The 115,343-nt window shown below is 46.4% G+C and carries 97 protein-coding genes (1 of these 97 cut by a window edge); 49 read left to right on the top strand and 48 right to left on the bottom strand.

The features are described from left to right. Positions 1-326: the 5' portion of a RidA family protein gene (locus BLS69_RS18135; protein ID WP_091034156.1), read on the bottom strand. 67 nt of this gene lie to the left of the window's left edge; only the first 326 of its 393 coding nucleotides appear in the window; it begins with the start codon at positions 324-326; its stop codon lies beyond the left edge, outside the window. Positions 327-603: 277 nt separating this feature from the next. On the opposite strand from BLS69_RS18135, the gene BLS69_RS18130 reads away from it, so the two are divergent. After that, positions 604-855, top strand: coding sequence for an RNA-binding protein (locus BLS69_RS18130; protein WP_047841868.1), 252 nt, complete (start codon positions 604-606; stop codon positions 853-855). Positions 856-979: 124 nt separating this feature from the next. Here the strand turns inward: BLS69_RS18130 and BLS69_RS18125 are convergent, their stop codons facing one another. The 4 genes from BLS69_RS18125 to BLS69_RS18110 all read right to left on the bottom strand — a co-directional run bounded on the left by BLS69_RS18125 (position 980) and on the right by BLS69_RS18110 (position 4,643). Continuing rightward, complete coding sequence (locus BLS69_RS18125) at positions 980-1,816, bottom strand: hypothetical protein (protein WP_091034153.1); 837 nt, start codon at positions 1,814-1,816, stop codon at positions 980-982. 58 nt (positions 1,817-1,874) lie between these two features. Next, the gene (locus BLS69_RS18120) at positions 1,875-2,333 is read right to left on the bottom strand and encodes a hypothetical protein (RefSeq protein ID WP_091034151.1); all 459 of its coding nucleotides are present in this window, start codon (positions 2,331-2,333) and stop codon (positions 1,875-1,877) included. 16 nt (positions 2,334-2,349) lie between these two features. Continuing rightward, entirely contained in the window at positions 2,350-3,417 is a 1,068-nt protein-coding gene (locus BLS69_RS18115) for a WXG100 family type VII secretion target (protein ID WP_091034148.1), read from the bottom strand. 305 nt (positions 3,418-3,722) lie between these two features. Continuing rightward, positions 3,723-4,643, bottom strand: coding sequence for an AEC family transporter (locus tag BLS69_RS18110; protein WP_047841870.1), 921 nt, complete (start codon positions 4,641-4,643; stop codon positions 3,723-3,725). Positions 4,644-4,764: 121 nt separating this feature from the next. Between BLS69_RS18110 and BLS69_RS18105 the strand changes: the two genes are divergently transcribed. The 3 genes from BLS69_RS18105 to BLS69_RS18095 all read left to right on the top strand — a co-directional run bounded on the left by BLS69_RS18105 (position 4,765) and on the right by BLS69_RS18095 (position 7,578). Continuing rightward, a complete protein-coding gene (locus BLS69_RS18105) occupies positions 4,765-5,280 on the top strand; it encodes a mismatch-specific DNA-glycosylase (RefSeq protein ID WP_091034145.1) in 516 nt (171 codons plus the stop codon). A gap of 143 nt (positions 5,281-5,423) precedes the next feature. Then, positions 5,424-5,999 (top strand): RNA polymerase sigma factor, encoded by a 576-nt coding sequence (locus BLS69_RS18100; protein ID WP_091034143.1) that lies wholly within the window; start codon positions 5,424-5,426, stop codon positions 5,997-5,999. Then, positions 5,977-7,578 carry a DUF4179 domain-containing protein gene (locus BLS69_RS18095; RefSeq protein WP_091034139.1) on the top strand — a complete coding sequence of 534 codons (1,602 nt, stop codon included), beginning with the start codon at positions 5,977-5,979 and terminating at the stop codon, positions 7,576-7,578. The genes BLS69_RS18100 and BLS69_RS18095 overlap by 23 nt, the downstream gene beginning before the upstream one ends. Positions 7,579-7,805: 227 nt before the next feature. Here the strand turns inward: BLS69_RS18095 and BLS69_RS18090 are convergent, their stop codons facing one another. After that, positions 7,806-8,864 carry a LacI family DNA-binding transcriptional regulator gene (locus tag BLS69_RS18090; RefSeq protein WP_176872763.1) on the bottom strand — a complete coding sequence of 353 codons (1,059 nt, stop codon included), beginning with the start codon at positions 8,862-8,864 and terminating at the stop codon, positions 7,806-7,808. Positions 8,865-9,346: 482 nt separating this feature from the next. On the opposite strand from BLS69_RS18090, the gene BLS69_RS18085 reads away from it, so the two are divergent. Further along, positions 9,347-10,666, top strand: coding sequence for a glycoside hydrolase family 125 protein (locus tag BLS69_RS18085; protein WP_091034133.1), 1,320 nt, complete (start codon positions 9,347-9,349; stop codon positions 10,664-10,666). A 309-nt stretch (positions 10,667-10,975) separates the two neighbouring features. On the opposite strand, the gene BLS69_RS18080 is transcribed toward BLS69_RS18085, so the two are convergent. Next, the gene (locus BLS69_RS18080) at positions 10,976-12,031 is read right to left on the bottom strand and encodes a Gfo/Idh/MocA family protein (RefSeq protein ID WP_091034130.1); all 1,056 of its coding nucleotides are present in this window, start codon (positions 12,029-12,031) and stop codon (positions 10,976-10,978) included. A gap of 130 nt (positions 12,032-12,161) precedes the next feature. After that, a complete protein-coding gene (locus BLS69_RS18075) occupies positions 12,162-13,049 on the bottom strand; it encodes a sugar phosphate isomerase/epimerase family protein (RefSeq protein WP_091034127.1) in 888 nt (295 codons plus the stop codon). A gap of 129 nt (positions 13,050-13,178) precedes the next feature. On the opposite strand from BLS69_RS18075, the gene BLS69_RS18070 reads away from it, so the two are divergent. Further along, entirely contained in the window at positions 13,179-14,075 is an 897-nt protein-coding gene (locus BLS69_RS18070) for an AraC family transcriptional regulator (RefSeq protein ID WP_091034125.1), read from the top strand. Between the two features lie 264 nt (positions 14,076-14,339). On the opposite strand, the gene BLS69_RS18065 is transcribed toward BLS69_RS18070, so the two are convergent. Beyond that, the gene (locus BLS69_RS18065; protein ID WP_091034122.1) at positions 14,340-15,023 is read right to left on the bottom strand and encodes a serine/threonine protein kinase; all 684 of its coding nucleotides are present in this window, start codon (positions 15,021-15,023) and stop codon (positions 14,340-14,342) included. A gap of 513 nt (positions 15,024-15,536) precedes the next feature. Here BLS69_RS18065 and BLS69_RS18060 point away from each other — a divergent pair. After that, the gene (locus tag BLS69_RS18060; protein WP_091034120.1) at positions 15,537-16,454 is read left to right on the top strand and encodes a PD-(D/E)XK nuclease family protein; all 918 of its coding nucleotides are present in this window, start codon (positions 15,537-15,539) and stop codon (positions 16,452-16,454) included. Between the two features lie 167 nt (positions 16,455-16,621). On the opposite strand, the gene ald is transcribed toward BLS69_RS18060, so the two are convergent. Beyond that, positions 16,622-17,755, bottom strand: a complete 1,134-nt coding sequence (gene ald / locus BLS69_RS18055) for an alanine dehydrogenase (protein WP_091034117.1) — start codon at positions 17,753-17,755, stop codon at positions 16,622-16,624. A 189-nt stretch (positions 17,756-17,944) separates the two neighbouring features. Between ald and BLS69_RS18050 the strand changes: the two genes are divergently transcribed. After that, on the top strand, positions 17,945-19,615 hold the full coding sequence (locus tag BLS69_RS18050) for a PucR family transcriptional regulator (protein WP_091034114.1): 1,671 nt from the start codon (positions 17,945-17,947) through the stop codon (positions 19,613-19,615). A 59-nt stretch (positions 19,616-19,674) separates the two neighbouring features. Here the strand turns inward: BLS69_RS18050 and BLS69_RS31915 are convergent, their stop codons facing one another. Further along, the gene (locus tag BLS69_RS31915) at positions 19,675-19,965 is read right to left on the bottom strand and encodes a hypothetical protein (RefSeq protein ID WP_124117151.1); all 291 of its coding nucleotides are present in this window, start codon (positions 19,963-19,965) and stop codon (positions 19,675-19,677) included. 315 nt (positions 19,966-20,280) lie between these two features. Between BLS69_RS31915 and BLS69_RS18040 the strand changes: the two genes are divergently transcribed. Next, the gene (locus BLS69_RS18040) at positions 20,281-22,350 is read left to right on the top strand and encodes an nSTAND1 domain-containing NTPase (RefSeq protein ID WP_091034108.1); all 2,070 of its coding nucleotides are present in this window, start codon (positions 20,281-20,283) and stop codon (positions 22,348-22,350) included. Positions 22,351-22,397: 47 nt separating this feature from the next. Here BLS69_RS18040 and BLS69_RS18035 read toward each other — a convergent pair whose 3' ends face one another. Next, positions 22,398-24,113 carry a sigma 54-interacting transcriptional regulator gene (locus BLS69_RS18035; protein ID WP_091034106.1) on the bottom strand — a complete coding sequence of 572 codons (1,716 nt, stop codon included), beginning with the start codon at positions 24,111-24,113 and terminating at the stop codon, positions 22,398-22,400. Positions 24,114-24,564: 451 nt separating this feature from the next. Between BLS69_RS18035 and BLS69_RS18030 the strand changes: the two genes are divergently transcribed. Next, positions 24,565-25,776, top strand: a complete 1,212-nt coding sequence (locus BLS69_RS18030) for a BclA C-terminal domain-containing protein (protein ID WP_091034103.1) — start codon at positions 24,565-24,567, stop codon at positions 25,774-25,776. 229 nt (positions 25,777-26,005) lie between these two features. Here BLS69_RS18030 and BLS69_RS18025 read toward each other — a convergent pair whose 3' ends face one another. Then, entirely contained in the window at positions 26,006-26,929 is a 924-nt protein-coding gene (locus BLS69_RS18025) for a proline dehydrogenase family protein (RefSeq protein WP_091034100.1), read from the bottom strand. Positions 26,930-27,337: 408 nt separating this feature from the next. Here BLS69_RS18025 and pruA point away from each other — a divergent pair, with 408 nt between their 5' ends. Together pruA and rpoN are read left to right on the top strand one after the other, a co-directional pair. After that, complete coding sequence (gene pruA, locus BLS69_RS18020) at positions 27,338-28,885, top strand: L-glutamate gamma-semialdehyde dehydrogenase (protein WP_091034097.1); 1,548 nt, start codon at positions 27,338-27,340, stop codon at positions 28,883-28,885. Between the two features lie 127 nt (positions 28,886-29,012). After that, complete coding sequence (gene rpoN, locus BLS69_RS18015) at positions 29,013-30,317, top strand: RNA polymerase factor sigma-54 (RefSeq protein WP_091034094.1); 1,305 nt, start codon at positions 29,013-29,015, stop codon at positions 30,315-30,317. Positions 30,318-30,437: 120 nt separating this feature from the next. Here rpoN and BLS69_RS18010 read toward each other — a convergent pair whose 3' ends face one another. Further along, the gene (locus BLS69_RS18010; RefSeq protein ID WP_091034092.1) at positions 30,438-31,871 is read right to left on the bottom strand and encodes an aspartate ammonia-lyase; all 1,434 of its coding nucleotides are present in this window, start codon (positions 31,869-31,871) and stop codon (positions 30,438-30,440) included. 334 nt (positions 31,872-32,205) lie between these two features. Here BLS69_RS18010 and BLS69_RS18005 point away from each other — a divergent pair, with 334 nt between their 5' ends. The 3 genes from BLS69_RS18005 to BLS69_RS17995 all read left to right on the top strand — a co-directional run bounded on the left by BLS69_RS18005 (position 32,206) and on the right by BLS69_RS17995 (position 35,507). Beyond that, the gene (locus tag BLS69_RS18005; RefSeq protein WP_091034089.1) at positions 32,206-33,483 is read left to right on the top strand and encodes a methyl-accepting chemotaxis protein; all 1,278 of its coding nucleotides are present in this window, start codon (positions 32,206-32,208) and stop codon (positions 33,481-33,483) included. A gap of 198 nt (positions 33,484-33,681) precedes the next feature. After that, positions 33,682-34,527, top strand: coding sequence for a hypothetical protein (locus BLS69_RS18000; RefSeq protein WP_091034088.1), 846 nt, complete (start codon positions 33,682-33,684; stop codon positions 34,525-34,527). 272 nt (positions 34,528-34,799) lie between these two features. Next, positions 34,800-35,507, top strand: coding sequence for a stalk domain-containing protein (locus tag BLS69_RS17995; RefSeq protein ID WP_091034085.1), 708 nt, complete (start codon positions 34,800-34,802; stop codon positions 35,505-35,507). A gap of 148 nt (positions 35,508-35,655) precedes the next feature. Here the strand turns inward: BLS69_RS17995 and BLS69_RS17990 are convergent, their stop codons facing one another. After that, on the bottom strand, positions 35,656-36,630 hold the full coding sequence (locus BLS69_RS17990; RefSeq protein ID WP_074093825.1) for a ring-cleaving dioxygenase: 975 nt from the start codon (positions 36,628-36,630) through the stop codon (positions 35,656-35,658). Positions 36,631-37,087: 457 nt separating this feature from the next. Between BLS69_RS17990 and BLS69_RS17985 the strand changes: the two genes are divergently transcribed. Further along, complete coding sequence (locus tag BLS69_RS17985; RefSeq protein WP_091034083.1) at positions 37,088-37,849, top strand: YwaF family protein; 762 nt, start codon at positions 37,088-37,090, stop codon at positions 37,847-37,849. 139 nt (positions 37,850-37,988) lie between these two features. Here BLS69_RS17985 and BLS69_RS17980 read toward each other — a convergent pair whose 3' ends face one another. The 3 genes from BLS69_RS17980 to BLS69_RS17970 all read right to left on the bottom strand — a co-directional run bounded on the left by BLS69_RS17980 (position 37,989) and on the right by BLS69_RS17970 (position 40,377). After that, the gene (locus BLS69_RS17980; protein ID WP_036612094.1) at positions 37,989-38,783 is read right to left on the bottom strand and encodes an SDR family oxidoreductase; all 795 of its coding nucleotides are present in this window, start codon (positions 38,781-38,783) and stop codon (positions 37,989-37,991) included. 207 nt (positions 38,784-38,990) lie between these two features. After that, positions 38,991-39,254 carry a YqkE family protein gene (locus BLS69_RS17975; protein WP_091034080.1) on the bottom strand — a complete coding sequence of 88 codons (264 nt, stop codon included), beginning with the start codon at positions 39,252-39,254 and terminating at the stop codon, positions 38,991-38,993. A 475-nt stretch (positions 39,255-39,729) separates the two neighbouring features. Continuing rightward, entirely contained in the window at positions 39,730-40,377 is a 648-nt protein-coding gene (locus BLS69_RS17970) for a peptidylprolyl isomerase (RefSeq protein ID WP_091034076.1), read from the bottom strand. Between the two features lie 255 nt (positions 40,378-40,632). On the opposite strand from BLS69_RS17970, the gene BLS69_RS17965 reads away from it, so the two are divergent. Further along, a complete protein-coding gene (locus BLS69_RS17965) occupies positions 40,633-41,847 on the top strand; it encodes an MFS transporter (protein ID WP_091034073.1) in 1,215 nt (404 codons plus the stop codon). 102 nt (positions 41,848-41,949) lie between these two features. Here BLS69_RS17965 and BLS69_RS17960 read toward each other — a convergent pair whose 3' ends face one another. The 3 genes from BLS69_RS17960 to BLS69_RS32190 form a co-directional block, all read right to left on the bottom strand. Beyond that, a complete protein-coding gene (locus tag BLS69_RS17960) occupies positions 41,950-42,141 on the bottom strand; it encodes a hypothetical protein (RefSeq protein ID WP_091034070.1) in 192 nt (63 codons plus the stop codon). A gap of 39 nt (positions 42,142-42,180) precedes the next feature. After that, positions 42,181-42,552 carry a hypothetical protein gene (locus BLS69_RS17955; RefSeq protein ID WP_091034068.1) on the bottom strand — a complete coding sequence of 124 codons (372 nt, stop codon included), beginning with the start codon at positions 42,550-42,552 and terminating at the stop codon, positions 42,181-42,183. A 122-nt stretch (positions 42,553-42,674) separates the two neighbouring features. Continuing rightward, entirely contained in the window at positions 42,675-42,836 is a 162-nt protein-coding gene (locus BLS69_RS32190) for a hypothetical protein (RefSeq protein WP_017690239.1), read from the bottom strand. A 145-nt stretch (positions 42,837-42,981) separates the two neighbouring features. Between BLS69_RS32190 and BLS69_RS17950 the strand changes: the two genes are divergently transcribed. Then, the gene (locus BLS69_RS17950; protein ID WP_017690238.1) at positions 42,982-43,263 is read left to right on the top strand and encodes a hypothetical protein; all 282 of its coding nucleotides are present in this window, start codon (positions 42,982-42,984) and stop codon (positions 43,261-43,263) included. A 153-nt stretch (positions 43,264-43,416) separates the two neighbouring features. Then, positions 43,417-45,315 (top strand): sensor histidine kinase, encoded by a 1,899-nt coding sequence (locus BLS69_RS17945; RefSeq protein ID WP_091034066.1) that lies wholly within the window; start codon positions 43,417-43,419, stop codon positions 45,313-45,315. Between the two features lie 75 nt (positions 45,316-45,390). Here the strand turns inward: BLS69_RS17945 and BLS69_RS17940 are convergent, their stop codons facing one another. Next, positions 45,391-45,633, bottom strand: coding sequence for an NHLP leader peptide family RiPP precursor (locus tag BLS69_RS17940; protein WP_091015589.1), 243 nt, complete (start codon positions 45,631-45,633; stop codon positions 45,391-45,393). Between the two features lie 54 nt (positions 45,634-45,687). Then, positions 45,688-46,635, bottom strand: coding sequence for a hypothetical protein (locus BLS69_RS17935; protein ID WP_091034063.1), 948 nt, complete (start codon positions 46,633-46,635; stop codon positions 45,688-45,690). A gap of 219 nt (positions 46,636-46,854) precedes the next feature. Here BLS69_RS17935 and BLS69_RS17930 point away from each other — a divergent pair, with 219 nt between their 5' ends. Next, on the top strand, positions 46,855-47,592 hold the full coding sequence (locus BLS69_RS17930) for a hypothetical protein (RefSeq protein ID WP_091034061.1): 738 nt from the start codon (positions 46,855-46,857) through the stop codon (positions 47,590-47,592). Between the two features lie 37 nt (positions 47,593-47,629). Here BLS69_RS17930 and BLS69_RS17925 read toward each other — a convergent pair whose 3' ends face one another. Continuing rightward, entirely contained in the window at positions 47,630-48,883 is a 1,254-nt protein-coding gene (locus BLS69_RS17925) for an acyltransferase (RefSeq protein ID WP_091034058.1), read from the bottom strand. 139 nt (positions 48,884-49,022) lie between these two features. Then, complete coding sequence (locus BLS69_RS17920) at positions 49,023-50,015, bottom strand: LCP family protein (RefSeq protein ID WP_091034056.1); 993 nt, start codon at positions 50,013-50,015, stop codon at positions 49,023-49,025. Positions 50,016-50,199: 184 nt separating this feature from the next. Here BLS69_RS17920 and BLS69_RS17915 point away from each other — a divergent pair, with 184 nt between their 5' ends. From BLS69_RS17915 to BLS69_RS17895, 5 genes are all read left to right on the top strand, one after another. After that, positions 50,200-50,751, top strand: coding sequence for an undecaprenyl-diphosphatase (locus tag BLS69_RS17915; RefSeq protein ID WP_091034053.1), 552 nt, complete (start codon positions 50,200-50,202; stop codon positions 50,749-50,751). 205 nt (positions 50,752-50,956) lie between these two features. Beyond that, entirely contained in the window at positions 50,957-52,696 is a 1,740-nt protein-coding gene (locus BLS69_RS17910) for a methyl-accepting chemotaxis protein (protein WP_091034050.1), read from the top strand. Between the two features lie 341 nt (positions 52,697-53,037). Continuing rightward, on the top strand, positions 53,038-56,031 hold the full coding sequence (locus BLS69_RS17905; RefSeq protein ID WP_371129079.1) for a glycoside hydrolase family 9 protein: 2,994 nt from the start codon (positions 53,038-53,040) through the stop codon (positions 56,029-56,031). A gap of 82 nt (positions 56,032-56,113) precedes the next feature. Next, a complete protein-coding gene (locus BLS69_RS17900; RefSeq protein WP_091034045.1) occupies positions 56,114-59,389 on the top strand; it encodes a glycoside hydrolase family 48 protein in 3,276 nt (1,091 codons plus the stop codon). Between the two features lie 526 nt (positions 59,390-59,915). After that, positions 59,916-60,710: a C40 family peptidase gene (locus tag BLS69_RS17895; protein ID WP_051447224.1), complete on the top strand. Its 795-nt coding sequence runs from the start codon at positions 59,916-59,918 to the stop codon at positions 60,708-60,710. A gap of 120 nt (positions 60,711-60,830) precedes the next feature. On the opposite strand, the gene BLS69_RS17890 is transcribed toward BLS69_RS17895, so the two are convergent. Next, positions 60,831-61,736, bottom strand: coding sequence for an ArsR/SmtB family transcription factor (locus BLS69_RS17890; protein WP_036611621.1), 906 nt, complete (start codon positions 61,734-61,736; stop codon positions 60,831-60,833). Positions 61,737-61,918: 182 nt separating this feature from the next. On the opposite strand from BLS69_RS17890, the gene BLS69_RS17885 reads away from it, so the two are divergent. Then, positions 61,919-63,424 carry an arabinosylfuranosidase ArfA gene (locus tag BLS69_RS17885; RefSeq protein ID WP_091034043.1) on the top strand — a complete coding sequence of 502 codons (1,506 nt, stop codon included), beginning with the start codon at positions 61,919-61,921 and terminating at the stop codon, positions 63,422-63,424. Positions 63,425-63,948: 524 nt separating this feature from the next. Here BLS69_RS17885 and BLS69_RS17880 read toward each other — a convergent pair. Then, entirely contained in the window at positions 63,949-64,701 is a 753-nt protein-coding gene (locus tag BLS69_RS17880; RefSeq protein WP_091034040.1) for an MBL fold metallo-hydrolase, read from the bottom strand. Between the two features lie 131 nt (positions 64,702-64,832). Between BLS69_RS17880 and BLS69_RS17875 the strand changes: the two genes are divergently transcribed. After that, complete coding sequence (locus tag BLS69_RS17875) at positions 64,833-65,264, top strand: Lrp/AsnC family transcriptional regulator (protein ID WP_091034038.1); 432 nt, start codon at positions 64,833-64,835, stop codon at positions 65,262-65,264. A 34-nt stretch (positions 65,265-65,298) separates the two neighbouring features. Here BLS69_RS17875 and BLS69_RS17870 read toward each other — a convergent pair whose 3' ends face one another. From BLS69_RS17870 to BLS69_RS17860, 3 genes are all read right to left on the bottom strand, one after another. Further along, the gene (locus tag BLS69_RS17870; RefSeq protein WP_091034035.1) at positions 65,299-65,799 is read right to left on the bottom strand and encodes a hypothetical protein; all 501 of its coding nucleotides are present in this window, start codon (positions 65,797-65,799) and stop codon (positions 65,299-65,301) included. Between the two features lie 104 nt (positions 65,800-65,903). Then, a complete protein-coding gene (locus BLS69_RS17865; protein ID WP_091034033.1) occupies positions 65,904-67,721 on the bottom strand; it encodes an ABC transporter ATP-binding protein in 1,818 nt (605 codons plus the stop codon). Continuing rightward, complete coding sequence (locus BLS69_RS17860) at positions 67,714-69,456, bottom strand: ABC transporter ATP-binding protein (RefSeq protein WP_091034030.1); 1,743 nt, start codon at positions 69,454-69,456, stop codon at positions 67,714-67,716. The genes BLS69_RS17865 and BLS69_RS17860 overlap by 8 nt, the downstream gene beginning before the upstream one ends. A 361-nt stretch (positions 69,457-69,817) precedes the next feature. On the opposite strand from BLS69_RS17860, the gene BLS69_RS17855 reads away from it, so the two are divergent. From BLS69_RS17855 to BLS69_RS17820, 8 genes are all read left to right on the top strand, one after another. Continuing rightward, the gene (locus tag BLS69_RS17855; protein WP_091034027.1) at positions 69,818-70,741 is read left to right on the top strand and encodes an S-layer homology domain-containing protein; all 924 of its coding nucleotides are present in this window, start codon (positions 69,818-69,820) and stop codon (positions 70,739-70,741) included. Positions 70,742-71,524: 783 nt separating this feature from the next. After that, the gene (locus BLS69_RS17850; RefSeq protein WP_091034024.1) at positions 71,525-72,496 is read left to right on the top strand and encodes an ABC transporter permease; all 972 of its coding nucleotides are present in this window, start codon (positions 71,525-71,527) and stop codon (positions 72,494-72,496) included. A gap of 15 nt (positions 72,497-72,511) precedes the next feature. After that, complete coding sequence (locus tag BLS69_RS17845) at positions 72,512-73,420, top strand: carbohydrate ABC transporter permease (RefSeq protein WP_036668765.1); 909 nt, start codon at positions 72,512-72,514, stop codon at positions 73,418-73,420. Positions 73,421-73,461: 41 nt separating this feature from the next. Further along, complete coding sequence (locus tag BLS69_RS17840) at positions 73,462-75,057, top strand: extracellular solute-binding protein (RefSeq protein ID WP_091034022.1); 1,596 nt, start codon at positions 73,462-73,464, stop codon at positions 75,055-75,057. Between the two features lie 107 nt (positions 75,058-75,164). Further along, positions 75,165-76,451: an alpha-L-fucosidase gene (locus BLS69_RS17835; RefSeq protein ID WP_091034019.1), complete on the top strand. Its 1,287-nt coding sequence runs from the start codon at positions 75,165-75,167 to the stop codon at positions 76,449-76,451. A gap of 63 nt (positions 76,452-76,514) precedes the next feature. Further along, positions 76,515-77,537 (top strand): carbohydrate-binding family 9-like protein, encoded by a 1,023-nt coding sequence (locus BLS69_RS17830; RefSeq protein WP_091034016.1) that lies wholly within the window; start codon positions 76,515-76,517, stop codon positions 77,535-77,537. 7 nt (positions 77,538-77,544) lie between these two features. Further along, positions 77,545-80,178, top strand: a complete 2,634-nt coding sequence (locus BLS69_RS17825) for a transglutaminase domain-containing protein (RefSeq protein WP_091034013.1) — start codon at positions 77,545-77,547, stop codon at positions 80,176-80,178. A 5-nt stretch (positions 80,179-80,183) separates the two neighbouring features. Beyond that, positions 80,184-81,230, top strand: a complete 1,047-nt coding sequence (locus tag BLS69_RS17820) for a glycoside hydrolase family 18 protein (RefSeq protein WP_091034011.1) — start codon at positions 80,184-80,186, stop codon at positions 81,228-81,230. A 204-nt stretch (positions 81,231-81,434) separates the two neighbouring features. Here BLS69_RS17820 and BLS69_RS17815 read toward each other — a convergent pair whose 3' ends face one another. Together BLS69_RS17815 and BLS69_RS17810 are read right to left on the bottom strand one after the other, a co-directional pair. Beyond that, on the bottom strand, positions 81,435-83,735 hold the full coding sequence (locus BLS69_RS17815; RefSeq protein WP_091034008.1) for a helix-turn-helix domain-containing protein: 2,301 nt from the start codon (positions 83,733-83,735) through the stop codon (positions 81,435-81,437). Positions 83,736-84,051: 316 nt separating this feature from the next. Then, the gene (locus BLS69_RS17810) at positions 84,052-85,566 is read right to left on the bottom strand and encodes a glycoside hydrolase family 43 protein (RefSeq protein ID WP_091034005.1); all 1,515 of its coding nucleotides are present in this window, start codon (positions 85,564-85,566) and stop codon (positions 84,052-84,054) included. Between the two features lie 177 nt (positions 85,567-85,743). Here BLS69_RS17810 and BLS69_RS17805 point away from each other — a divergent pair, with 177 nt between their 5' ends. Then, positions 85,744-86,607 carry a helix-turn-helix domain-containing protein gene (locus tag BLS69_RS17805; RefSeq protein ID WP_091034003.1) on the top strand — a complete coding sequence of 288 codons (864 nt, stop codon included), beginning with the start codon at positions 85,744-85,746 and terminating at the stop codon, positions 86,605-86,607. 73 nt (positions 86,608-86,680) lie between these two features. On the opposite strand, the gene BLS69_RS17800 is transcribed toward BLS69_RS17805, so the two are convergent. From BLS69_RS17800 to BLS69_RS17785, 4 genes are all read right to left on the bottom strand, one after another. After that, positions 86,681-87,250 (bottom strand): YdeI/OmpD-associated family protein, encoded by a 570-nt coding sequence (locus tag BLS69_RS17800; RefSeq protein ID WP_091034000.1) that lies wholly within the window; start codon positions 87,248-87,250, stop codon positions 86,681-86,683. Between the two features lie 11 nt (positions 87,251-87,261). After that, positions 87,262-87,771, bottom strand: coding sequence for a DinB family protein (locus tag BLS69_RS17795; RefSeq protein ID WP_091033996.1), 510 nt, complete (start codon positions 87,769-87,771; stop codon positions 87,262-87,264). 83 nt (positions 87,772-87,854) lie between these two features. After that, the gene (locus BLS69_RS17790) at positions 87,855-88,772 is read right to left on the bottom strand and encodes a helix-turn-helix transcriptional regulator (protein WP_091033993.1); all 918 of its coding nucleotides are present in this window, start codon (positions 88,770-88,772) and stop codon (positions 87,855-87,857) included. 274 nt (positions 88,773-89,046) lie between these two features. Next, the gene (locus tag BLS69_RS17785) at positions 89,047-89,964 is read right to left on the bottom strand and encodes an ArsR/SmtB family transcription factor (RefSeq protein WP_091033990.1); all 918 of its coding nucleotides are present in this window, start codon (positions 89,962-89,964) and stop codon (positions 89,047-89,049) included. 397 nt (positions 89,965-90,361) lie between these two features. Here BLS69_RS17785 and BLS69_RS17780 point away from each other — a divergent pair, with 397 nt between their 5' ends. The 6 genes from BLS69_RS17780 (at position 90,362) to BLS69_RS17755 (ending at position 98,113) form a co-directional block, all read left to right on the top strand. Continuing rightward, entirely contained in the window at positions 90,362-91,273 is a 912-nt protein-coding gene (locus BLS69_RS17780) for an arabinan endo-1,5-alpha-L-arabinosidase AbnA (RefSeq protein WP_053061664.1), read from the top strand. Between the two features lie 132 nt (positions 91,274-91,405). Next, entirely contained in the window at positions 91,406-92,746 is a 1,341-nt protein-coding gene (locus BLS69_RS17775; protein ID WP_091033985.1) for an ABC transporter substrate-binding protein, read from the top strand. Between the two features lie 157 nt (positions 92,747-92,903). Next, the gene (locus BLS69_RS17770; protein ID WP_036611613.1) at positions 92,904-93,794 is read left to right on the top strand and encodes a carbohydrate ABC transporter permease; all 891 of its coding nucleotides are present in this window, start codon (positions 92,904-92,906) and stop codon (positions 93,792-93,794) included. Between the two features lie 26 nt (positions 93,795-93,820). Further along, a complete protein-coding gene (locus tag BLS69_RS17765; RefSeq protein ID WP_036611483.1) occupies positions 93,821-94,663 on the top strand; it encodes a carbohydrate ABC transporter permease in 843 nt (280 codons plus the stop codon). Between the two features lie 56 nt (positions 94,664-94,719). Continuing rightward, positions 94,720-96,141, top strand: coding sequence for an arabinan endo-1,5-alpha-L-arabinosidase (locus BLS69_RS17760; RefSeq protein WP_091035130.1), 1,422 nt, complete (start codon positions 94,720-94,722; stop codon positions 96,139-96,141). A 988-nt stretch (positions 96,142-97,129) separates the two neighbouring features. After that, the gene (locus BLS69_RS17755; protein WP_091033982.1) at positions 97,130-98,113 is read left to right on the top strand and encodes a glycoside hydrolase family 43 protein; all 984 of its coding nucleotides are present in this window, start codon (positions 97,130-97,132) and stop codon (positions 98,111-98,113) included. A 110-nt stretch (positions 98,114-98,223) separates the two neighbouring features. On the opposite strand, the gene BLS69_RS17750 is transcribed toward BLS69_RS17755, so the two are convergent. From BLS69_RS17750 to BLS69_RS17735, 4 genes are all read right to left on the bottom strand, one after another. Further along, on the bottom strand, positions 98,224-98,886 hold the full coding sequence (locus tag BLS69_RS17750; protein WP_091033980.1) for an ABC transporter ATP-binding protein: 663 nt from the start codon (positions 98,884-98,886) through the stop codon (positions 98,224-98,226). Further along, complete coding sequence (locus tag BLS69_RS17745; protein ID WP_143023591.1) at positions 98,883-99,998, bottom strand: ABC transporter permease; 1,116 nt, start codon at positions 99,996-99,998, stop codon at positions 98,883-98,885. Before BLS69_RS17745 ends, BLS69_RS17750 begins: the two co-directional genes overlap by 4 nt. A 117-nt stretch (positions 99,999-100,115) precedes the next feature. Continuing rightward, entirely contained in the window at positions 100,116-101,105 is a 990-nt protein-coding gene (locus BLS69_RS17740; protein WP_091033976.1) for an ABC transporter permease, read from the bottom strand. Positions 101,106-101,206: 101 nt separating this feature from the next. Then, a complete protein-coding gene (locus BLS69_RS17735) occupies positions 101,207-101,653 on the bottom strand; it encodes a hypothetical protein (RefSeq protein WP_091033973.1) in 447 nt (148 codons plus the stop codon). Positions 101,654-101,854: 201 nt separating this feature from the next. Between BLS69_RS17735 and BLS69_RS17730 the strand changes: the two genes are divergently transcribed. Both BLS69_RS17730 and BLS69_RS17725 read left to right on the top strand, forming a co-directional pair. Further along, on the top strand, positions 101,855-102,700 hold the full coding sequence (locus tag BLS69_RS17730; RefSeq protein WP_091033971.1) for an EcsC family protein: 846 nt from the start codon (positions 101,855-101,857) through the stop codon (positions 102,698-102,700). Between the two features lie 58 nt (positions 102,701-102,758). Continuing rightward, complete coding sequence (locus BLS69_RS17725) at positions 102,759-103,247, top strand: prolyl-tRNA synthetase associated domain-containing protein (RefSeq protein ID WP_091033968.1); 489 nt, start codon at positions 102,759-102,761, stop codon at positions 103,245-103,247. Positions 103,248-103,670: 423 nt separating this feature from the next. Here BLS69_RS17725 and BLS69_RS17720 read toward each other — a convergent pair whose 3' ends face one another. Continuing rightward, entirely contained in the window at positions 103,671-104,945 is a 1,275-nt protein-coding gene (locus BLS69_RS17720; RefSeq protein ID WP_176872761.1) for an MFS transporter, read from the bottom strand. Between the two features lie 254 nt (positions 104,946-105,199). Between BLS69_RS17720 and BLS69_RS17715 the strand changes: the two genes are divergently transcribed. Further along, positions 105,200-105,412, top strand: coding sequence for a hypothetical protein (locus BLS69_RS17715; protein WP_091033965.1), 213 nt, complete (start codon positions 105,200-105,202; stop codon positions 105,410-105,412). A gap of 128 nt (positions 105,413-105,540) precedes the next feature. Here BLS69_RS17715 and queF read toward each other — a convergent pair whose 3' ends face one another. The 6 genes from queF to BLS69_RS17685 all read right to left on the bottom strand — a co-directional run bounded on the left by queF (position 105,541) and on the right by BLS69_RS17685 (position 109,677). Then, the gene (gene queF, locus BLS69_RS17710) at positions 105,541-106,032 is read right to left on the bottom strand and encodes a preQ(1) synthase (protein WP_017690202.1); all 492 of its coding nucleotides are present in this window, start codon (positions 106,030-106,032) and stop codon (positions 105,541-105,543) included. A 148-nt stretch (positions 106,033-106,180) separates the two neighbouring features. Continuing rightward, positions 106,181-106,954: a 7-carboxy-7-deazaguanine synthase QueE gene (queE, locus tag BLS69_RS17705; protein ID WP_091033963.1), complete on the bottom strand. Its 774-nt coding sequence runs from the start codon at positions 106,952-106,954 to the stop codon at positions 106,181-106,183. Continuing rightward, on the bottom strand, positions 106,947-107,438 hold the full coding sequence (gene queD, locus BLS69_RS17700; RefSeq protein WP_036611465.1) for a 6-carboxytetrahydropterin synthase QueD: 492 nt from the start codon (positions 107,436-107,438) through the stop codon (positions 106,947-106,949). The genes queE and queD overlap by 8 nt, the downstream gene beginning before the upstream one ends. Next, a complete protein-coding gene (queC, locus tag BLS69_RS17695; RefSeq protein ID WP_091035125.1) occupies positions 107,435-108,112 on the bottom strand; it encodes a 7-cyano-7-deazaguanine synthase QueC in 678 nt (225 codons plus the stop codon). The genes queD and queC overlap by 4 nt, the downstream gene beginning before the upstream one ends. A gap of 386 nt (positions 108,113-108,498) precedes the next feature. Next, positions 108,499-109,203, bottom strand: coding sequence for an AIM24 family protein (locus tag BLS69_RS17690; RefSeq protein ID WP_091033959.1), 705 nt, complete (start codon positions 109,201-109,203; stop codon positions 108,499-108,501). A gap of 18 nt (positions 109,204-109,221) precedes the next feature. Further along, the gene (locus BLS69_RS17685; RefSeq protein ID WP_036611459.1) at positions 109,222-109,677 is read right to left on the bottom strand and encodes a hypothetical protein; all 456 of its coding nucleotides are present in this window, start codon (positions 109,675-109,677) and stop codon (positions 109,222-109,224) included. A 330-nt stretch (positions 109,678-110,007) separates the two neighbouring features. On the opposite strand from BLS69_RS17685, the gene BLS69_RS32185 reads away from it, so the two are divergent. The 3 genes from BLS69_RS32185 to BLS69_RS17675 all read left to right on the top strand — a co-directional run bounded on the left by BLS69_RS32185 (position 110,008) and on the right by BLS69_RS17675 (position 112,210). After that, positions 110,008-110,175 carry a hypothetical protein gene (locus BLS69_RS32185; protein ID WP_017690196.1) on the top strand — a complete coding sequence of 56 codons (168 nt, stop codon included), beginning with the start codon at positions 110,008-110,010 and terminating at the stop codon, positions 110,173-110,175. 207 nt (positions 110,176-110,382) lie between these two features. After that, positions 110,383-111,087 carry a hypothetical protein gene (locus BLS69_RS17680; protein WP_091033957.1) on the top strand — a complete coding sequence of 235 codons (705 nt, stop codon included), beginning with the start codon at positions 110,383-110,385 and terminating at the stop codon, positions 111,085-111,087. A 151-nt stretch (positions 111,088-111,238) separates the two neighbouring features. Further along, positions 111,239-112,210, top strand: coding sequence for a helix-turn-helix transcriptional regulator (locus BLS69_RS17675; RefSeq protein ID WP_165980359.1), 972 nt, complete (start codon positions 111,239-111,241; stop codon positions 112,208-112,210). 57 nt (positions 112,211-112,267) lie between these two features. Here the strand turns inward: BLS69_RS17675 and BLS69_RS17670 are convergent, their stop codons facing one another. Then, the gene (locus BLS69_RS17670; RefSeq protein ID WP_017690193.1) at positions 112,268-112,939 is read right to left on the bottom strand and encodes a 3'-5' exonuclease; all 672 of its coding nucleotides are present in this window, start codon (positions 112,937-112,939) and stop codon (positions 112,268-112,270) included. 435 nt (positions 112,940-113,374) lie between these two features. Here BLS69_RS17670 and BLS69_RS17665 point away from each other — a divergent pair, with 435 nt between their 5' ends. After that, the gene (locus tag BLS69_RS17665; RefSeq protein WP_256332320.1) at positions 113,375-115,321 is read left to right on the top strand and encodes an FAD-dependent oxidoreductase; all 1,947 of its coding nucleotides are present in this window, start codon (positions 113,375-113,377) and stop codon (positions 115,319-115,321) included. Positions 115,322-115,343 lie beyond the last annotated feature (22 nt).

Here is a 115,343-nt window from a genome sequence, read left to right as displayed (position 1 = left end):
ACCATCGTGACAGCCGGACGATGAGTACCAATGTACTCTTTATACACGGCAACACATGGCTCAAGATGCTCCTGCGGGTGAACCAAAAAAATCTCCAGTTCAGCAATGTTCGACTTGGTCACGTTAAATCCTGCGAGCACGCGGTCCAAGTTATCTAATGTCTGGCGAACCTGTGCTTCAATATCATCGACACCAATAAACGTCCCCTGCATATCATGCGAAAATTGTCCTGCAATGTAGATCATACCGTTAATGCTGTATCCCTGAGCAACGCTAAATGCTTCTTCCCAGGGTACACCATGGCTATATATTTGAGCTGAAGACATATATTTCTCTCCTTTGGAAATTCAAGATAAGGTTAGTATAAACGGAGAAAAACGACTTGGGCAGTACGCACTTTCATGACAGTGACTATCCATTAGGATAGTGTAAAACACGGTGTTTGTGAGCCTAACGACTCATTCCAGAGAATCTTTATATCAGGATATTTAATTTAGGTATAACTAACTTAAGTCCTATATCCTTCCACTAGAATCTGGGTAATAATTATAGTAGGCAAGTGATTAATGGAATCTCATAACGTAACGATAGGGGGTAACCTGTATGGCATCTGTGATTCTTCTGGTGAAACAGACGGAGGACGATGAGAAGGTTATTTATCGCTTCGGACCGAATGAGCGAAAGATGGGGCTCATTGAGATGAATAAGATCAAGGAAAGTGTGAGGGAACTGGAACCTGTCCAGGTGGATGGGGTAAGTCCGAGTTTTTTCTTTAATCGAGCCGCGCAGCGACTGGTACGATGTTTATTCAGGGAAGGCGGCAAGTTCCCGGAACGAACGACGTTTGAATCATAGTCCTATGGCAGGCTGCATGACAAGTAGCTGAGCAGGCAGCTGAGAGTTCATGGGTTAAATAATGGAAGAAGTCCAAGAGACCAAAGGTGGTGGCTCTTGGACTTTTTTTGCGTGTGGTGCACATTTAAGTATGGGAGACAGGAACCGCGAAGCGATCGATCCATTCTCGCAATTGTCTACGAAAGGAGGAATTGGTATGCTGGTCAATCTCGATGTTAGAATTATTTTCGCTGGTGGAATCTCTGTTAGTCATGCTCCAGATACCTTGTTCGGTATGAAGCAGCAGGAGAGCTTGATCAGGCAGAGGAATTACATCTTCGGCATAATTGATGATACTGAGGTTATCCACACTACGACCAGAAGCTTCAAAAGAGTTATGCCATACCTTCAATAACTCGCGTGTTTCTAGAGGTAGCTCCCAATCGTCCATGAATCTATCTAACAAAATACGGTTTTCCTCGTTCGTCAAGACATTCCATTGTTCCTCCGTTATCGTGAACTGAGTAGGTTGATCAATGAATGGTTTATGTTGCCCTATGTAAAATCGGAACAGTTCCTCTTCCCATTCTTCAGTTTCTGTCCAGGTGAACAAATGCACACGTTGATCCACTGCCAAATGATAGAGGTATGTATCGTTGTTATCTGTACTTTTGTGAATAGTTAATACCTTTTCTTGTTCAAGGCTGTCTGAGTACGCTCTAATCATGCTGCGGCTTTGGGCAAAATGCATAAGCATCTTCAAAAAATCCGTCTCGATCTCTATCTCGCTATCTTCCATATGCAAGATGAGCCCTTTGGATAAAAGACCGTGAGAGGCAGCCCTTAGAACGAGTTCCCAGTGTTGTTCAGATAACTCGCCATACATCGGTTTTAGGAGACCGGCTGCAATGTCCTCTGCACCAAGTGTGGCCAGCGCAAATCCGAATTCTTCAATGGATAAGGTTACAAGTGGTTTATTCATGAGCTTAACCGCCTACTTTCTATGTAGATTGATAGATACAGGTTACTTTTTTAAAAGGTCATTTGTGCTCATTCCAAGTTTTTCGAAGTACTTTAAGAATGTCGCTTTCCTGATGTTTCAGTAGACTATACGTATATATTTTATAGCTTTTTCCATCAACCATTTTGAATAAGTAATAGGATGGAGTAGGCTGGATCCATTTGTTTAGTCCCGGTGCTACGAAATCAATGGTACGTATATCCTTCCAAGATAACTGTTTTCCTGCATTTGTCTTAATGCCAGACAGATCGAAGGAAAATAAAATGTTTGTTCCAAATATTCTCGTGATGTTCCAGATAAACAGACGTCCCACAAACCAAAAGCTTAAGAATGCCGCACTAGTAAAGTACAAGGTTTGCAGAACGCTATTGTCACCATAGATAACATCACCAGTCAAGACAAGTCCAGCTATGATAAAAAGAGCAGATATCAGCGTATGACGTATTGCATATTTGCGTTGGTATGTAACGAACTGCATGGATACCTCCTAAGTATTATTTGAAGAGTTTACTAACCCATCTAATCCCTTTTTCAGCCGCTGAGGCTATATGTTTTCCGGCATAACTACCTATAGCTCCGCCTACATAAGCTCCAACTGCTGTTCCTGCAGGCCCGGCGAACGATAATAGGGTCCCGCCAACAATAGCCCCGGCTCCTGCAGAGGCAGACTTGATCACGATATTCGATGTGGACACGGCGAGATCCGTTTTGGTTAATGTTCCTTCCTTATACTTGGAGACCGTTTTAACCCCTTCATCCCAAACATTAAGTCCTACGTTGATAGGGAACAGTTTTTTGCTTATCATTGTAGGGATTTTGGAAATTTTCATACCGTATTGACCTTTATTCACACCGGCAATAACATTGCGGGTCCATTGACCGAAGCTGTTGGCTTTGTTGAAACCAAGCCCGATATCACCTACTTTTAATTTACCTGCAAGTCGATCAAAGCCCTTTAATCCTTTCATAACCAGACCGGGGTTGCGGAATTGTTTATCCAGTTTACGTGCCATGTTACTCAGAAAGGAATTCCCCTTTCCCTTCACCCACGGAGCATTATGTACTTTGGCACGGCTAGAGTTCCGGGGATCTACTTTGAAATGAACCGTTTTGGAGAGTACCATGGACGTAGCCAAAGCAGAATATAATCCTGTTCCAATCAGGCCTACATTCCCATGAATCCCATTAATTATATTCCAGGACTTACTTCCTTGATCATATATATCCGATAGCGTCGATTTTACATCTTTCCCAGAAGTGGATTGGCTTGAACTGGTCTGTACACCATGCCCCTGAGATTGATCCGCTTGTGAGAAACGAGTTGCGATGGTATGTAGTTCCATGCCAATTGCAGAGACTGAGCTAGAGAATCTTTCCATTTGCCGATGTGCCACCTGAAAGTTCTGAAAGAAACGCTCCTGTGTGATTCCCGACCACTGGCTTTGTAATGTACTTATATGTCTGCTTAAATTGTTAATCATGCTACGACTATGTTCCGAAGCTTGAGCAAATTGCTTGGAGATTGCCTGAAGCTGCTCAGGCGGTACAATAATCCTGGTCACGACATTCACCTCGTGGAAGATAAAATTAAGAATTTCTACAGATTATGTATATATCAAAAATGAAACGCTGTGAAATATTTACCCACTAATTTTAAAGGTCGAAACGTTTATTCGCAACGGATAATAAGGAATTGACGCGCAAAACAGTCCTTTGGTTGGGTTAAATAAGTGCTTATCGTAAGACTTTGTTCCTGCAAATGGGACGAAGAGTATAAACAAAGAAGCCCACAACCTCCTATAGGGGGCGTGGACTTGTAAATTTTAGTTTGGTCTTCAAGGAGAATGTACTTATGGACATTCCTCAACTAGAACGTTTTGGCATAAGAGATCAGTGCCGTAATCGTGATGATATTAAGCAACGTTGAGATCAGCACCGTCTGGGCTGCAAAATCGGGTTCGTTATCGTATTCTTCCGCGAGAATGGATGCGTTGACACCGGTCGGCATACCCGAAGCGATAATGAGTGCCTGTGCAGCGATACCTTCCAATCCAAGCAGTAGCACAATTGAAATCCCGATAGCGGGGCCAATCAGGAGACGCAAAAATGTGCTAATATACACATCAAGACGGTACAGCCGGATTGGATATTTTACAATCTGTGCTCCGAGTGTCAACAGCGCCACGGCAACCATACTTTGCTGCGCATAGGTCAGCGGCATGGACAGGAACGTAGGCAAGGGAACCTTCCACATGTGAAACAGAATCCCCAGCAAGAGCGCATACGGAACAGGCATTTTAAGAAATCCAATAATCACGGCACGGTAATTACCTTTGAGCTTCGCGCCCTGAATGGACAACACGCCATAGGTGAATGTCAGTAATGCCTGCAAAGACATGACCAGCGCCTGAATGGAAGAGGCGAGTGGATCGCCGCGGAATACCAGTGCATTGATGGGCAGTCCATAGTTGCCTGCGTTATCCAGCATAATGCTGTTGTTGAAGGCAGCCTTCATGCCTTTATTCATCCGAAGCGAGCGTGCAACTACAGAACCTACAATATAGAGAATCAATACATATATTGCGTAAAAGAGTGTCACAGTCCCGAGCAGTTCCCCGGACATATCCGAGTGATACATGCTCATAAAGACGGCTGCGGGGGTAATACAATAGAAATTGATTTTGGCGAGGGTGTACAAGTCCAGCTTGAACACCTTTTGCATCCAGGACCCGACGGCGATCAGGAGAAAGACGGGCAGGACGACTTCAAGCATGATGTCTGCAATCATTAGTTCAGCTTCCTTTTTCATGAAAATTTCAATCCGATTTCGAAAATGCTTTGCTTATTATATCATTTTATACACAACGGAACGTGGGAATAGGCTAAAAAAGATCAGGAGGGGTTGCATCATGATTCCAGATCATTTGGATGTTGGTTTATCGATATTGTTTATTGGTTTCAATCCTAGTATTACGTCTGGAGAGACGGGTCATCATTATGCTTACAAAGGAAACCGGTTTTGGCGCATTCTTGAACGGTCGGGATTAACCCCGCGTTTATATGATGCACAAGAGGATGGAGAGTTGCTGAAGCTGGGATATGGGTTCACGAATATTGTGGCGCGTCCCACCAGAGGTATGGAGGATATTACGAAGGAAGAGTATGCAGAAGGACGCCAGATTTTACGGCAAAAGCTGGAGGACTACCGACCGGACATCGCCTGTTTTGTCGGGAAAGGGGTATACAACCAGTACAGCAAACGTGCCAAAGTGCAATGGGGATTCCAGGATGACCCGGTCGTCAAGGAGATTCAGGAGTTCGTCGCTCCGTCGTCCAGTGGACTCGTGCGCATGTCGATGGATGAGATTGTGGCGATCTATTCACAGCTTGCTGATTTTGTTGCGGAGAAGAACGGGGAAGATTAAGAGGCAAGTAAGCAGAGTTCACCCAGTCGGCTTTGCCGATAAGGGCGAATTCTTTTTTTTTGGATAAAGTGAGAGGTTTCGGGAACGGCTTCCGTCTATATAGTACAGAACCATGCATGGAAGCTGTAGAGAAGGGGGATTACATGACTCAACAGATACCGGAGGAGGAGCTTATTCAGCGCATTGTTGCAGGGGATAAGCAGTTGTTCTCCGTGCTTGTGGATCGATATAAAAATAAAGTCTACGGCATCATGCGCGGAATGGGCGCGAGTCATCCGGATGCACAGGATCTCGCTCAGGATACGTTCATTCGCATCTATCGTTATCTCCCGTCGCGGCGGGAGGGAGGCAGTTTCTCGTCGTGGGTGTACACCATTGCGGTGAATCGGATGCGGGATTTTATACGGGAAAAGAAACCCGTCATGTCTCCGGTCGATCAGGCGATTGAACCTGTCAGTAATGAAACACCGGAAAAACGTGTGCTGCATAAAGAGATGCAGCGTGAAATATATCGACAGCTCGAACAGTTACCGGAATCGTATCGCCTGGTGTTATTACTGAAGTACACAAACGAGTTGAGCTATGAAGAGATTGCAGACATTACAGGCATGAGTTCAACCAAAGTGCGCAACGCCCTTTACCGCGGTAAAAAAACGCTGAGGAAGCAAATGGAACGCAAAGGAGGTTTAGCTACGTATGAAGCCTATTTCAAAGGATGAAGATCGGTTGTGGGAGGAGCACCTATACCGTGAGGAGCCAGATGAGGATTTTACGCTTAAGGTCATGCAGAAGCTGGATGGCATGTCCATGGAGCGTGACGAAGCTGAAAGTCCATGGTCGAGAAAGGTACCCGAGACAAGATGGATATACCGTACGGGGATTGTGGCTGCGGCTGTGCTCCTGTTTGGAGGAGGTGCATTGCTGGCTTGGGATCGGACAGGTGCACCGGAGCAGCCGGTAGTGAGCGCTGTAAATATTCCTCGTTTACCCGATATACCAGTACCTACAGAAATAAGGGAAGCATTCCTCACTGAAGATTATAAGCGATTGAAGCCACCAGGGCTTGTGGTTAATCCGAACATTCAGATTGAAGATCAGGGATACACATTCGAGATCAAAGATGTGCTTGTCGATCGTTCACAAATTGTGTTTTTAACGGAGCAAACTAGCCCGGACGACATCAGGATACCAGTCGTTACTCCAGAAGCAGGGAAGATTCATATTACAGATGTACATGGTAATTTGGTTGCTGTTCCTGTAGTGAATTCCCAGCCTAGTGGTATAAATTATCGAAAATTCGTATTTCAATTAAATGATGTTATTCCAGATCAGATTGTCGTACGCGGAGAATTAAACTTTCTAAAAATACCTGATTATTATGATGCGGGTACTAACACAACGGTAAAAAATAATACAACAGTAGATTGGAGTTTCCAATTCAACATCGACATGACAAAAGCAAAAGCAATGGCTACTATGACTCCTATGAATAATACGTATACCACGCCGGAGGGGTTAAAGCTAGACATGACACAACTTGTAAGAACGCCAAGCGGAACCCGTCTTGATGTGAATGTCAGTTTGAATGATCAACTGCAGGCTAAAGTGAGTGAGGATTGGAAGGAACAGATGGATATCCTGTATCACATCGAAATTCCTGAAACCAATGAGTATAGAATATTTAACGGAAGCAGGCCTTACGCTCGACAGGCGAAGTTCCGGCTCCGTGATCTGAGTGAAGCGAACGAAAATGGCGGTTGGTTGAAACTATCCGAGACGTGGGACCCCGCATTTGTGACGGTGGACGCGAAGAATACTCGCTTTGTATTAGATGGCTACACCTTACCGGTAAAGGAAGAAAAGTCTATCGAAATTGATCTTGAACAACTCCCTCTCACGACCACAATATTTGAGCAATCGGGTGACAGAGTCGTTTTGAATGGGTATAATTTTGATCCAGAAAGAGGGGGGTATATTCCATCGGGTAGTGGAGCCGATGACCAGCACTCTCTTGTATTGTTAGGAAGTGCAGAGTTCTCCAACGAAATTGCCGGGGACAAATGGGTGGCGGTTGATCGTGAAGGAATCGAATATCCCGTTTCAATTCTAAATTCGATTAAAGAGATAAATAATGACGAAAAATATGTTACAAGTGATCTCAAATTAATGGTTCATGGCCTCTATCAGAATTCTGCTACCAAGTTCACCTTGAAACGAACGGTGGTTCACCGTGAGTTCCGTGATGTGAATTGGGAAGTGGATCTTCCATCGTACAATAGCCTGCCTTGGCTGAAATAACCACTAGTACAATTCAAGACATGAAGTAAATGAACGCTTCGAATGGATGTATAAGGATGGATCAACAGATTTAAGTGTGGATGTATAGACATATAAGCATATAAGCCTAATATACGAAAAGGCCCTGCATAATGGTATGCGGGGCCTCTTTCGTTTGCACCAGACTTACGGGGACAGCAAGTACCTAACGAATGCATCTTCAAAAAAGAGCGGTTACCCTTTCCGAATTATGCCGATTCCCTTGGAATCAACGTAGTCGATAACATAACCGTTTCTTTTGGCGTCCCCGGGCGTTCGATCCGGCGTTGTAAAGCTTCCACCGCACGCTGTCCGAGTTCCTCTTTGCACAGATTAACTGTGGTCAGAGGTGGGGAAGACGTAACGGCAGAATGTACATTGTCGATACCGATGACAAGGCAATCTTTAGGTGTGGAGATGCCCATCTCCTGTAATTTGTGCATCCACTGCAAAGCAATATCATCATTAACACCGATCCAGGCATCGGGACGTTCATCATCTGGCATGTTTTGAATGGTGGTAGCCAATTGGTTAACCCATTCTCCATTCTCATATGGGATATTCCATGCCCTGAAGCTGGTCGTATGACTGGTATCCACATGGAAATGGTTCAAGGCCAACTCAATCCCGATCTTCCGCTGCGCAAAGCTGGCAGCACGACCATCATCTGTGATGAGGCCAATCCGTCGGCAATTCATAGACATTAGATATCTAGCCACAGTGATGCCAGCTTCCAGATTATCATGGCTGATCGTATCACAATTCAGCAGGGGTTCCTGATGATCTACCAAAATAATAGGCCGACCCGTCTGAGAGAGTCGTTGCAGAACCGTATGCGGGAAAGCCCCCATGACAATAATCCCGGCACAACGTTCCCAGTCCAAGTGAGGAGCAATAGCTTTTTCGGGAGAGGTGTTCTCGTCCGTCACTCCGAGTGAGGGAGATACAATGGCATGATGCCAACCACGCTCATTACAGGCGGAGATCATGCCTGACAGAACACGTTGCCAGTAGTGAGGTTCACCGCGGTTGAGCTGATTCATGCATATGAGAGCAAACGGTGGATCGGACGGATCTGCATGGTTTGCAGCAGGAATATTGTTAGTACCCGGAGTACTTTGGCGATATCCTAAAGCGCGAGCGAGTTCCAGTACCCGTGCGCGTGTCGCTTCACTGACACCTGTCTTGCCACTGAGTGCGCGGGAGACGGCATATTTGGATAATCCGAGCTGGTCAGCCAGCGTCTGAATGGATACTTTGCGTGACATATCATTACTCCTTCGTATGTGAGCAATTTGCATAAATCCAATGATCGTATCGATTGAATGAATGCAAATTTCAGATGTAAATAGTGAATTGAATTTTCAATGAGATGACCTTTATGAATTGACGATCATCTTCTGACACAGTACACTTACAAATAATAATGTTATTATAATTTATCATAACAAAAATAACAATAGTGTAAGAGTGTTAGGGTCAATTTAAACCAATCTATATATGTTCAACTAAACATTTACAAGATAACGGAGAGGGCAGAAATAATCTGAAGAAGCGAAGCTAAAAGCTTTCTGCAAGAAAGCTGCATCGGAAGCATAAACTTCGCCTTTATCACCGGATTTCCCCTTGAGAAAGGGGATCGAAAAAATCTGGGGATAACGGCGATCGGAAGGTTATTCTGCAATCGGAGCGCGGTTGTAAATAATTATTAGCTGAACTTAAATAAACCAATTCAAAGGAGACAACATCCATGGAACAGTTCAGATTACCGAAAATCCCTATGCCGCATCTGGAATTACCGCAAGCTGTGCAGGATATTCTGACTGAAGCGGACGAGCGTTTGCAACATCGACCGAGGTTGCTGGCTCAATTTCGCAATTGTTTTCCCAATACGCTGGAAACGACTACAAAGCTGCTCGATGATGGAACAACCTTTGTGATTACAGGGGATATTCCCGCCATGTGGTTAAGGGATTCCGTAGAGCAGGTCATGCACTATGTTCCGCTTGCGAAGGATGACGAGAAGTTGCAACGTATCATTGGAGGCCTGATCAAACGTCATACGTTCTACGCTGATATGGATATCTATGCCAATGCGTTCAATGAAACGGCGAATGGATGGCATTGGGATGCCAATGATGAGACGGAGATGTCACCTTGGGTGTGGGAACGGAAGTTTGAGCTGGATTCTCTTTGTTTTTCCATGAAGCTGGCTTATACATATTGGCGGGAGACTGAACTTACGGATATATTCGATGAGCGCTTCAAGAAAGTGATGGAGAATATCGTACAACTATGGGAGACAGAACAGCATCACACAGAGCAATCACCTTACCGGTTCATGCGTCGCAATTGTCCAGCCCATGATACGCTGCGAAATGAAGGATTGGGTATGCCCGTGAATTATACGGGGATGATCTGGTCCGGATTTCGTCCGAGTGATGATGCCTGTGATTTTCATTATAATATTCCCGCGAACATGTTCGCTGCGGTAACCTTGCGGCAGATGGGGGAGATCGCGAAGTGGGTGTTCCGGGATGAACAACTGGTAAGCCGGATGGCTCGTTTGGAAGAAGAAATACGACACGGTATTTCCCTCTACGGTACTTATCGTCATCCAGAGTATGGGCAGATTTATGCCTATGAGACGGACGGTTACGGAAACTTTTGTCTGATGGATGATGCAGGCACACCTGGGCTGATGTCTATACCGTATATGGAGTATGCTTCGATTGAAGACAGGGTATATCAAAACACTCGTCGATTTATTTTGAGCAAAGAAAACCCGTTCTACTATGAAGGGAAGGTAGCCAAAGGTATAGGTAGCCCCCACACCCCTCCGGGATACATCTGGCACATGGCGTTATCCATGCAGGGCTTAACCGCAAACAATGACGAGGAAATACTGGCGATGATTGAATTGCTGGAAAGTACGGATGCGGGTACCGGATATATGCATGAGGGCTTCCACGCCGATGATCCCAACACGTTCACCAGACCATGGTTTGCCTGGTCCAACAGCCTGTTCTCGCAACTGGTGTATAAGGCAATGAAAAAAGGAATTCTATAAGTGACGTAGTTCAAAAAAATAATTGCTCAATGCCTGCAAAGTGGCCGTTCCGGTTACGAATCGTTCTTTTGATCGCTGTTATCCCCGGATTTCTTGATCGCCTTTTGTAAAGTCGAAATCCGGTGATAAAGGCGAACGCTTTGCTTCTTCAGAATCGATTTCGTTCCCTGCACTACTTTTACTATCGAGCGCGACTGTTTTTGAACGACATCATTTTTAGAATAGGAGAGTAGGTAAAAAAACAAGAAAGCCCAAACTGCTGAACTTTGCAGTTTGGGCTTTGTTTAATTGAAAAACACAGGCGCTTTGCTATGTGTTTTTCAGTAGATCGGCGATGAACACTTTCTGGCCTGTGCGGGCGCTTTCCAGGGAAGCGAGGACCATGGCCATGCTGAACTGGTTATCGCTGCAATCGGTCTCAGGTAATCGTCCGGATTCCAGTGCGGCGAACATGTCTTCTAGGCAGCCATGGTGTCCTGTTTTGTCCATGACAGGCAGTTCCGCTTCAATCCGCTCACTTGGCTGGAAAAAGGATGGTTTGCCGTCAGCATCCAGGCTTTGCCCAGTAACCACCTCAGCATAGATGTCATCATGACCATCCCAGATGGCGGTTCCTTTTTCACCGATTACGCGCCAGCTTGCTTCCCATGATGTGGGTACACCTTCTGCGCACCAGGATCCGCGATAGTTGAATACGGACCCGTCAGACATCTCAAATATACATAACGCCATCGCATTGCCCTGATACCAGGAACCTGGAGGGTTGAACTCATGGCAGTACACCGATACCGGGTTGGCTCCGAGAATATACCTGGCCTGATCAAACGTATGTATCGCCATATCGAGCAGCAGCGGGCTATCCATGAGATCGCGGAATCCGCCGAAGTGTGGCCCGAGGAAGAAGTCGGCCCCTGCGTAACCTACCTGCCCTATAGCCCCGCCGGAAATGAGGTGCTGGTAGGCGCGGATACGCGGATCGAAACGGCGATTCTGCATCACGGCTTGAATGTGTCCTGTACTGCGAGAGGTTTGCACAATATCTGTGCAGTCGGAGAAGGACTCTGCGAGGGGTTTCTCGCCAAACACATGGCAGCCTTCCTTCAAGGCTGTCATGGCAATGCCGTAATGACTCGCCGGAATCGTGACATCAAACACGATATTTGCACCAGTCGCTTGAATAGCCTCACGGATATCGATGAACGTAGGGCAGGTGAGGCCATGTCTTGTAGCAAAAGTAAGGGCTGTCTGTTCATACAGATCAACCAGCCCCACGATTTCTGTATCCGGCCTTTGCAAGGCGTAGTCCGCCCACGTGTTTGCCATGGCACCGCAGCCGGCGATAATTACCCGATAAGGATGAGTCATGTTCTCATCTCCTTCGCATGGATTGTGTTATACAGCTCGCATTGAATTCGGGAAATGAGGAATAGATAAATTAAGGATGTTATCCAACCTCAGGCCAGCAGTATGTTAGGTTTAAATTGAGGCTGGTTTCCTATACCGGATTGGGCACAAAATCGCCGCCGCGGCATTGTTTCAAATATCGTAATGCATGTACCTGTCCGGTCATTTCGAGTTCGTCTTTGTAGACGGGATCATGCCAGCCTTCAATATCAATCGTGCCCTGATAACCGTTCTGGCGCAGAATGGTGATGATGTCTGCCCAGTTGTTATCCCCGAAGCCCGGAGTGCGGTGCCATACGAATTCACGTGGGCCGTGCACGCCATATTCTTTAACGATATCCCAGGCAATCGTGGCATCTTTGCCATGTACGTGGAACACTTTATGAGCCCATTTGCGTAGCTGTGGAATAGGATCAATCAGGCTGGACATTTGATGGCAAGGCTCCCACTCCAGCCCGACATTTTCATCTGGAACAGCATCAAACATCATCTCCCAGGCCGTCGGATTATGGGCAATGTTCCAGTCGCCTGTCTGCCAGGTGCCACCCATATCACAGTTTTCAAAAGCAATGCGTACACCCCGATCTGCTGCCCGGCGTGCCAGTTCACCAAATACTTCCTTGAACCGGGGGATGGACTCGCTAATGGGTTGATCCGTCAGACGTCCGGTGAACCCGGAGACGATATCTGCACCAAAGAGCTGTGCGTGATCAATCACTCGCTCCCAACTTGCCAGTGTATCGGCGTTGTCTCCGGCTCCAGTTAGCGGGTTACCAAACACACTCACCGCGGAGATAACGATACCTTGTTCGTCCACGATTTCACGGACACGTTTGGCTGTCTCTGCCAAGTCCAGGTCGCCAGTCGTTTGCCAGAAGGTCAGGTTAAATGATTCAAAGCCGTGTTGCATGATCTGCGGGATAACGCGGACGGCGTCCTGCCCGCCTACAAGGGTACCTATGCGTAATGATTTATTCATGGTTGTAATTCACTCCAATATTGGCTTATAGTACTTCGTGACACACTCATTATAGCCGTGGATTAACGGGATGGCTCTAAACAATCTTGTGTAATAATAGTCGGATCTTGTGAAGAGGGGGAAGAAGTCGTGCTGGATCTGAAAGCGCTTCACGAAAATACCCGAATTGACCATAAATCACATCCATTTCAGTTGTTCCAAAATCGGTGTTCAGATATGAAAGCTGAAGAATGCATTCTGTATTTGCATTGGCATGAACATTTCGAACTGATTATCATGCGCAAGGGAAGTGCGCTTTTTCATATTGATAGCAAACCTTATGTGGTTCGAGCAGGTGAGGTCATTATCATTCCGGGAGGCACATTGCATGTTGGATATGCTCTGGATGAGGGGGATGTGCATTATGATTCCGTTGTAGTGAACCGTGCACTGTTCCATGATTTCACTCATGATCCTGTGCATGAGCAATATGTCGCGCCGTATTTGGAAGGAAGAGTGAGATTTCCGGTCAAACCGGCAGAGGAAAACACAGCCTGCGTAGGCTATTATTCTTTGCTGAATGAAGCCGTAGAGGAAATGGCGTTACAGCCCCCGGCTTATCAGCTCGTGGTGAAATCCAAGCTGCATGCCTTGTTCACCCTGCTTGCGCGTACCTTTATGCCGCAGCAGCTACCGGATAAAACGGTCGGATCGTATTTTCCAAACCGCGAACGTTTCAAACAGTTGATTGCACAGATTGAAGCGGACCCCACAGGTAAGATGTCTGTTACGGAAGCGGCAAGTCATGTGGGATTGAATGCGTATCACTTCTGCAAAATGTTCAAAAAGCTGACCGGTCGTACCTTCGTGGAATACGTGAACGGGGGCAGGATGAGTGAGGCAGAACGACTATTGCAAGGCAGCAGTCTGACCATTACGGAGATCGCCGCTAGAGTAGGCTGCGACAACGCGAACTATTTTACGAAGTTATACAAACAGTACAAGGGCATGACCCCTTCGCAGGGACGGGGGAGAAAAGAAGGTTGAGCATAGCAAGTATAGCCGTAGTCTCCAATAAAATGTCTATAAAGATGGTTGTAACCCTAAGTAACTCGCAGTCGAAATTGTGAGCAGAAGTAGAAGTAGAAGTAGAAGTAGAAGTGGAGCACACACAGCAGTGATTACCGTAACAATAATCATGCGCATAGGCACATATACAAAGAATAACCCGGATAAAGGCCAATTCAAGGCGTTCATCCGGGTGGTTTTGATTCAATAATATCAAGATAATTATCTATGTGTACAACGTGCTCATTTCATAAATCTGGAGAACAGACGATTGGCTTTCTTGGCGAGGTCGTCCATTTTGACGTTGGCATGATCGAACTGATTGTATCCCCATTTGATCGTTTGCAGCATGCGTGGAGATATGGGCGTTCCTTTGATCCGTGGATAGATGTTGTGATAGGCCCAGACAAGATGCTCCCAGCGATTGTCATTGCCGTCCTGAATATACTCGGATACGTCAATCACTTTCCCGCGTCCGTTCTGAAGAATTACATTTTTTAGATGAATGTCGCGAGGGTTCAGCCCGCGGCTGCGAACGGCATCTCGCGCTGCGTCCACATCGAGCATCACCTGCTCGGGGACAGGGATTCCTTTTTCCAAACATTCCAGCAAGGTATCCCCGGGTTCAAAACTGATCACGAGCACGTTCCGGCCACTGCCGTAATAGGTAGGAAAGTATGGCAGGCCTTTGAGCTGTTCGTACACCTGCTTTTCATTTTCGAGTTTGTCCAAGGCATGATCCGAGTACATCTTGAAGGCATACTGCGGCAAGCCGTCATACGTAAATACAGCCGCGTCTGTACCTGTGCCAATGCATTTTAATCCTTCTACATCGCCGATGATGTTCACGAGCTCATTCCGGTCGCTTCCGATGACTTGGATCTGTTGTAATGCTTCTTCCGCCTGGAACCAATCCGGTCGATTCATGGGTGGTGCCTCCTTTTAGGATATGCCTGTACAATTTTTTTCATATAATCATTTTCTAACGAACGGAGTAAGTCTTATTTCACGAAAATCGGCAGATCTGAAAATGTAACGAATCAGAGACACGCTATTGGCTCATTTGCTTGCAATAAACACGTTCTACAATCGAAATAAGACTAATTAGCGTGTCTGGGGTTCGTTAGATTCCGTAAAACCTCATGATCCATGTGATAAGGTGTGTGAGATTCGTTAGCGCCGGGCCCGCACTGGCCCCGGGCTAGACCCGTACTAGCATCCAGGTCCCGGATTCGCTGCCCTCTCTAAAGTATATTAAGCGTTCTGCTCCGCAATTTCATCTTTTGGTGATGTTACTATATAAACGATACGGATCGAATCGGAAACGGTTGCGTCAGAAGAAAATAACGGAAGCGCGCTTGCGGCAAGGTTGCCCGGGCTTTATACTGTGAGCATTAAGGGATCTCATACAGATCCGGCATACAGAAAGGCAGATTACTTATGGCACAATACCCGCAGTGGTCTTATTCGCAGTCGCGGGCGAGTATGTTCGATGAGTGCCTGCGCAAATATTATTATCATTATTACGGTGCCCATAACGGCTGGAAGGCAGACTCTGCTGATGAGATGCAGGTTCGTCTGTACCGTCTGAAGCAGCTCAGCAATCTGTATCTTGTCTTCGGGGACCTCGCGCATCGGATGTGTGAGTCGGCGGTACGCAGCAGGGAAGAGGGCAAAGACAAACCGCGTGAACACTTTCTGGAACAGACGATACGCAAGCTGCTGAATCAGGCGTATGTGGAATCAATGGACGCGGATCAGTGGCGACTTAACCCCAAGAATCGCACGATGCTGTCCGAGATCTATTACGGGGATGATACGTTGAATGACCGGATTGCCACGATTAAGGAACGGGCTTCGGCCTGTGTCGGTAACCTGTACCAGACGCTTACGTGGGAGGACTTGTCCCGGGCAAGTACGGACATTCTGGAGATCGAGAAATGGGATACCATGATGCTGCACGATACGCGCGTTTATGTGAAGATGGACTTGTTGTATCGGCGCAGTAACGGCAATATTGTCATTGTGGACTGGAAGACGGGCAAGGAAGATGACTTCTCGGATCAGCTAATGCTGTACGCATCCTATGTGAGAGAACACTACCGAATTCCTTTGGAGCAGATTGAGCTGCGAGTGGAGTACTTGTTAACCGGAAAACACCGAGAGTTTACAGCGACAGAAGAGGATATCCGGAAGGTGGAGGAGAACGTGGGTCGTTACATTGAGGAGATGCGATCCTGTGTTGAGGATGAGTATTATAACCGTCCCAAGGACGTCACCTACTTCACAGCGATGCCATCGCACCGGTCCTGCCGGGATTGCAACTTCCGCGAAGTATGCAGTGAGCGAGCAGTCTGAAGCACCAAAACCGGAGGAACCAAAAGGCCCTATACCAACCAACAAGCTATCCTATATGTGAAAAAAATCAAGAAGCGCAAGCCGGGAACATCATCTGCCCGACTTGCGCTTCTATTGCGTTCCACAGGCCTGGCGACAAGGCGCCGGGTGGAACGATCATATCCAGATTACTGGACAGCGGCGGTATTCTCCAGCGCCTGACCCGCAGGCACATAGGCATGCCCGAGATCACGGGCAACCGCCTCATACGTGATATGTCCATTCAGCACGTTAACCGCGCTGCGAATGGACGAACTGCCGCGAATCGCGGCGGCTGCACCGTGGTTGGCCAGCTGCAGTGCATAAGGCATGGTGGCGTTGGTCAGCGCCACCGTAGACGTACGCGGCACGGCGCCCGGCATGTTCGCCACCGCGTAATGCACGACACCATGTTTCACATAGGTCGGTTCATCGTGGGTTGTGATATGATCAATGGTCTCAACGATCCCGCCCTGATCAATCGCGACATCCACAATGACCGAACCCGGTGCCATGGTCTTCACCACCTGCTCGCTGACAAGCGTTGGCGCCTTGGCGCCCGGAATCAGCACCGCACAGATCAACAGATCTGCCGCCGCAACAGCTGCTGCAATGTTGGACGGGCTGGATACCAGTGTGTGGATCTGATTGCCAAAGATATCATCCAACTGGCGCAGACGATTCAGATTCAGATCAAGGATGGTCACATCGGCGCCAAGACCAATAGCAATTTTGGCTGCATTTGTTCCCACCGTTCCGCCACCGATAATGACCACTTTCCCCCGACTGACGCCTGGTACACCGGACAACAGAATGCCCTTGCCACCTTCGGTCTTCTCCAGTAACTGTGCTCCGATCTGGGAGGCCATGCGGCCTGCAACTTCACTCATAGGGGTTAGCAGGGGCAGAGCACTGTTGACCTCCAACGTCTCATACGCAATAGCCGTTACCCGACTTTTAATAAGGGCTTTGGCAAGCTCCGGTTCCGCTGCGAGGTGCAGGTAGGTGAACAGAATCAGTCCCGGACGAAAATATCCATATTCACTGGCAAGCGGTTCTTTCACCTTGATGATCATATCGGCCTCGGCCCACACTGACTTGGCATCAATCCGAATCTCGGCGCCCGCAGTTTGATATTCATGATCCGTGAATCCACTGCCGATCCCCGCGCCTTGTTCAATCAGTACCTGGTGACCGGCTCTGATGAAATCAGCAGCCCCGGCCGGAGTCATTGCTACACGATTCTCATTGTTCTTGATTTCTTTGGGAATTCCGATTCTCATCACCATGCACCTCGTCCATTTATTGGTTGTTAGCTTATACTACAAGTTTATGACTTGGATAATCGTTTTGCACCTTACTTGATGTCTAATCTTTAGGAATTGAACTCAACATATTGTCGAAAAAGACTGTTCAGGACATTTGTCCATGGATTATAATGTAAGAAAAAATAACACGAAGAGGGATCGCCATTGCGAAATGACCGTGTGTTTACGATCAAAGATATCCTTGCACGTCCGGTATTTAGCCGAGCACGACTAGCGGCAGGGAAGGATGGAGTGAACCGTCAGGTTGGCTGGGTTCATGTGTTGGAGATTACAAATGTATCTCCATTTGTAAGCCCCCATGATCTTATTTTATCCACTGGACTGTGGCTTCAATCGGAAGAAGGGCGCGAAGAGTATCTGCTTCAGCTCATTGGCAGTGAGGCAGCGGGGCTATGTGTAGAGTTTGGTACCAGCATATACGGAATCCCGGAAGAACTGATTGAACTGGCGGACAGACACCAGTTTCCGCTGATCGTATTTGAGCAACCGGTCCGTTTTGTCGAGATTACACAGGATATTCACTCTCTGCTCATTAATCATCAACACCAGCTGCTGAAAAGTCTGGAAGCATACTCCCGTCAACTTCAGCAACGAACTTTACAGAGTACAGATATGTCTGCTGTGCTGAACCTGCTGCATGAGTACGCTGCCAAACCGGTGGTGTACATTTCGTCCATGGAGCCGGGCAGTTTTGTGCCCGAACTTGTTCCTGAGATGGAACAGGCCATCTATACCTGGTATGAGCAGGAGGTAGAACATCTGGATTTGAATGATTCAGATACTGAATTATGGTTCCACATGGACGAAGAGAAAGCTCTGCTGTGTCATCCGGTCGTCTGTTTCGGCCAGGTATTTTCGGCTGTAGGCATGATTGTGCATCCCGCAGCTCCAGTGGAATATCTCAAGCTGTTGCTCGATTATACGGCGAAGGCGGCGGCAGCGCTCACGCTTCGTTCCCAGTTTCTTGAGGAGAAGATGGTCCGCAATCAGAATGAACTGATCCAGGATCTGATGAATGGCAACATCCATCAGGAGGAACAGGCTCAGACCCGAATGGGGCTTCGTTTGCTGGTAAAGGGACAGTACTGGTTTGCAGGAGGGGTCATCGAGATTGAGCATCGATTAAAGGGTACAGGCCGGGAGCGAATGGAAGCTAATCATCAGGATGTTCTTGTCCTGCTGCGTTCCCTGCTCAAGAAGAACAATCTGCCTAGCCTGATTATGCTGAAGAACAACCAGGTATATCTGTGCTGTGCGAAGGAAGCAGTAACGGCTGCTGCACGTCATCAACTGCTGCGATTACTGGAAGGGATTGCCCAGGACGTGAAACGGTTTGCCAGTCGTAACTTGAAACAGGTTATGATTCATGTGGGATTTGGCAAGTTACGCAACCGTTTGACCAGCCTGCCGGAGAGCCTTCAGGAGGCCTACCAGGTGATCGAAGTTTCGAGATCGGTAGATCCGATGGAACATGTTCACTTTTACGAACGTATGGGTATATATCAAATGTTAAAGGCGTTACCCCAATCCTTCCTGCAACCCTTTGTCCAGGATCACCTGGGTATGTTGATTGAACATGACCAAACGCATCACCTGCGATTGGTAGAGACGTTAGATGCTTACCTGCAGAACTTTGGTTCCAAGCGAGATGCGGCCGCCCAGTTATTTATTCATCGGCAAACGTTGTACAACAGACTGGAGAAGCTGGAAGAACTGATGGGTCCAGGTTACATGGATCAAGGGAGAAGAATCTGTCTGGAGATGGCGCTGCTCGCGCACGCGATGATTGAGAATGGACAGTGGCAATCCTCTTGATGAGGTGAAAGGGATGCAAGACAGACTGTGCATCGATCTTACACTACCTTGAGCACAGTCTAGCAGTTTTTACTAATCCGCCGGGTATGTCGTAATGAAGCAGGCAGGCGTTGCAGAGTGGAAGTGGAGCGTCGGCCCCGATAAAGCTTCGTTTGACCGGAGGAAGGTGCCAGTGATAATGAAGAAGGAGCAGCCAGCCGATACGGGGGTGACGACCGGTCGGGACGTCCTTCCTGTTCTGCTTCATTGTCCTCCATTGAAATGCCACTTTGGTGCAGCCATTCATTAAGTCGTTTGGGATTGATTCCAAGTTGTCCGCTCAGATTACAGATATCGAGGTTTATTCTCACACAAATCCGCCTTTCCTGGAATATCGGGCTGGTAGTAGGGTATGAAAGGGAAGCATGAATTCGAGATCAGTAAATGCTCATATGCATGTTGGCTGTGCTTGATCGGCGGAATGATTCATTACGTTGAGAAGAAGCGTGGAGGCGTCTATATACCGTGTTAAACGTTTCCATGTCCGCTGTTTTGAATATTTCCTATAAATTGGCTTTTAACAAGATTCTATCACTTCACATGCAATTGCGCGTCTCAATATAGTCTCAATTTTGTGAGGAAAAAAAGTATATTAAAAGTACCAGTATCTAGTACGGAGGACATATATGGGAGACAGTAGTGAGGCTCAATACGACAAATATCTTGAGGATGGCAAACGTTTCATTGGTCGAACCAAGGAACTGACGACACTGGAGCGGTGGTTCAATCATCCGGAAGCCCCATTAACCATATTTTCAATTACGGGCATGGGAGGCATTGGTAAATCTTCCTTGCTTTCAGAGATGTTATCTGTCTCTCGGGATCGAGGTGCGACGGCAATCTGGATGGATGGTCGATCATGTGGGGCGACTCCTTCCGTTTTTATGGATTATTTGTCCTCTACATTAGGCTTGGAAACAATGGATAGTGAAGGATCCCCGCGACCATTGAGTCTGCTGAGAGACACATCAATCGAGAAGAGATTGGTTCTGGCAGTGGATAATTATGAAGAGCTTGCTCTGTTAGAAAGCTGGTTCATGGAAGTCTTTGTATCCAAACTTCCGTTAAGAGGGATACTTGTCATTCTTGCATCACGCCCGGAACTGGCGTCCACCTGGCGGACACATCCCCGATTACATCAGAGGTTTATACAGATGCGGCTTCAACATTTCACAATTGATGAGATTACGGAATACATCACGGTGGCAGGCTTTCTGAATCAGGGGATGGCAGGTACCATTACGAGAATGACCGATGGGCATCCGCTGGGGCTGGCCCTTGCTGTAGAAGCTGCGGATCAGAGGAGGAATCTTCCGCAGTCCGAATGGGCTGAACTGTCACATATGATCAGTGCTCGATTATTATTGGAACTTACGACACCCCGTCTGCATCCTGTGGTGGAGGTACTAACACTGCTTGAGACAGCCAATCAGGAATTATTATCATCAGTACTGGATATGACCGTGACAAAAGAAGAGTACCACATGCTGAGACAGATGTCGTTTATCCGTTCCGGCCCGGATGGTCTTGCCCTGCATGATATGGCCAGAGTACATCTACTACGAGATTTTCGCCAACGTGAGCCTCATCGGTTGCAGACCATGCGTATCAAGATCGTGAAGTTACTGAAACCGCTGCATGAACAGGCGGGGCCGCGTGAGCGTCGCCAGATCGCTAGGAAGATGCTGTTGCTGTGTCAGGAATCCATGCTTCAATACCGCAAGTACGCGGATGTGTCCCGTGATTCCTTGTTCTCACCTCTCGAAACGATGAGAAGTGAGGATCTGCCCGTTCTGCACAGCCTGTTACAGCAATGGTGCGAATACAGCGTGGAACCATGGCAGGCGGTATCCTATGGCCCCTTCCTGGATGAACTGGCACACCGTTATCCCGAAGGAATTGTATTAATGCGTGACAAGCTTGGGGAGACAATTGCCATGTTCATAACCATCCTTGTACATAGGGAGAGTCGTGAGTTGTTACTAAAATATTTTCCAAATGAGATGCATGAATGCTTCACACCACAGGAACTTGAAAATGACCCGGATCAGAGTGATACTCACTTTGCTTTGCTAGCTGCGGCAAGAGATGATGTGCCTGGTTATACACGAGAAGAACTGGTGGGATACATGGCACTGGACCGGCTGTCTCTACTGGGTGATGGTGCGCGAGCGATGCTCGTTGCAACGAACCCTCACCTGAAACTATTTTTGCAGAGTATTGGATTCCGGATGCGAAGAACCCGCACTCGTGTCTGCGACAGATTTGAGGACCAGGCGGACGTACTTGATTTGGATTTGCGTAATGGGCAATTCGGAGAGTGGGTCATGTCTCTTCTTGCTCCGGAACCAACAGAGGATCGTATACAGCCGGAAACAACGGAAGTGGATGGTGTAATCTGGACTGAACAGGATGTTCGCAAGATGTTGGGGGATCTTCGTTCCCCGGGAGAATTGCATGAATATGCTGGCAGGGTTAGAGGAGTAAAGGATGGAATCCAGTTACAGCTGTATGTCATGGATCTGTTGGAAGGCAGAGTACATGGCCTATCTCCACAGGATCAGATGCTGTTATACGCGGCCTACTGGACGCATGCTGGCAATCCAACTGCCGCAGCCCAGACGTGTTCCATGAGTCGGGCGACATTTTATCGCCATCTCAGAACAGCGCTGACTCGCTTGGCGCGGATTTTGTAGGGTTCTATTCATTCATCATACTGATAATAAAGACAAGAAGAGGCTGGTCATAGACCAAGCCTCTTCATGCGATTATAGAGCGTTGCCCGGGAGATGCCAAGTTGCTTGGCGAGTGTTCGTTTGTTGCCACCTGCTGCTTTCAGATATTGAATTAGAAGTTGCGCCTCATAGGTGTCCAATTTTTGCTGGTAGGTAACACCGGAGACAAGTTCGGAATCATCCAAGGTATCTAATTCGTCCACATTTGCAACCGTTCGAGGTTCTTGTTCTGGTTCTGCTCCCGCCGAATCCTGACGTTGCTGATTTTCGATGTTGGCATGTGAATGAATTCCGGATGTCAGTTGAACTTCGGACTGTTCTTGCATGGTGAGGGAAGTGAGGGTATCAGGTAGATATTCCTGCTTCACCTCACCATCTGTCGTCAGAATGGTCAGGCGTTCGATCACATTTCGTAATTCACGTACATTGCCTGGCCAATCATATTGGAACAGCAACTTGAACACTTCAGGTGGAACCAACTCAATATGACGGTTATAGAGCAACGAGAATTCTTGAAGGAACGTCTGGGTTAATTCATATATATCTTCCTTCCGCATACGCAAAGGAGGGATGACAAGGTTAATGACATTCAGCCGATAGTAGAGATCTTCCCGGAATTGATTGCGGGCAATCATACTTAATAGATTCTGATTGGTCGCAGCGATAATCCGGCAGTCGGCCTGTTTCATTCGCGTTCCCCCCACAGGAAAGTAACTCTTCTCCTGCAACACCCGAAGCAGTTTCACTTGTAATTCCAATGGCATCTCACCGATCTCATCCAGAAAAAGAGTACCCCCTTCGGCAAGCTCAATCTTGCCCTTTTTGCCTTTGGGATCCGCTCCGGAGAAGGCACCTTTTTCGTAACCGAATAACTCACTTTCAAACAAGGAAGCAGGAATTGCCCCACAGTTAATAGCGATAAATGGTGCAGTCTGCAATTCACGAAGATCATGAATGGCTTTGGCGAATAACTCCTTGCCTGTGCCGCTCTCTCCGAGGATAAGTACAGTAGCTGAGGTGGTACTGATCTTGCGGATGGTCTCCATGCACTGCTTGATGACCAAGCTGCTGCCCTTGATTCTGGCGAATGGATCTAATTCGGGCCGTAGCCGAGCAACGGCTTTCTCCAGATGCTGGACTTTGGAGGTCATATGTAATAGTTCCTGATGTAATCGGATTTCGGTTGTTATATCCACTTCGGCAGCAACTGCACCCACAATATGTCCATCCAGTTGGACAGGACGAGCATTAATCAGGGCGAACAGGTCGGGCCGTGGCTGATGCTGTTTGCGATAGACCGTTTCGCCGGTATACAACGTCTTGAGAGACTGTAGTCGATCTGGAGGGAAAAAGTCCGCTGCGGGTTGTCCGATGATGTCTTTTTTGCTGATCGAAAAAACATGCTCCGCGCCAGTTGTCCAGTAGGCCACCTTGGCATCTTCATTAATTAATGTCAGAGCTGAACCCGCTGTCTCCAGTGTGGTCTCAAAATAAGCTTCTATTAGGCGATGTGCATGCATCATGGCATGCAAAACATCGGATACGGCGATATATCCCAATAGGGGTCCATCATCCTGAATGAATAGATAAGAAGATGTGTCGAATAAGGAGAAGGCATCTACCAACGATGTTGATGACGGAATGGTAAGTGTGGAGAGGTCTGTATCCAGAACATCCATATCCGTACGCAATAAAGACATTAATTCTGGAAGTAAATGTTTCATCGGTATCACCTCAATTAGAACATAACTTTTGGAAACAACTTCTTTTACACAAGTTACTTACAAGTGATCTGCTTATGAAATGACTGGAGAATGATGGTTACCCATATTATAACTTTCCAAATGAGGTGTGTATATATTTTTTGACATGAAGCATACATGTTGTCGGCACAGAAGAGAAAAATGTTGGATTTTCATTTCTGGAGTTCCCTTTTATTTTTATTAAAAGGAATTAATGCTAATTCGTATGGACCATTCAATAATCCAGGTGAGGGTTGAGTTATTTAAATTGACATTCGAGTTACTTGATTAAAACTGTTATCTCTCAATCTGCTACACGGCAGTTGAAGTGATTATTCATATAGTACATGCATTGTCCACACCATTAAGAAACTTCTGAATAATGCTATATGAAGGCAATCCGCATGAAGAAGAATCAAAGGAGGGTGATGAAATGGCCATTCTATCAACTGGGCCCATTGAGAATAATATTTCAGGGATAGCGGGGATCCGACCAACTCAATCCGTTACGGTCAAAATCGATAACCGGAATGCGACAGAAATGTTCACGGTACTTCTTCGGGGCTATTACCTTAATGGAGTCAGAACATTATATGTAGAAGAACTGCTCAATGTATCACCTAATCAGGTCATCACCAAAGTTTATAATGGGAATTTTGATGCTTTTGAGTTTGTATTTTCAACCTCAGACACGGCTGCTCCAGAAGCACAAATATCCGTATGGGGTAAAGATGGCGAAGGCGAATTAGTCGCGGCTCACCGATTGGTGTCCCAGGAGTTGTTGGGAGAAACGCTGAGCACAACGGGTGTGACAGGGGCCACGGGCGTCACAGGAGTGACAGGAGCGACGGGCATCACGGGCATCACGGGAAGCACCGGTGCCACCGGAGTGACAGGAGCCACGGGCGTTACAGGAGTAACAGGAGCGACGGGCATCACGGGCATCACGGGCATCACGGGAAGCACCGGTGCCACCGGAGTGACAGGAGCCACAGGGACTACCGGAGTAACAGGAGCCACTGGCGTTACGGGAGTAACGGGAAGCACCGGAGCTACTGGAGTAACAGGAGCCACGGGCGTTACAGGAGTAACAGGAGGCACTGGCGTTACAGGAGTAACAGGAGGCACTGGCGTTACGGGAGTAACAGGAAGCACTGGGGTTACCGGAACAACAGGCGTCACCGGAGTAACCGGAACGACAGGTGTCACTGGAGCAACCGGTACAGCAGGGCAAGGGTTGTCCTCGTACGCTTATATTTTTAATACATCAGCTCAAACTGTAGCTATTGAAGCGGATGTAATCTTCGACAGCAACGCAAATCTTACCGGTATTACTCACACGGCCAATACCGCTGCGATTATTATTGGTAATGCCGGGGACTATGCGGTGTTTTTCAACGTTGCAGGTGTGCAGGCAAACCAATTCACCCTTTATCAAAACGGAGCCCCTGTAGGTGGCAGTGTCTATGGTTCAGGAGCTGGCACTCAACCGAATCCAGGCATGGTCATTATTACGGCTGCTCCCGGTGATGTGCTGACATTGCGGAATCATTCCAGCGCATCAGCTGTTGGTCTGCAAACGCTAGCAGGTGGAACACAGACCAATGCTAATGCTTCTATTCTTATTCAACAGTTAAGCAGTTAGCCTTTTCGAGCTTGTAATTTTGATTAATAAATGGGTGTGTCCAAAAAAATAGACATTTAAAATTGGGGATGCTAATTTTTTAGACATTAAGAGAAGAACCGGAGAAAAGGAAAGTTGGATGATCTGGTAAAGTGTTTGTACAGAAAAAACCATGTGCCCAAAAAGAAAGAGGCAGCATGGTTTTATTTTTGCTGTTTTTTATTTATATATTGATACAGCTGGAAAATAACTATCGGAACATATTCTTAACGACCATCCAGAGATTAGCCGGTTTTTCAGCCAAACGGCGGGTATAGTACGGATACCACATGGTGCCATAAGGTACGTAACAACGAATGCGATAGCCTTCTTTGGCAAGACGTTCCTGTTCGCTCATGCGAAGACCATATAACATCTGAAATTCAAAGGCATCCGGAGAGATTCCCCGATCCTTGGCGTATTGTTTCGTCCAGTTAATGATGTGATCATCATGCGAGGCAACTGCAGTGTACACACCCTGATCGAGGTGATTACGAATCATCGTTTTGAATTGATGAATGACTTCAGAAGCATTCTGATAGGCGACTGATCCGGGTTCTTTGTAAGCACCTTTAACCAGACGAAGCCGAATGCCTTCCCGAATCATATCACGTGTATCTTCTTCGGTGCGATGCAGGTAGGCTTGCAATACTGTGCCTGTATTATGCAGTCCTTCCGAGTGCAGTCTTCGAACAATATCCAGCGTCGCTTGAGTAAATGGACTATCCTCCATATCAATTCGAACAAATAGATCATGCAATTTGGCTTGTGCGGCAACGGTACGGATATTTCGATAACCCTCTTCCGGGTCGAGTGCGAGGCCCATCTGGGTTGGTTTCAGCGAGACGTTGGAGTCTGCTCCTTCACGTGCAATGCCTTCTACCAGTCGTACATACTCATCCCTGTATAATGCCGCTTCGCTCAGGCGGGTGATGCCTTCGCCCAGATGATCGAGCGTAGCCATAATGCCTTTATTATTGAGTATGCGGATCTCTTCGAGAGCTTCTTCCAAGGTGTTTCCTGCAATAAACTTGCCTGCCAGCTTCTTACCATATCTAATGGACAGGTTCTCTACAGCTTTGTTGCCTGCCACGGTTAATAAGGTTTTGCGATATATTTCCGTTCCCACACTCATTTTCGTTTCCTCCTTCAGCATTGTGCTAACTTAATTCAAGCAAGAAACGTGCCAGATTTGGCGATGGTCTACTATTTTTCATGAAAATTATCTATTTAAATTGGACTAAACATTTACACAAAACGGAGAGGACAGAAAGAACCTGAAGAAGCGGAGCGCTCGCCTTTATCCCCGGATTTTCCCTCTATAAAAAGGATTCGAAAAATCTGGGGATAACAGCGATCGGAAGGTTGTTCTGTCATCGGAGTGGCCCGTGTAAATTTTCAGTAGTTGAATTTAACGAGAAAAATATTTCAATCCCAACCGGAGTTGGCACGGATTTTGCTACATATATTTGGTGATGAGTAACATACAAAATAATTCAGGCGAGCAGCCAGCGAATCCCACATCCTGAAGGAGGAATCATTGATGAATATCCCTTTTGTTAACGAACCATTCACACCTTTTGCAGTCCAGGCGAACCAGGAAGCATTTGAAGACGCACTTCGTCAGGTAGAAGCTGAACTTGGGCAGGAATACCCGATCATTATTGGTGGGCAAAAAATAACAAGCAGACGCACGTTAACTTCCGTGAACCCCGCAGCCAAGAATCAAGTTGTCGGAACGATCCATCAGGCAGATCAGGAATTGGCCGAAAAGGCTATTCAGACAGCGGCGGAGACATTCCACACATGGAAACATACTGACCCGAATGAACGGGCTCGTTATCTATACAAAGCAGCTGCCATTATGCGCCGTCGCAAGCATGAATTCTCCGCATGGATGGTTTATGAAGCCGGCAAGACTTGGCCTGAAGCTGATGCGGATACAGCGGAAGCCATAGATTTTATGGAATTCTATGCACGCGATATGCAGCGACTGAGTGAACCGCAGCCCCTCGTGCGGATTGCAGGAGAAGATAATGAACTGAGTTATATACCGCTGGGCGTGGGCGTTGTCATTCCCCCTTGGAACTTCCCGCTGGCGATTATGGCAGGCATGACCTCTGCTGCACTGGTATCTGGCAACACGGTGGTATTAAAGCCCGCCAGCACAACTCCGGTGATTGCCGCCAAGTTTATGGAGCTGCTCGCAGAAGTTGGTCTGCCGGATGGCGTCGTGAACTTTTTACCAGGACCAGGCAGTGAAGTGGGCGATTATCTCGTGGATCATGCGCTCACCAGATTTATCAGTTTCACCGGTTCCAGAGACGTAGGACTGAGAATTAATGAACGTGCAGCACGTACAGCACCAGGTCAGAAGTGGATTAAACGGGTCATTGCAGAGATGGGCGGCAAGGATTCCATCGTTGTAGACAGTGACAGTGATCTGGAACTCGCGGCAGAGTCCATTACCGCTTCGGCATTTGGTTTCTCAGGACAGAAATGTTCGGCGTGTTCCCGTGCCATTATTCATAAGGATGTATATGATGAAGTATTGCAAAAAGTGATTGAACGGACACAGAAACTGACGATGGGCAGTCCACTTGAAGTTGGCAGTCAGGTTGGGCCGGTTATCGATGACAAGGCATATGCAAAGATCACGGAATATATTGAAATCGGCAAGGGTGAGGGGCGTCTTGTGCACGGTGGCGGTACAGGGAACGTTGAAGGTTATTTCATTGAACCAACCATAATTGCCGATGTTGACCCGAAAGCCCGGATTGCTCAAGATGAGATTTTTGGACCTGTGCTTGCGTTCATCAAAGCAGAATCTTTCCAGGATGCTTTGGATATCGCCAATAATACAGACTATGGTCTGACCGGCGCGGTGATCTCACGTAATCGTGAACATCTGGAACAGGCAAGACGCGAATACTTTGCGGGTAATCTGTATTTCAACCGGAAATGTACCGGAGCACTGGTAGGCACACATCCATTTGGCGGATTTAACATGTCAGGCACGGATTCCAAGGCAGGTGGAAGAGACTATCTGCTGCTGTTTACACAGGCGAAGCTGGTATCCGAGAAATACTAGACAGAAACCATGATCTGATTAAAAACTTCTTACATTCGCTTGAATAATATGCTATTATCCCTGCAAATCCTTTTGTTCGGATAAGAAACACAGATGCTTATTGCCGAAGGCATAAGGAGGGAAACGGATGTTAGGTGTTCAGTTGGTACAGGAACAACGTATTCGGCTGTCCATCACGCCGGAGATGAAACAATCCTTTCATTTGCTAACCATGTCTGGTCAGGATCTGACCCGTTACTTGCTGGATGCGGCGGAGGAAAATCCAGTACTTGAACTGGAAGAACAAGCTGCGCCCCTCGCACGGATTCCAAGGCGAATAGATCAGCGCAGGTATGATTCCTATGATCCGTTGCTTCAGGCTAAAGGTGCAGAACCTACATTGGAACAATTGCTAATTGCGCAAATTCGAGTGATGACACTTCCAGACGAATTGGAAAATATGGCTGTGTATTTGGCAGGATGCGTCAATGATGATGGTTATCTGACGGTGGAACTGGCAGAGGTGCAAGCAGTTCTTCAGCTTCCGATGAGCAAGATTGCAGCGGGACTGGAGCTTCTCCAATCGCTGGACCCTGCTGGTATAGGGGCGCGGAATCTGCAAGAATGTCTGTTGCTCCAGATTAGACGTGATCCATCAGCAGCGCTGAATGCGGAGCGGATGGTGGAAGCGGGATTGGAATCACTGGTTCCTTTTCACCCAGGTAGAACAGGGAGTCGATTAGGCATGACTTCACGGGACGCTCAGGTTGCCTACGACTATATTACACGTCTCGATCCTAAGCCCTGCCGATCCATCGGATGTACGGAACGACCACATTACATTATTCCGGATGCCATTGTTGGGTTTCGTAACGGTGAGGTCCATTTTAGCCTGCATGCGGCAGGTAACCCTCATGTATCGATGAATGAAGCGTGCATCCGCTGGATCAGGGAAGAGGTGCCTGACGAGATCTGGGCAACCCGCGCGGCAGAGGCAAGGGCTATCATTCGGAGTGTACACCTGCGGCGCAGGACTTTAGTGCGTGTGCTGGGAGCCGTGATGGAAGAGCAGAAGCACTTTTTGGTCAAAGGCCCATCCGCGTTAAAACCACTTAATTTGGCTGTTATTGCAGAGAAGATTGGCATGCATGAATCAACGGTAAGTCGTGCGGTGAACGGTAAATACATTGAGACCCCACATGGTGTATATGAACTCAGGGCTTTTTTTGACTCCGGAATCAGTACAACGTCAGGGGATAAAACATCAGCATCAGCGGTGAAACGCAGATTAAAAGAAATCATTCGCATGGAACAGACTCAGCGTCCATACTCGGATAGTCATTTGGCCACACTGCTCGCTGAGGAAGGGATTGTTATCTCCCGCAGAACGGTTGCCAAGTACAGGGAGGAACTTCAGATTCTGCCTTCCCTTGAGCGGAAACGATGGGCTTAATCGAATCGCTGGCGTCTTATCTTCTCTGTATACAAGAACCCCCGCAAACCGGATGAACGGTCTGCGGGGGTTCTTGTTAATCATTCGTGTTTAGGTTGCTGCACCAGTTTTCCTGATCACCTACAAACGTTCCATATTACGCAGGAAGTGTTCTCCGGCAATCCCTGGTGTAGTCATCTGTTCCGGATGCAGAATCTCTTCAAGTTCTTCCGGTGTCAGCAATCCGCGTTCCAAAATAATCTCTTGCAAGGAAAGTCCAGTCTTGAGCGCTTCCTTCACGATGGAAGCTGCCACATTATAACCTAAGTGCGGGTTCAACGCCGTAACCATACTGAAACTTTGGTTCATGATTAATTCGCAGCGCTCACGGTTAGCTTCCATCTCTTCAACTGCATAACGCGTGAAAACATCGATGCCGTTATTCATAATTTTCAGCGATTGCAGCAAGTTGAACGCAATAACTGGGCCCATGACATTCAGCTCGAATTGACCAGCTTCACAAGCCATACAGATCGTATGGTCGTTCCCCATCACTTGGAAGGATACCTGGTTAATGACTTCCGCCATAACGGGGTTGACTTTGCCCGGCATAATGGACGAACCTGGCTGACGCGGTGGCAGGCGCAATTCATTGAATCCTGCACGCGGGCCTGAAGCCATCAAGCGAATGTCATTACAGATTTTGGAAAGGCTAACCGCACATACCTTCAGCGCCGCTGAAAGTTCCAGATAGGCATCAGTGTTCTGGGTTGCATCCACAAGATCCTCAGCTGTTTGTAGTGGTAGTCCGGTAACAGCTGACAGGTGCTCTGTAACTTTGACGATATATTCGGGTTTGGCATTGAGTCCTGTACCTACCGCAGTTGCACCCATGTTAATGGTAAGCAAGCGGCGATTGGCGAATTCAAGACGCTCAATATCCCGTCCGATTACACGGGCATAAGCTCCGAATTCTTGTCCAAGGCGAATAGGTACGGCATCCTGAAGATGGGTACGGCCAACCTTGACCACATCGTTGAATTCCACTTCTTTTTTACGGAACGCATCCTGTAGTCTTCTCATGGTAGCGAGTAACGTCTCCGACAGTTGGTACGCCGCAATGCGCAGTGCTGTAGGAACCACGTCATTAGTAGATTGGGACATGTTCACATGATTATTGGGATTGCAATGGAAGTAGTCTCCCTTGCTTTTGGTTAACAGTTCCAGCCCGCGGTTGGCCAAAATTTCGTTCATATTCATATTCATGGAGGTGCCTGCACCGCCCTGAATGGAGTCTACAATAAAATGATCCAGATGATGGCCTTTCATCATTTCTTCAGCCGCCATGACGATCACCTCGCCAATCTTGCTTGGCAGCATCTTCAACTCCATGTTGGTAATCGCTGCTGCCTTCTTCACCGCAGCCAGAGCCGTGATCAGCTCCCGGTGTACCGGAACGCCGGTAATCGGGAAGTTTTCCACGGCCCGTACCGTCTGAATTCCGTAATAAGCATAAGCCGGGATTTCTTTTTCACCGATAAAATCTTTCTCCGTCCGTGTGGACATAGTAGACATCTCGTTCGCCTCCAGTGGCATCAATAAAAATAGTTCGGCTCCAGCGTTGCTGAAGCGCACTCAGTATATCATTTAAGCAAAATGGATGCCAATCTAAATCATTTGGCCTCTTGTGCCGATAATAAATAAAATTAGGGAATTTAAATGGAATATTATTCAATTTTTAAGAAAGGGAGGGGCGGCCAAGCTTGTCTTATACATTATGCGCTTTATGGTAGAGAAGTCATGCATGAACGGCAAGTATGGGGGAAATAGAACGGTTTCAGTGATGTATATCACATGAAATTTGGTACATGATTGGTAAAATAGGAAAAAAGGACTACGGGGTGTGCACATGAAATGGACTTTAGGAGCAAAGACTGTCGCAGGTCTGGTACTGATTTCGATTATTACCTACGGAACTAGCGGCTTTTTTATATTTTTTGTCAAAGACTGGATTACGTTAGATATTCCGAATTGGGTATACATATCGATTATCCTGATCATGGGAGTATGCTGGAACGGGATTCTGGGATGGTTTGCCTCACGCTGGCTGACTCGTCCAATCGTCCACCTGTCCCGGGCTGCGCAACAGGTTTCAGCGGGTGATCTGACAACCGAAATTCCGCAGCGACGCACGCAAGATGAACTTACCGTATTATATGATGCTTTTCGCGCAATGGTTTCTAACCTTCGAAGTATTGTAAATGATATTGCAGACAGTACAAGAACGACTTCACAGAACGCACAGTCTCTGAGTGAAGCGATTACCCAGGCCGCCGAACAGATCGAGATGATGTCGGATGCGGTGGATCATATTGCGGTAGGCGTAGAAGAGCAGAAGGTTACTTCCCATCAATCTCTGATCACTGCGGATGAGATGCTGAACGATTTCCAGCGTATGCATAGCCAGTCCATGGACATGACAGAGATGTCCGGTCAGATGGAACGATCGGTGGATCATACAAAACAGACTTTCTCATCGTTGATGAAAGGGATGGACGAGCTGGCCGAGTCGCACAATCGTTCCCGCGACATTATGCTGTTGCTGGAGAAGGAAGCCTCCGATATCGAGGTAATTACCCAATCTGTCAAAAACATCGCTGAGGAAACAGGGTTACTTGCCCTGAATGCTTCCATTGAGGCTGCACGAGCTGGCGAAGAAGGTTCTGGTTTTGCAGTCGTGGCGCAGCAGATCCGCAAGCTGGCAGACGAAAGTAAGGAATCGGTACACCGTATTAATGAGCTGATTAGTCGTGTGCAGCAGCGGATCAGGGAGACAGCCCAACTGTCTCATGAGCAGCATGGTCTCGTGGTTAATGAATCGGAGCGGACCGTCTCTGTGGATCAGACGTTGCATGAACTGACAGGAACGGTGGAAATATTTATGAAGGGTGCGCATGATATCGGTTCCAAGATTGCAGAACAGACTGGTCGCGTGGAACAAACGCACGGTCATGTGAAGAAGATCCAGGGGAAAGCCGGATCGTTCTCGGATGAGGCGAGACGAATTATGGATGCCGCACACGAAGAGACAGCCATCATGGAGGAGATTTCATCCTCGGCGGAAGAACTGAGACAATTAACCGATCGGTTATTGGACAAAACCAAAGCATTCCGAATGCAGCCTTAAGCTGTGTTCGGGATTTTTTTTGTTTTTGGAGAACAGTTTTGGTATGATAATTTGCTTATTCTGGTTAAAGCCGAACGTTCTTTCGTGAAAACGGAAATTTGTAAAGATTATTTTATGAAAGATTAACAAATTCGCAACTTGCAGGCGATAAATGAAGATATAATAGGATTATCACAACAGATAAAGGAGCCCAGTATATTGAAAACTTGGACAGGTATCCTGCTGATGATTATTTTGGCGGTAGCTACGATTAGTACAACTTCGGCTGCCAGAACCATGAATGAATCGCAAAAACAGCTTAATATAGATGATCAATCCAGCCAGACCGCAGAGGTCGAGGCTTCCAATATAGATAAACTGCATGACACAGCGAAGACAACACAGGAATCCATTCCTGCGAATGAGGAATACGTTTCGGTAGCTCCAGAGAATGAGAACGTCAGATTATACCCTATGAAAGTTGAGGGTTCAGGATATATATACAACGGAATGATTTTGGAAGTGGACGGCAAGACAAGAGAATTTAGTGATTGGCAGGGAGAAGGCGGGTCTTACAAACCCGAAGTGCACGAGCTGGACCTGAATGGAGACGGCCAGAAAGAAATTATCGTTTTGTACACGGAAGGTCATGGAACAGGTATTTATTTGGGACAAGCACGTATCATTGATCCGGTAACGCTGGAAGAGATGAAGATGCAATCTCTGGATGAGATTGCAAAACAGCATGTGAAGTCGAAAGTTACGGTTAGATCAGACCGTGTGGATGTTGATGTCGCCGTTGATGGCGTCCAAGCAGAACCTTTACGGATCGAGGGAGATACGAGTGGCGGCGTATATAACGAAGAGTTGGGATTTGGTGGAGTAACCTATTACAGTGTGGAGGATGGCCAACTTGTCGTATCAGCAGCAGGATCTTATGGTGCAGCTTTATATGCTGGTGATCTGACATTTGCTTATGAGTATCAAGATGGCGAGTGGAAGGCTGTAGATTTGAAGTACAGCATGGAAGTGTATGAAGAAGAATATTATGAATCTTTTGATTGATATCATTCTGTTGAAATCGTAGTGCAGCGGGGATTGGAAGTAGTTCTCAAAGTGTGGGGGTTAGTGAGCATCTGATAAGAATATCTTCCTTTCTATCTTTGCGGACAGTGGGAAACAGGGCGAGGCTGAAAAAAATCGGGACATACAGCCTCGTTTTGTGCTGCCTACAGATAGGAACTTTGTACTAAAAATGCAGTAAACAATTGACATTATCACTTTAGTCGTTTAAATGTATAAAGGACAAATCATTTTAACGTTCAGGAGGGATTTTGATGAAGAAAAAGGTTGTACTGGGTCTGATGGTAGGCACATTAACGCTTGGGATCGGTACTGGTGCGCTTGCAGCAACAGGGTTGGAGCAGATTAAAGCCTATCTAAACAGCAAGATTACGCTAAAAATGGATGGTGCCACGGTGACAGCCAAAGATGCCAATGGTAAAACGGTGTTGCCTATCACTTACAACGGAACAACTTATTTGCCTGTGCGTGCTGTGGGATCATTGCTTGGGACAGAGATCACGTATGACAGTGCAACTTCATCCGTCCTGATTGGCGGAACGAATGGATCTGCGCCCGTAACCAACGGAAAAGTAACGCTGAGTGCACTTGGAACATCCGTACTGGGATCTACCGCTTGGCACACCAAAGATCCTAAGGATACCACATATAAAGGCAAGGATTACAAGGATGTTTATCTGCATAATGATCCTACGAAACAGGGGGATGATATCCAGATTAATACGGGTAAAAAGTATTCTTCTCTGCACTTGGAACTTGCCGCGCTGAAAGGAAATCAGGAGATTCATATCTATGATCAGGATCTCGCGACACTCAAAAAGTTCAATATCACTCCAGAAAGCGGTATGATGAGTCTGGATGTGGATGTTAAAGGTACAGACGCTGTCTATGTAGAGATTGTATCTGAAGATCCGGGTTCGGCTCTGTTTGTACCGCTCACAACATCGTATCTGACGAAGTAAAACACAATCTGCAAGTTTGCCACCTTACAGACGTGGCAAGGCAAGCATAAACATAAAAAACGATGATTCACTAGGCGATTCCTGAACCGTATCCGGTATTCAGAGTTGCCTGGTGAACATCGTTTTTATTTTCGGTTTGTTACGAATATTAGCGGATCATGGTATCCAGTGGTTTCAGGTTCGCTTCAATCTCAGCGCGGCGTCCTTCTAGAAACGGAGGCAGCGCCAGTGATTCACCCAGATGCTCCAATTCTTCGTCTGTATCAAATCCCGGACCATCGGTTGCAAGTTCGAACAAAATACCATTTGCTTCACGGAAATATAGGGAGCGGAAGTAGAAGCGATCTACAAAACCGGAATTCGGGAATTGGAAGTTATGAACCCGTTCCACCCATTGTTTCAGCTCTTCTTCATTATCCACACGGAACGCAACATGGTGTACGCTGCCACGTCCAGGACGCTCTTGGGCAAGGTCATTCCGTTCCTCAACATGAACCTCGGAGCCGCTGCCACCTTCGCCGGATTCAAAAACGAGTACATCAGGTTGACCTGGAGTAAAGGCAGGATAGCTTCCTTTAGCTCTGAAACCGAGCAGTTCGGTAAGAACCGGAGCGGTAAGGGAAGCATCTTTTACCGTAAGATGGATAGGGCCTAGGCCTACAATGCCATACTCGGCAGGCACAGGGCTCTGATCCCATGGTTTACCACCAGCGACACCTGTATTGTTTTCATCCGAGACCAGAATCAGACGTTGTCCTTCAAAGTCTGTGAACGAGAGCGTGGCACGACCACCCCGTTCAACAATCTCTCCATGTGGGACTTCGAATTCGTCAAAACGTTGCTGCCAGTAAGTAAGTGCCGCATCACTTGGAACGCGCAGTGACGTTCCAGATATGCTGTTCACCCCTTCACGAGTCTGTCCGGCCATCGGAATCTCGAAGAAGGTAAGTTCGGTACCCGGATTGCCTTTCTCATCGCCATAGAAGAGATGGTAGACGGATACATCGTCCTGGTTGACTGTTTTTTTAATGAGGCGCAGACCCATGATGTTGGTGTAGAAACGATAGTTCTGATCGGCATGTGCTGTTAGAGCTGATACGTGGTGAAGTCCTTTGATTTGCATAATAATTCCTCCTAGTTAGGTTATACGTTCAACTAAGGATTATTTACACTGATACTACGATGACAGAACAACCTTCCGATCGCTGTTATCCCCAGATTTTTTGATTCCTTTTTTGAAAGGGGAAATCCGGGGAAAGCATATGCTTCCGATGTAGCTTTCTTTCAGAAAGCTTTTAGGCGAACGCTCCGCTTCTTCAGGTTTTTTCTGTCCTCTCCGTTATCATGTAAATGTTTAGTTGAACATTTGTTGAGTGCTGTATTTTTATAATTTCGATTAAGAAAGTTACTAACTTTTCGTTTGTTTTGGTTCTGAATTTATCTTAACATAAAGATATTTAAATTACAATGCTTATTTAGAATTCCAACTGGACAGTATTTTCATTCAATGGCAAAATGAAAAAGTTAACATTAAAGAGAGATAATGTTGGTAAGATCCTTGCAAAGGAGAGAAGAGATGCATGGCGTATCCACCATGGCTGGACCCTTATGACGCAGAGCCGTTTATTCTGTTCTCCACTTCACATATCGTTTCAATTAGCGTAATTACAGTATTGATTGTACTGCTGTTTTTGCTTCGACACCATCTTCGATCATGGTCAGAGAGGGCACGCCGCATAGTGCGGATTGTTCTGGCCTGTATCATGTTTGCCTGCGAAATTGTGCTGCAACTCTGGTATGTGTATGGAGAGATATGGAGCCTGCAAACGTCACTGCCACTCGAATTATGCAGTCTGTCTCTGCTATTATCGGCGTTGTTGCTACTGACACGCAGTCGACTGTTACATTCTGCACTACTGTTTGCAGGCATTGCTGGAGCCCTTATGGCGATCCTGACTCCTAATCTGGGTTATGGTTATGCACATTTTCGATTCATTCAATTTTTCGTTGCTCATGCTTGTATCATTCTGGCTTTACTATACATGACCTGGGTGGAACAGCTGCGACCTAGCTGGAGATCTGTAGCAGGTTCGATGATATTTGTGAATGTGGCAGCACTAATCGTATACGTTGTAGATGTTTTGCTGGACGCGAATTATATGTTTTTGAGACACAAGCCGAGTACACCCTCGGTGCTTGATATGTTAGGTCCGTATCCCATGTACATCCTTGGGGAAGAGATACTTGCGCTAGTTTTGTTCTCGCTGATGTACATTTTGCTCTTTGCCATTCCAGATCGGTTGAAGCATCGTGTGAAAAAAGGTAAAAGTTCCGCGGTGTAGTGATAATCCTTATAGTTGCAACTGCGCCAGATTATAAACTTCTTATAAATAAAACATCCCGAAAGTAATCTGACCAGATCAGATCGCTTGCGGGATATTTGGCGTTGTCCCTGAATCGGTTCAACTTATATTTATATGTTTATCCACGGAGGAGAGATTCCGCACCATCCACATAGATTCGTGTACCTGTAACATGAGAGGCTTCATCGGAAGCGAGGAACAGAACGAGGTTTGCCACTTGCTTCGATGTTCCAGGTTCGCCCTTGAGCGGGTGTTCATGACCCTCAGGGAATTCAACAGGAATCTGTACTTCTTTCAGATCATCCGACGGGTAGGTGTTATCATCAATGTTGGTATCGATGGCTCCTGGGCAGACGGCGTTAACACGGATCTTATAACGAGCCAGCTCCAGTGCAGCCATCTTTGTAAACGCAGTTTGTCCCGCTTTGCTGGAAGCGTATGCAGAGAAACCGATCCCTGAGAAGACCCGGTTACCGTTAATTGAACTGGTGATAATGATGCTGCCGCCATGTTCTTTCAGATGGGGGATGGCATATTTGACGGTTGCGAAGGTTCCGCGCATATTGATCTCCATCGTCTGATCCCAGTCCTCGATTTCCATCGTTTCAATCGGAGCCATCGTTCCGTTAATGCCGGCATTCGCAAATATGATATCCAGTTTACCCGCTTCAGCCGCAGCCTGATTGATCGCCTTTTGCACATTGTCCGGTTTGGAGATATCACACTCGATCACATACGCTTCTCCGCCAGCCTTTTCAATCGTCTGCTTGGTTTCCTCCGCATTTTCGGGTGTACGATCCAGCATGTATACTTTGGCTCCATGCTCTGCGAAACGAATAGCGGTAGCCTGACCAATACCCGATCCACCTCCAGTTACAATCGCAACTTTGCCTTCCAAACGTTGTTCTGTCATCTCTGATCCCTCCATGAGTTAGATTATCGTTGTACGCTCTACTTCTAACATACCCGGCTCAAGACGCGTGAATCATATGTGTATATATCAAAAAGAACAGGACCGCGATGCGGTCCTGTTCTTTGAACAGATCATCTTCATGATCTGTCTGCTGTAATATTATTTTGGCATGTGAATGGTAGGAGACACCCTCAGGTCATGCCCGGCTTACTTATGTTTCTTCCAGTCCATAGCGCTGTTATTAAGCAAATATTCGAAGTCGTTATCCCGGCGCTTCTGCTCCGCTTGGCGAGCTTCTTCTGCCTGCTGACGTTCCTGCTCTTTAAGTGCCGCCTCGGCAGCCTTTGCCTCATCCGCCTGAGCTTTCAGTTTCTCCAGCACATCACTGCTCAGTAGATCTTTCAGTGTTGTGGGTTTATCCTGTGCTACTGTTGCTTTAGGAGCAGGGGGGCGTTTTTTGGATTTTGCCATAGGAAAATCTCCTTTCCAAACATGAATCAGGTTCCATTTGTCGTACAGTAGTCATAGTATATCAGGTTCCCGTAATGCATTCCATGAAACTGCGGAACAAAAGCAGGAAAACGAGGGTTGCGTGACGAATGAAATCGGGTATAAAATCATATAATATTACCGATACTGCGACTATTCCCTGGAGAAAGGAGTCGTTGTTCGTGGAAGTAAACCGTGGTTTACTGAAAGGGCTTGCATGGGGCGTTGCCTTTAGCTGCCCGTTATGGATTGCGATTATCGGCTGGTTACGTTTGATGGGATGGATGTATTGAGGATGATGCCGGAAGAGGTCATTTTTTATAAAGTCATATATGTAACCGCTATCATTAAATAAAGCTCTGCCTTGCGACATTCGCACAGGACAGAGCTTTTGTTTGTTTAGAGTTTATTAACAAGTCATAACCAGGGATTATCATCCGTTTGGCAAGGATGTTAATTAAGGCATTTTTACCGGTTCTGGATACTCCAGACCGTGGGTGTCTACCGTAACTTTTTTCATAACTTGATCCTTAACGGGTTTGTCACCTTCACCTATTTCCTGAGCTGCAATGTTATCCACAGTTTCTATGCCTTCCGTTACTTTACCGAAGGAAGCATAGGCGTTATCCAAATGATCCGCGTCAGCTAACATGATGAAGAACTGAGAACCAGCCGAATCCAAATTATCTCCGCGTGCCATGGAAATGACTCCGCGGGTATGATTCAGGTGATTTTTGTGACCGTTGGATGTAAATTCACCCTTAATGGCGTACCCTGGGCCACCTCGACCATTACCGTCTGGATCTCCGCCCTGAATCATGAAACCTGGAATAACACGGTGAAAGATTGTGCCATCATAGAAACCCTGATTCGCTAGTGAAATAAAATTGTTCACCGTATTGGGCGCAATCTCCGGATATAGCTCAATGACGATCTTCTGTCCATCTGCCATTTCAATGGTAGCTACCGGATTGGGACCCGTTGGTTCAACTGGAGCTGGTGTTTCTGTAGCGCCACTCGAAGGGCGTCCACAACCACTAATGACGATAAGCAGCATCGCGATTACCAGCGAGACCACTGTATTTTTTTTCCACCGTAAAGACATGAAAACGTTCCTCCTTGCATCTCTGCATTATATATTTTCTCCAAATCATATTTGGATATTTACCCAACTATCATACCGTTTTTGTGGACAGGATGGCAATGTAATACATGTGTTTGTGGTGAACAAGGGATGGCCTTCGTGGAATGATGGGTGTAAAATAAGGAAAATGCTTCCGCATCGGGACGTACGGGTCTGTTCCGTCCGCTCCAATACACGGCAGTCCCGGCGTCAGTAACGGAAAGGGCGTGCGGGTATATGAACTTCTCGTGGAAGCGCAATCTGGTCATATTGTGGATTGGTGTATTTTTTTGCAGTACCGCCTATTCGATCTCGATTCCATTTCTGCCCCTGTTTCTAAGTGCTGACTTGGGGGTTCGTGATCACCTGGAGTTATGGTCAGGACTGGCATTTGGCATTACGTTTCTGGCGAGTGCACTCGTGTCTCCGTTCTGGGGATCACTGGCTGATAAATACGGACGCAAGCCGATGCTGATCCGGTCGGGATACAGCCTTGCCGTCTTGTATTTAATCAATTATTTCGTGCAGGACCCGTATTCGCTGATTGTTGTTCGATTGTTTCAGGGTCTGCTTGCAGGGTTTGTTCCAGCTGCGATTGCTCTGGTAGGTACGAATACACCTGAAGAGAAGACTGGTTATGCCCTTGGTATTATGTCCACTGCAGGAGCCACTGGTGGTATTATCGGACCGTTAATTGGTGGCGTGGTGAGTCATTATTATGGCAACCGGAATGCATTTTTGTTTTCGGCTATTGTTGTGTTAGTCTCAGCAATCATCGCAACCTTCTGGGTAAAAGAAGAGAACTTCAACCGGAACAAAGCTCGTTCCCACGTCATGGATGACATTCGTGAAGCGAGAGCAAATCGTTTGTTTATGACGGTGCTTGGCATGATGGGCATATGTACGTTCTCCGTCATGATTCTGGAGCCACTATTGACGGTCTATGTGATGGAAATGGGCGTTCAGCCTGATCGTGCCTCACTCAGCTCAGGTATTATTTTCTCAGCGGTGGGGGTAGCGACAGTTATTATGGCGCCGCGGTGGGGCAAGATTGGTTCAAGGATTGGATACGGTAAAGTGCTGATCATTGGACTGGTTGGTGGGGCTGTAGGGAATCTTCTGCAGTTCTTTACAACAGGTTATATCGCATTTGGTATTTTGCGTTTTGTGTATGGTTTATTCTTTGCGGCTGTATTTCCGGCAATTAACGCCATGATTGTGCAGGCTACCGCATCAAGTTTCAGGGGAAGGGCCTTTAGTCTGAATCAGTCCGCTGCCCAGATCGGGACGATGGCGGGACCGATCATTGGTGGGGTTCTCGGTGGCTGGCTGCCGATACGCTGGATATTTATTATTAATGGAGTGGCATTGATCATCACTGCGATTGTAGCCAAGTGGTCAGGATTGGATCACAAACTGCCCGTGACAAGTAAGGTTTCCGCTAAGCGATGATGCTGAATCACTAAGAGTAAGTGAACTTACAGGTAACAAAAAAGATGACGCTGTGAAATTACAGACGTCATCTTTTTTAAGTCTACTACGGATCTATATAAGTTAGTCATCCGAAGAGGGCTTACGAGAAGCCTTCTCTTTGGGAATGGCATGCTCGACCGCATCACGTTGGTCCTCGTCCTCAAGTGCTTCGGGGAAGGAGTCCTCAGTGAACAGTCCGAAATCCGGGTCAATATCCCGTTCGGTCACGAGATTATCCGGTTCATGCACCTTCTTTTGGCGATCTTCCTTCATCGTGTATGCACCTCCTCATTCAGGATGTCATAACAGCCGTTAATGGCGTGGTGGAATGTCGTTCTCCGGTTTGGCATCCGCACCAGCACCATTAAGCAGATCGGTACCATGCAGCGCATCCGGATCGGGTGCAGCAGGATCAACCGGACTGTTCGGTTGCAGAAGATCTGCATCCGGTACAGATTCCAGCGGTGTCTCAGCCAAACGTAAATCCAATTCCGGCTCGTCCACAGCAGTTGCGGCTACGGGTGCCAGATCCGAATCTTCCGTTACAATCCGTCTGCCGGAAACTTCATCAAAGGTATCCATATCGCCTTCCGGGACTTCCGTCTCTGGCGGAATATCGCGGGACCTCTGATAACGGTCATAATAGCGGTCGCTCTCTTCGTTACTAATTGGTTTGTCAGACATGAGTAACACTTCCTTTCGTTGTCGGTTGCCCAAATGCTTCTTACCCCGTAGTTACCCAAAGCGCTAGTGTTGTAATCTTGCACAGGTTATTATCTCCGGGTGTTCACTACGATATGAATGCCTTAGAATTTGGGGAATACATATTTAACCAAGAAGTATAAGAATCCGAAAAAGATAATGATATATGCGGCATATTTAATAAATGTGGAAGCGACCATACTTGAATCCGATTTATGCTGAACATCCTTATGTTCCACCTCAACCGTACGATGTGGCTCATTCATTGTAATCATCTCCTTAGCGTGTTTGTTTGCTTTGAGAAACCATTACACCCGGAACAAAGGATTGAATCGCAGCCACCGTTTTTACAGCTTTTCCTGTTTTGCCTATGTTATGATGAAGCTTGAATATGTAAGGGAGGAATTTCATGTGGACTGGTTTACACTGGGCAATATGATCACACGCATCCGTATCGGACAAAAGGCGTCCACACCCGGGTTCTCCCGTACCGTCATCCGTCGTCCGGATGGTTTGTTTTGGGTAGGCGGTATATGGTCCGGGCAAGTTGTACAGTTACGGGATTTCCTTTTCTCAGACATATGGACCATCTATGATGATGAGGAGACAGAGCAGTGGCTTGAATTTCGCAGTCAAGTTGAACAGAAAGAACGGGAAATGATAGTGAACCAGTTCGAAGACTTGCGTGATTAATCGGGTAGCTTTAACAATAAAATGGAAATAAGACTATAAATCGACTTAAATGTGAAATTTCATTTTATCTCAAGAAGGTGACGTGACAAACGGTGGCGAATGATAAATGAGAGAATTTAAGATAGGGAAAATTAGAACTTTGAGGTGCTGTGAATGAAAAATGTGCCCAAAGCTATCGTCATCTTATGGATGAGTGTATTGATTATTCTAGGCATGCCACATGGGATAGTCTTTGCAACTACAGGAGCGGTTCAGCAACCTGTATCCATTACAGGATGGGAAGTAAAATGGGGGAACGTTGACGATCAAGGGTTCATCAGTGAGGTTAAGGGAGCAGACGAGATATGGGAAAAGCAGGGCAGCGATAAGTTAGAGTATAGCAATACGGATCGATCGAATTCTTTATGGACTCGCCTGACCATCCCTGTGTTGAGTGAGGAAAGTTCAGCCATTCGATTTGAGAACATTAAAGGCAATCATATTGTTGTTTATCTGGAAGACCGAAAGGTCTACGAGAACTACCATTACAATTATGATAATAATGCTGTGTTGCTGCCCTTATCCAGCGAAAATTCAGGTAATACGCTCTATGTATGGTCGCAAAATGAAAAAGGCCGTCTGGGGATACAAGGTACTGTTCAGGTTGGACCTTATGCCGCGTTACAGGAGAAATATATTCATAACGGACTTATTGATGTAATTTTGGGCGCGACCTTTGTTTTCACAGCGATTACGATGCTGAGCTGTACGTTCTTCCTTGGCAAATTCCATAAGGGATTATGGATCTCACTATGCATCGTGATGGGTTCCATCGGCACGATGATCATCACGTACTCGCAATTTTTGTATACGTTCTATCAGGTATATGGTGACCTGTATTCCGTAGTCTTTGATCTGGCGATGCTGCTGGGTATGCCAGCGCTATGTTATTTTTTTGAACAGATTATCGGGCCAGGACTGCATGGAATCTTCACCAAACTGCGAAAAATACTATTTATATATTCAGTTATCGCTGTGTTCTCTCTATTTATCTATGTTACTTCAGGTGGGCAATGGGAGATCCTCTACAATCTGCTCGTACAGCGTGTGGTTGGCATTGTGCTGGTCATTCTGCTGACAATCCTGTTGGTTGGTACCATCGCCAAAGCGCTGCAGCGAAATCGGGAAGCTATGCTGCTTGCAACGGGATTTGGTACATTTGCCTTAATCAGTGTGGCTGAACTGTTGTGGTATTATCAGCGGAGTGGGACGTATCATCTGTTATGGTGGAAATGGTCCATGGTTGCATTTGTGATCTCGTTGATTGCCATTCTCGGAAGTCGTTTTGCCGAAAAACATACTAAAGTTCTAGAGTATTCCAAGGAACTGGAGCTGTTCAACAATGAGTTGCAGCGATCCGAAAAGATGGAGATTATTAGCGAACTGGCTGCTTCCGTTGCCCATGAAGTACGTAACCCACTTCAGGTGACAAGAGGGTTCCTGCAACTTATGACGGAACAGGAAGACAACAAAAATAAGGGGTATGTGCGAATTGCACTGGAAGAACTTGATCGGGCTTCGGGCATCATAACGGATTTTCTTACCTTTGCCAAACCTGAGTTTGACCATATTATCTCGCTCAATATCTCGGATGAATTCAATCATATTGAAGGCATTCTTGTACCGATGGCTAATCTGGAAGGTGGTAAAATCACTACCGACATTCCGCCAGATCTATATATTCGAGGCAATTCCTCGAAGTTTAAGCAGGCTTTTATCAATATTATCAAGAACAGTATTGAAGCTCTGCAGGGACAAGGCCAGATTGATATCTGGGCGTACAAGCAGGATGGAATGATTAAGGTACATGTCAGGGATAACGGAGAAGGAATGGACGAGGAAGCACTCTCCCGGTTGGGCGAGCCTTATTTCTCCAATAAAATCAAAGGCACAGGCCTGGGCATGATGGTGACATTCCGAATTGTTGAAGCGATGCAAGGACAGATCAGCTTTACAAGCACCAAAGGGGTAGGAACAGAAGCGGTTGTATCTTTTGCCGAGTTCGTCGATTGACGAACTCGCAGAAGGATACAGCGGCTTTTTTTGTTCCTACCCCTAATTTCTTACATTACCAATAACTCACCCGGTTTAACTTCTCCAAGGTCCGCAATTCACATCATAATTTACTTTGGAAGGATTGGGAGGTATGACAAGCACATAGTCATTCTGCTGCTCCTCAACGGTACGCACCTGAATGTGCTCCGGGATTACGATACCGAAAGCTTCACGAAGCGCCTGCTTCGGATTGGAGTGCAATTGTTGTCTGAAGTGCTCGTCAGTCCAAGCCTTTTCAATAATATCCTCATGCAACGTTTTCTCTGATACCATCATCGTCAACATTCCCTTCATATTTAAAATTAAACTGAATCAGCTTAGTCCTTATGCTCAGAATCCTAACTGTTGCTCGCTAATCCAGTGATGAAACCCGCCTTGGAGGAGCCGTTTCTTCCGTTGTGTAATGTCCTGAACAGCTTGTACTAAAGTGCTGCATAAATAAGAATTAAACGCCTCGAGATGCGATATTCCTAAGTTAGACGATGTCAGTGTACGATTATAGCGATAAGCAATGTCTACGTAAGAGTTCATGAGTTGTGTATTATATACATTGTCATGTATACGTTCGCTTAGAGGATGAACTGGATAGTTGTGATTCAGTGCTGCGGATATGTGGGAGAGGTAGCTGTTGTAGTTTCCATGCACAGCATCTTGTTGCGTGTCTGTGAAGTCATCGGTCATCTGGAGTGTCATGAGTGTGATGTTGATGGCAGAACACACCGGGATTATCCGGTCGGACTGATTCAGCAGAAGCAGTGCACCAGTAGCTCCAATGAGGAGAGGGGCAGCCTTTTGCGCAATCAACAAGGGATTCTGTTGGAAATAATCAATGGAATGCTCACCCGTAACACTCACGGCCCAATCCACTACATATTGTCTGAAATAGACCCAGAACGTGGAGGAAGGATTGAATAATACCGAGTAAGATTGAAGAGCATCCATGTAATATAGATTACCCAGGGATAACTTCAATGTGGCATTCTCCGGTTGTTCATCCATCACGTCGTCCTGATTCAGAAAATATAACATGTGAATGAGACAGGCTGTACTTAATTGGTGTGCTTTCTCTGGGGTTAGTTTATCTGAGTGTTGCATCCAAAGTGGAATGATGTACCCGATGTAGCTGTGTCCCGAATCTCGTAACAGCGGATTAACCGATCGAAGCTGCTCTAATGCATGTCCTGACAAGGGTTCGGGATATTCCCGTACGAGTTGTTCCGCTGAAGCAAACACGACCTCCAGATCGGATCTAAACGGATCTAACCAATCTCTCCGCATCGTTACATATCGTCCTTCCTGCGATAAGGTGATTAAGGACTGTTCGACTAGATCATGAAGTTACACTTAGTATAGCGGAAATAAACTGAAAAAAATAGGATTTTTTGTGATCAATTGTGAGAAAAATGATGACTTTTTGTATTTTATGGCATAAAAAAGTGGATTTTAGGCTCAAACTAGGAAGGCACAGGATTTCGACATCGGAAAGGCGGCAGAAAAATGAATTTGAAATGGAAAACATGGATGGCAGCCGGATTGGCAGCCGTAGTTATAACAGCAGCAACAGGACATGTGGCATTTGCTGATTCAACCGTTCGGGCTGAGGAACATGACGATGCGTCAAAAGTTTCTTCCTCCGGCAAACCAGCAAAGCCATGCATGCAGGCAGGACACGGTCTGTTTATGATTGGTGAGACGGCAGACTTGCTTGGGATTGGACTTCGGGATCTGAAAGAACAGATGGAACTTGGCAAGACGTTGTCCCAGATTGCGAAAGAGCGTAAAGGACTTAGTGAGGAGCAGTTATTGCAGAAGTTGAAGCCTACATTAACGCAACGTCTGGATCAAGCTGTCGATGAGGGGTGCCTCACCAAGGAACAAGCAGCAGCTACGAAGGCGGACATGGATACCAAGTTGAAAAAGGTCATTAATACCCCGCTGCGTGACTTGCGGCGTGAATTTGCCCACCATGGCAAACGTTCCATGGTAGATAAAGGCGAAATTGCCCGTTTTATTGGAGTCACCCCTGCTCAACTGCACGCGCAGCTTCAGGGAGGGAAATCACTGGCTGAGATTGCTCAGGCAAAAGGCATTAGTGAAACGCAGCTGGTGGACAAGCTGAAGGAACAATTAACGGGTGATCTGAAGAGATTTGTGAATCAGAAGGGCAATGTGCATCCAGCCCCGGGTCCCCAGGAACCTGTTCCTGGACGATCAACTTCGAGTGAAGTGAAATAAAGAAGAGCGTCTCCATAAGGGGACGCTCTTCTTTATTTCAAAACGGCTCACTCGTTCCCGGGCTGCGAGTGTGGCCGGGTGACGGAGTTCGCTCAGGTGTAATTCTTTTGTCCACAGCAGCTGATGAATGGGAGGTTGAACGTGGTTTGCGCATTAACCCTACCGTGAAACGTGAGCCAGGAAGCTTGGACAGCGCCCAACTGATTGCAAGAGCCATAACAACCGTTACAAGGAACGATAGCAACGTTACAGGCAGATGCCATCCACTGAGTTGAAGCGGTCTGGTTACATAAGCGATAGCGTAAATTACCAGTGCATGAGCCAGATATCCACCAAATGAATAGCGGCCAATCCAGGATAACAGGCGCTGAAACCGTGTATCTTTGCCTCGCATCAGTACAAGGAAACCATACATCATAAACATCTGAGCCATAATGATCAGGAATGTGGTTGGTTTCAGATAGGTGGAGATATTCAGATTAACAACATCCCCGGACCCACGCAGCACATCGTAACCCAGCCATATATACATCCCTATAAACAGACAGATCGTCCATGGCAGCACCTTGGTGGTCCAACTCCTCCAGCTATCCACTGACCAGGCACATACGGCACCCAGTAAAAAGTAGAACCAGTACATCACCCATGAATAGGAGCGATATTGCAGCAACGTTGACCATGGCTCAGACATGGATTCTGTCCAGCTCCCCATATTATAGTAGGACCATTTCATAAGCAGGCCGTAGAATGCAGCTGCCAAGACAATGAGTGCCACAATGACTTGCATGGGCGTGAAACGTGAGGTGTTCTGGATACGTCTCTGAATGGCTTTCGCTCCCGCCAAAAAAAGGGGGAACAGAATATAGAACTGAAACACCATAATGACAAACCAGAGATGATATCCCGTCTGCGGGACAAACAGTTCACGAATCAGACTGCGAAAATCGGGTATGCCTGCACGCCAGAACGCGGGGGTGAAAATACGGACTGCGAGCCAATAGATCAGTGTCCATACAACAAACGGCATATAGATATCGCCAAATCGCTTTCGAATGAAGCGAGGATATTCCGGTTTGGTGTTACGATGATGGTAAAACAACATTACACCCGATAGAAATACAAACGTTGGCGTACCAAATCGGGTCAGATGATAAATCATGGTCAGCATAATGGAATCCGGTTGTTCAATATCAGCGCGATAGATATACTCAGCGATACTATGCTGCATGACGATTGCCAGAAAGGCAATGCCCCGCAGTTCGGTCCATTCCGCTATTCGCGGTTTTTTCACATTGTAATCCTCCCTCCAGGAACCGGAGTTCATCATATAAGGGTACCCGTTAAACATTAAGACTGCATTAAATGGAGAAAATAGGTACTAAAAAAGACGGCTATGGCCGTCTTTTTTGTTGATATATCTCATGCTTGTTTTAGTTCTGTTCCTCTGATGATGGAGTCTCTGAGGACGCGGCATCTTCTTCAAACAGTTTCTGAATGTAGGACTGGAGTTTGGTTACATCAACACCCAGCACCTGAGCTGAGCCGACCAGTTCATTGGTGAGGAGTTTGTTCGGTGGAATCTGCTGCTGATCGATATCGTTCACATGGATATCGAAGCCAAGTGATGCGAGTTTTAACATCTGGGTTGGACTGAGGTCTGTCTCAATATAGGGGGCGATGGCTTCCAGGATATCCGGGATTTTGAAGAGCGACGTGGTGCTCTGCATTTTCTTGGCCAGCTCGGTCATGAAGATCCGCTGCCGTTCGGTACGGGTAAAATCCGAGGTGGCATCATGTCGGAACCGAACATATTGCAGGGCGGTTTTGCCGTCCATATGCTGCAATCCTTTTTTTAAGTCAATGTCGTACATATGTTTATCTGCTTTACTGGTGTAATACATGTCTTTCTCCACGTCGATATCAATGCCGCCTACCGCATCAACAAGTGCCATGAAACCTGTAAAGTCTGTGTAGACATAATGCTGAATGGGAATACCGAGCAGATCACTGACGGTTTGTTTGGTCAGCTCCGCACCCCCGTAGGAAAAGGCTGCATTAAGTCTGCTTTTGCCATGCCCTGGAATGGCTACATAGGTATCTCGCAGTACGGAGAATAGATGGGCTTTCTTGGTGACGGGATCAATGGAAGCGACCATGACCGAGTCCGAGCGTCCTGCATCGTCGCCTCTTGAGTCTCCGCCAAGGAGCAAAATGTTCACCCGTTCCTGGCCCTCCCATCTGGGAATCGTTGTCGTTGGTGTGTCTGAATCGCTGTCTGTGCCGGAAGAGGACGAGTTTGAAGTCCCGGAAGCCGTGGAGATGCTATTGGCAAAATGAACAATCGAATATCCGTAATATACAACGACACCTGTAATCGCAAGTGCCAGGGTCAGGGCTGTACCCCATAACCATTTTTTAAGCATAATCTTCACCTTTCTATGATTGAACTGATATGTAACCCAAACTAGTTTAACAAAAAGAAAGCAAAATGTCCTCTTTGATTTCGTAACTTCGGTCAATGTGAGGATTGTTTGACAAATAGTTAGTGTATATTTATTATGTAAAAAATAATCTTGTTTTGTGTAATGGGGGTATTAAAAGCCAGTTATGAATCAATCACTATTTAATTGGATTAATCAGTTTGCAGACCAAACACCGTTTCTGGACTGGTTTATGATCACATCATCCGAGTATGCGGTTTGGGTCATGATCGCACTGCTCGTTATCGTATGGTTTCTCGGCGATCCGTCGAAACAGCGAATTGTTTTTTATGCTTGTGTAGCTTCCATTGTAGCTTTAGTTCTAACCAAATGGGGGATATCACCAGCAGTGGGTCATCCAAGGCCTTTTGTAGAAGGGCCAGTGCATCAACTGGTTGCCCATGTACCTGATCCTTCTTTTCCAAGTAAACATGCTTCCTTTGTATTTGCTCTAGCGGCTGCTTCATTCTTCATTGGACGTCGCTTCGGGTTATGGATGTTGTTACTCGCTGTGTTGACAGGGGTGTCTCGTGTATATGTTGGTGTGCATTATCCAGGAGATATTCTGGGAGGATTCATTCTCGGAAGTCTGCTTAGTGTGGTTCTGATTATAACCCGCAATTATACCAAGTCGATTCCCGACTTTTTCATTAACATACACCGACGTGTTTTTCGTTAGCTTCTGCACGTAATATGGAGCGAAATCGTAATAGTTTTGTTCAATAAAGAAGTCTCTTTCTCTGGTTCTGCCAAAGATGGGAGACTTCTTTTGCGTTATATTCGAAGTTAAGCGAAATTTATAGAAAATGAATTCTAACATCTACAATTCATGACGATAGGTGACGATATACTATAAATATGTATTATTTTGAGGAGTGGGACACATGGAAGACACGCGGGGGAATAAGTTGGGGATATTGAAGTTAACGATTCGAGGCAAGTTACTAACTGGTTTTCTTGTAGTTGTGGCTATGCTGGTTTTTGTAAGTGTCTATGCATTAGTCCAAATCCATAATATGTCGAGCAAGGCGAATGAAGTGGATCAAACATGGATGCCTAGTGTAAGCCTGCTGGGCATGATGAATGGTGATGTATCAGATGTAGAACGACTCGCACTGGCCGTCATTGTAGAACAGGATGAAGACGAAACGGCCAAGCTAAATGAAGCTTTGCAGCTGCTTCTCACCAAGATTGAAGATGAACGAGTACAACTGCAAACGTACATTGCAGGCAATGAAGCAGCACTTAAGCTATATAATGAGGATTTTAGTAAGAACTATGATACCTATCTGGAAAAAATGCCTGCATTCATCGAATTGGGTCTGAAAAACGATTATGCGGGAGCAAGCAAACTTCATGCCGAGGCTTATCCATTGTGGTATACAGCCAACGATACACTCGCCAAGTTAATTACCATGGGTAATGAAGGGTCGGAAGCGGCAACGAATGGGTCTGTTGTGTTAGCGGAGAATACATTTAATGTGATTTTGGCAGTGACGATTTTTGCATTCCTGGCAGCTGTATTTATTGCCTTCTTCATTGCAAGCATCATCTCACGTCCAATCAAAAAGATGAATGAAGCAGCCATGGCCATTGCCAACGGTGATCTGACGGGTGAGACGATTGTGCTTAAGAACAAGGATGAATTGGGCACACTGGCAGCTTCCTTCAATACTATGAGTGGCAATTTGCGCTCCATGATTGAATCGGTATCGATGACTTCCGAACAGGTAGCCGCTTCATCGGAGGAGCTTCTTGCAAGTGCAGAGCAAAATACTCAAGCCTCGGAACAGATCTCCCAAACGGTCGAAGAACTGGCTGTAGGTACGTCTGATCAAGTTGATATTGTGAAGCGTTCTTCACAGGCGATGAATGAGATGGCTCTCGGATCAGAGCAGATTGCCGAGCTTGCTCAGAGTGTATCCGTATCTGCTGTAGATGCGGCGAATCAATCTTCCGAAGGAAATATGATTATTCAACAAGCGGTTGAACAGATGGGTTCTGTTCGAAATTCCATTGCTTCGCTTACTGAATTGGTTACAGGGCTGGGGGAACGTTCAGCAGAGATTGGAACCATTACCGAGGTAATCAACAACATTGCCCGGCAGACCAATCTGCTTGCACTGAATGCAGCCATTGAAGCCGCACGAGCAGGAGAGCATGGACGTGGTTTCGCCGTAGTTGCGGGAGAAGTGCGTAAGTTGGCTGAGGAATCTTCTACTTCTGCGCAAAGAATTACGGATCTCGTTCAATTGATTCAGAAAGATACGGATCATGCTGTTCAGGCAGTCAAAGTGAACAGCAGTGAGACAGAAGCAGGAATCGAGATGGTTACTGCGGCAGGACAAGCGTTCGAGCAGATCTCGGATGCGGTCAACAAAGTAGCGGGTGAAATTCAAGAAGTATCCGCTGGTTCAGAGGAAATGTCGGCGAGTACAACTGAGGTTGTAGGATATGTAAGTCAAATCTCCAACATTGCTGGAGAGGCGGCGGGCGGGGTTCATAATGTATCTGCCGCAACTCAGCAGCAGTTGGCTTCGATGGAAGAGATTGCATCATCCGCAGGTTCATTATCCAAAATGGCCGAAGAACTGCAGGAGCAGATTAACAAGTTCAAAGTGTAACCAATGAGATGTTCTGACACCTAAGGTGTACAGAAACATACTGACAGGATGGTCAGAATGCCATTCGATTTATACTGTTGATGATAGCAAGGGCGAGAAGCTGTTTCTCTAACGCGTATATGTGTTAGAGAAACAGCTTTTTTTGTCGCATGACGCAGAGCAGGTCACAACAATGTTATTTCAGAAGTCACCAACGCTTATATAGCTAGTGAAACAAACGGCTATAATGGTAATTAATGGTGTAACTTACACTGAAATACACCATGGGGAGGAGCGATATAAACTTGCAGTCCAGAGTAATGCATACGGAATATTGATGAAGAGGAGATGAATAGTTGAACATGAAGGGGAGCTGGTGGAGACGAGTCGCTATGATCGCGTTATCGGCAGGACTACTGGCAGGAAGTTTATCGATGGGCACAGGAATTCCTAAGGCGGATGCGGCCGTCGGAAATCAGAACTATGCTGAAGCACTGCAAAAGGCCATTTACTTCTATGAGGCACAGCGTTCGGGCACGTTGCCAGCGAGTAATCGGGTCGAATGGCGTGGTAATTCGGGCATGCAGGATGGGGCTGATGTAGGCGTTGATCTGACCGGAGGATGGTATGATGCCGGAGATCATGTGAAGTTTGGTTTTCCGATGGCTGCTTCCGCAACGATGCTCGCCTGGTCTGTCGTGGAATACGGCGACGGATATGAACAGGCCGGACAACTGGAGGAGATCAAGGATAATATCCGATGGGCGACCGACTATTTTATGAAAGCGCATACGAAACCAAATGAATTATGGGGACAAGTGGGGGCAGGCAATACCGACCATGCCTGGTGGGGACCCGCAGAAGTCATGCAGATGAACCGTCCTTCGTTCAAGATCGATGCTTCATGCCCGGGCAGTGATCTGGCGGCAGAAACGGCTGCAGCACTGGCAGCGTCATCGATTGTATTTGCAGATGATGATCCGGCATATTCGGCAAGACTGCTCCAACATGCGAAAGAGTTGTATAACTTCGCAGATACATATCGGGGGGAATACACCGATTGTATCACTGATGCTGCAGCGTTCTATAATTCGTGGACAGGATACGAAGACGAGCTGGCATGGGGCGGAGCGTGGCTTTATTTAGCCACTAATGATAGCGCTTACTTGTCCAAAGCCATTGCAGCTACGGACCGGTGGTCTTCTAGCGGAGGCTCAGCCAATTGGCCGTATACCTGGACACAAGGTTGGGACAGTAAACATTATGGTGCCCAGATCCTGCTTGCTCGTATTACGTCCAGTTTGAACATGCCGGAGGCGACGAGATTTATTCAGTCGACTGAGCGCAATCTGGATTATTGGACGGTTGGAGTCAATGGGACACGAGTCAAGTATACGCCAGGAGGTCTGGCGTGGCTGGATCAGTGGGGCTCGCTCCGATATGCAGCGAATGCATCCTTTATTTCTTTTGTATACTCCGACTGGGTCAGTGATCCTGTGAAAAAGTCAAGATATCAGGATTTTGCTGTCTCACAGATGAATTATATTCTGGGCGATAATCCACGTCAGAGCAGTTATGTGGTCGGATATGGGCAAAATGCACCTCAACATCCGCATCATCGGACCGCTCACGGTTCATGGCTGAATAACGAAGATATCCCGGCTAACCATCGCCACATTCTGTATGGTGCCATGGTCGGTGGCCCGGATGCATCGGATGGATATACCGATGATATCGGGGATTACGTGAGTAATGAGGTCGCAACCGATTACAATGCTGGTTTTACCGGCGCACTGGCAAAGATGAATTTGCTATTTGGTCAGAATCATCAGCCCCTTGCGAACTTCCCTGCACCTGAGGTGAAGGGAGATGAGTTCTTTGTGGAGGCTGCGATCAAATCATCAGGTGCCAATTATACGGAAATCAGAGCACAGCTTAATAATCGTTCCGCTTGGCCTGCCCGAATGGGAGATCAACTGTCTTTTAAGTATTTCCTGGATTTGAGTGAAGTGTATGCTGCCGGACGTACGGTATCGGACGTGCAAGTGACAACCTCCTATACAGAGGGGGCGACGGTATCCCAACCAGTTGTGGTGAATGCAGCCCAGCATATCTATGCCATTACGGCGAACTTCGGTAATACCAAGATCTATCCAGGTGGGGAAGGAAATTATCGTAAAGAAGTACAGTTCCGCATTACAGGCCCACAGGGTGCATGGAATGCAAGTAATGATCATTCGTTCCAGACGCTGACCACAGGCACTCCTGTGAAGAGCATATACCTTCCAGTCTATGATGCAGGGGTAAAGGTGTATGGACAGGAGCCTGGTGTTACACCAGTCACGGTTCCAAGCGCACCTGCTGGCGTGCAGGCTGTAGCGGGAAGTAGTCAGGTTAACCTGACTTGGGCCGCTGTATCCGGGGCTGAATCGTATACGGTGAAGCGCTCCGAGGTGAGTGGAGGACCATATACAACTGTTGCGACAGGGGTTAATGGATTGACCTACACAAACACGGGGCTGACCAACGGGACGGCTTATTATTATGTAGTGTCTGCTGTGAATTCAGCAGGGGAATCATCGGGTTCTGTGCAGGTGTCGGCTACCCCGCAAGCAGCTTCGACGGTGCCGGGAGCACTGACTTTAAGTGGGACAGCTGGTAATGCGCAGTCGGTCCTGACTTGGACAGCAGCCTCGGGCGCTACTAGCTATAAGGTACAACGTTCGGTGGCAGGCGGGACTTATGCAGATGTGGCAACCGGATTGTCCGTGTTGACTTACACCGATACAACAGCGCTGAATGGCACCACGTACAATTACCGGATTGCAGCCGTGAATGCGAACGGACAGACACTGTCCAATGTCCTGGCACTGACGCCTTCTGCACCTCCGGTGACGACCGGTACACTCGAAGTGCAGTACCGCAGCGGAGGGTCCGGGAATTCAAGTAATGCGGTGACTCCGCAGTTCAACGTGAAGAATACCGGAACACAAGCGATTGATCTCAGTACCGTGAAGATCCGATATTATTTCACCAAGGATGGTGCGGATCAAATGACCTTCTGGTGTGATTATGCCGAGATGGGCACGGCCAATGTTGAAGGTACATTTGTCGCAGTGAGTCCGGCAAAGGGTACCGCAGATACGTATCTGGAGATTAGCTTCAAGTCGGGAGCAGGCAGTTTGGCCGCTGGAGCAGAGACCGGCGTGATTCAAGCACGCTTTTCCAAAAATAACTGGAGCAATTTCGATCAAAGTAATGATTATTCCTATGATGCTTCCAAGACGGCTTTTGCCGCATGGAACAAGGTAACCGGGTATCAGGGAAACACCAAAGTGTGGGGCTTGGAGCCGTAACTAGCTCAAGATCATTGGCCGAAGAGCAGCATGGTCAGACCGTTTATATTCAATTTCCACTATTCCAGGGAGGTATATATTAATGTTGAAATCAGCTGCGAAAAAAAGTTTAACAGCGATGCTGGCGGGAACCGTCATGTTGACCGGATACACCGGACTCTGGGCAGGGCCGCAAACAGCACATGCCGCAGATCAGGCCATCGAGATTCAGGCAGACAGCATTAATGAAGCCCGGTTTTTGCAATTGTATGATCAGTTGAAAGATCCGGCGAACGGATATTTTTCGCCAGAGGGTCTACCGTATCATTCCATTGAGACCCTGCTGAGTGAGGCCCCGGATTATGGTCATATGACGACGTCTGAGGCATATAGTTACTGGCTGTGGTTGGAAACCATGTATGGTCACTACACGGGAGATTGGTCCCAATTGGAAGCAGCTTGGGACAGTATGGAGAAATACATTATCCCGGTCAACGAAGGTGACGGCAAGGAAGAGCAGCCTACGATGAGCTCATACAACCCAAACAGCCCTGCTACGTATGCAGCGGAAAAACCTTTCCCAGATCAATATCCATCGCAACTTAATGGTCAATATGCAGCGGGTAAAGACCCGATTGATGCCGAACTTAAGGCGACCTATGGTGACAATCAGACCTATCTCATGCACTGGCTGGTCGATGTGGATGACTGGTATGGATATGGAAACCTGTTGAATCCATCACATACGGCTACCTATGTGAATACTTTCCAACGTGGGGAGCAGGAGTCTGTGTGGGAAGCCATTCCGCATCCATCCCAGGATGATAAATCTTTTGGTAAGGCAAACGAAGGTTTCATGAGCTTGTTCACAAAGGAAAATCAGGTACCGTCAGCACAATGGCGTTACACAAACGCAACGGATGCCGATGCGCGTGCTGTACAGGTGCTGTATTGGGCAAAGGAGATGGGATACAACAATCCGGAATATCTGGATAAAGCGAAGAAGATGGGGGACTATCTACGCTATGGTATGTATGATAAATACTTCCAGAAAATTGGAAGTGCAAAGAACGGTACACCGACTCCGGGTACAGGCAAGGATTCCAACATGTATCTCATGGCTTGGTATACGTCTTGGGGCGGTGGCCTGGGTCAAGGTGGGGATTGGGCTTGGCGCATTGGAGCGAGCCATACCCATCAGGCTTATCAAAACCCGGTTGCAGCGTATGCTTTGTCTGATCCGGCTGGCGGCTTGATTCCGAAATCAGCAACAGCGAAGGCAGATTGGAATGCTACGCTGAAACGTCAGTTGGAATTCTACACTTGGCTACAATCCCATGAAGGAGCTATCGGCGGGGGAGCAACGAACAGTCTGGATGGTTCATACAAAGCCTATCCGGCAGGCGTAAGTACATTCTATGACATGGCTTATCAGGAGGCACCTGTATATCGTGATCCGGATTCCAACACCTGGTTTGGATTCCAGGCATGGCCGCTGGAGCGTGTAGCCGAGATGTACTATATTCTTGCGGAGAGCGGTGATTTGACCTCTGAGAACTTCCAGATGGCCAAAAAAGTAATCACGAAGTGGATCGACTGGAGTAAGGATTATGTATTTGTAGGTGAGCGTCCGGTGACGGATGCGCAAGGCTATTATCTGAATGCGGCTGGACAGCGCATTTTGGGTGGAACTAATGTTCAGGTAGCGACAACGCCGGCTCCCGGAGAGTTCTGGATTCCGGGTGGTCAGGAATGGCAGGGTCAACCGGACAAGTGGAACGGATTCAGTTCGTTTACGGAAAATCCGAACTTCCGTGTAACGACCAAAGATCCAGTGCAGGACACAGGAGTTCTGGGAAGTTACGTTAAAGCTCTGACTTTCTTCGCAGCGGGAACACAGGCAGAGAACGGCACACTTAACGCGGAAGGCCAAGAAGCCAAGGATTTGGCCGAGGCTCTGCTGGATACAGCTTGGGATTACAATGATGGTGTGGGGATTGTTACGGAAGAAGAGCGTAAAGACTACTTCCGCTTCTTTGCCAAAGAGATCTATATCCCGGCGAACTGGTCTGGAACCTTTGGTCAAGGCAACACGATTCCTGGTACAGCAGGTGTACCTTCCGATCCGGCAAAAGGCGGCAATGGCGTATACATTGGATACTCCGATCTGCGTCCGGCCATCAAGCAAGATCCGGCATGGGCTTACTTGGATAACCTGTACAAAACGTCGTATAATCCGACCACGAAGCAGTGGGAAAACGGTGCACCTACCTTTACGTATCACCGGTTCTGGTCACAAGTGGATATGGCTACAGCGTACGGCGAGTATGATCGTCTCCTCGGAGATTCCGATAGTCCGGAAGTGGAAGTACCCGCTGCTCCTGCTGGCGTAACAGCAACTGGAGGAAGTGAGCAAGTGGTTCTGAATTGGAACGCAGCCGCTGGTGCAGCCTCGTATACCGTGAAACGTGCAGAGGTGAATGGTGGTCCTTATACGTCTGTAGCAACAGGGGTCACAGGATCAACATTCACGGATACAGGCTTGACCAACGGCACAACGTATTATTATGTGGTCACTGCGGTGAATGCCGTAGGGGAGTCTGCACCGTCGACACAGGCATCTGCAACACCACTCGCAGGTACCGTTGTGCCAGGCGTATTCAACCTTACTGGAACGGCTGGCGATGCCCAGGCAGTACTGACATGGACTGCATCAACTGGAGCATCAAGTTATAAGGTACAACGTTCGGTAGGCAGCGGGGCATATGCTGATCTGGCAACAGGTTTGACTGCACTGACGTATACCGATGCTACAGCGGTGAATGGTACAGCTTATAATTATAGAGTCGTAGCCATTAATACGAGTGGTCAGACGAATTCAAATGTATTGGTGTTGACTCCATTAGCACCTCCAGTCACAACGGGAACGCTTGAAGTACAATACCGTAATGGTAGTTCAGGAACTTCGGTCAATGCGATTACTCCACAATTTAATGTGAAGAATACAGGTACAACTGCGGTGGACTTGAGCAAAGTGAAGGTCCGGTATTATTTCACGAAGGATAGTGCCGCTGATCTGAGTTTCTGGTGTGATTATGCACAGATTGGCAGTGGTAACGTGGAAGGGCATTTTGTTTCGATAGATCCGGCCAAGGGCACGGCAGATACGTATCTGGAGATTGAATTCAAATCGGGTGCCGGCAGTTTGGCCGCTGGTGCCGAGACCGGAATCATCCAGGGACGTTTCTCGAAAAACAACTGGACGAATTTTGATCAAACCAATGATTATTCCTTTGATTCCACCCAAACGGCCTTCAGTGCCTGGACAAAAGTGACAGCTTATCAGGATGGCGCCAAGGTATGGGGAATTGAACCTTAAATGAGTTGATCGACCAATTGTAGAGTGATGTTACTCATCATATAGGTTAAGCCGGGGAGAAATCCCTGGCTTTTCTTTTTTTATGGAAAAGCAAAAATGGAATACGAAATAATCAACGGACACTGCTGATAAATCGATCCGTATTGAGGCTGGAGGCAAAAATGTGAATTCGGGGAACGGTAATCGGCAAATGAATCATAGTAATGTTTACCATATTTGCGATTTTAAACATTAAAATATAGGTCATATGGCATATGCCCTGAATGAGAAACGACCTAGCTCTTGTATCGCGGAAAAATCAAGCACATCAAATAGTTACAATAATTTAACCTTTCAAAAAGAAGGGATCAGCAGTGAATTTTTCCAGCATATTATGGACAAACCCTGATACTTAGTACTCAAGTTCGCCTGCATCAATACAGGACTTTTGACTGATGAACGTTATGGATAGCCCGTTTACAATGGGGCAAGCCCGGGAGAACCAAGCCAGGTTAAAATTCTGTAACATCAGGGGGAACTCGACATCATGAACTGGAAGAAAACGATTATTACGGCAAGTGTCACAGCAACGATGCTGATGGGAAGTCTGACGACAGGAGCACTAACGGCACAGGTATCGGCAGCTGCTGTTAACAATTCACAAGTAAAAGTAATTTGGGGCGTAAACCTACGCACAACACCTTCTTCTTCTGCGAAGATTGTTCGCTTGGTCGCTAAAGGGGAAACGGTAACGGTGCTTCAGCAATCCGGTTCGGATTGGTATAAGATTAAGGATTCTGCTAACCGGACAGGCTACATATCTTCTTCATCCAAATACACACAAGCGATTAGTGGCAGCACAAGCGGATCGAGTTCGAATAGTGGTACATCGGTGACTGGCAATGCATCTGTAGAAAAAGTGATTGCAGCGGGAATGAAATATTTGGGAACACCTTATGAGTTCGGAGCCAGTCGTAACAGCACAGCTACTTTTGACTGTTCCAGCTTTGTACGCCAGGCCTTCATTGATGCACTGGGCATCAAGCTTCCAGCGGATTCCCGCAAACAGGGAGCCTATGTAAAAGCCAAGGGTACAGTTCAGACGAACTGGAAAAACCTGAAACGCGGAGATCTGATGTATTTCATGTCGTATAAAGGCAGCTCTGCATCATCGTATTCGGGCGTGAATAAATCTAGCGCAACCATTACGCACACAGGGATTTACCTGGGTGACGGAAAAGTATTACACACCTATTCCAACGCTGGCGGTGGTGTAACAACTAGTGATATCTCCGGCAAACACTGGGAGTATCGCTTCCTGTTTGGTGGCAGTGCGCTGTAGGTTAGAACAAGAACCTTACTGGATATTCCGCACATTTTCATATGCATACAAAACACCTTCCATTCTGCCTTTGACAGGCGAGTGGGAGGTGTTTTTGTGTTATTTATTATTTTGAAGAACTCAATCGTGATAGTACAGTCGGAACAGGATATCCTGATTGTAGTTGCCGAATCCCTCACCATATAAGGTAAGCCCGCCTACATGCTGAGCATCTTCTTCCACCGAAAGACGAAGGGTCCACTGGTTGCGTTCAACCGGGATATCTGCGAGTGTAATGTCGGATAGATGTTGTCCATCAATAAACGTACCCTCATTGGTAATTCGCAGTACCTTGAGCATGCCGTACTGATTGACACTGTCACTCCACCATTCCGGGGTGAACATGCCACGTCCGTTGCCTGAATCTCCGGGGCTTGTCCATTCCCCTAATCGGATGCCATTCAGCATGAATGTAATATCCGAGGGCCAATTCGGATTAACCGAAGGTGCTTCTGACCCGATCTCGAGGGCCAATTCAATGGCATTGATCTGCTGTCCGGATAAGATATAGTTTGGAATTTTGTACTCCACAAACCCACGGCCAAACCATAAAATATGGGCATGCATCCGCTCAGGGTCGAGAAAATAACGAGGGTCATCATACTGTCCGATAACATGATTGGACGTAGCCAGACCACATGTCGGATAGACGTCAAAGTGGGTGTAGTGTCCCACAGGGACGGAAACCTCGTGCAGCTTGCGGGCTGTCCCGCTTTCCTGCGGCATGGAGATGCCAATCCAGTCTACAGCAAGGCTGTTCATTTTATGTGTGCCGCCGTCTTTGCGTATCATTTTGGACTGAATAATGCCCACATCTTGAAGTTTGCGGACATGCATGGTCACGATGGCACTACTCAGACCCAGTGAAGCAGCAAGATCCTTCACATTCATCGGAGTCTCTGCAACAAGGCGGATGATCTGTAGACGGACTTCACTGGCAAGTGCTTCATATAGGGGGAGCCATTCGGCATCGGTATTTGCTCTGATCACAGTTGTTCCTCCATTTTATCTGTATAGAATTAAGTTAAACATAAATTCAGTAAAAAGAATAACATTTTGCAAAATTCAGGTTGAAATTAAGGCTATAATCGATTTTAATATAAATATGAACGTTGATCCATAGAATATCAATTAATTTTTATATTAATCTTAAGGAGTTGAAATTCATTATGGAAAAAGCAAAAATGACGGTAGATAAAGATTTTACTATTGGTGTAGTGGATAAGCGCTTGTACGGATCATTTATTGAGCATCTGGGACGTGCCGTCTATGGCGGGATTTACGAGCCGGGGCATCCATCAGCGAACGAACAGGGTTTCCGCACGGATGTGCTGGAGATGGTCAAGGAGTTAAATGTACCGATTGTACGTTATCCTGGAGGTAATTTTGTATCCGGTTACAATTGGGAAGATTCGGTTGGACCTGTGTCAGAACGCAAACGCAGACTGGAACTGGCCTGGAGAACGATTGAGACCAATGAATTTGGCTTCAATGAATTCGTGGACTGGGCGAAACAGGCTAATTCTGAAGTCATGATGGCCGTTAATCTGGGAACACGGGGCGCCGATGCAGCACGAAATATTGTAGAGTACAGCAACCATCCGGAAGGTTCGTATTATAGTGATCTTCGCATCAAGCATGGATACAAGCAGCCACATGCGATCAAAACATGGTGTCTGGGCAACGAGATGGATGGCCCTTGGCAAATCGGTCACAAAACGGCAGAAGAGTATGGACGTGCAGCCGTTGAAGCGGCAAAAGTCATGAAGTGGACGGACCCAACGATTGAACTGGTAGCCTGTGGAAGTTCAAACCTGAATATGCCATCATTCCCGGAATGGGAAGCAACGGTGCTGGATCATACGTATGATCACGTGGAGTATCTGTCCTTGCATCAATACTACGGCAATCAAGAGCAAGATACGCCAACGTTCCTGGCACGCTCGCTTGAAATGGATCGTTTTATCGATACCGTGAAGGCAACTTGTGATTATATCAAAGCGAAGAAACGCAGCAAAAAGACGATGTATCTGTCCTTTGATGAGTGGAATGTATGGTATCACTCCAATGAAAATGATTCGAAGATGGACCCTTGGCAGATTGCCCCGCCACAGCTTGAGGATATCTACAATCATGAGGATGCACTGCTTGTTGGATGTATGTTGATCAGTATGCTCAAACATGCGGATCGGGTTAAAATGGCCTGTCTGGCACAACTCGTTAACGTAATTGCACCAATCATGACAGATACGGGCGGTGGTTCATGGAGACAGACAATCTTCTATCCATTCATGCATACATCTCTCTTCGGGCGTGGAACAGCATTGGTGCCATTGATCCAGTCTCCAAAATACGATACAAAACAAATCACAGATGTTCCTTATCTGGAAGCTATTGCGGTTCATAACGAAGAGCAGGGTGAAGTGACTGTATTCGCAGTCAACCGTCATCTGGAAGAATCCCTTCCGCTCGAGGTGGACCTGCGCAGCTTCGGGAAGTGTACCGTGATCGAGCATATCGTGCTGGAAAGTGATGATCTCAAAGCATCGAATACGGCGGCGCAACCAAACCGTGTTGCTCCTCATAATCGTGGGGGTGCAGTTGTATCTGAGACCCTGATTACGGCGAGCTTGGCGAAAGCATCATGGAACGTGATTCGTTTGAAAGTTCAGTAGGGGATTAGCGTAAGCGTAAAGGGATAGGACACGTGAGGGCGCAATTGCAGGAATGATGCCCAAGAGGGAAGCCAGCGGCTCAGAGGATCAGCGTGTTCCTTGAAGCCAAAAAAAGCTGGGTGCGAGTTCATCGCATCCAGCTTTTTTCGTTATATTTTATAGGGAAAGGGAAGACATGGGAGACATGAGTAATGAAGTGGCAGACAAGGTAACATATAAGTTAGGTAACGGCGTGTGTTGAGAATGAAGTACACGTTCCTGTGCATACGCGCTAACGAACTTAGGACACCTTATTGTGCCGATTATCGTTATAGTAGAAATTTAACGAATCGGAGACACGTTATCCTGGCAAAAAGATGGATAAATCTCGGGAAAAGCAAGCCAGAGCGGAAATAACGTGTCTAGGATTCGTTAGAATATTAGAGTATCCAAAAACAGACTAATAGCGTGTGCTGAGTTCGTTACAATCCACCCACCTGTGTGAAAAGGTTATTTCTCAGCTTTGATTCAGCGTAGCTTCCGCTTCAAAACTCAAAACTTTCGCCGTCACGTGGAATGAGCACCTGACCATCCAACTGCTCGGATGCCAGATAAGTCGCAAGATCCGTACGAGACATCACACAATGGTTAATCGCATCCATGTGCACAGCGATGACATGAGCAGACGGCGCATGGCGCTTCACGGCGACAACGTCAGGCCCGTCCATCGTAATGGGATCACCCTCCACGAAGCGTGCACCTCCGGCATTTACAACAATGACTTCTGGGGCATATTGGCGGATGGCCTCAGCAGGTTCTTCACACCAGATCGTATCTCCAGCGATATAGGTGACAGGTTCTCCATCTGCTTCAAGTACGAAGCCGGACACCTTGCCCATACGTTCGCCGATTTCACCTGTGCCATGATGCCCGGATGTACGGGCGAATCGGACAGAGTGATGCTCATTTTTTTCATCTACAGCTGTTACATTGGTGAATCCAGCCTCCAGAAATACGTTCTCGTCCCCAGGCTGGCAGATCAAGGGAATGTCTTTGCCAAGTTGTTTCGCCGCGGCTTCATCCCAGTGATCCAGATGGGTGTGTGTCACAATCAACAGATCCGGATTCAGATAATCCGTTTCGGTTTCGGGCAAGCTCACTCTTGGATTACGTAACTCATTGGGTGTGTTCGGGAATGCAGGCATGACTTCGGCGTCCATCAACATCGGATCAACGAGAATGTTCAGCCCTCCGTATTCCAGCCACAGTGTAGCATTGCGAATCAATTGAATTTTCATTATATTTGCACTCCTTCGAGTTGTTTAATAGTATTACCCTATATGGTATACAACCCGTTTAACGGCGTACATAACATGATGAATGGAATTAGGCCACGCTAATTTCACCGTGAAAGGATTGCTGAAGCAAGATGAATGAAATGGTAGATGACACAGATATACGTATTTTGCAGATTCTGATTCAAGATGCCAAACGTTCTCACAAAGAGATCGGTGAAGAGGTTCATCTTACGGGACAGGCAGTTGGTGCAAGAGTCCGCAAGCTGCAAGATCTGGGCGTGATTGAAGGGTATACGGTAAAATGGAACCCGGAACGCCTGGGCCTCGGCCTACAGGCATTTGTCACGGTTTTATTGAACTCCGGCGACAGACATGCCCCCTTTCGTACATTCATTGCTGATCGTAAGGACATCGTTGAAGTCCATCGCGTCAGCGGAGAAGGCTGTTATCTGATGAGAGTGCAGACTGGCACCACAGAGCAGCTTGGCCAACTGCTTGAAGCATTGCTACCTTACGGCAATTACAGAGTCAGTCTGTCCATAGGTGTTGAGAAATCACAGTGATATGTGGGGAACTTGCCCTCATCCATCCCGGTACTCAACAATCCTGCTTCTGTTGCTGCAAAGTCTCCTGAAGCAAGGTCACCGCCTGGTTCAACTCTTTTTTGCTCAGCAGATGATCTGTCTGAATATGAGAGCGTGTGCCGTCCTTTAAGTACAGGACAAACATGGGAGAAGCAGACAGGAGCCACTTGCTGCGGGCAGGTGAAGCGAGTTCAACTTTGCGAATTTGGCTCCAAGCAATCTTCTGTTTGCCTGTGCTCAACGCATCCTCATCCCAGGATAACAATACGGCAGGGGTTCTGGTTAGTCGTGAGACAAACATGAAGAATAGCGGTCCGATCAACCACATACCCAGCACGGCAGCGATGGAATAGTATATGGTCTCCAGTCTTTCGGCTTGTCCGTCCACGATGATCCATAATAAGCTCACGCACAAGAGAAGGAACAGGAAGCATAGACTTCCCTTCCATAGAGCTGTGCTGCGTTGGTAACGAATCTGCTGATGGTCACGCTGGTGTGTTTCGGGTTGTTGCATAGATGTTCCTCCTAATTAACAATGCTGATCGATATGCCAAACGTGCCGCCTGCATAAGCAGAGCGGCATGTTCAACGTTCTGTATTTACTATAACTCAGGTACTTTACCCTGATATAGCTGAATTTTTACCTGCATCACGCGCATGGGTGTACAAGTCTGCATATACACCTTTGGCTGCGATTAGTTCCTGGTGCGGTCCTTCCTCCACAATCTCCCCATTCTCCATCACCAGAATTCGATCAGCATGCATCACCGTGGACAGGCGATGAGCAATGACAATGGTGGTGCGTCCTTGGGATACCGATTCCAGCGCCTGCTGCACAAGCTGTTCCGTGTGTGAGTCCAGATTGGCGGTTGCCTCATCCAAGATGAGCACTCGGGGTTGGAACACCACAATCCGGGCAAATGAAATCAATTGCCGCTCCCCGGCGGACAGTCCGCTTCCGCGTTCGGATAGATGCGTATCATATCCTTGTGGTAAACGTGAAATCATCGTATGTGCCCCGACAAACCGGCAGGCCTCAATCGCCTGCTCTCGCGTAATATCCTCACGAAACATCCTCACATTATCAATAATGGAACCGGAGAACAGGAAGGGTTCCTGTTGAATCAGACCCACGATACGATGAAGCTTAGCCTGCGGCAGATGCCGAATATCGGTACCATCAATCTCAATACTGCCCTTGTTTACATCATAGAAGCGATTGAGCAGGGAGATCAGGGTGCTTTTGCCAGCGCCTGTTGTTCCTACGATACCTACCATTTCACCCGGATAGAGGTGCAGGTTCATCTGTTGGATCAAGGGCTGGTCTGCCCGATAACCAAACGACACATCATTAAAATCAATCTGGCCCATCACATTTTGTGGTTCAAGCGAGGAGGCCATCCCGGGTTTGGGATCAGCAACTTCAGGCCGTGTATTCAGAATGTTCCAGATGCGATCCATTGATACGGTCGTGGACTGGAATGTATTCCATTGCATCGTAATCTGGTTAATTGGTTGAAAGAACTGACGGATGTAGCTGATAAACGCATACAATACCCCGACTTGCAGGGACTCACCCAGTACTGCGCGACCTCCAAGCCAGACCATCATGACCAGTGCTGCATTGCCAAGGATATCAAACGTCCGGTTGAAGATGACATTGGAGCGGGCTTGAGCAATGTTGGCTTTCAGATGAAGCGCATTCTGTTCCGAGAAACGTTTCTTCTGTTCTTCTTCCTGGTGAAAAGCCTGAATCAGGAACATGCCGGACAAGTTTTCCGCCGTAAATGCGATCAAACGGGAAAGCCGTGTACGGGCATTTTGATAAGCTTTCCGCAGTCGACTACGGAATAATACCGCAACCACCGCAATGACAGGCAGAACGATCAGGGAGTATGTCGCCAGCACAGGATCAAGTTGGAACATAAAGACGATAATGAGCACCAGCATCATACCATCCCGAATCAGACTGAGCAGTACTTGAGTGAAAAAGCTACTGATGGTTTCCGTATCACTGGATACGTTTGTAACCAGACTGCCGATATGAAAACGGTCAAAGAAGGACATGGACATCTTGGAGATATGCTTGAACAGGTCCTTTCTGATCCGGGATACAATGTTCTGTCCTACGTGCTGCAACAGATTATTCTGGATATAGGTAAAAATAAAACTGATGACAGCCAGCCCAAGAAAGATGGCTGCGAGCTGAACGAGAAAGCCCACACTGGTCTGGCCCACGGCCAGATGATCATCGATGGCGATCTTCACCAGATAGGGTTGTAACAAATCTGCCGATATGCCAAGCAGTGAACAGAAGAAGATACCGGCAAAAGCCCATTTATGCGGTTTGGCGTATGCCATCATCGCTTTAAACGAAGTTCGTTTACTCTGATCGGCCTCTGCATCTGGGTGAAGTTCAGGGTTAGCGTTAGACATGATGTAATCCCTCCTCCTGCAAACGGTAGGTGGCCGCATATAACCCCTTGGCAACCATCAGCTGAGCATGTGTTCCCTGTTCAGCGACTCGTCCTTCATCCAGCACGATAATATCGTCCGCATGACGGACCGCGCTGATGCGATGAGAGATAATCAATGTGGTTTTGCCCTTGCCGATTTCGCGCAAACTACGCAGAATACCACTCTCGGTGACAGCATCAACCGCGCTCATACTGTCATCCAGAATAAGTAACTGTGCTTGTTTGATCAGTCCTCTTGCAAGGCTGGTTCGCTGACGCTGTCCACCAGACAAGGTGAGTCCACGTTCGCCAAGCAGTGTATCGAAGCGATCGGGAAAACGGACAATATTGTCATAGATCATGGCTTGCCGTGCACTATGTTCCACTGTATCCAGCGATACTTCCCGGTCGCTAAATGCGATGTTATCCCGGATGGTGGTACTAAACAGGAATCCATCCTGAGGGACATAGGCGATGCGCGACCTTAGACTTTCCAGCGACAGCTGACGAATATCGGTACCATTGATGCGAATTGTTCCTTCAGGTGGTTCATATGTACGCAGCAATAGCTTGACGAGGGTACTTTTACCTGAGCCGGTCTTGCCTACAATACCGACCGTTCGCCCGGCACGGATATTGAGTTGAATGTTTTTGAGAGCAGGAGATGAACTGCCAGGATAGGAGAAGGTTAGATTCTCCATGGTGATATCTTGTACGGTTTGGAGCGCTGTGGCTTCAGGAAGTTCACGTACATCCGCTACTTCGCTGAGCAGGTCATTCACCCGCTCCAGTGATGCGCCTGAGCGCTGAATGGTATTAATAACATTGCCGATCTGTTGAAGCGGTCCCATGATAATGCGCAGATATAAGGTTAAGGCGACAAAACTCCCGAGTGTAATAGAATTCTGCATGGTCATAATACCTCCAACAAGCAGAGAAACGACCAATGAGATGGCTCCCAGCAGTGGTAGCAAGGCTTGAAACAAGGAAGACAGACGAACCAGTCGAAGCTGCTTGCTCTTGATTGCATCGACGGTAGTTCCAAAGCGTGCACGAGCACTGTCTTCGATGGCAAACGTCTTGGTTACGCGAATGCCACCCAGTTGCTCTTCCGCCGATTCCGTCATGGTAGCAAGAGCTTCCTGCACGTCGCGAGAGCGCTTGCGAATCCGCGGACCAAAAAACACGACCAGAAATGGAATCGCCAGCAAAGGGACAACACTGATTAGAATGAGCGTCAACGGAATCCCGCTAAGCAGCATCATGACAATGCAGGACAACAGCAGGAAGGTGGCATTGGTCATGAGTGTCACACCATTGGAGATCGCTTCACGAACGGAAGTAACGTCATTCATGACATAACTGAGCAGCTTTCCGTTCCCCTGTTTGGAGAAATAATGTTCGCTAAGTTCGGAAAACTTACTGAATATACGCTCACGCGTCATGAATTCGAAGCGTCGACCGAGCTTCATAATCATGAATTGCCCGGTACCGAACAGCAGATTATACCCGATGGCAATAGCCAAAAGGGACAGGCTGTACCTTACGACCGTCTGCATCTGAAGCGTGTTCTGCATCAACTGATCCGTGAAACTGCCGAGTATGCGGGGCAAGGATGCTTGCCCGACATTGGAGGCAATAATCAGAAGAACAGCAACCAGATAAACAGGCCAGTTCGACACAACATAACCGCGAAGTAATCCTTTCTTGGACATAAGCGTTGTTCTCCTTTTGTTATAGGTGAAGTCAGTTCAGGCAGGTGAAGTCAAGAAAAGGGCCGACACCTGTTATTAGCGCGTCGTGCCCTCTTACTGTATGCGATCTAGTTCGTTGTTTATCCGTCATCCGATAGATTTCTCTATTCTTATTTTTGCGCTAATCCGATGGGATGTCAACGAAGCCAGTTAGCAAAAAGCAGGTGATCGGATTAGCGGCGTCGGAAAGGAGCTCTATGCCGTGTTCCCGTGTTGTATTCACCAGATGTCGAAATTACTGAAACATTTTTCATGGGTATGCCGTCTGTAGGAATGAAGAGGTAAAAAATAGGCTTTACTAATCATATGGAGGTGCCAGGAAATGAAACATAAAAAAGGTTTGGCTGCAACACTTGCGCTCTGCGTTTCTTTGACAGCAGGAGGTGCATCGGTATTTGCTTTCACAGATGTGAAGGATGAAGGTCAGAAGTCGATTGTGGATTCATTGAAATCAAAAGGCATTGTTAGCGGAGTAACAGCGGATCTGTTCCGTCCAGATCTCGCATTGTCCGAGCCACAGGGTGTTCAACTTATTGTAAATGCATTTGGTCTGAAAAATGCATATGCTGCGTCTTCCGCTCAAGATAAAATTAGTCCAGACACATGGTATGCTGACGCTGTTCAAGCGGCTACGCAAAACGGATTGTCCATTCCGGTAGAATTGAATCCCCAAGGCAAGATGACACGCGAGCAATTTGTCATTTTGCTGCATGAAGGCATTAACACAACCGGGAATTATCCGGTCATAATGAAGTATAATCTTGTTAAGGACGAAAATAAAATCGGTAAGGACGCCATATCTGCAGTCCAGAACTTGCTGAACATGAACATCATTGAACTGGATAAGGACGGTAACTTCCGTCCAGATCAGTCGCTTACCCGTATGGAGGCTGCAAGCATGATCTTCAATGCACTTGAATTTGTGGATAAACACGGCAATGGCGGCTCGGCAGAGCCAGCTCCAACCAATCCAGGTGAAGGCCAACAAGCGATTGTACCTGAAGTAACAACGACGAAGGTTGATGACAAAACAACCAAAGTTAAACTCAGTGCTGAAATGCCGCACCCTGGTTATGGATTGAAGATTGATGATGTGAAATTGGAGAAGGATGGACGCGCGATCGTGCTCTATTCCATTATTCAACCTGATCCAGACATGATGTATCCGATGGTTATCACAAATGTGACTGCAGAAACGGATATCCCAACAGGGTATACAGCAGAAGCTCAACCTTCTGGCAAGTAAATTCACTGCAAACCCTATAAACTGAACATGGTTAAAACGGATGTGTATCTTCAAAACCACTCTCCATACATGTATGGAGAGTGGTTTTTTATTTGAGTTGAAACTGTACACAGGTATTCACATGATCATTTATATTACATCTAGTGTAATTAATTATGTCATTATTTATGAATGAAATGGATATCTGCTTAGGTTGTAAAGCCAGTTCGTGTTAGCGGAATGGCTTTTTTAAATGGTCTTTTCCGAAATATCTACTGTTTTCAGATTCCACACCTTGTGCAAAATCTACATATATGACTTCATATTTCCAGTGTTTATAAGCGTTTATGTATCCTGAAGGCAAAGATAAAAACAACATATATACGAAAGAGGGAGGAGAAATATAGAATAAAGGCAAGCCATTACAGGTTTGTAATGTGCGAAAGATATATGACAGATAATATTACATTAAAGTATGATGCTTGTAGACATGAATACCGTGTCCAATGCGTATATGTGGGTTTTGACTTTAAGGTCTGTTTTCTAACCTAAGTTCGGATCTGACATCTTTCAAGTTCATGTGATGAAACACTCAATGACAACTACAGGAGGGAAATAGGTCAAATTCTACATGTTTTACAACCCCGAAATGACAATGACAAGCTGGCAACAAAAGTGTAAACCCCTGTTGTAACAGTATATTCCGTGATTTTAGAAGTGAAGATTGAAATGGCATATTTACGGATTAGGCAATGAACCATAAACTCGGTATGTAAGCGTTACCAAAAAAGGAGGAAACAACTGATGCAACCAGATGGGAAGTCCGCCTTATCGCAAAACTTATCGGTATACACCAATCCGAGCAGTAAGAAAAATAAATTATGGAGAAGGACGATTCGGAACTGGGAGTTGTATCTGTTTATTGCGCCAGCCTTTTTATACTTTCTGATATTCCATTATGGTCCGATGTACGGCATACAAATTGCATTTAAAAACTTTATCCCAACGCTTGGTGTCACAGGAAGCCCATGGGTCGGATTCGATCATTTCATCCGTTTCTTCAATTCGTATTATTTCTGGGATTTACTATGGAATACCCTTAGCATCAGCTTGTATGAGCTGGCTATAGGTTTTCCACTGCCGATAATTCTGGCGTTAGCGTTCAATGAAGTGAAGGATTCCTTCTTCAAGCGTACTGTGCAGACCGTCACGTATGCACCACATTTCATTTCGGTCGTTGTGATGTCGGGGATGATCATTACCTTTTTATCACCCTCATCAGGTATGCTTGTCAATTTGGTACAGGCCCTTGGATTTCAGTCACCTCAATTCCTGACGGACCCTGCGTGGTTCAAGACAGTGTATGTACTTTCAGGAGTCTGGCAAAGTGCAGGCTGGGGCACCATTATATACCTTGCCGCTCTATCGGGTGTGGACCCGCAACTGCATGAAGCGGCTGTGGTGGATGGTGCGAGCCGGTTCAAACGGATTTTGCATATTAACATACCAGCGATTATTCCTACGATCACCATCTTGTTAATTCTCAATATGGGCAGTATTCTGGGCGTCGGATTCGAGAAAATCCTGCTGCTGCAAAATCCGCTGAACATGGGCTCGTCTGATGTCATCTCAACATTTGTCTATCGGTCCGGTCTGGTCGATGCGCAGTACAGTTTCTCTACGGCGGTGGGATTATTCAACTCCGTAGTTAATGCGATTCTACTTATTACCGTAAATCAGATTGCACGCCGCACCAGTGAAAACAGCCTGTGGTAAAAGGAGGGAATACACATGTCATCCGCTGTGAAAGAAAGCAGAAGTGATAAATTGTTCTTATTGTGCAATTACATCTATCTGACGGTAGCGCTCGTCATTGTGCTGTATCCACTGTTATACATCATCAGTGCTTCAATCAGTGATCCCAAATATGTAGCCTCCGGTGAGATGTGGCTGCTTCCAAAAGGGATTACGTTTGAAGGTTACGCCCGGGTGTTTGAGAACACCAACATCTGGATTGGGTACAAAAATACGATTATCTATACCGTTGTAGGCACCATCGTTAACCTGATTGTTACACTACCCGCAGCCTATGCGCTCAGCCGCTCGGACTTTGTGGGACGCGGATTCTTCATGGCGATGTTTATGGTAACGATGTTCTTTGGCGGAGGGCTTGTCCCAAGTTACCTGCTGGTCAAGGATCTTGGTATGGTGAACAGCATGTGGGCACTTATTCTGCCCGGGGCTGCATCCATCTGGAATATTATCGTATGCCGGACGTTCTTCCAATCAACCATTCCCAAGGAGTTACAGGAAGCGGCGCATATTGATGGGTGTACCAACACCCGGTTGTTCATCAAGATTGTGCTCCCGCTTTCCATGCCAATCATTGCAGTGATGGCGCTCTTCTATGGAGTCGGACACTGGAACAGCTATTTTAGTGCCATGATCTATCTGAATGATTCTTCCAAGTACCCGCTGCAGCTCTTTCTGCGCCAGATTCTGGTGCTTCAGGAAATGGCGGCACAGGGGGGAGGCGCTATCGATACGTCTTCAGCAACGGCGATGAATACCAAAGCGGAGATTGCTGCACTGGTCAAATATGCTGTCATTATTGTTGCCACCCTACCGGTCATTGCGGTGTATCCATTCCTCCAGCGTTACTTTGTACAGGGTGTTATGATCGGTTCCGTTAAGGGATGATCTTAATCCATATACCACATTAAACAAGGGGAGTTGCTGTTATGAAAAAGCTTCGCAAGGCTTCATCCATTACACTCTGTCTCACCTTATTCGCAACATTGCTTGCAGCTTGTGGTTCAACCAATGAAGACGGAAGCACGACCTCCAAAGTAGAGGGGGTCAAAAAGGAAGGTTTCCCCATTGTAGACAAAACGCTAACGTTGAAGGTTATGTCCCAGGATGCGGGCGTAGCCGACTGGAGCACGATGCCTGTGCTGCAAGAAATGGAGAAACTGTCGGGCATCAAGCTGGAATACCAGCTCTCACCGATCGATAGCTTTGAAACGAAAAAAAATCTGGTTTTCGCGAGTGGAGACTTACCGGATATGTTCTATGCTGCGGACCTCAAGCCTGCCGAGCAGGTGACTTATGGCAGCCAGGGCATCCTGATCCCGTTGGAAAAATACATTGACGAAGGTTACGCCCCAAATATCAAAAAGATACTCGATGAGAACCCGGATGTCCGCAAATCATTTACAACACCTGATGGGCATATGTATGCACTCCCATTCATTGATAAAGCCGCCGTGTGGTATAGAGGCCCAATGTGGTACAACGGGGAATTCTTGAAGGCACTTAACGTAGAAGAGCCCAAGACTACGGAAGAATTGTATACGTATCTCAAGCGTGTAAAAGAAGAAGATCCTAATGGCAATGGCCAGCAAGATGAAATTCCGCTTACTTCTGTGAAACTGGATGATCTTCGCATGTTTTTCTTCGGCTTCTGGGGAATGTACAACGAAGGCATCTATTCCGATAAGGACGGTAAAGTTCACTATCCTTATCAAGAAGAAGGTTACAAAGGTTATCTTACATTCATGAACCGCTTGTGGAAGGAAGACTTGCTGGATCATGAGACCTTCTCTCAAACAGGTGATCAGAAAAAAGCAAAAGGTGAAAGCAACAAACTTGCACTGTTTAACGATTACCATCCATACTTCACGCTTGGTGGTGAACCTAGCACGGATCATCCGCTGATGACACCCGTGAAGAGCGATGTGGCAGACTCTCCGGTATACGGCAAACATCCGGGCATGTCGGCTCGCGGTACCTTTGCTATTACAAGCAGCAACCCGTCACCCGAGGCGACAATGCGATGGATCGATTACTTATACAGCTATGAAGGTGCGACACTGTTCAATCAAGGTCCGGAAGGTGTGCTGTGGAAATTCAAAGACAAGGAAAATCACGTTAAAGAGTGGCTCCCTGTTCCTGGCGGCGGTGATCGCGAGGAATACCGGGGTAAAATTACGCCGAACTTTGGTATTTTGACACCGGGTATTAATGATCCGGATGTAGCTAAGGGTCTACGCACCGAATTTGATGAGTGGATTGACCAGCAGAATCAAGAGAAGTTGGTACCTATCGGAAAAGCACCATTTCCTAACGTTTATTTGACGAATGAAGAGCAAAGCGAAGCAACCGCTCTATTGTCTGATCTGGATACGTACGTTAAACAGATGGAAGCGAAGTTTGTGACCGGCCAGGAACCACTTGAGAACTGGGATAAGTACATTGCACAGATGAAGAAAATGGGCAGTGACCGTATCATCGAACTGTATCAGGGGGCATATGACCGCTGGAATTCGGGGCAATAAAGCCTATCGAGATACATCCCATGCAAAAAGACAGCAGTTAGCTTCAATAATGTTAGCTGCATTAAATTTTTCGCATATAAGAATTCTCGGGGGAGGTGTGGAGCGTTATGCAGAAATGGTTTGAAGAAGCCAAACTGGGGATATTCATCCACTATGGCATCTATGCGGTGGACGGGATTGCGGAATCCTGGTCCTTCTATAATGGCAGGATATCCTATGAAGAATATATGAAACAGTTGGATGGTTTTACGGCATCGGAATTTAATGCTGAGAAGTGGGCGGACTTGATTGAGAAGTCTGGTGCCCGGTATGCCGTATTGACAACGAAGCATCATGATGGCGTGGCGTTATGGGATACGCAATATAGTGATCTCAATGTTGTCAAACAGACACCAGCGAATCGTGACATTGTGAAGGAATATGCGGAAGCGATTCGGGAAAAGGGCATTCATCTGGGGATGTATTTCTCGCTCATTGACTGGTCACACCCGGATTATCCTAGCGTGTATGAAGGTGGAAAAGTACCGGAGGATCTCAGTAGTGTCAACCGGCATTCAAGTCCTGTGGACGGCGTTCAGGATCAGGCAAAGTGGCAGAAGTTCCTGCAATTTAATAACCATCAACTGGGAGAGATTTTAACAAATTACGGAAAGGTGGATCTGCTGTGGTTTGATGGGGACTGGGAACGGGGTGCCGAGCAGTGGAATCTGCCTGAGTTCAAGCATTATCTGCAATCTTTTAACCCGGATATCATCATCAACTCCCGCCTTCAAGGTTACGGGGATTACAAAACGCCTGAGCAGGGCATTCCAATCACAAGACCGGAGGGACCTTGGGAATTCTGCACCACGATTAACACATCATGGGGTTATGTGCCAACCGATCATAAATATAAATCCCTGAATCAGATCATTCGAATGTTCTGCGACTGCATTTCCATGGGTGGTAATATGTTGCTGGATATCGGTCCGCGTGAAGATGGCACCATCGATCAGAGGCAGGAGGATATTCTGCTTGGACTGGGAGCATGGATCCGAACCCATGAAGAGGCCGTCTTCGGAACGGGTGAAGGCATTATGCCTCGCTATTATCTGGGGGGAAGCACCGTATCCGAGGATCGAAAGACGCTGTACCTGTTTGTGTATGACGATCCAAAAGAGAGTGTGTGCATCAAGGGGCTCTGCAATCCGATCAAGAAAATTACCGTGCTGCATTCGGGCAAAGAGCTTAATCATGAGATTCATGGGGGCGTGCCTTGGTTCAATATCCCGGGGACAACGTGGATCAAGATGACCCCGGAGGACACGCATGAACAAGTGACCGTTCTTAAGCTCGAATTCAATGAGGAGCTGGAAATGTACGGCGGCTCTGGAGCCGTTGTCACCCATAACTAACCATTACGGGGAGGGCGTGTGCTGGTAGATGCATGCCCTCCCTTACGAATTGGAGAGAGTGACATGAACAGAAGTGGAGTGCCAGAACCCAGGATTGCGTTTGCTCCCAAACATTATATATGCAGGCGTGCGCAGGAACCGTTGGTGTTAGACGGTCGTGTGGATAAGGCATTTTGGGATGCGGCCCATTGGACAGATGATTTCGTTGATATCGAAGGTGATCTTCGTCCAAAGCCTGAGAAACAGACGCGGGTAAAAATGCTGTGGGATGACGACTATTTCTATTTTGCTGCCGAGCTGATTGAAGATCAGATATGGGCTACCTTGACTGAGCGTGATTCCGTTATTTTTTATGACAATGACTTCGAGATTTTTATCGATCCCGACGGGGATTCCCATCAATATTATGAGTTCGAGATCAATGCGCTCAATACGGTATGGGACCTGTTATTAGTGAAGCCGTATCGGGATGGTGGGCCTCCGGTTAACGGTTGGGATATTAGCGGTCTCAAGACGGCCGTATATATCGATGGGGAACTGAACAGACCTGGTGCAGAGAACCGGAAATGGTGCGTGGAAGTCGCGATTCCCTGGGCCAGTCTAAAGGAATGTGCCGAAGGAAACCGTCCACCTGCGCCGGGTGAGTTCTGGCGTGTCAACTTCTCGCGTGTGGAGTGGCAGACGGAAGTGCAAGACGATGAGTACCGCAAGGTGTTGAATCCAGAGACGGAGAAACCTTATCCCGAGGACAACTGGGTGTGGTCACCTATGGGCATTATCAACATGCATTACCCGGAGTTATGGGGTTATGTTGTATTCTCGGATGACGGAACGGATCAGTCATTTGAATTGCCTGAAGACGAACGAATCAAATGGGAGCTTCGCAAGCTTTATTACCGTGAACGTAATTATTATGAAAAGCATGGTGAATTTACCCAAGATGTGAAGCTGCTTATGGGTGAGGAATCGTGGAGCTGTGAGCCTGTTATTGAAACGACTCGCAGCCTGTTCCAGATTACTGCGCCGTCTTTGGACGGAACGGCCTTGATCTGTATTCGGGAAGACGGAAAGCTGTGGAAGGAGTGATAACGCGATGACCAGCCAAACCTTGGTATTTTCCCTTGATGCACAGTCATTGGAGAGGATCGAGCAAAAGTTCCAGGAGAAGGTACGTTTTGCAGAGGCCCGCAAAACGGAGTTGTTTCATATTTTTCAGCAGGAGCTAACGCAAGAAGAGACTTGGGCGTTGAAGTATGTCTATGCCTATATGCCGGTAAACGACATGGCTGATTATAACGGGGACTTGTTCTTGAGTCATGTGCGCCGGGCTTTGGACACCCGCAAACGTGTGCCTTGGGGAGAACGCGTTCCTGATCATTTGTTCCTTCATTTTGTACTGCCTTATCGCATAAATACGGAAAATATTGAAGATTACCGCGGCTTATTGTATGACGAATTAGCCGAGCGGACTACGAACTTATCCATGGCAGATGCCATTTTGGAGACCAATTACTGGTGTCATGAAAAAGCGACCTATATAGGCAGCGATCTGCGCACGATATCCCCGCTGACGATGATACGGAATGCTCGTGGTCGATGCGGCGAAGAATCCACGCTGGCGGTGGCCGCTCTTCGCAGCATCGGTATACCTGCCCGTCAGGTCTACACACCGCGCTGGGCTCACTGTGACAGTAACCATGCTTGGGTAGAAGCCTGGGCAGATGGTCAATGGTATTACATCGGGGCATGCGAGCCGGAAGCCCGTCTGAACCAAGGGTGGTTCAGCCCCCCAGCCCGCAGGGCCATGCTGATTAATACGAGAATCTATGCCGACTATCCCGGCCCAGAGGATATTACGCTCTCCGAAAAGGGATTTACGGAGATTAATCTGCTTGAGAACTATGCGCCAACACGCAACATCTATGTGAAGGTGAAAAATGAACAGGGAGAGCCCGTACCCGGCGCGAGCGTCCGTTTTGAGCTGTACAATACGGCTGAATTTTATCCAATTGCCGAGATTAGGACGGATGCACAAGGGGAAGCGACCTTTAAGACAGGCTGTGGCGACCTTTTGATTCGTGCGGTTAGCGGCGGCAAGTGGAGTGAGATCCTATTCAAGGCTCAGGAAAACAAGGTTATAGAGCTTGTGCTGAACTCATCAGAGCAGCCTACAGGGATTGTAGATTTCGATATGGTTCCTCCTCCGGAAAGGGAGGGAGAGGCCGTGATTGTGTTACCGGAAGAGAAGATCCAGATTCACAATCGTCGGCTGGAGGAAGGAGCGCAGACCCGGAGTGAGTATGAGGACACGTTCCTGAGTGAGGAGGAAGCTGTCTCGCTGGCTAAAAAGATTGGATTGCCCTCGGTTCGTGTATGGGATGTTCTCCGCAAGGCACGGGGGAACAGCCGTGAAATTGCAGCTTTCCTGAAGGAACGTTCCAATTCATACGGTGAGTGGGCGCTCCGGTTGCTGGAGTCGATGAATGAAAAAGATTTAATTGATACCCTTCGCCAGACGCTGGACGATCATCTGATTGGTGCACTCCCGCAGCAAGGATCATGGGCGGAAGATACGTTTGTGAGATACATCCTGTGTCCGCGGATCTCCTATGAGATGCTGGTCCCTTATCGAGGTGTATTCCAGAATGCATTTTCGGCGGACGACGCAGCAGCATTTAGGAAGAACCCTTCGACGCTTGCCCAAATGCTGGAACAGGAATACGAATACTATGAAGATCTTCCTAATCTAAAAGGTAAAGGGAATCCGATAGGGACGTTTAGTCTAATGAAGGGAGACTCTCAGTCGCTGGATATTTTGTTTGTGGCTGTATGTCGCAGTTTGGGTATTACGGCCCGATTACATCCGAGCGCACAGAAACCACAGTATCTAAGTGACAGAGGCTGGGAGGATGCAGTGTTTAGTCTCGCCTTACCTCAAACTCAGAAGAGCACAAGCTGGGGAATGCTCCAACTTCATAGGGATATAAAAGCTTCACAGGATACACCTGAAGCATCCTATTTCGAGAACTTTACGTTTGCCCGTCTGGAAGATGGCGTCTACAAAACACTGATTTATCCTTATGGCAGTACGGATGTCTACAGTGAGCCATATGAGGTTGAGGCAGGAGCTTATCGCTTAACGACAGGCATTCGTCTGAAAGATGGAACGGCAAAAGTACGATTCGTTTACTTTACCGTGAACGCCGGAGATACAACTGATGTTGTATTGTCTTATCGCGAGACTGAGGTTGATATTCCTGTACTGGGTAAACTGGCACCAGGAAGTATACTGACCCGTCTGGATGGTTCAGAGGTAGAACTGGAGGAACTTCTGGGATCGGAGGGTGCCATTGCTGCCTGGATTGAACCGGAGCGGGAACCGACGAAACATCTGATTCGTGAGCTGTGTGAGCTGGCAGAGCCGCTGGATAAGCTGGGTATACCCATCGTACTCATGATCGGAGATATGGAATGGAACGCTGCCTTTGACCCTGCTGGTTATCCAAAACTGCCTGTACGCACGGTTTTTGTACGAGATTCCAGTTATGCTTCCTTGTCAGGCTTCAATTCGAAGCCTGCGGCTTATGAAGCGGGTTATCCACATCTGTTTGTGCTGGATACTCAGCATCAAGTTCGTTATCTGGCTTCCGGGTACAAGATTGGTACCGGGAAGGGAGCCTTGCAGATTGCTGCTGCGATATCTCAATCATCGAACGGATCGGAGTGAAGAGAGTGACGAGATATATTGCTGCGGGTTATGCTGTTGATTCAGTTCTCCCCGATATGGCACATGAGGATCTCTTGAAGTTAACACATCTGAACGTAGCCTTCGGACATGTCAAGAATGATGCAATCACCACCGAGCATTTAAAAAACGGCCATGTGATCCAGCACATCAAGCGGGAGCATCCGAATCTTACAGTGCTGTTGTCTGTAGGCGGATGGAGCGTAGGCGGTTTTTCCGAAGCCGCCTCAACCCAGGCGGGGAGGGACAGCATGGCTGCATCTGCGGTCCGGGTGCTGGAGGAATATCCATTTGACGGGATTGATCTGGACTGGGAGTATCCTTGTTATGGTGAAGCAGGTATCGCATCCAGTCCTGATGATAAACGGAATTTCACTTTACTTCTCAAGACGATGCGGGAGGCACTGAGTGCCAAGGGAGAAGAGGATGGCCGTCATTATCTGCTCACCATTGCGGCAGGGGCTGATCAATACTACGTTGATGGTACAGAGATGGCTAAGGTGCAGCAGTACCTGGACTACGTGCAGTTGATGACCTATGATATGCGTGGCGGTTTTCAAGTCCTGACTGGACATCATACGAATCTGTACACGCCAACCGGAGATCTGTTTCGAATCAGTACGGATGCTTCCGTGAACCTGTTTATTCGCGCAGGCGTTCCGAAGGAGAAAATTGTGATCGGAGCTGCGTTCTATTCCCGGATCTGGACTGAGGTTCCTGACGGAAACTACGGGCTCCATCAAATGGCCGGTAGTACAGGCGGATATGGACCATCATTTGCCGAGCTGGAAGCGAAGTACATTAACAAGAATGGTTACACTCGTTATTGGGATGAAGAAGCCTGTGCACCGTTTCTGTTTAATGGGTCCAGCTTAATATCGTATGATGATGAAGAATCGATCCAATGCAAATGTGATTACGTAAAGGATCAAGGTCTGGCCGGGATCATGTTCTGGGAGTACGGCTGTGATCCAACTCACCGTTTGCTGGGTGCAGTACATCAAGGGCTGAAGGTTCTTCCAGCTGGGAAATAGGATAAGCACGTCGAAGCCGACGGATCGATTATGTCTAAGGACTAAAAACATACGAAGGGGCCGTCCTATACGTCATGAGCATGGCGTATAGGACGGCCCCTTGTTTGCGTTATTTTGGTCTAATGAATCAGGCACGGTTATTCGCTCTCATATACATTGTTTACTGTTTTGAGATGTAACCATTCACAGAGACAATGTATCCCTTTATCCAATACATTCCTCGTCATCATCATCAGGGGAATCGGCGGAGCCGTTGGGACGGTGCATTTTACGGTATTGCCCTGGGGTATAACCCGTCTCTTTTTTGAATTTGCGGATGAAGTTTGGTGTATCCAGGTAACCGACACGCGTGATGATATCTTTTAACGGATCGGTAGTATGCAGCAGTAGTCGAATGACCTCATCCATCCGTTTCTGCCAGATATATTGGGTAAAGTTCATGCCGATCTTTTCTTTGAAAGAACGACTGAAATAGGATGAAGAGATCGTGAATTTCGATGAAATCGTACCCAGACTGAGATCATAATCAGAGAAATTGGCATCGATATAAGCAACAATTTCATCCATCAGGGAGCTTTCTTCCGTTTCACTCTTTGCCTCGACATGGGCGCAGATTTCGGCGGCAAGACCTGTCAGTTTTTTCTCCAAATCCTCCAACGAGTCGTAGGAAGTGATCCTTGGAAGTTGATCAACCACATGATGAATTCCAAGCTCCGAAGCGGTTTTGAGCATTGTATTCAGAATATCAAAGCAGATGCAACGCAGCAGCGGTACAGACGGCATTTCGGATTTCAGGGTATTCAACGCAGTTGACACCATCTGAACCGCCACATCATAGCTGCCTTGTTTTAAGCTCTGAACCAGCTTTAATAACACATCCTTAGGAACCCAGAAGGAAGAATCCTGTACATCGGAACCGGAAAGGTTGTTAAAGTATGTACTGCTGCCCTGTCCATGCAGCATCGATGCTTCCAGAGCGGTCGAGGCCTCAATGTAGGACTGATTCAGCTGTTTCGGATAAATGTACCGATTGCCTATCCCAATTGCGGGCGCGACCCCGGTGTGTTCTGTCACCATCCATTGCAGTTTTTCAACAATAGGCTCCATACGAGCATTCAGTCTACCTTCATGCTCTATTTCGGCATCGAATCCCACGATAAGGGCCAATTGGTCTGCCTGTGGCAGCTCCACGCCGTAAGCATATGCAGACAACTCCGGCAGCTCCACATCGTTCATCAGCTGCATGACAGTAGGTTGCTCGGGGTTATCACCGATAGGAAAAGCATGCATTTCCCAGCCCATGGTCATCACAAAATAATGGGATCGGTTAAAGCGTATGCCAAGCTTATCCGTAAACTCAGAGGGGAAATCTCCGGTGTGACCGTGCTTCAGCAACATGAGCAAAATATGATTGCGAGCATAGGGCTCCTGAAGATCTACGCGCTGACTATAATCATGCAGTGTTTTCTTAATCCATTCCAGCTCGTTGGTGGTGGAGGATGGATCAGGATCATTTTTCAACCGAATGAACTCCATTAAGTCTGAAATCGGATGGTAATGTCTTCGGGCCAACATAATGGCGAGGAACGTGCCCATCACCACCATGAAGGAGAAAACAAGAACAACAAAGGTGCGAATATGAACGATTCGGCTAAAAAATTGGTTGCTCGGCATAGCGGTCACATAAGTCCAACCCGCATCCGATTTAACGGATACAACCGAATGTGGTTCTTGATTTAAGGAGATGCTGTGCGTTCCGGGTTCAAGAGCAAACAGAGCGTTAACTTCCTGTTCGGATATGATTTCTCCCTTGTAATTGGCTGCCAGTACTTGCCCGAAATTATCGAAAATATAAGTCATCCCGTGATAGTCGCTGAGGATGGAATCAATTAGGCCCGTCAGATTGGACTCGTGAATCAGGTACATGACGGTTCCATGGGCGGGCGTATTGTTAGGTGCAATCGGTACAAGGTAGGCCAGCATGGAATTGGGTATTCTGGTTCCTTGGACGACCTGCTCCGCTGGACGTATCGTGGGGGACTGTACGTTATTCAAATCCCGGATCATGTCTGTTTTGTTCCACGTAGTAAATTTGTAGCGGCCAGTGAATACATCCAGGTTCTCAGAACCTTGAGAAGAATAGATGTTATCATCTCCGCGGAAGAACAGGAATAACTCATCGATAATGGAACTGGTAGCTTTGTATTTGACCAATGCGTTTATTGATTCCCGGCTATAGTACGGATGGTGGGTCCAATACCGCGTTAACTGCTCATCGTAGGCGATGCGAAAAGCGATGTCTTGTAGTTCCTTCATGCGATCATCAATGACAGTTTTGGCTTGAGTGAGCTGATTGACATTGGTCTGCTCGATCTCTGAACGGAGCGTGTCCACAGCGTTGTGATAAATAATGATGGTTAAAATAACAAGAGGGATAAGGAAAATGGAGATATAGGATAGGGTGTACTTAAACAGAAGCTTGGACTTGAAGTGATTCCATTTCATATCTGCAACCTCCCGTTTTTCTTTCGTGCTGCAGCGATAGCGCTCTCATATGGGCAGTGAAGTTATTGCCAAGATGGGAACTGCTGGGGTGTTCCTTCTAAAAATACTAGGAGAACTTCTCTAATAAAGCAATGGTTCTTTTATAAATTCAAGTGCAATCCGTAATAAAGATATAGCTATAGCAAAATCCCCTCAAAGTTCACTCATTTCCTTATGCTACCACACAAGGCTTTTCAAAGAGTATCTACTTTAAGGGGATAATTTTAGCTTATCATATATTATATTTTTCTATTACTGAATATAGGAGTTAAAACGATTATTCGTCCAGAGGTTCATAGTCAAACCAATCGTAACTTGCAGGCGTACACTCCCCCGATGGAGCATAAGCGTACATGGCGATCATCACACCTGTGAAACCACTTGCCACTTCGGTAGATAACAGATGTGTTTCCCCTGAACCCACTTCGATGGCATCGGATGAACCTTGCTGGTAGAGGAACGTGAAGTGATTACGGTCAGCCTTGATTTGTAATACAACCGGCCCCGTGTCACAGTCAAACACCTGCTCGGTTCGCAGAGAGCCGACGGTTCGCCGTAGTATGATTTTCTTCTGCCCATCAACCTGTGTTACAGCCAAATCGTAATGATATTTATCATTCATAAATAAGGTTAATCCGGCTTCCTCACCGCTCGCATTTGGCTCATAACGTAGCTCGGTTGCCATATTGCATAAGAAATGGCTCAATCGACGCCCGACAAAGGCTGGATTTTGTCCATCATCGAGTGAAACCGAATGACCTCGGAGGATGATCTGCCCGGGATTTTCAGTGAGCGTCCAACTACCCGGAGCTGGATTACGTAAGAAGATCCAGTTCATGCCTAATGATGGTTCGTCAAAATCATCCCGAATAGCCTGAGGTGACCAAGGGTGCTCAGCCAACAAAGGCCCAGTCATCTCCTGCTCAATATGTCCGTCCACACCGATCATCGGCCAACCGGTGTCCATCCAAGTGACAGGTGCCAGGAACGTTTCGCGTCCCAGATGGTGCCGCATAGGGTAACCTGCTGGACGAATGCCAAGAGATACGGCCCACCAGCTTCCATCCTGGATCTGGACAAGGTCTGCATGACCGGTTGCGTGAATGCTGGATTTCATGCTCCGATTGGACAGAATCGGATTATGAGGACACGGATCAAATGGACCGTATGGCTCTGTGCTCCGAGCAATGGTCTCCATATGACCATACTCGGTTCCACCTTCGGCGATCATCAGATAGTAGAGGCCGTTTATTTTATACATGTGGGGAGCTTCGGGGGCTGCTCCTCCGGTTCCAGTCCAGATCAATCGGCTATCGGTTAGTCTGGCTCCGGTCGTGATGTCTATCTCGCATTGATAGATGCCCTCACCTTCATCGCCGTTACAGGCCGTTTGAAAATACACATGTCCATCTTCATCGAAGAGAAAAGAGGGATCAATGCCGCCCTGATCAACAAAAATCGGAGCAGACCATGGTCCCTCGGGCTGGGCACTACGTACATAAAAATTTCCGCCGCCGCTGACATTGGTTGTTGTCATATAGAACCAACCATCATGGTACCGGAGTGTTGGGGCAAAAATACCGCCAGAGCTGCCTGCGTTCGCTAAAGGGAGTTGCTCAGTGGTTGTGAGGACATGGCCGATCTGTCGCCAGTTCACAAGGTCTTTGCTGTGGAAGATGGGCACACCAGGGAAATATTCAAAGGTACTGGTTACCAGATAATAGTCTTCATCTACACGGCAGATACTTGGATCTGGATAAAACCCCGGAATCACCGGATTGGTATATTTCATCATTATGCTCCTATTCATTTCGAGAGTTTAATATGGATCTGAACGTGAACGTATGAAATGTATCCTTGCTATAAGGGGAATTATATCGTCTTTAATCATTTCCAACCTTGATTTTTCGGTCCTCGAATAGCATGATATAGACATTCAACCCAACATGGTCTGCGGAGGGGAATGCTTTTGAGTAATGCATATTTGAGATGGTTTACTTCGGATCAGCAGTTTCCATTTTTCATTCAGTATGGTGGACACGACCAAGACATGGAACTTCATAATCATGTGGACTTTACGGAACTTGTCATTGTTCTGAGTGGTCATGCAACCCATGTGGTGAACACCGAGGAATTTTTTATTAAAAAAGGGAACGCATTTGTGATTAATGGCGACACTCATCATGCGTATAAAGACCCTCATGATTTTAGGATCTGTAACATTATGTTCAGTCCCGAAATGCTTGCTTCGGCTGGGCCTGATCTGAGAAAATCTAACGGCTTCCAGGCGCTGTTTGTTTTGGAACCGTTTTATCGTAATATTCACTCCTTTCCGAGTAAATTGGCTTTATCCATTTCCAGTCTGGAGTATGTAGAATCGCTGATATCGTTCATGATTGAGGAGTATCAGAGTAAACAGCAAGGGTATCAGACGATGTTGATCTCACGTCTTACGGAGATGGTTGTTTATTTGTCGAGGCAATATGATACGCAGGAGAAGGGGATCGAAGGTAATAATCTGATGCATCTGGCAAATGCCATTTCATTTATCGAAGATCATTATCTGGAGCCATTGTCGCTAGAGGATATTGCGGGGAAGTCGAATATCTCAATAAGGCATCTGAATCGGATTTTTCGATCCTATTATCAGATGACCCCGATCTCTTATCTGCAAAAGTTGCGTTTGGAGAAGGCGTGTCATTTGTTGAAAAACGGGAATATGTCCATCACGGAAATTTCGTATGAATGTGGATTTAACGACAGTAATTATTTCACCCGTCAGTTTAAGAAAGCCTTTGGCAAGTCTCCCAAAACATACAGGCAGACTCATTAATATCTGACCGAATATAAGACACCAAAACAGGGCCTCCTCATATGGAGGTCCTGTCTGCTGTCTCGGGAAAAATTCAATAGTCCAAAAGCCGTCCGTTGTCATGCCACTGACCGTACATTTTATTTTCCTTTGTGTTGGTTATGAACTTATCCAGTCTGCTCTGGAATAATGCTGGCTGATTCTTAACACTTTGGATCGTATCGATCCGAACGTTTTGATACAGGGTAGGGAAGGCCATGAAATTTGCATAAACCTGATGGTCTTCTTTCAGCCTTTGTTCGATCACACCATCAATAGTGAAAGCATTTGGCTTCATAACAGGAAGAACCTCTCTACCCTCGTCATGCATGAAGCCCAACTTTTCAAGTCGACGGACACGTTCCTTGTTCAATTCAGTCCATGAGCTACGTTTACTCCTAGGAGATAATCTCTGTGCTAATTGAGTCTCGGATATTTTCTTTTTGACTCCATCGATCCAGCCAAAACACAGCGACTCCTCAACCACGTCCAAATACAGCAGGGTATTCGGCACGGGTTTTATGCTTATCATTACCCAGCAAGATTTCTCAACTTTTCCATGCGTCTGCAACCAATTTCTCAATTCATTTCTCGACGTCACGGGGATACAATTTACATTTTCCATCCGATTGTCAACTATACTTGAGCCTGTTCCTGATACCAAAAGAGTGAATAGTCATTCATGATGGAGGCATGCCCTAATTGACGCAGCATGGTAGAAACATTGCCTCGATGATAGGTGCCGTGGTTAACAGCATGGAATACGATTTCCGATAAGCTGGTTTCGCGAACGCCGGCAAATGGATTATCGAGTAGAATGGTTTGCTCCAGATCCGCTTGGCCTCGTAACCACTCACTGTATTGTGCCGACAGGTCGGTAAAATGTTTGATGTACTCATCCACAGAACCGTGAATTTCACTATTTAGTGGTATACATGCTTGCAGTGCCTCGGGCATACCGGTGCCATTCAATACCTCGTACCACATTTTATCTACGGCGTAGATATGGCTGAGTGCGTGAGCAATGGTTGGAAACGAACTGTTCACTTCCTGACTCAGTACGGAAGAGGGCAGTTCCTTGATTCTGCCCAGGATGGTTTGAGTGGCCCATGCGTGGTAATTATACATTTGCTCCGGATGATTCATTGATAATCGTCTCCTTTAATTTCGCGATAGATTGGGTTAACTTACTGAGATGATTATAAAAAAAGAAGTATGACAACAGCGTGTCATACTTCTTCATAGAGCTTAAGTGCGTTTTGAAGTTGTTCTTTCAGGATGCCTCGTAATTCAATCGGTTCAAGCACCTCAGCACCACTTCCCAAACTAAGCAGAAACGACCAGAGCCATCTGGCTTGTAACGGTTGATGAACCTGGATCCGCATCGTCATACTTCCATCCTCGTGAAATTGCTTATCTGCCTGTTGAAAATGATCCATGGCTTCCGCGAGCGCTTCCGGGTTCACCCGAAATACCACATCACTAACCTGATCTTGCCATGACGGATCTGACACAACTGTCTCTTGGGGAAGCTCAAGGTGGGGTTGGAAGTGTTCCGATGTCAGTTGCACGTTCATCATCCGGGACAGTCGGAACTCGCGATAATCCTGCCGTGTCTGGCAAAATCCATAAACATACCAATTACGATATTTAAAATGAAGTCTTACCGGTTCCAGATGGCGGGGTGTATGTTCATTTTTTGTATTGATGTAGTCAAAACGGACAACCTGATGATCCGTAATACCTTTACGCAGATGAGGAAGGGCATCAGGTTCTGTTCGGCGTGTCTCCAGATCCACCGATAGGCTTGAGGTTTGATGCTCCGGTCCAATCGTTTGCAGACGTTCAATCGTGCCTTGTGCACGTGCATCTTCGAATACTGTGGATAGACTGCTCAGGACCGTGATCAGGGAATCCACATCATAAGAACCAAGCAAGCTTTTATCCATCTTGTATCCGTCCATCATGCCGTAGCCGCCTTTGAGTCCCTGATGGGAGACGACCGGGAAGCCGGCGGCACAGATTACATCAATATCCCGATAGATCGTTCTTGGGGACACCTGAAACTCTTCCGCCAAGGTGGAAGCAGACAATACTTCGTGGTTCAGCAATTTGTATATGATTGAGATTAATCGCTCCAATTTCAAAAGGTATCCCCGCCCGTTATTCCATTTTGTCATTACAGGCCATTATTATATCACGACATGGTGAACAACATGGAGGATCACAAAGGGTCTATAGGAAGTCATATCATCCAGTATGTTTGTTTCAACTTGGTTGAATAAGTTCTTAGGCGAGATGAAAAAAAGAGTGCTGGATAGCACCCTTTTGAAGACAAATTGTTGTTGCTGTTGTTGTGTTGAACAGTTACGTTAGCAAATCGGTCGAGGCTTAATATCGAGTGAATAGTCAGAGCCGGCTCTACTCTTCTTGCACGTTATAGAGAACCCGAGCGAGCAGATTCTGTCCATAGTTACCGAAGTTTTTACCAAAGATCGTTAAGCCCCGTTTGTTCAAAGGTTCGTCCGTAACCGCAATGCGGAAGTGAATATCGCTTTTGTAATCCAGCCCAATCTGGTCCAACGTCACGTCCGAGATGCGGCATCCGTCGATATAGCTGCCTTCCTGTGTAATCCGGATCAGCTTCAGCATGCCGTACTGATTCAAGTGCGGAGGCCACCATTCCGGGTTGAAGGTACCGCGTGTATTGCCAAAATCCCCCGGACTAGTCCAGCAGCCAATCTCAATACCGTTAATGTAGAAATAAATATCCGAAGGGTAATTGTCACAAAAGCCAGGGGCCTCCGATCCCAGTTCCATCGACAACTGAATTTCGCTAAACGACTGATTAGGCTTGAGATAGTTGGGAATCCGATATTCCAGATAACCTTCAGCCAGCCAGATCATCTCCGCATCAATTCGCAGTGGATCAGCAAAGTAACGCGGATCGTCGAACTCTCCAACAATGCTGTCCCGGGTAGCGAGACCACATGTAGGTGCAGCCTGATAATCGCTGTAATGACCGACCTGAATTTCCACCTCATAACGATTGTTAATCTCCTGTGAACGCAGATCAACCATCAATTTTTCCTCATTGAGATAACATATCTTCTGAATTCCATGTTTGCCAACGGCGGTGTTGATCTCGATCAATCCGCTCTCTTCAAGCTTCTTGATATGCATTGTGATGGCACCATTGCTCAGTCCTAGCTTGGTTGCGAGATCATTGAGATTAAGGCTTTGGTTCTTGGCCAGCAGCTCGATGATCTGAATCCGGATTTCCGAACTGAGCGCTTTGAAGATATTCACACCCGACATCAGATCTTTAATATAAATCATAGGTGGATTTCCTTTCCCCGTTCTGAACAAAGTCTTCGACACAGACATTTGCACATTTATATGTTTTATTTCAGATAATTATAAATCATTCCCTCATGGAAGGGAAGGGTGGAGAAATAGAAGCCAAAACCCTTGTGTATAGCGCAAATACGAAAATATAATCTATATTTTGTTCACTATTCCGGTTAAAATAAGTGTTAATCAGTTCACATATATTTGAAATATACCATTGAAATGTAATGTAACCGCTTTTATAATCCTATTATACCTAAATTGATTCATTACTTCATGAACCTAATTAACCATTTGATCAGGAAAGGTGGAGTTTGGTTTGGAAAAGTTAAGCAATGTGAAGAGGTTTAAGTGGAAACGGTTGGCGTTACCGGCATTACTTGTGATGGTATTACTGCTGGCAGGTCAGTCAAAAGCTTTGGCGGCGTTCTGGAATCTGACCGGAGATACCGCTGTTCATGATCCGTCGATTATCAAAGAGGGCAGTTCCTGGTACACTTTTTCAACCGGCCCGGGCATTCAAGTATTGAAATCCGATAATGGATCGTCCTGGTATCGTGTTCCACAAATCTTCTTAAGTAAGCCATCCTGGTGGGCTTCTGCCGTTCCGGGACAAAGCGGATTGGATGTATGGGCACCGGATGTAGAGCAGTATAACGGAAAAGTATGGCTCTATTATTCGATCTCTACCTTTGGCTCCAATCGGTCTGCAATTGGTCTTGCGTCTGCGAACAGTATTGGTGCAGGGCAATGGAAGGACGAAGGATTGGTGCTTCAAACCACGACCGCCAATAATTATAATGCCATTGATCCGAATCTGGTCATTGATGCTTCAGGCAATCCATGGCTGGCCTTCGGTTCTTTCTGGAGCGGTCTGAAGATTGTCAAGCTGGACAAAAATACGATGAAACCGACGGGAAGTATAACTTCCATTGCTGCGCGCCCGAATAACGGAGGGGCTATTGAAGGACCAAGTATTGTATATCGTGGCGGTTACTATTACCTGTTTGCTTCCATCGATTCTTGCTGCCAAGGGGTGAACAGTACCTACAAAATGGTCTATGGACGTTCGACCAGTATAACAGGCCCTTATGTGGACAAAAACGGAGTTAATATGCTGAATGGTGGCGGAACGATATTGGATACAGGCAATGTGAAATGGAAAGGTCCAGGTGGTCAGGACGTGTACAACGGTAATGTCATCGCAAGACATGCCTATGATGCAGAGGATAATGGCAATCCGAAATTGCTGATTAATGACTTGCTTTGGGACTCGAATGGCTGGCCGAAATACTGATTTGTTTTAAATAAATATAAAATGTTTTATAAAAGTGTTGACTAAAGTGATCTGGATTTGATAAATTTAACAACAGAAATCTTATTTCATCCAATTGAATACGGTTACAAGTCCAGATCAGGAGGGGTTCAGATGGTAAAGAAAAAGAGTTGGGTCACATTTATGCTTCTTATGCTGGTAAGTGCGCTGGTACTTGCGGGATGCGGAGGAAGCAGCGGTGCAAGTGGGGACAAGGAGTTAACATTTATGTTCCGCGGCGGTACAGACGAGCAGAAAGCATACCAAGCGGTGGTCAAGAAATTCGAAGAAGATCATCCGGGTGTGAAAGTCAAAATTATCGTAACGGCTGCGGATCAATATGCGACCAAGCTGAGAGCGGCAATTACAGGCAACAGCTTGCCTGACGTATTTTATATCAATCCGGGTGACGTGAAAGCGTATGTGAACAGCAATGTGCTGATGAACCTCACTTCGTATATTGAAAACAATCCGGATGTGGATCTCGATAATATCTGGAAATACGGCGTGGACCTGTATCGTTATGATGGAAAAATGGCAGGACAGGGCGATATCTACGGTATGCCGAAGGATCTGGGGCCATTTGCACTGGGCTACAACAAAACGTTGTTTGAAAAAGAGGGCATCCCACTCCCTGACAAGGATAAACCATACACATGGGAAGAGTTCATCAAGGTGAACCAGCAAGCGACCAAAGATACCAATGGGGACGGTAAACCGGATGTGTACGGTACCGGATTCAACGTACAGTGGGCACTGCAATCCTTTGTATGGAGCAACGGTGGGGATTGGTTGGATGAGACCAAAACTAAGGTAACGATTGATGATCCAAAATTCGCGGAAGCACTGCAATTCTTCGCAGATATGCAAAACAAATACAAAATCACACCTTCCATTGAGGAAGCGCAAACATTGGATACGTATCAACGCTGGATGAAAGGTGAAATGGCTTTCTTCCCTGTAGGCCCATGGGATATGAGTACATTTGAGAAATTACCTTTCGATTATGATTTGCTACCTTTCCCTGCGGGATCGACTGGCAAATCGGCAACATGGATCGGATCTCTGGGAATTGGAGTATCTGCGAAAACGAAACATCCAGAAGAAGCAGCAGCATTGGTGAACTACCTTACAGCTTCGAAGGAAGGCATGCAGCAACTGGTGGATGCCAAGGTACAGATTCCGAACTTGCTTGATATGGCAGACGAGTGGGCCAAAGATACATCCACGAAACCAGCCAACAAACAGGAATTCATTGATATCGTTGAGGATTACGGCCGGGCTCTGCCAGGTAACTACACGTACAATGCGGAATGGTATGACCTGTTCTTCACAGACATCCAGCCGGTATTGGATGGCAAGATTACAGCCGCAGACTATGTGAAGCAGCAACAACCGAAAATGCAAAAACTGCTCGACAAAGCGGTTGAACAAGAAAAGAAATCTCAGAAATAGTAGATAGGAAAGGGTGATGCCGGCAGCCTGCAATCATGCTGCTGGCATCATTCGTATTGGAACTTATTGGATTCCATACGGGCATGTGGCATTCGTTGATCGGCAAGGTTCAATCGAAGAATGCCACATGCTGATACTAGAAACAGGGGTGAACGCCGTGATTACGAAATCGAGTTTGTATCGCAAAGAGATGCTGTACGGATATCTGTTTATTTTACCTCCGATTCTTGGATTGCTGATCTTTGTCATGTTCCCGTTCCTCTACTCCCTTTATGGTTCCTTTACGGATTGGGACGGACTGGGACAGATGAACTTTATCGGTTTGGCCAACTTCAAGGATTTGCTCACGGATGACCTCTTCTACAAAGCGATGTTTAATACATTTTTCCTGATGCTTGGTATTCCGATTGGATTGTTGCTCGCATTGTTGCTGGCCATGGGTCTGAATCGTAAAATTCCCGGCACAACGACATTCCGTGTGATCTATTACATTCCAGTCATTTCTTCCCTCGCTGCGGTGTCCATTATGTGGAACTGGGCGTACAACGGGGATTATGGTCTAGTGAACCAGTTCCTTGATCTGTTTGGGATTAAAGGTCCTAACTGGCTCGCGAACAAAGACACGGTCAAACCCGCTCTGATTATTATGACGGTGTGGAAAGGTCTCGGATACACGATGTTATTGTACTTGGCGGCACTGCAAAGTGTATCACGTACATACTACGAAGCGGCTGAACTGGATGGAGCCAATGGGTTCCAGATCTTCCGCAATATCACCTGGCCTATGGTGAAGCCAGTTACCTTTTTCCTCATTGTTACAAATATCATTGGTGGTTCCCAAATCTTCACCGAGATGAACATTATGACACCTACGGGTGGTCCTGAATATTCTTCGGCATCAATCGTCTTCTACATCTGGCAGAAAGCCTTCAGTAACTTGCAGATGGGTTATGCCTCAGCGATGGCCATGATTCTTGGTATTTTCATTTTTGTCATTACCCTGGTGCAATTCAAAATGAACGAAAAATCAGCCTATGATGGGGATTGATTGTCAAGGAAAGGAGTGAACCGGAGATGTCTTACAGTCAAAAGAGGAAATTAACAAACTCGATCATTTTTATCGTACTTGCGATTGGGGCAATTGCAATGATTGCACCACTGATCTGGATGTTGTCCACGTCATTGAAGGAGAAGCAAGATGTGTTCGCGCTTCCGCCTGTATGGATACCTGAAGTATTCCAATTTGGAAAGTATAAAGAAATCTGGGAAGCAGGTCCGCTGCTCAGCGGGATCAAAAACAGCCTCATCGTTGCGGTGAGTGTAACGGTGGTGGGTACGTTTACGTCCAGTATCGCAGCCTTTGCTTTTGCCAAATTAAGATTCCCACACAAAAATAAACTGTTTCTCGCGTTGCTGGCATCCATGATGATTCCTTATCCAACAGTCATGATCCCGCAATTCATCATGTTTGCGAAGCTGGGCTGGGTGGATACGCTGTTACCACTGATTGTTCCTGGCCTGTTCGGTAACGTAATCATGATCTTCTTCCTGCGCCAATACCTGCTTAGTGTACCTGATGCGATTATTGAGGCGGCCAAAATCGATGGAAGTTCCTACTTCCGGCTGTACTCCAGTATTACGTTTCCACTCATCAAACCGGCGATTGCTGCACAGTTGATTCTCTGGTTCATGGGCATCTGGAATGATTATCTGGCACCGATTATCTATCTGAATTCACCGGAGAAGCAGACGTTACAGCTCGTTATAGCAAACTTTAATGCCACGTATGCAATTCAAACCGATTACCCACTTATTATGGCGGCGTCGATTGTGGCTCTGTTACCTGTATTAATCATCTTCCTGATCTTCCAGAAACAGATTATTGAGTCGGTTGCTATTTCAGGAGTGAAGGGATGAACCAGCGGAAGAAATTCCGACGGTGGTCGAATTCAGGAAAAGGAGTGGTTGCTTCCATGTTGTTATTGTTAGTTGTTGGAGCTACAGGTTGTTCCGGAGAAGGAGCAGGAGAAACGGTGTCCCGTCCGCTCTTCCCTGAAGCTCCTCAAGATACTCAGTTGTATGACACTTCCATTTTGGACGATGAATCACGCTGGACGGTGAACAATGCGCATGATCCAGCCATTATCAAAACAGATCAGGGATACTACGTCTATTCCACAGACGTTCGTGTAGCAGGAGAAGCGAAACCCGGCGTCATGGTACGCAAATCGGATGATCTGATCCACTGGACATGGGTAGGTCAGGCTCTGCCCGGGATTCCGCAAGAAGCGCTGGACTGGACAGGTGCGGTCAATCTGTGGGCACCGGATGTGATTCAGGCTGGTGATTCCTATCGGATGTATTATTCGGCTTCTTCTTTTGGCAGTACCCAGTCGGCTATTGGTCTTCAGACATCCTCATCCCCAGAAGGTCCATGGACAGATGAAGGACTGGTTGTGAAAACCTCTGCGAATGAACAGGACAAATTAAATGCCATTGATGCCAATCCCATCGTAGATGCCGAGGGCAATTCGTGGATGGTATACGGTTCATTTTTTGACGGCATCTATATTGCGCCACTCGATCCGGAGACGGGGAAATTTAAGGACGAGGGTTATGGTACACGCATTGCCGCTCGGGATCGTGCTACCGAAGAAGGTGCAGTCGAAGGTCCTTACATTGTGTATAACCCCGAGTTCAAAAAGTATTATCTGTTCGTCTCATATGATTCCTTGTTCGAAGATTATAACGTGCGGGTTGCGCGGGCTGATTCAATCACAGGACCATACACGGACATAAACGGCAATAACATGCTGGATACGGATCATCTGCCGCAATATGAGATCGGCACCAAAATTCTCGGCGGTTATCGCTTCACAGAAGGCGAGGGCTGGGTTGCGCCCGGACATAACTCCGTGTTGAAGGACGGAGACGATTATTACATCGTGCATCATGCACGGGGTGAGACGGATAAAAACTGGCCATATCTGCATGTACGCAAAATGTTATGGACGAAGGATGGTTGGCCTGTCGTTTCACCTGAACGTTACGCTGGTGAAACAGCACAGGATGTTCCGAAGTCCATGATAGCCGGGGAGTGGGAAGGCATGGCGCTTGATCCGTCCGTAGACGGGCAAATTCAAGCCGTGCCTTATACCCTAACGGGCAACGGTAAAATTCAAAGTGAAAAAGGTTCAGGAACCTGGACATTTGATGGCAAACAAACACTGACACTAAAGTGGAAAGAAAGCCCATGGGGCGGAGCTTCCACGGAAGAGCTGAAGCTGCTGCCGTCCTGGGACTGGGAGCGAAGCCAGCCCGCGCTGGTGGTGACAGGGCTCAATGACCGCGGTGTGGCGGTCTGGGGCAAGCAGATCAGCGCTGTAGAGGAATAAGGGTCGACCCAGAGGTTGCACAGCTGGCCACAAGATTATAGGCCAGCCGTGCACTTGGTTGGGAGAGTCGGCTCAGGGCAAAGCGGTCCACACTATATTTACCGAGCTACATTCAAGGCTCGAAGTGAGGCTGTAACCCAACGAGCGCGAAAAAAGTGAGCTACCGCTCTAAGGGTGCACAAGCAGAGAGGGGGAGGAAGGAGCCGCAGGAGCGAGTTTGGCATCCGATTTCAACCGCAGAGAGCGGTGATAAAAAGAAATCGGAGGACAAGAGAGCACCAAGGTCCTACCGCCACCGAACGTCTGCTGTGCATGGCAAAGCTGGCCAATAGCTCTGCGGCTAGCCCTGCATTACATGGGGAGAGTTGACCAAGCGAAGCGGTCAATCCCATAAGACCGAGCCACCAAAAAGGCTCGAAGTGAGGTTGTAACCCAGCGAGCGCGGTGAGAGCGAGCTGCCGCTCCGAGGGTGCACAAGCAGTAAGGGGGAGGAAGGAGCCGCAGGAGCGAGTTTGGCATCCGATTTCAACCGCCAAGAGCGGTGGGCAAAAGAAATCGGAGGACAAGAGAGCACCAAGGCCCTGCCACCCCCGAACGCCCGCTGTGCATGACAAGCCGGCCAATAGCTCTGCCGCCAGCCCTGCATTACATGGGGAGAGTTGACCCTGCGAAGCGGTCGACCCCATAAGACCGAGCCAACAAAAAGGCTCGAAGTGAGGTTGTAACTCAGCGAGCGCGGTAAAAGCGAGCAACCGCTCCGATGGTGCACAAGCAGTGAGGGGGAGGAAGGAGCCGCAGGAGCGAGTTTGGCATCCGATTTCAACCGCCAAGAGCGGTGGAAAGAGAAATCGGAGGACAAGAGAGCACCAAGGCCCTACCACCCCCGAACGTCCGCTGTGCACCACCCCAAAAAGGTTTTCGTTTTTTGCGCAATTGGGTTACATCTCCAAACTTCGAGCCAAACAACATTTGAAAGGGGAGCATTCCCATGACTGATTCCATTAAATTTACTAATCCCATCCTGGAGCAGCGCGCTGATCCTTGGGTGTACCGTCATACAGATGGTTACTATTACTTCTCCGCTTCTGTACCAGCCTTTGATCGGATTGAGATCCGGCGAGCAGAGACTTTGGAAGAGTTAAGAGATGCCAAGCCAGTAACAGCTTGGACCAAGCGTGACACAGGGCCAATGAGTGCCAACATCTGGGCACCGGAGATTCATTTTATCGATGGCAAATGGTACATACACTACGCTGCGGCTCACACCAGTGAGACCAACGAAGGACTGTTCGATCATCGGATGTATGTTCTAGAGAACGATTCCGCGAATCCACTCGAAGGAGAGTGGGTAGAGAAAGGGCAGATTTACACCCGGTGGGAATCATTCGCACTGGATGCAACGACCTTTGAACATAAGGGAATCCGCTATCTGGTCTGGGCGCAGAAAGATCCTGATATTGTGGGCAACTCGAACCTGTACATTTCCGAAATGGAAAACCCGTGGACGCTACGCGGCGAACAGGTCATGATCTCTACACCGGAGTATGATTGGGAAATCATCGGCTTTAAAGTTAATGAAGGAGCAGCGGTGATGCATCGTAATGGACGGTTATTCATTGGATACTCAGCCAGCGCGACCGATTACAATTATTGTATGGGTTTGCTCACCGCAGATGAAGATGCCAATCTGCTTGATCCGGCGAGTTGGGTGAAATCACCCAAGCCGGTGTTCCAGACTTGTGAAGCGAACGGCCAATACGGTCCGGGCCATAACAGCTTTACGGTGTCACCGGATGGCAAGACCGATATTCTGATTTATCATGCCCGTAATTACAAAGACATCGAGGGTGATCCCTTGTATGATCCGAACCGCCATGCCCGTGCTCAAGTAATTCATTGGCGTGAAGATGGCACACCTGATTTCGGTGTTCCGGTCCCAGATGGCAGCGCAGTAGTTGAAGTGAAAGGTTAAATTACAAGGTTGTGCGCCTTCATAACTCATTTACACACAGAAAGACCCGTAGAGAGCACTTGTTCAAAGTGCGCTTCTTACGGGTCTTCATTATGGAGAAGAAACTTATTTTACAGTTCAACCATTTTCCCATCGACAATGGTATATAATCTCTTACAAATATCGGATACCACCTGATTATGAGTCACGAGTACAATGGTAACACCTTCTGTTACATTTAGAGATTGAAGGATATTCAAGATGTTGGACTCGGCGGACTCGTCTAGAGCACCTGTAGGCTCATCTGCCAGGATGATTTTGGGTTTTCTGATAAGTGCTCTTGCAATAGCCACTCTTTGAGCTTCACCCCCGGAAATCTCATTGGGATATTTATGGACTAAATCAGAAATGTGCAACTGGTTGGTAATAGCTTCAACGCGGTGTTTCAATTCCTTTTTGGGGGTGTTCTTACTTAGTAAAGGCAGGGCAATGTTATAAAAGATATTTTTTTCTTTAATCAGTCCATAATCTTGAACAATAAAGCCAATTTCATCTCGCCGTAACTTTGTTTTTCGCTTTTCATCTTTGGGTTTGATTAGTTGATTATCAAAGAAATATTCCCCTTCATCAGCTGTATCCATACAACCTAGAATGTTCAATAGCGTTGATTTTCCAGACCCGCTTCTGCCTATGATTCCTACCAATTCTCCATCCTCTACACGAAAGGAGACATTAGAAAGTATCATTCTTGTACCATAAGATTTATTGACGTTTTTTAAGGCAATTACACTCATTGGTTTCCACCCCGTATTGTTTTTGACAATTGTAGATGATTAATTGTTATCCATGAAGGAATAAAGGATATAACCGAAAGTATGATACTGAATAACAGCAAAGTTGGAATACTTATACTTTTAATCATTACATATGACAATAAAAAGGCCATAAGCAGGGAAACGGTATTTACGAGAAATATCTCCAGAAGAATGGATAAATTAATGACCAATCTACTCACCCCGTTGGCAATCATGACCCCATACGTAAATTGACGCAGGCTGATTTTAGCGGCAATACTGGTAGATAAGCTGAACAGAGTCGTAACACCAATGACAAAGGCAAATATAATAAATACCTGTTGTAGTTGCTCTCCCTCAAGGCCCCACATCGTCAAATAAAAATTGGATACACCCTCTACGACATAAGGTTCCATGTCAAGTTGTAAACTTTTTTTCGTGAAAAGCTCCTGAATTGAATTTGCTGAGAGGGAAGAATGTATATACCCGCTGGTTTTATCCCAAAGTAGTCTCAACATAAACGTTCCATCATGAGCATAAATATCCTCTGCTTCAAAAGAAGGGAGCATAACGACCCGATCCAGGTATTTCAACGAATATCCATCATTGTAAAAACTGTGTTTCTCCAGAATGCCAATGACCTTGCATTTCAAATCTATCCCCATATAGCCCACATCTAAAATTTGCCCAAGCTGAAGGTAATCCTTGTATTCGTAACCTGCAACAATAGGAATGATCGTGTTGTTTATATCGTAATCCCCTGCACGGAAAATACTGCCCTGATGAGTACGGATAGAAAAGTGGTCCATAAACGCTTGATTTACCTGAATACTTTCATAGGCATCTGGAGTCTCTTGTCCAGCCTCATACCCATACTGGAATTTTGCAGGTAAGTCTTGAACATCTAAAAAAAGATGTTGTTTGCTTGCAACAATATACTTAAAAAGGGGATTGTTTTTTTCCCACTCGTACAGGTCATTTAAGGTTTGCAAATGATCAGATTGAGCGAGGAAGTCCCGTTCCTGTTCATCAAAATAATGATCATTGACTTTATACAAAGTGGATGCAGCATTTTGGACACTGGTTGAAAGTTCTTGTGTATTAGAATTCAAGCTCAATATCAAAATAATTAAAACGTATGATACGGTGCACTGTAATGCGATCCATATCGTTCTTCGCCTGCGTTCTTTTAATGATTCAATCAGCAAATTGAGTATCATAGATCACCTTTAGGCCAGCTTTCTATAGGAAATAAAAATCACAGATAATGAAAATGAACAAAACAGGATGATCATACCTACCAATGTATGTAGAACACTTACATGGATACTCTGTAAGTAACCACCTATAAACCAAGAAGAGCAAATTGCCAAAACTAAGGCTGTAGATAATAAAGGGGCGAAATCTTTCCAATTATCTATTATGATTTTCCGTTTAGAATATCCATTGTTCCACTTAATTCTCATTTCATTATTTTTCTTTTCAATCCAAAATATAAGTACAGATAGACTATTAACTAACAGTATAAAGATAAAAATAATGGAAGTGATCAATTGCCTGTTTCCTCGATCAACGAGATGAAAAATATTTACATTTTCTCTTTCAAACAGAGTGACTTGTCCAAACATGTTCTCATTTCCGATAAAATTAAAACTATCTTGTACGCTTGAACTACTAACAATATATTCGACACTTGACGTGATATTATCCGCGTTTAAATTAAGTAAAATGGTGCGATCCATCCGAGTTGGAAGGTTGTAACCTATGGTCCCGATAACTTCATAATTCAAATTGTTAAATTCAATCATCTTTTTGTTATGAACAGTCTTGCGAATAGGCACATCTTTACCAATGACCGCTAGATGCGCATTAGATGTAAAGTCGGTCTCCTCGAAGAATCTTCCACTTGTTATATTAGGTGAAGCATAACTTCCTTTGTATACGACGCCACGTATATCCTCACCTCGTCCAAAAAATTTACTGAACAGCACACTGTTATGAGGAAGACTGTCATATAAAGATGTAAAATCAAAATTAGCCTGTGATGTTCTGAAAAATAGAGAATCCTCATCATAAAAATTATTACTGAGTTTCTGAATATGATTTACATTTTGATGATAAAACATCGTAAATAAACAAGAGAAACAGAATAGGCTCATAACAACTACCAAAAATATATCGAAAGCTCTAATTCTTGCTGTTAGACGAATAATATTCATGGGTATCCTCCAAGACAGGTCAAAAGGTGAATTAATATTATTATTTTTATAGCAAATATAGTAATGTATCGAGTGCAAAATTCAAATCAAACGAGAATTAATTAAATGCCGTAATATGTTTTAGCGACACCAGAGTTTGTTGTGCTATAGTATTCCCAATCGGAACGGGCATAAGATCTTCCTTTTTTGGAACTCCACACTCTACCAGAGTCTCCGTAAGATCCTCCACCCTGAAACCACGCACGCTCAAAGCGTGCTCTTGAGTAACTGTCTAATTTCACCGAGCCTTGTTTGGCTTGAGTATTTCCCCAAACTTGTCTGCTGCCTCGATCCCAATCTATTCCCGATTTGTGATCATAGGTGATAGATGAAGCTTGAACCACCTGGTCAGTAGCGAAAGTAACATTACCAGGGATCGTGATCTCTTCTTTCGTTGAAATAACCAGATTGGGATCGTTGGGTTGATTGGAATCTCCATCTGCATATGCAGGAATACTGCTTAATAATAGACCTGAGCACATTGCAACTGCCATAATTTTTTTCTTCAAAATGAACCATCCCTTCTCTTAATTCACCTCGTTAACCTGTTATAACATTATACACCTATTCCATATAATAGAAAATAGTACAATCATTTGTTTTTGAAATAGACACAAATATACCTTATTTAATAGTAGTAACTCAAATGATTTTTTCACGTATATAACAGGTATGACTAGTGATAGATATAATGGATAGGAGGATCATATATGGATTCACGCGAGACGTTGGACAAGGAACTTGAACAGATTTTGAAATGGGAGAAACAACAGAAAGACTTGTTTATTTGGGATAAAATCGGGCGTTTGCCCTTTGCGATGTTGGATAAAGTGATGCCTAAAGCGCTGAAACAGAAGATCGGAGATTCCTTGAACGACGTGGGTCAGTATGTGCAGAATGGGGGCAAGTTCCTCGTACAGAAGAAAAAAGTAGCCAAGCTGCTGCAAGAGGAAGCCGAGAGGTCCGGTTATTCCATGATGGATACGACCTATCGTCTGGAACAGGATGCTGAAGCTGAGGGCACAGCCAAGATTCATAGTGTAGAGAATCTGCCACTTCAAGTGCTTGATCAGGTGGCCGATAACATTACCGAGAGTCGAACGAAGTTTGCCGCGGCTCAGGGAGCAGCTACAGGTTTTGGTGGCATTGTAACCATTGCAGCAGATATTCCGATGGTAATGGGGCTTTCTCTGAAGGTGCTGCAGGAGATGGCACTATGTTACGGCTATGATCCCGATGAACCGCTGGAACGTATATTTATTGTCAAATGTCTGCAATTCTCTTCTGCCGATATTGTAGGCAAGAAAGCGATTATCGAAGAACTGGCCGCTTACGACGATCCGGACAAGCCAATTGAAGTGGTATCGCAGATGCAGGGGTGGCGGGAAGTGTTTAACTCCTACAGTGAATCCTTTGGTTGGAAGAAGCTGTTCCAACTCGTGCCGATTGCCGGCATGGTGTTTGGTTCGGTGAGCAACAAAAATACAATTCGAGATGTAGCCGAAGCAGGTAAAATGCTGTACAAAAAACGGCTGATCCTTCAGCGTTTGAAATAAGGTTACAGAATAAGTAGTATTATAAAAGAATATTTATATTGAAAGAGATGAATTTGTTATGTTAAACAAACAGGGTTTCTATGATCTTTTAGATAGCAATAATATCGTTTACGAAAGTATTGAACATCCCGCAGTATACACGATGGAGGAAATATTCTCTTATCAGATTCCGCATACAGAACGTATCGTTAAAAATCTGTTTCTGCGTGATGACAAGAAGCGCAACTATTATCTGGTGACGATTGCTGGGACGAAGTCCGTTGATTTGAGAAGTTTAAGCGAAAAGATACCTAGCCGCAAATTAAGTTTTGCCAGTGAAAAGGATTTGTTGGAATTCCTCAGATTGGAAAAGGGCCATGTAAATCCAATGGGAGTGTTTAATAACATACAGAAAAACGTGACGGTAGTTTTTGACAAGGATCTAGTCGGTCAGAAAATCGGAATTCATCCGATGGAAAATACGGCGACGGTATTTCTTGAATTTGAAGATGTGAAGGAACTGATTACAGCTCATGGCAGCAGCGTTATCATGTGTGACGTTGAATAATACGTTTGAAGCTAAATACGAGAAAAACATATATAACAAAAAAAGGTTCCTGCCGTTCTGTATATACAGAGATGGCGGGAACCTTTTTGTTATGGTTGAACTTTTTATTCATACTGTAAATGCAGGTGACTAAAGTGAAATCTAACGAAATCAGCAGACGTTATTTGGCGATATTTTAATAATCCCGATTTCTAAAGAATCTCAGACACGTTATTTCTGCATTTCAACGCACATTCCAAGGTTTTTGGCCTTTTTCTCGGGAATAGCGTCGCTCAGATTCTTTAGATTGGGAAACCGGCAGTATTCGTTCAAATAAGTGCTGTAAGGTTCGTTAGCGCAAGATAACGTCTTATAAGGGCGATGCTGCCACTTAAGGATTGGATCTAATATAGAATAAAAAGTGGACACCAGTTGATGTATTCTTTACTCTTCACTACCGTTTTCTTTGGCCCAGATATTCAGTAATTTATCGGATGGAAGCAGGAACGTGAAGATCCCGAGCAGGGGCAGGAAGCTGCACATCTGCATCACAGGTGATACACCGAAAACGTCAATCCAGTTCCCTAGCACGAGTGCGCCCAGACCTCCCATACCAAATGCCAGACCTGTGATCAGACCAGAAACCGTTCCAATTTTGCCTGGAATCAGCATTTGTGCATATACCACCGTAACCGAGAAGCTGGATAACATGATAAAACCAATAATGGTTAGCAGTACACCTGTCCAGAACAGATTCGCATAAGGTAACAACAGAGCAAGTGGAGCAGCTCCGGCCATGGACAGGAAGATCAGATTACGTTTGCCGAATCGATCCGCGAGAGGTCCTCCAAAGAACGTACCCAGTGCTCCCGCAGCCAGGAACAAGAAGATATAGATCTGTGCGTCCTCTGTGGATAATCCAAAAGTATCTTTCAGATTAAACGCATAGAAGCTGCCGATGGAAGCGATATACCAAGAACGAACAAAAACAAGCAAGATTAATATCGTAATGGCGGCAGTAATCTTTTTGCGCAAAGCAGGATTGGGTGCACGACGAGCAGCAGCCTGTCTACGCAGATATCCTCCCGATTGCAGCATACGTCCATACCAACGAGCTATGTAGATCTGAACTGCAATTCCCATGGCAGCAATGCCTGTAAATCCAATGGCACCGAACAGTCCAAACGGGATAAAGATCCAGCGTGTAAGCAATGGGGCAAGGGATTGCCCAGCGTTACCACCAACCTGGAAGATGGACTGTGCCAGTCCACGGCGTTGACCGGCAGCCATGTGTGATACACGAGAACCTTCCGGATGGAAAGCAGCGGAACCCAGACCGACAAAAATAACGGAAATCAGGACAGCCATATAACTGTCGGCGAAAGCCAACAGCAACATGCCGGTAAATGTAAAACCCATGCCAATGGGCAGGATAGATGGTGTCGGTTTTTTATCAGCAAACCAGCCTACGACAGGCTGCATAATGGAAGCGGTAAAGTTGATAGCAAATGAGATCCATCCGATTTGAGTATACGTGAGATGCATAGAGTCTTTCAGAATCGGAAAAATGGCGGGAATGACCGACTGGATTGAATCATTGAACAGATGAACCAGACTGATCGCAATGAGTATCCGGTATACGGTGCTTTGGGCATCCAATCCGGGTGGGTTTTTCGAACGCGCTGTGGCGTCCTTGGTTAATGAGGTTTGTGTAGACATGTACAATTCTCCTTTGGTCGCGGTCACGAGGGATCAGCGCCTGATGTTGTATTCTATGCGTGTAAGCATATTGTTACATAATAGGATAGATTGATTGGGCCGACAAGGGGAACAAAGGAAAACGTTGAAGAATTCAACTCTATTTCTGAGGTGTTTATTTATAGCATTACATTTACATAAAGAATCATATTACTTTAGCATCTAATGTAAGAAGATCCATATTTATGTGTAAGAAGGATAGAGGAGGGATCGATATGAAATCCTTATCACCTTATGAAACCGCCAAACGTGAGTTGGTAATGACCATTGTATATATGGCTGTAATAACGTTTCAGGCCATCTATGTTGCACCGAAATCTCTATCTGCTGCTATCGTCATCTTTATCATTTTTCAATCGATTGGTGTTTTGATGTTGAGACATTACATTAAAAAAGTCAAAGAACTAAAGGAAGATCAAGCCACTTGAACGTCAGTTGAATCGAGGATTTAGAAGAAAGCTGAACTTCGTATAAAAATCGTATAAACTGTAAAAAAACAAAAGCCGAACTTCTTCAGATGGAAGAGTTCGGCTTTTGCTTTTATTTTCGGAATCCATTAACGATTATCAATCGTCTCCGGGTACATATCATGGTTCATCATGCGGTGGTCAGCCATCTGTTCATACTTCGTTCCCGGTTTACCGTAGTTCGTATACGGGTCAATGGAAATGCCGCCGCGCGGTGTGAATTTGCCCCATACTTCAATGTAGCGCGGGTCCATCAGCTTGATCAGGTCGTTCATGATGATATTTACACAATCCTCGTGAAAATCACCATGGTTGCGGAAGCTGAACAGGTACAGCTTAAGTGATTTACTCTCGACCATTTTGATATCAGGAATGTAACTGATATAGATCGTCGCAAAGTCCGGCTGACCCGTAATCGGGCACAGGCTGGTGAACTCCGGGCAGTTGAATTTTACAAAATAATCGCGGTACGGATGTTTGTTATCAAAGCTCTCCAGGATGCCCGGATCATATTCAAACGTATATTTAACGTTCTGGTTGCCCAGCAACGTCACATCTTGCATCTCATCAGGTTGTCTCATCGGTTATTAAACGCTCCTTGTTTCCGCCAAAGCCCAAAGCCTCGCGGTATATATGAATAGGCCATTTGCCTGTTTAATTCTCTTCATTGTCTGAGGACATTTCGTCCGCATCTTTACATTATGCTGCCCATTCCACCAGTACTGCCCATCAGACGCCGCGTTTGTTGCCCCATACCAACGTATGAAGCTGCGGAAGCACACGAACGTTGTTCAGGTCATCAGATGCACTAACTTGGTCAATCAGCCACTCATAACGAGCAAGTAGCGAGGACGCCAGATCTGGCGTATCGGCAGAAGTCACATCCGGGTTCCCCGTTTGTAAAAATAGATCCGTGCCCGGATACCGCGCATGCACACGGCGGGCATAGTCCAGGTCTGTCTCATCGAAGATCACGATCTTCAGACTATGACTTCGTTCTACCGGGCCAGCGGCCAGCCGTTCGATCAGATCATCCAGCACGGCCCAATCGGTGTCCATGCCGGAGCTGGGTGGCTTGGGCGAGACGGTGACTTCGTCAATGTCCGCCAGCCAAGGCTGCCAGCGAGAGCCCTGCGTCTCCACCGCGGTGCGGATGCCGTTCTCCCGCAGCAGGGCAACCAACCCGCCCAGCGAAGCGAGCAGGGCGGGATTACCGCCAGAGATGGTGACATGGGAGAAACGCGTGCCGCCAACGCGGCGCAATTCTTCCCATACATCCTCTGGCGTAATCATCCGAATCTGGTCCTTGCCACTGCCGTCCCAGGTAAAGGCCGAGTCGCACCAGGAGCAGCGATAATCGCAGCCCGCGGTGCGAACAAACATCGTTTTTTGCCCGATGACCATGCCTTCGCCTTGAACTGTCGGACCAAAAATCTCCATCACAGGGATACGCGCCTCTTGGTTGCGTTCGCGCGACTGTCTCTGTTCTACAATACTACTCATCGATCATCCACTCCCGTCTCGCTTCCGCGTAACTGGTTGGTGTCTCGAAGAGTCGGACAAACTCCGTCCGACCACCATCGGTCAGCCCGGCATAGGGCTCCGTCTGGAGCGCATGTTCCATCTGTTCGAACAGCCATACGACCATATTTTCAGCCGTTGTATTCATTAAAGGAAGTGTCTCGTTGAGGTACTGATGATCCAGATAGCCCTCAATCTGAGTTTTCCATATATCTTTGATATGTCCAAAATCAACTGTCAGCCCGGTTTCACCCGGATAACCGCTGATGCCAAAAATAACTTTATACGTATGACCGTGCAGGTTTTTGCACTTGCCTTCATAACAATGCAGGTGATGTGCTGCGTCAAAGGTGAATTCTTTGCTTACAAGCACACGTTTGCGGTGATAGCGCAGCTGGGTGGGTAGAATATCTTCTCCGATGCGTTGCAGATGCTCTACAATACGGAATGTTCCGGGTTCTCTCATCGTACATCCACTCCCGCAGATTCAGCTGCACGTTGCTGTACATAGCGATCCAGTCCGGCTTTGCGCAGTTTGCAAGCAGGGCATTCTCCGCATCCATCGCCGATCACGCCGTTATAACAGGTCAGGGTACGCTCGCGGACATAATCAAAGGCACCGAGATCATCGGCCATCTTCCATGTTTGGGCTTTGTCCAGCCACATGAGTGGGGTATGAATGACAAATGGGTAGTCCATCGACAGATTAAGTGTCACATTCATCGATTTCACAAATGAATCCCGGCAATCCGGGTATCCGCTGAAATCCGTCTCACATACACCTGTAACCAGGTGACGTGCTCCTTTTTGCTTTGCCATAATGGCCGCAAAACTGAGGAACAGCAGATTTCGTCCATCTACAAATGTACTTGGCAGCTCGCCTTCTTCATGTGTAATCTCTACATCCGTGCGAGTGAGGGCATTCGGGGCAAGCTGGTTTAACAGGCTCATATCCAGTACCGTTTGCTGTACACGCAGATCACGAGCGATCTCGGCTGCACATTCAATCTCCAGCTTGTGGCGCTGGCCGTAATCAAACGTAACGACCTCGACTTCGGCAAACTGTTGTTTGGCCCAGAACAGACACGTGGTACTATCCTGACCGCCGCTGAATACTACGACTGCTTTTTCTTCGTTCAACATAAAAAAACCTCTCTATCTTCTTGAGATCAAACCATGCACGTAGGCATAGAGTGTCGGAAGAACAGAGAAGTTCATGAACTGGCATCCATCAAAAAACACACTTTCTCGATAACCGCTTCAAAAAAGCAGGTAAGAGTAAGTGTCCTTAGTTTTTTACGTACCTGATTGCATAGTGACCGCAACGTGTACGCAAGACTTATACTGACCATCACATGGTCAAGTCTTATAGAGGGAGTTCGCGAACCTCTCCCATGCCACAGGCATGGATTTTCTTCTTTAATTGTCTGAACCATTATAACATGAAACCGTGTGGTGACCACCCCACTGGAGCATAGTGGCAGCTAATCGGTCGGCTCCATCAACTAACAGCTTATTTGATCAGTTTATTTGATCAATACATTGCCAAAAGGAATCACTTCTTTCAAAATTCGTTTGAACAGTCCCTCATCGTTACGATCCTGTTCCAAGCGGTGATTCTCACGTCCAGCCTGAAAGAGTACAGATCCATGTCCTGTCATCTTCCAATGATAATTCATATGCTGACTGGCAAGGTTGTTACCATATACGGTGAGTTCCAGATGTGCATTTTCGGGATAGGCAATAATGCTGCCAGCATCCACATAAAGCGGCGCTGTTGGGTGAAGTTCCTGTTGACAGACCTGGCCTTGAGTGAGCAATCCGATTTTGCCTTTGCCGGAAAATTTCATTTTCACTGCATCACGGGTGATCAGCATGTTTTTGATTTTCTGAATTTTGGTATGCATGGTTACACCATCAGAGTAGAAGAACAGGTGGCGGAAGTCATAGAGCAGATCACTGTCCTCCGTGAGCTCCACTTCCTTCATCGTGAATCCGGGAGGCAGGGCAGCCACAAATTGGCAAGGTCCGGTGATTTCGGATTTAATCAGCTTTTTTTTGCGATATATGCCCGTGATATTCATGAATTTATCATTGCGACTCCCACTTGGACCGCGGAAGGCCACAATTTGCTGCGGATGCAAAATATGAAGGCGGTCATCTTTAATGAGTGAAAATGTGACGACTTGTCCTGCTCCGCCTGCTTCAGCATTGTTCAGGTGTATGTTCATGCAGTTGCTCCTGTTCTTTTATACTCGGCCCGAACGGCGACGCATTCCCCAGCGCATCACACGAATCAGAACAAAGTAACCCAATATGAGAGAAACGACAGTGATGATCGTCGTCTGAATTCGTTTGGTGGTAGCTGCTTTGGCATTCTGGTCGTCCTGTAATTTACTTACCATTTCAGTGAGTTTCTGGTTCTGAGCCAGCAGTTGTTCGTTCTGGGTCTTAAATGCTTCGACATTGGCCTGGGCTTGTCCCAACTGAGCGGACGTTTGATTTAGTTGCTCCATCGTTTGCTTATAACTTTCCTGCAGAGCGTTCACTTCTCCGGGAAGTTCGGAGACTCGCTCCCATCCGCTGTATATATCCGTAAAAATATTGGCACTGGCTGCACTTACTGTTGAAGCGATCGAAACGGTAAATAGAATGCATGTGGTGAATAACACCCGAATGAAATAACCCTGAATGGATTTTGGCATCGTTAACACCTCTTTCTTCGGTTAGATAGATCAATCGCCGAATTCGTCGTCTATTGTTGAAATACGGCTCTTACATTATACGTCAAAACCGGGACGATGGGTTCAAGATGATATCGTTTTATTACCCGAAATATTTAAAATTATTTAGGAACAGGGCTGTTTAACTTACAAATCTGTGGGGTAATAGAACGATAGGCAAGCACACCGGACCGTTTTACAGATCTTTTACTTCAGTTCCGGGTGCATGCTATTCACAAATGCGCAATTTAATGAACGATACCAATATATCCGATTGAATATAAGATCGTGAACATGAAGGAGTAGAAACATATGTACACAACAGATCAGAACACATCAACCAAAACAATCATGATCACTGTGAATGGAGAGCCAGTAGGGCGTAAGCTGGTCATTGACAGTGTCACCTATGCACCGGTAAACGAAGCAGATGGTGTACAATATTTACACAAAATGGGAATCGATCATCCTACTGTTTAATTTGGGACTTGTCATAGATAAGTGATTGATAAGCTTGGCCTAGTGCCAGGCTTTTTCGTCGTTTATTGTCGTATTGAGACGGATTTAGGGATATAAAACTAATATATTGGAAAAATTTAATGAGAACATGTGTTCCGTGACAATATAGTGTCCATTCACCCTGATAACTTAGAAGATAATACATATAAATCGGGGGAGAGACTACCAGTGAACTCAGTCTTTGAAGTATCTTATTCGTGGAATAAAGAGGCCATACCGACAGGGGGAGCCGACCCCGTATATATGATGGTAGAGTGGCGTAACGGTGCCCCTGCCAAAAGACTTAGGAAAATAGCACCCAAAATTGTATCAAGAGATTTGGAACTTTTGCTCAAACCGGAATATGGAGTGCAGCTAAAAGGCATCTATGGATGTCGTTCCAAAGAAACGGATATTGGCTGGTTATTGAGGCTTGGGGATATGTACAAGGGAGAAAGTAAACAAATTTTGCTTGAATTCGTCATGGGACCTCGTGTATCAGGAAAAGCTGCCGTATGTTCAGCCTACTGGAGCACAAGGAAGTTGAAGCAAAGTCAACGTGTATTGTTACGAAGAGAACAGTTGTATATTCAGTACACCAGTCATCTGGGTATGTTGCGCCAGCCGGAAGATCCCAAGGTGGAGAAGACGATCAAATTAAGTGAAACCGTGCCCCTGATCAAACAAGCCCTGCGCGCCTACGAAAGAGGCCGGGTTCAGGAGGGAAGTAATATGTTGCGTCGCCATGCTGATGCGTTGTTAATTGAAGCTGCACGGAAGCAAGATCTGGACTATTACGCGGAAGCCGAGATCGTTGAAAAGCTGCGTTATCACTACGGGATCACCTTTACAACAGGATATCATGATCGTGAAAAAAAGATATTAGGGGAATAGGGTTGATTTCAGATGGTAACGGTATAGAGAGAGTCTACATATTTGAAGGTGAAGTTTAGGAGAAGGTCGAATGTATGTATCAATATCATATTAAACAATGGATGGAGTTGTATCAAATTTATTGAAACAACATCGTGGAGGGTCCGGCAAAATGACAGACCGACTAATCCGATTAATGCGCATTATCACACTGGTGCAGGCCAAGCCGGGCATACTGGCACGTGAGCTCGCCCAGCGATGCGAGACGACGGAAAGGACGATATACCGCGACATGGAGGCCCTCAGTGCAATGCATATCCCGATCGCCAATATGGGACACGGACAAGGGTACATGTTTATCAGCCAATTTGCCATGTATCCGCTAAATTGGTCTGATGAAGAAGCCCAAGCTTTCATGCATCTTGCTGAAGTTATGGAGAATATTCGTCCTTTGCTGAAACCTGCTTTTGAGAGCGCTTATGAGAAAGTGGTTGCTTCGAGTCAGAAAAACAAAACAGAACGAGTGGAATGGTCGGAGCAAATTAGTGGATTGTTCAAAGCGGGATTGCCCGCATGGCAAAATGAAAACAACGATTCGCAGAATCAATCCATGATTACCCTGCTTCAGGCTGGCATTTCACAGAACACCATTGAAGGGGAGTATCTGTCTCAAGGTAAAAAAGGGATCGTACGTATAGATCCTTACTGTCTTATCCCTCGTGAATACAGATTTGAGCTGTTAGGGTATTGTCACCTGTCGGAGAAACTTCGAATATTTCAGGTGAGCCGGCTGCAAAAGATACGGATATTGCCACGCACGTTTCGCAAAGAGGATTATCTGATGCAATCGCACTTCCGCATTCCTTGGGCATACGAGGGAAGTACGGAGTGGACTGCGTTCAAAATTCGATTTGCACCCCATGCTGTGGAGCGTGTGATGCAGGAGCAATTTTTTATGCGACCCATCCTAACCATTGAACCGGAAGGTAGCCTGTTATTTGAAGCCATATTAAGTGATGTTGACGAATTTCTCGTATGGATATCTAAATATGGACCTGATGCGGAAATTCTCGAACCTGAGATCTGCCGCATCAAGATGAAAGAACGCCTAAACTATTGGCAACAAATGTACAATAAAAGTTGAGATTAGAATGCCATCCATCCTAAGCCAAGACACGATTAAGTACTGTGCTGTGGACGGTTACTCTTTGGTTTTGAAAAGGCTTGCCAGATTGCCAAATGGAGATTCTTTTTCTTCATCTTCTGTGGAGCTGGAATAGACAACCTTGGAAGTAATGCCCTCATCATCGGCTGCACAGTTGTTTTCCAGAGTGAAACGGTCAAATTGATGCATAAACACCTTGGCTGTATTGATGGCATCATCCAAGGCACGGTGCTGGGTACCATCAAATTCAATTCCGCAGATTTCAAGAGCCTGAGCGAGTCCGAGTTGACGGAACTTTCCCTCTTTACGAACGGTTCGGGACCATTGTTGCTGGAGATCGTTATGATTGGTGATCCAGGCCACATCAAGTTGATGGGTGCGACAATGAGAGATCAGTTTGCTGCGGTCATCGGGTCCCCAGGAACACATGTAATAGGGGTCACTTCCCATCCAGGCAATGAATTGGTTCAATGCTGCCGGAAAAAGAGGCGCTGCATCAATATCTTTCTGTGTGATACCTGTAAATTGAATTGTGTCAGTGGACAGAACAGACTTATTGGAAGGACGAACATACGTATGGAACGTATCCGTTACGACCAATCCATCCGCACTTTCCGTAACTTTGACGGCACCGATATCAATAATTTCAGAAGAATAGCGAGTATTGCGGCTTACCGTGAATTCAAGATCATATATGATATATGGCATAGGACAAGCTCCTTTATCAATTAATACCTGTGATAGCTTTCTATTTCTCTATATTACAGGGAACGTGCTGCCATGTCAGCCATCGCTATAGAATTCATTGTAGTCAGGATGAACGGACAGTCTGAGTGTTTAATGATCTTTCTGATGCATTTCCGGTTTTGGTAAGTCTTTACTTCACAAAAAGTGGTCGTTATAATGAGGAAAGTTAGGGACTTTCCTATATTTTGTTTGTATCTATGGCAACATCAAAGTAGAACTTTCCGTCTTATTATCAAAACTTCCTAACACCGTTTGAAGTGTTGGGGAGTTTTTTATTATTTATGGCATACTCATGTAGGAAAGGAGAAAAAGTTAGTCGGTTGTTGGTATAACATAGGAAAACTACTTCACGAGTTAGTATTATTGAATTTAAAGTACATATGGAGGTTTGTTTCTTTGATTAGTAGAAAATTGAAAATAACAGCAATTACAGCTAGTGTGTTTATTGTTTTAATGAGCGCTGCATATGGTGCATTCTATATTTGGAACAAGAATTATAAATTTAATAATAATTATGTATGGCAGCCTTTGGAGGACGTGCAATCTACACTAAACCTGAAAGATTCCTATAACGTTATTGTAGCTGGAACGGATCCGGAAGGTATTACCGCTGCCTTATCAGCTGCTCGTAATGGGATGCGTGTATTGCTGGTGGAAGCAAGAGATCGCAACATGTTGGGAGGATTGTTGACCGAGGGAGGCCTTAATACGCTGGATCTAAATTATTCCCCTGAACAACCGCAGTTATTGAGTAGTTTACGGCAGCCTGACTTTTTGAACAAAGGCATTTTCCAGGAATGGTTTGACCAGATCGAGGGTAGTTCATTTGATACCAATACAGCGGCTAACATTTTCTATCGGATGGTTCGTTCTGAACCTAATATTGACCTGTTGATGAATGCTAAGGAATTAGTTCCACTTACTGAACAATCTACGGGAGATCACACGACAATAACGGGTATGAGTATAACTAAAGAAGATGGAACAACTGTTCAGATCTCAACCCGCTCCATCATTGATGCGACGCAAGATGCGGATATTGCAGCCGCTGCAGGAGTTCCATATTCCATAGGCAGACAAGATATTGGAGATGGTAAATCCAAAATGGTCTCTACGCTTGTATTCAAGCTAAGCGGTGTTACTGATGAGGTATGGCAAAAGTTTAGGGAAAGAGAGGGAACCGGGGTTGATAAGATGAGTGCTTGGGGGTACGGTGATGCTAGAAAATATGAATGCTCCAATCCACAACATATTAAGATTCGCAGTCTGAATATCGGAAGACAAAATGATGATACAATCTTGATTAATACGATGCAAATCTTTGGGGTAGATCCGTTAGATCCGATATCTGTGAAAAAAGGTCTGGAAATCGGGCGTAAAGAAGCCCCGCTAATTGTTGATTTTCTGAAGAAAAATTATGATGAATTTGCAGGGCTAGAATATGCTGGAACAGCGAACGAACTTTATGTGAGGGAGTCACGTCATATCTATGGCGAGTACCGATTAACATTAGCTGATGTCATGGAAAATCGTGATCATTGGGATGCCATCGGATACGGCTCATACGATATTGATATTCAGAGCACAAGTGTTGGAAATCCCGGCACAATTATGTTAAGTCCAATTCAATATGGTGTACCCTTTCGCTCGCTCGTACCACTAAAGGTTGATGGTTTGCTCGTCGTTGGACGTGCAGCAAGTTATGATACAATCCCACACGGTAGTGCAAGAGTTGTCCCACTGGGAATGGCAGAGGGAGAAGCAGCAGGGGCAGCGGTCAAGCTGGCATATATCCATAAGGAGTCCTTCCGCGAACTCTCAACTTCAGAAGAGCGAGCATCTGAACTACGTAAGATGCTGGAGAATCAGGGTATGGATCTGAAAGTACATCGTTTCGAGCAGCCTGATTACATGGAGCATAAGGATTACAAGGGATTATTGGCTGCAGCGAGTATGTATATGACTTCAGGCAATTATAATAACGATGGTTGGGAACTGGATAAAGGAATGAATCCAGAACGATTTTTAAGTAAATTGAAAAGAATGCAAGCGATGTTTCCAGAAGCCTACACAGGCAGTGCCGACCAAGCTCTAGCAAATATGGAGAATGCCGTAACCCTACCTTTAACATTGGATCATGCTGCGTATATGTTATGTCTGGCAATGGGATCTTCAGAAACTGAAACTTCACTTGAACAGGCACTTGCTCAATTGCAAACGCAAAACTTTATAAGTGACAACACGCTTGCTGGCATTGCTGACAAGAACAATCTTACCAATGGGGATGCGTTTATGCTCATTCGTGATGTAGTGGAGTATTATTCTGGAGTTGTATTCGACTAATTGGTTGACAATTACTTGTAAA

It is taken from the genome of Paenibacillus sp. CF095, from assembly GCF_900101225.1.
Lineage (GTDB): Bacteria > Bacillota > Bacilli > Paenibacillales > Paenibacillaceae > Paenibacillus.
This window is presented reverse-complemented; position numbering and strand designations above follow the sequence as displayed.

Excerpts from the sequence above, each read along its gene's own strand:
- BLS69_RS18130 (WP_047841868.1), top strand. The coding sequence starts at position 604 with ATGGCATCTGTGATTCTTCTGGTGAAACAGACGGAGGACGATGAGAAG.
- BLS69_RS18125 (WP_091034153.1), bottom strand. The coding sequence starts at position 1,816 with ATGAATAAACCACTTGTAACCTTATCCATTGAAGAATTCGGATTTGCG.
- BLS69_RS18120 (WP_091034151.1), bottom strand. The coding sequence starts at position 2,333 with ATGCAGTTCGTTACATACCAACGCAAATATGCAATACGTCATACGCTG.
- BLS69_RS18110 (WP_047841870.1), bottom strand. The coding sequence starts at position 4,643 with ATGATTGCAGACATCATGCTTGAAGTCGTCCTGCCCGTCTTTCTCCTG.
- BLS69_RS18105 (WP_091034145.1), top strand. The coding sequence starts at position 4,765 with ATGATTCCAGATCATTTGGATGTTGGTTTATCGATATTGTTTATTGGT.
- BLS69_RS18100 (WP_091034143.1), top strand. The coding sequence starts at position 5,424 with ATGACTCAACAGATACCGGAGGAGGAGCTTATTCAGCGCATTGTTGCA.
- BLS69_RS18095 (WP_091034139.1), top strand. The coding sequence starts at position 5,977 with ATGAAGCCTATTTCAAAGGATGAAGATCGGTTGTGGGAGGAGCACCTA.
- BLS69_RS18090 (WP_176872763.1), bottom strand. The coding sequence starts at position 8,864 with ATGTCACGCAAAGTATCCATTCAGACGCTGGCTGACCAGCTCGGATTA.
- BLS69_RS18085 (WP_091034133.1), top strand. The coding sequence starts at position 9,347 with ATGGAACAGTTCAGATTACCGAAAATCCCTATGCCGCATCTGGAATTA.
- BLS69_RS18080 (WP_091034130.1), bottom strand. The coding sequence starts at position 12,031 with ATGACTCATCCTTATCGGGTAATTATCGCCGGCTGCGGTGCCATGGCA.
- BLS69_RS18075 (WP_091034127.1), bottom strand. The coding sequence starts at position 13,049 with ATGAATAAATCATTACGCATAGGTACCCTTGTAGGCGGGCAGGACGCC.
- BLS69_RS18065 (WP_091034122.1), bottom strand. The coding sequence starts at position 15,023 with ATGAATCGACCGGATTGGTTCCAGGCGGAAGAAGCATTACAACAGATC.
- BLS69_RS18060 (WP_091034120.1), top strand. The coding sequence starts at position 15,537 with ATGGCACAATACCCGCAGTGGTCTTATTCGCAGTCGCGGGCGAGTATG.
- ald (WP_091034117.1), bottom strand. The coding sequence starts at position 17,755 with ATGAGAATCGGAATTCCCAAAGAAATCAAGAACAATGAGAATCGTGTA.
- BLS69_RS18040 (WP_091034108.1), top strand. The coding sequence starts at position 20,281 with ATGGGAGACAGTAGTGAGGCTCAATACGACAAATATCTTGAGGATGGC.
- BLS69_RS18035 (WP_091034106.1), bottom strand. The coding sequence starts at position 24,113 with ATGAAACATTTACTTCCAGAATTAATGTCTTTATTGCGTACGGATATG.
- BLS69_RS18030 (WP_091034103.1), top strand. The coding sequence starts at position 24,565 with ATGGCCATTCTATCAACTGGGCCCATTGAGAATAATATTTCAGGGATA.
- BLS69_RS18025 (WP_091034100.1), bottom strand. The coding sequence starts at position 26,929 with ATGAGTGTGGGAACGGAAATATATCGCAAAACCTTATTAACCGTGGCA.
- pruA (WP_091034097.1), top strand. The coding sequence starts at position 27,338 with ATGAATATCCCTTTTGTTAACGAACCATTCACACCTTTTGCAGTCCAG.
- rpoN (WP_091034094.1), top strand. The coding sequence starts at position 29,013 with ATGTTAGGTGTTCAGTTGGTACAGGAACAACGTATTCGGCTGTCCATC.
- BLS69_RS18010 (WP_091034092.1), bottom strand. The coding sequence starts at position 31,871 with ATGTCTACTATGTCCACACGGACGGAGAAAGATTTTATCGGTGAAAAA.
- BLS69_RS18005 (WP_091034089.1), top strand. The coding sequence starts at position 32,206 with ATGAAATGGACTTTAGGAGCAAAGACTGTCGCAGGTCTGGTACTGATT.
- BLS69_RS17995 (WP_091034085.1), top strand. The coding sequence starts at position 34,800 with ATGAAGAAAAAGGTTGTACTGGGTCTGATGGTAGGCACATTAACGCTT.
- BLS69_RS17990 (WP_074093825.1), bottom strand. The coding sequence starts at position 36,630 with ATGCAAATCAAAGGACTTCACCACGTATCAGCTCTAACAGCACATGCC.
- BLS69_RS17985 (WP_091034083.1), top strand. The coding sequence starts at position 37,088 with ATGGCGTATCCACCATGGCTGGACCCTTATGACGCAGAGCCGTTTATT.
- BLS69_RS17980 (WP_036612094.1), bottom strand. The coding sequence starts at position 38,783 with ATGACAGAACAACGTTTGGAAGGCAAAGTTGCGATTGTAACTGGAGGT.
- BLS69_RS17975 (WP_091034080.1), bottom strand. The coding sequence starts at position 39,254 with ATGGCAAAATCCAAAAAACGCCCCCCTGCTCCTAAAGCAACAGTAGCA.
- BLS69_RS17970 (WP_091034076.1), bottom strand. The coding sequence starts at position 40,377 with ATGTCTTTACGGTGGAAAAAAAATACAGTGGTCTCGCTGGTAATCGCG.
- BLS69_RS17965 (WP_091034073.1), top strand. The coding sequence starts at position 40,633 with ATGAACTTCTCGTGGAAGCGCAATCTGGTCATATTGTGGATTGGTGTA.
- BLS69_RS17960 (WP_091034070.1), bottom strand. The coding sequence starts at position 42,141 with ATGAAGGAAGATCGCCAAAAGAAGGTGCATGAACCGGATAATCTCGTG.
- BLS69_RS17955 (WP_091034068.1), bottom strand. The coding sequence starts at position 42,552 with ATGTCTGACAAACCAATTAGTAACGAAGAGAGCGACCGCTATTATGAC.
- BLS69_RS32190 (WP_017690239.1), bottom strand. The coding sequence starts at position 42,836 with ATGAATGAGCCACATCGTACGGTTGAGGTGGAACATAAGGATGTTCAG.
- BLS69_RS17945 (WP_091034066.1), top strand. The coding sequence starts at position 43,417 with ATGAAAAATGTGCCCAAAGCTATCGTCATCTTATGGATGAGTGTATTG.
- BLS69_RS17940 (WP_091015589.1), bottom strand. The coding sequence starts at position 45,633 with ATGATGGTATCAGAGAAAACGTTGCATGAGGATATTATTGAAAAGGCT.
- BLS69_RS17935 (WP_091034063.1), bottom strand. The coding sequence starts at position 46,635 with ATGCGGAGAGATTGGTTAGATCCGTTTAGATCCGATCTGGAGGTCGTG.
- BLS69_RS17930 (WP_091034061.1), top strand. The coding sequence starts at position 46,855 with ATGAATTTGAAATGGAAAACATGGATGGCAGCCGGATTGGCAGCCGTA.
- BLS69_RS17920 (WP_091034056.1), bottom strand. The coding sequence starts at position 50,015 with ATGCTTAAAAAATGGTTATGGGGTACAGCCCTGACCCTGGCACTTGCG.
- BLS69_RS17915 (WP_091034053.1), top strand. The coding sequence starts at position 50,200 with ATGAATCAATCACTATTTAATTGGATTAATCAGTTTGCAGACCAAACA.
- BLS69_RS17910 (WP_091034050.1), top strand. The coding sequence starts at position 50,957 with ATGGAAGACACGCGGGGGAATAAGTTGGGGATATTGAAGTTAACGATT.
- BLS69_RS17905 (WP_371129079.1), top strand. The coding sequence starts at position 53,038 with ATGAAGGGGAGCTGGTGGAGACGAGTCGCTATGATCGCGTTATCGGCA.
- BLS69_RS17900 (WP_091034045.1), top strand. The coding sequence starts at position 56,114 with ATGTTGAAATCAGCTGCGAAAAAAAGTTTAACAGCGATGCTGGCGGGA.
- BLS69_RS17895 (WP_051447224.1), top strand. The coding sequence starts at position 59,916 with ATGAACTGGAAGAAAACGATTATTACGGCAAGTGTCACAGCAACGATG.
- BLS69_RS17885 (WP_091034043.1), top strand. The coding sequence starts at position 61,919 with ATGGAAAAAGCAAAAATGACGGTAGATAAAGATTTTACTATTGGTGTA.
- BLS69_RS17880 (WP_091034040.1), bottom strand. The coding sequence starts at position 64,701 with ATGAAAATTCAATTGATTCGCAATGCTACACTGTGGCTGGAATACGGA.
- BLS69_RS17875 (WP_091034038.1), top strand. The coding sequence starts at position 64,833 with ATGAATGAAATGGTAGATGACACAGATATACGTATTTTGCAGATTCTG.
- BLS69_RS17870 (WP_091034035.1), bottom strand. The coding sequence starts at position 65,799 with ATGCAACAACCCGAAACACACCAGCGTGACCATCAGCAGATTCGTTAC.
- BLS69_RS17865 (WP_091034033.1), bottom strand. The coding sequence starts at position 67,721 with ATGTCTAACGCTAACCCTGAACTTCACCCAGATGCAGAGGCCGATCAG.
- BLS69_RS17860 (WP_091034030.1), bottom strand. The coding sequence starts at position 69,456 with ATGTCCAAGAAAGGATTACTTCGCGGTTATGTTGTGTCGAACTGGCCT.
- BLS69_RS17855 (WP_091034027.1), top strand. The coding sequence starts at position 69,818 with ATGAAACATAAAAAAGGTTTGGCTGCAACACTTGCGCTCTGCGTTTCT.
- BLS69_RS17850 (WP_091034024.1), top strand. The coding sequence starts at position 71,525 with ATGCAACCAGATGGGAAGTCCGCCTTATCGCAAAACTTATCGGTATAC.
- BLS69_RS17845 (WP_036668765.1), top strand. The coding sequence starts at position 72,512 with ATGTCATCCGCTGTGAAAGAAAGCAGAAGTGATAAATTGTTCTTATTG.
- BLS69_RS17840 (WP_091034022.1), top strand. The coding sequence starts at position 73,462 with ATGAAAAAGCTTCGCAAGGCTTCATCCATTACACTCTGTCTCACCTTA.
- BLS69_RS17835 (WP_091034019.1), top strand. The coding sequence starts at position 75,165 with ATGCAGAAATGGTTTGAAGAAGCCAAACTGGGGATATTCATCCACTAT.
- BLS69_RS17830 (WP_091034016.1), top strand. The coding sequence starts at position 76,515 with ATGAACAGAAGTGGAGTGCCAGAACCCAGGATTGCGTTTGCTCCCAAA.
- BLS69_RS17825 (WP_091034013.1), top strand. The coding sequence starts at position 77,545 with ATGACCAGCCAAACCTTGGTATTTTCCCTTGATGCACAGTCATTGGAG.
- BLS69_RS17815 (WP_091034008.1), bottom strand. The coding sequence starts at position 83,735 with ATGAAATGGAATCACTTCAAGTCCAAGCTTCTGTTTAAGTACACCCTA.
- BLS69_RS17810 (WP_091034005.1), bottom strand. The coding sequence starts at position 85,566 with ATGAAATATACCAATCCGGTGATTCCGGGGTTTTATCCAGATCCAAGT.
- BLS69_RS17800 (WP_091034000.1), bottom strand. The coding sequence starts at position 87,250 with ATGGAAAATGTAAATTGTATCCCCGTGACGTCGAGAAATGAATTGAGA.
- BLS69_RS17795 (WP_091033996.1), bottom strand. The coding sequence starts at position 87,771 with ATGAATCATCCGGAGCAAATGTATAATTACCACGCATGGGCCACTCAA.
- BLS69_RS17785 (WP_091033990.1), bottom strand. The coding sequence starts at position 89,964 with ATGATTTATATTAAAGATCTGATGTCGGGTGTGAATATCTTCAAAGCG.
- BLS69_RS17780 (WP_053061664.1), top strand. The coding sequence starts at position 90,362 with ATGGTATTACTGCTGGCAGGTCAGTCAAAAGCTTTGGCGGCGTTCTGG.
- BLS69_RS17775 (WP_091033985.1), top strand. The coding sequence starts at position 91,406 with ATGGTAAAGAAAAAGAGTTGGGTCACATTTATGCTTCTTATGCTGGTA.
- BLS69_RS17765 (WP_036611483.1), top strand. The coding sequence starts at position 93,821 with ATGTCTTACAGTCAAAAGAGGAAATTAACAAACTCGATCATTTTTATC.
- BLS69_RS17760 (WP_091035130.1), top strand. The coding sequence starts at position 94,720 with ATGTTGTTATTGTTAGTTGTTGGAGCTACAGGTTGTTCCGGAGAAGGA.
- BLS69_RS17755 (WP_091033982.1), top strand. The coding sequence starts at position 97,130 with ATGACTGATTCCATTAAATTTACTAATCCCATCCTGGAGCAGCGCGCT.
- BLS69_RS17750 (WP_091033980.1), bottom strand. The coding sequence starts at position 98,886 with ATGAGTGTAATTGCCTTAAAAAACGTCAATAAATCTTATGGTACAAGA.
- BLS69_RS17740 (WP_091033976.1), bottom strand. The coding sequence starts at position 101,105 with ATGAATATTATTCGTCTAACAGCAAGAATTAGAGCTTTCGATATATTT.
- BLS69_RS17730 (WP_091033971.1), top strand. The coding sequence starts at position 101,855 with ATGGATTCACGCGAGACGTTGGACAAGGAACTTGAACAGATTTTGAAA.
- BLS69_RS17725 (WP_091033968.1), top strand. The coding sequence starts at position 102,759 with ATGTTAAACAAACAGGGTTTCTATGATCTTTTAGATAGCAATAATATC.
- BLS69_RS17720 (WP_176872761.1), bottom strand. The coding sequence starts at position 104,945 with ATGTCTACACAAACCTCATTAACCAAGGACGCCACAGCGCGTTCGAAA.
- BLS69_RS17715 (WP_091033965.1), top strand. The coding sequence starts at position 105,200 with ATGAAATCCTTATCACCTTATGAAACCGCCAAACGTGAGTTGGTAATG.
- queF (WP_017690202.1), bottom strand. The coding sequence starts at position 106,032 with ATGAGACAACCTGATGAGATGCAAGATGTGACGTTGCTGGGCAACCAG.
- queE (WP_091033963.1), bottom strand. The coding sequence starts at position 106,954 with ATGAGTAGTATTGTAGAACAGAGACAGTCGCGCGAACGCAACCAAGAG.
- queD (WP_036611465.1), bottom strand. The coding sequence starts at position 107,438 with ATGAGAGAACCCGGAACATTCCGTATTGTAGAGCATCTGCAACGCATC.
- BLS69_RS17690 (WP_091033959.1), bottom strand. The coding sequence starts at position 109,203 with ATGAACATACACCTGAACAATGCTGAAGCAGGCGGAGCAGGACAAGTC.
- BLS69_RS17685 (WP_036611459.1), bottom strand. The coding sequence starts at position 109,677 with ATGCCAAAATCCATTCAGGGTTATTTCATTCGGGTGTTATTCACCACA.
- BLS69_RS32185 (WP_017690196.1), top strand. The coding sequence starts at position 110,008 with ATGTACACAACAGATCAGAACACATCAACCAAAACAATCATGATCACT.
- BLS69_RS17675 (WP_165980359.1), top strand. The coding sequence starts at position 111,239 with ATGACAGACCGACTAATCCGATTAATGCGCATTATCACACTGGTGCAG.
- BLS69_RS17670 (WP_017690193.1), bottom strand. The coding sequence starts at position 112,939 with ATGCCATATATCATATATGATCTTGAATTCACGGTAAGCCGCAATACT.